Genomic DNA, 112413 nt, shown 5'->3' on the forward strand with positions numbered 1-112413 from the left:
CGACGGCGACCCCCGCGACCCTCCCCGCAGTCATTCCACTGGCACCGCCGACACCCCCGCTGGTTCCCGCGGCACTCGCACTGACAGGAGTCTCCGGGACGTCACTCGCGGTGACGAGCGGCGTCTCCGCTGTCGCCATCGCCGTGGGGATGTACGCCTGGCGGCGCGGTCGCCGACGCGCAGACCCACTGGCCGGCTGATGTTCTGCCGGCGTGGGCGTGCGTCGCTCTCCAGCCCGCAGCCCGCTCCGGCAGAACCCGATCGATCGAACTCAAACTCCCGGAGTGGTTCGAAGCACTCCTCGCTGCAGGGTAGACTTGTCTAGTTGCAACGGGGTGTGGCGCAGCTTGGTAGCGCGCGTCGTTCGGGACGACGAGGCCGCAGGTTCAAATCCTGTCACCCCGACCACTGCATCAACAGAAGGGCCCTCCGCTCAGGCGGAGGGCCCTTCTTGCATATCCCGGCCGAGCATCGCCCCGAGACGCCCGGCGCACCCGCCGACCGCGCCGACGGACCGCGAACGAGTCGCTCCCACACCCGCGCTCGAAGGCACGTGCTGCTGGCGATCACCTCCTGCGTGTTCCCGGGCATAACGAAGCGCCCCCGGCCCCTCCCGAAACGGGGAGGCACCGGGGGCGCTTGCTCAATCGTGCTTAGCTCTTCGCCCGACGCAGCGAGCGGAAGCCGAGGGCGCCGATCCCACCGAGCAGGAGCGCCAGGGCACCCCAGGCCAGCGGAGCGACGTCGCCGCCCATACCGGTGACCGCCAGGCCACCGCCGTTGCCGGCCGGCGCGGGGGTACCGCTCGGGGCGGGGGCAGCAGCCGCGACGACGGTGAAGTTCAGGTACGTGCCGTTCGACACGCCCTGGACCGTCTGGACAGCACCGAGCTCGTACGCGCCCTCACCGAGAGCGGTGGGGAGCACGACCGACCACGTGCCGTTCTGCACCGTGGTGCGAGCGACCTCGTTCTGGTTGACCACGACAACGATCTCCGCGCCGTTGACTCCCGTACCCGAGACAGACGTCGGAACAGCCGCACCGCTGTAGGTCGCGCCATCCTGGATGCCGTCGATCGTCGGCGCCGGCGGGGCGATCGTGAAGTAGATCACAGCCGCAGCGGAGACCTGACCGTCACGAGCCTGGGTCGCCGAGACGTTGTACGCACCGATGCCGAGGTCGACAGGGATCGACCAGGTGCCGTCCGCACGCACGACCGCGCTGCCGTTCGCGGCGACGGCTGCCGGGGCCACCTTGACCTGCGCGTCGTCACCGGGCGCGGAGTCGTCGACGGTCTCGGCAGTCAGGGTCACTGTCGCTCCGGGGAGACCGGTCCCCGTGAACTCATTCAGCTGGTCGATGATGATCGAGCCGTTTCCGGGCGAGGTGATGACCGGCGGTGCCGCCTTGACCTCGACGGTCGCATTGACCGACGGCGACCGGCTGAAGCCGCTCTTCGCCGTCACCGAGAACGCGTAGGTACCGAGCTTGTCGGGGGCCGCGAAGCTCCAGTTGCCCGCGGCGTCGGTCAGGGCGTCGAAAGCCGCGCCGGAGGCGGGCTTGATCTCGACGGTCGTGCCGGCCGGCGCGGTGCCGGAGATGGTTCCGCCGACACCGATCTCGCCGCCGTTCGCGGGGGTCACGAGAGCGGGCGCGGCGATCTCGACGGCGACGGTGTAGCCACCGGTCCGCTCGAGGCCCGCCTGCAGGTCGGCTGCCCAGAGCAGCGTTCCGGCAGCGTCGCCGCCCGAGACGACACCGACCGCGGTGTTGCCCTGGAAGACGGCACCGCCCGAGTCACCCTCGAGGACCATGACCTCGGCGCTCTCGACGGGGAAGCCGTACACCTCGCGGTCGCCGACCTTCGCCCATCCTTCGAGCTCGAGCACGGTACCCGAGGTGTAACCGGTCGTGCGACCCGACTTCGAGACCTGGCCCGCCTGCACCTTACCGACGGAGGTCACGGCGATGGTCGAGAGCGAGAGGTCACCCGAGCTCGCGGTCGACCAGTTCGTGATCTCCGGCTTGAGGTTCAGCGCGGTGTTGGTCACGTCGATGGCGGCGATGTCGACGGATGCCTTGTCGCCGACGGTGCCGGCGGAGTTGCCGGGTCCGCCGAACTGAGAGAAGCCGAGCGTGCCGAGAGGGGCGCGGAACGAGACGTCATCGTTGTTGGCGGCGCCGCCGCCCGCGGGATCCCCCGTGGGAACCGTCAGCACGCTTGCGGTGAACGCGCCGTCGTCGTTGCAGTGGCCGGCCGTGATGACGGCGGGGGCACCGGTGGGCGTGAATCCCGTGAAGCCGATCGAGCACAGGCCGCCGGCGGCCGTAGGCGGAGCGGAGGGGTCGGCGCTGAAGTACCCAGCGCCCGCCACCACGTCGGTCTCGGCCTTCGGGCTGAACGGGCTGTCGATGTGCTTGACCACGACGTTCGACTTGGAGTCGGCGAAGGTCTTCGCCTCACCCTCGGCTTCGGTCGTGTAGACGACGACGCGGCCCTGGGTGTCCTTCGTCACAGCCTGAACGTCGTCGTTGGCCAGGAGCTGCTGCGCGGTCGCGTCGAATGCCGGACCGGAGGTCGGCGCGAGCGACTGGTCTTCCCCGGCGAAGGCCGCGGGGGCCAGCAGACCGGAGGCGGTGAGCGCGACGGCGGTGGACGCTGCGGCCCACCCCATACGCTTCATGTTTCGTGTCATCGTCTCATCTCATGTGTCGGTCAAAACGCGCGATGAGGCAGGACGGGAATCTCGATAGGGCCCCCACCCATCTCTCAGCGTCGAGCATTACCTTAGGGCAACCTGAGCATTGTTTATGAGCATTGTTTCGTTTTCCGGTATCGATGAGGAGATTCTCATGTCCCGCCGTTTCGCCGCCCTCGCCGCATTCGCCGTCGGCGGCATGATTGCAACGGCGTGCGCCTCCCCCGCCAGCGATCCCTCCCGTGCATCCGAAAAAGGCCGGTGGGTCGGGCAGGGTCCGGAGTTTTTCACCCTGAAAGACGGCACCCTCACCGGCAGCGACGGTTGCAACGGGCTCAACGGCTCGTACTCCCGCGAGGGCGACACCCTCACCGTCCGTCTCGGGCTGTCCACGCTGAAGGCCTGCATGGGCGTCGACACCTGGCTTCGCAAGGTGGCCACCGCGACGATCACCGAAGACACGCTCACCGTCTTCGACCGCGCAGGCGCCGAGATCGGCATCCTCACCCGCGACGTCTGAGCCCGCGCGCCCACCCGCTGCGCGCCGGAAGGGGCGGCGGGAGCCCGCCGGTAGAATCACTTCGTATGCGGGCCCCTCGGCGGCCCGCCCGCCGCGCGCACGCGACACCTCCGTGCGACGACCTCTCACCTTTCAGGAGCACCGTGTCCGACGCCTCGCCCCGCCTCGTCGCCTTCGACCTCGACGACACCCTCGCCCCCTCGAAGTCGGCGATCGACCCGCGCATCGGCGACCTGCTGCTCGCCCTCGCCGAGAAGGTCGAGGTCGCGATCATCTCCGGCGGGCAGCTCCAGCAGTTCCGCAGCCAGGTCGTCGAGCGCCTGCCCGAAGCCTCTCCCGAACAGCTCTCGCACTTCCACCTCATGCCCACCTGCGGCACCCAGTACTACCTGCTCACGCCCGCCGGCGTCGAGACGGTCTACGCCCACTCGCTCACCGACGACGAGAAGCAGCGCGCTCTCGCGGCCGTGCGCGAAGAGGCCGAGCGCCTCGGCCTCTGGGAGTCGGAACCGTGGGGAGACATCCTCGAAGACCGCGGCTCCCAGATCACGTTCTCGGCACTCGGGCAGTCCGCCCCCCTCGAGGCGAAGATGGCCTGGGACCCCACCGGCGAGAAGAAGAACAGCCTGCGCGAGGCCGTGGCGAACCGCATTCCCGACCTCGAGGTGCGTTCCGGCGGATCGACCTCGGTGGACATCACCCACCGCGGCATCGACAAGGCCTACGGCATGAACAAGCTCGTCGAGGCCACCGGCATCCCCCTCGACGACATGCTCTTCGTCGGCGACCGCCTCGACCCGGACGGCAACGACTATCCCGTGCTGGCCATGGGCGTCGAGTGCCAGGCGGTGCACGGCTGGGAAGACACCGCCGCGTTCCTCGAGAAGCTCATCCCGACGCTTCCCGCACGAACCGGGAAGTGAGCCCGGGCAGCGCGAGCCGTCAGAGGATCTGCCCGATCGGCTCGCGCTTCTCGGCCTGGAACCGATCCTCGGTGCGGCCGTAGGCCCAGTACCCCGACAGGGAGACCTGCTCGCGGGCCAAGCCCCACCGGGTGAAGACGAGATCGCGGATCCGCTTCATCGCCTCTCGCTCTCCGTGCGCGAACACGTGTCCTCGTCCGTCGAGCGGATGCCACGCGGCCACGGCATCCGCCAGGACGTTCGTCGCACCCGCCACCGCAGCCCCTCGGTGAACCCAGGTGATCTCCACGCCGGCGGGAGCGGCCAGCGCGAGCTGCTCGTCAGCGGCCTGGACTTCGAGGAACGCCGCGCCGACGGCATCCGGGGCGAGTGCCTCGAGAGCCGCGGCGATCGCGGGGATCGCGGACTCGTCGCCGACGAAGAGGTGCCAGTCCGCCGTGGCGTCGGGTGCGTAGCCGCCTCCCGGCGACGACACCACGAGACGGTCCCCCGGCTGCGCCCGCGCCGCCCACGGGCCGGCGAGGCCCTCGTCCCCGTGCACGACGAAGTCGATGGTCACCTCATCCCCGTCGACCGCGCGCACCGTGTACGTGCGAGTGACCGGGAGATCCTCCGGCGCAAGGGATTCGCGCAAAGCGGCCAGGTCGTACGGCGGCTCGAGGCCCAGCTCCGGCTTCGCGAAGGTGATCTTGACGTACTTGTCGGTGTGGGGACTGTCGCGGAATGCCGCGAGGTTCTCGCCCCGAGCGCGCACCCGGACGAGATGCGGGGTCAGACGCTCGGTCTCGACGACGTGGAGCACGTGCTGGGGGCGTGGCGGGCGCGCGGGTCGATCACTCATGGGGATCCTCCTCCGAAGCGGACGGTGAGGAGCGCACGGCTGCCCGCGCCGCGTCACCGACGGCGGCCTCGGCCGCGTCGGACGGGCTCAGCGCCTGCGCCACCTCGGTGTAGTAGTCGGTGATGTGCGCGCGTACGGCCTCGCGCGCACTGTCGGCGTCGCCTTCGGAGACCGCCGCGACGATCCGGCGGTGCTCCGATCGCAGCCGCTCGGCCACGGTGGGCCACGCGTTGAGACGAGCGGCGCCCGCGCGCGTGTACGCCTCGATGGAGCTGCGCAGGCCCGCCATCATCGCCGAGATGACCGCATTGCCCGACACCTCGGACAGGACCTGGTGGAAGCGCGCATCGAGGGCGAGGAACTCGTCGGGCGCCAGGCCCTCGGCATCCATCGCATCCAGGATGCCGACCACCTCGGCGAGGTCGACGTCATCGCGGGCCAAGCGCTCGGCGACATCGCACTCGAGCACGATGCGCGTGCGGACCACGTCGGTCAGGGGGAAGCCGTTCGCGGCGACCTGCAGCCGCAGGAAGGCGGCCAGTCCACCCCGGGGAGTCGTCACGATCATCGCCCCGGCGGTGGGCCCGGAGCCCGTCGCCGTGCGGACGACACCGAGCACCTCGAGCACCCGCACCGCTTCGCGCACACTCGAGCGACCGACGCCGAGCTGTGTCGCGAGTTCGCGCTCCGGGGTCAGCCGGTCGCCGGGAGCCAGGCGTCCCTCGCGGAGGTCGCCCTCGATGCGTTCGAGGACCACCTGCCAAGCGCGGGGTGCGGTGTTCGGCATGACATCCCCCGTCCCGCGGACACGGTGGTGTGGCCCGACCACACCACCCTACGCGCGGAAGGGTCAGACCTCGGCGGTCGTGCGATACCCGGCCGGGTTGGTCGTCTGCCAGTTCCAGTAGTCGCGGCACGCGTCGTCGATGCCGAGACGCGTCCGCCAACCGAGGACCTCGCCGGCCTTGGACGGGTCGCAGTAGGTCGCGGCCACATCTCCGGGACGACGGTCGAGGATCTTCTTCGGCAGTCCGCGCCCCACGGCCTTCTCGAACGAGGCGACGAGTTCGAGCACGCTCACCGGGCGACCGGTTCCCAGGTTGAACACCTGGTGGCCGGGCTTCGCCTGCTCGAGCGCGGCGACGTGGCCCTCGGCGAGGTCGACGACGTGGATGTAGTCGCGCAGGCCGGTGCCGTCGGGGGTGTCGTAGTCGGCGCCGAAGACCCCGATCTCATCGAGGGTGCCGATCGCGACGCGCGAGACGAAGGGCATGAGGTTGTTCGGGATGCCGGCCGGGTCTTCGCCGATCAGACCGGAGGGGTGCGCGCCCACCGGGTTGAAGTAGCGCAGCACGGTGACATTGAGCTCGGGGTTCACCCGTGCCACGTCGGCGAGGACGACCTCGTTCATGCGCTTGGACTTGCTGTACGCGTTCGACAGATCGATGCTCGTCGTCGACTCCTCGGTGAAGGGGAGATCGGCCGGGTCCGAGTACACCGTGCCCGTGCTCGAGAAGACGAAGCTCCGGATGCCGCGGGCGATACCCACGCGCAGCAGAGCGAAGGTGGTGTCGAGGTTGTTGGAGTAGTACTCCAGGGGCTTCTGCGTGGACTCCCCCACGGCCTTGAAGGCCGCCAGGTGGATAATCGCCTCGATCGGCCCGTGCTCATCGAACGCCTTTGTCACAACGGCCTCGTCGGCGGCGTCGCCCACGATCAGGGGCGCGGGCTTGCCGGTGATCGTCTCGACCCGCTCGGCGGCGACGGCGTGCGTGCCCGACAGATCGTCGAGGAGGACGACGTCGTGACCCGCTTCGAGGAGGGCGACGGCCGTGTGGGTTCCGATGTAACCGGCTCCGCCGGCCAGGAGTACGCGCATGCCTCCAGGCTATCGCTCGGCGACACCGCGCCGATCGCGCGAGACGGGCTCAGCGCCCGTCGAGCCGCCCGCCGGACTCGCGCAGGTAGCACGCTGCGCACATCGACTCGTACGTCACTTCGCCCTCGATCTGCCCCTCGTCGATGGCGACCTGATCGCCATCGAAGACGAACCGACCACCCACCAGCCGTGCATTGAAGATCGCCTTCCGCCCGCACCGGCAGATCGTCTTCAGCTCTTCGAGGCTGTGGGCGATCTCCATGAGGCGGGCCGATCCGGGGAAGGCCTCGGTGCGGAAGTCGGTGCGGATGCCGTAGGCGAGCACCGGGATGCCGTCGAGCACGGCGATGCGCAAGAGATCGTCGACCTGCGCGGCGGTGAAGAACTGCGCCTCGTCGACCAGCAGGCACGCCACCGGGGCGTGGCCCGCTGCGGTGTGGAAGACCTCGCGCAGGTCGTCGTCGGGCGCGACGAGGAAGTCGACCGCGCGCTTCACGCCGAGGCGGCTGTCGATCTGGTCGGCGCCCTTGGTGTCAATCTCGGGCTTGGCCAGCAGCACACGCTGCCCGCGCTCCTCGTAGTTGTACGCCGCCTGCAGCAGGGCCGTCGACTTGCCCGAGTTCATCGCTCCGTAGCGGAAGTACAGCTTCGCCACGCGCGACTCAGGGGTTGATCGCGAGAGCGTGGGCCGTGGCATCCAGCTCTTTCCGCGCCGCGGCGGGGTTCGTGTTCAGCGTCTCGCCGTAGCTGGGGATCAGGTCGCGCAGTCGCGGCTCCCAGTCGGCCATGCGCTCGGGGAAGCACGTCTTGATGAGCCCCAGCATGATCGACACGGCGGTCGAGGCGCCCGGGGAGGCTCCGAGGAGACCTGCGATCGAGTGGTCGGCCGAGGTGACGACCTCGGTGCCGAACTGCAGCACGCCGCCCTTGTCCTTGTCGCGCTTCATGACCTGGGCGCGCTGACCGGCGTCGAGCAGCTCCCAGTCCTCGTCCTTGGCCGTGGGCATGAAGTCGCGCAGGCTGTCGACCTTCTTCGAGTGGGTCTTCAGCAGCTCGCTGACGAGGTACTTGATCAGGCCCGGGTTGTCGACGGCGACCTTGAGCATCGGCAGGATGTTGTGCGCGCGCACCTGCGTGACAATGTCGAGCATCGAGCCGTTCTTGAGGAACTTCGGGCTGAAGGTGGCGAACGGTCCGAACAGCAGCGACGACTCCCCGTCGATCACACGCGTGTCGAGGTGCGGCACCGACATGGGGGGCGCGCCCACCGACGCCTGCGAGTACACCTTCGCACGGTGCTTCGCGACGATGTCGGGGTTCGAGGTCTTCAGCCACTGCCCGCCGATCGGGAAGACGCCGTAGCCCTTGATCTCGGGGATGCCGGAACGCTGCAGGAGCTTGAGAGCCCATCCACCCGCGCCGACGAAGACGAACTTGGCCCGGATCGAGCCGGGCGTGCCACCGATCACGTGGCGGTACGTGACCTCCCACGATCCGTCCTTCTGCTTCTTCAGCTTCTTGACGTCGTGGTTCGTCGCGACCTCGACACCCTTCTCGGCCAGATTCGCGAACAGCTGACGCGTCAGCGAACCGAAATCGACGTCGGTACCGGCGGGCACGCGCGTGGCGGCGAAGGGCTCGCCCTTGCGACGCTTCTGCATGAGCAACGGCGCCCATTGGTTGATGACGCGTGAGTCCTCGGTGTACTCGATGCCCGCGAACAACGGCTGCTGCTTGAGCACCTCGTAGCGCTTGCGGAGGAACGCGACGTCTTTCTCGCCGCGGACGAAGGTCATGTGGGGCGTGGCGTTGATGAACGTCGACGGCTCATCGAGCACGCCCTCGGCGACGAGCGAGGCCCACAGCTGTCGGCTCTGCTGGAACTGCTCGTTGATCGTGACGGCCTTGGCGGGATCGATCGTGCCGTCCTTGGCCTCGGGCGTGTAATTGAGCTCGCACAGCGCCGCGTGACCGGTGCCGGCGTTGTTCCACGCGTTCGAGCTCTCTTGGGCGACGTCGCTGAGACGCTCGAGCACCGCGATCTTGAGATCGGGCTGGAGGTCCTTCAGCAGCGTGCCGAGAGTGGCCGACATGATGCCGCCACCGATGAGAAGAACATCGACGTTTTCAGTCACCCGTCGATTCTAGGTGCGGGCCGAGAGGTGTCTCGACATCGAGAGAACCGTCCGTTCGATGTCGAGACACCTCGCACCCGGCATCCGGATGCCGTGTCCTCAGGCGGTCGCGAGACGCTTGTGCGCGACGAGCTCGGCGATCTGCACCGCGTTCAGCGCGGCGCCCTTGCGGAGGTTGTCGTTGCTGATGAACAGCACGAGACCCCGCCCCTCGGGCGCGGACTGGTCGGCGCGGATGCGGCCGACGTAGCTGGGGTCGTTGCCGGCGGCCTGCAGCGGGGTGGGCACCTCTTCGAGCTGCACTCCGGGCGCCTCGGCGAGGAGTTCGCGCGCACGCTCCGGCGAGAGTTCGCGGGCGAATTCGGCGTTGATGCTGAGCGAGTGGCCGGTGAAGACGGGGACGCGCACGCAGGTGCCGGCGACGCGCAGGTCGGGCAGCTCGAGGATCTTGCGGCTCTCGTTGCGCAGCTTCTTCTCTTCGTCGGTCTCGTTGAGGCCGTCGTCGACGAGGTTGCCCGCGAACGGGATGACGTCGAAGGCGATGGGGGCGACGTACTTCTCGGGCTCGGGGAACTGAAGCGCCGATCCGTCGCGCACGAGACGCTCGACCTCGCCCTGGGCGAGGACGCCCTCGACCTGGCCGAGGAGCTCCTGGGCACCGGCGAGGCCGGAGCCGGAGACGGCCTGGTAGGTGCTGACGATGAGGCGCTCGAGGCCCGCCTCGGTGTCGAGGACCTTCAGGACGGGCATGGCGGCCATGGTGGTGCAGTTGGGGTTGGCGACGATGCCCTTGACGGCCTGATCGATCGCGTGCGGGTTCACCTCGCTCACCACGAGTGGAACCTCGGGGTCCATGCGCCAGGCGCTGGAGTTGTCGATGACCAGCGCGCCCGCCTCGGCGAACCGGGGGGCGTGGGCGCGCGAGCCGGTGGCACCCGCGGAGAACAGTGCGACCTCGACACCGGTGGGGTCGGCCGTTGCGACGTCCTCGACGACGACGGAGTGACCGGCGAACTCGATCGACGAGCCGGCGGAACGCGCCGTCGCGAACAGACGCAGTTCGCGGATCGGGAACGCACGCTCGGCGAGGATCTCGAGCATGACGGTGCCGACCTGGCCGGTGGCGCCGACGACTGCGAGGGAGATTCCGGAATCGGAGATGCGGGTCATGACTGTTCCTCGGGTACGCGGGGGGCGCGCGCGGACGGATGCGCGCGGCATTCGTGCCAGAGTAGCGTGCGCTCGCGAGCCCTCCGATCAGTAGAGACCGCCGTGGCGGTCGCGAGCGGAAGGATGGCAGGACCGCTGCTCTGCCCCGGCGATCCATCCACAGAGGGGACGGCCATCTGGCACGTGTCGGTGGCCTCCCCCACAATGGCAGGGCACCCCCGCTGCGAGGAGACCGATGAACGACCCGCTGATCGAAGCCCTGCGTCGCGCCGTCGAGGCCGCACCACTCGACGACGAGTTGCGCCTGCATCTCGCGTCGCAGCTGTGGGAACGCGGCCTCTCCGAACAGGCGGTGGCGGAGGCGAGCACCGTTCTGTCTCACTCCCCCACCGACGCACGGGCCCGCGACCTCCTCTCTCGGGCACTGGGCGCTCCCGCACCCGCCTCGTTTCCCGCCCCCGATCCCGCGATGCGCCAGCCGTCAGATCCTCCCGCCCCACCCCGCCAGGAAGGCGGTTTCGACTGGTCGGCCGCAGAGACCGAGGTGGGGCACATCGCGCAGCCCGCGTTCGTCGACGGCGAGGGCACCCCGGCGTTCGACGCGCACGACCTGCAGCGACCCACGACGACGCTCGCCGACGTCGGCGGCATGACCCAGGTCAAAGAGCGCCTGAACGCCGCGTTCCTCGCCCCCCTGAAGAATCCCGAGCTGCGCACGCTGTACGGCAAGAGCCTGCGGGGTGGGCTGCTCATGTACGGGCCGCCGGGGTGCGGCAAGACGTTCATCGCCCGCGCCATCGCCGGCGAACTCGGCGCCTCGTTCATCTCCGTCGGAATCAGCGACATCCTCGACCGCTACCTGGGCGAGAGCGAGCACAATGTCCGCGACCTCTTCCAGCTCGCTCGCCGCGACGCGCCGACGGTGATCTTCCTCGACGAGTTGGATGCCATCGGGCAGCGCCGTTCGCAGGCCCGCCACAGCGGGATGCGCGGGGTCGTCGTCGCCCTGCTCGAGGAGCTCGACGGCGTCGCGAGCGACAACGAGGGCGTCTTCGTGCTCGCAGCGACGAATCAGCCCTGGGACGTCGATCCCGCGCTGAGGCGACCGGGCCGTCTCGACCGCACGGTTCTGGTCCTCCCTCCCGACGAAGAGGCGCGGCGCGCCATCTTCCGGCACCACCTGGCCCGACGCCCTGTCGAAGGCGTCGACCTCGCGGAGCTCGCGGCACTGACCGACGGCTACAGCGGTGCCGACATCGCGTACGTCTGCGAGGTCGCGAGCGAGAACGCCCTGCTCGAGAGCGCACGCACCGGCACCGCGCGTCTCATCGGCATGGACGACCTGCGACACGGTGTCGCCCAAACCACCTCGTCCACGGGCCCCTGGCTCGAGGCGGCGCGCAACGTCGTCCGTTTCGGCGACGACGACGGCACCTTCACCCAGCTGCGCGATTACCTCAAGAGCGTGCGCCGGCTGTGAGCGACGACGCCCTCGCGCTCCGTAACGCCGAGACGCTGCTCGATCTCGGACGGCATGAGCAGGCGCTGCGCGACGCGGGAGTGGTTCTCGCCCGCGAACCCGGCAACGCGGACGCACAGCGGATCGTCGGGGAGGCCCTGCTCGAGCTCGAGCGCTGGAACGAGCTCACCCCGCTCGCCCGAGACGCGGTGTCATCCTTCCCCGACGACGCGTGGGCGTGGCGCCTCCTGGCCCTCGCTCAGATGGAGACCGGCCACGAGGCGGACGCCCTCCACGCCGCCGACCGTCTCTACGCTCTCGCACCCGAGGTCACGTTCGCGGTGTACACCTACGCGCGAGTCCTGCACGCCTTCGGCCGCGCCGCGGACGCCCTCCCCGCCCTCGAGCGGGCGCTCGAGACGCAGCCCGATGACATCGATCTGCATCTCGCTCGAGCGTCGTGCCTGTGGAAGGTGGGTCGCGCGCGCGAGGCGCGCGAGACCGTGGCCTCCGCTCTGCGCATCGACCCAACGAACGACGACGCCCAACGCGTCCTCGCGATCTTCGGAGGACCGGGGCAGCGCGGTTCGGACGCGCTCCTCGAGACGGCACGCCGCGCGGCGAGGGATCCCGGGGGTGACGACAACGACGTGTTCTTCGAACTCGCGACCAGCAGAGCGCTGGTCTTTCCCGTCACGGTCGTGCTCGGCCTGTGCGTCACTCTGCTCGCGGTGTGCGTGCCGACCGGGGGCCTCTGGGGATGGCGCATCGGCACCGGACTCGGCCATCTCGTCGGCGCGGGTCTTCAGGCTCTCTTCTTCTTCGCGACGATCGCCATCCTGGGCCTGTGGCTCCGGCGTATGCGGCGCGACCTGGGCGAGCTGTTCCGTCCCATCGTCGCGTCCCGGATGGAGGATGGTCCCCTCTCGAAGTTCAGCTCGTGGGCCATCGCCGGGGCGCTCGTCCTCGACCTCATCGGCATCGTGCTCTACGCCACCGCGGGCGACCCTCTCGGCCCTCTTGCGCTGGTCCTGGGTCTGTCGAGCGCCTACGTCGGCGGTGTGCTGGTGCTGATGTTCCACCTCATGACCCGCGGCGTCATCCCGCCGGTGATGACGAGACCGGCCGGGCTGATCCTGCTCCTGTGGCCGGGGGCGATCGCCGCCGTGGTCTTGCTCGGGCTCTTCTTCGTCGGATCGGTGCTCTACATCATCGTCTGGGCGTTCTCCGGCGAACGTCTGCCCGAGCCCTTCGCGAGAACCGGCCAGGAAAGACGGGAGACGACGAAGTGAACGCCGTCGCCGATCCCGCCGCACCGGGCCGAGCCTCAGACGATCGAGCCGCGCGACCCTGACACCGCGGCGACGTCACGCACGTCCAGGCGCAGAGCCGGTCAGCGACCGGTACCGGCGTGGACGGTGGCCTCGGCGTCGCCGTCGAGACCGTACGCCGTGTGCACGAGGCGCGCGGCCTCGGCGAGGTCGACACCGCGGACGACGACCGAGATACGGATCTCCGACGTCGAGATCATCTCGATGTTCACACCCGCGAGGCTCAGCGCCTCGAAGAGGGTCGCCGAAACGCCCGAGTGCGTGCGCATGCCCGCGCCGACGACCGACAGCTTGCCGATCTGGTCGTCGTGCACGAGGCTCTCGAACCCGACCTCGGCCTGCTCCGCGGCGAGCGCCTTGAGCGCCGTCGGGGCGTCGGTCTTGGGCAGCGTGAACGAGATGTCGGTGCGGCTGGTCGCGGCGGCGGAGACGTTCTGCACGATCATGTCGACGTTCGCGCCGGACTTGGCGACGATCTTGAAGATGTCGGCGGCCTTGCCGGGAACGTCGGGCACGCCGATGACGGTGATCTTCGCCTGGCTGAGGTCGGTGGCGACGCCGGCGACGATGGGCTCTTCCATGGTGGCTCCCTCGGGGACGAGCGGTGAGGTCTTCGAGGCGTCGAGCACCCAGGTGCCCTCGCCCGAGCTGAACGTGGACCGGGCGTGGATGAGCACGCCGTGACGGCGGGCGTACTCCACCGCGCGGATGTAGAGGACCTTCGCGCCGTTGGCGGCGAGCTCGAGCATCTCTTCGCTGCCGACACGGTCGAGCTTGCGGGCCAGCGGTACGACGCGGGGATCGGCGGTGAAGATGCCGTCGACGTCGCTGTAGATCTCGCACACGTCCGCTTTGAGGGCGGCGGCGAGCGCAACGGCGGTCGTGTCGGAGCCACCGCGGCCGAGCGTCGTGATGTCGCGGGTGTCGCGGTTGAAGCCCTGGAAGCCGGCGACGATCACGATCGCCCCCTCATCGAGCGCCTCGCGCAGTCGCACGGGCGTGACGTCGACGATGCGGGCGGCGCCGTGCGTGGCATCCGTGATCATGCCCGCCTGGCTGCCGGTGAAGGAGCGGGCCTCGAAGCCCATCGAGTGGATCGCCATGGCCAGCAGCGCCATCGAGATGCGTTCGCCGCTGGACAGCAGCATGTCGAGCTCGCGGGGCGCCGGGATGGGCGCGACCTGGTTCGCGAGATCGAGCAGTTCGTCGGTGGTGTCGCCCATCGCGCTGACGGCGACGACGACCTCGTGGCCGGCGCGACGGGTGTCGACGATGCGCTTGGCGACCCGCTTGATGCTCTCGGCGTCGGCGACGGACGAGCCGCCGTACTTCTGGACGATCAGAGCCATGAGGAGAACTCCCGGAGAGGTCGCGCGTCGGGATGCCACGACGGGGCGCTCGTGCCGCACCCGAGGATCATCCTAGAGGCGGGCGCATACCGCCTCCGTCATGGGTCGGCACGCGGGGAAACCGCAGGGCCCGTCGATAAGATCGAACGCCCCTCTCCCCCGCTTCTCTGGAGGCCCGCGGTTGCCCCCCACCCCGCGCCGACTGCTGTCGTCCTTGCGCCGGTTCGTCCACGTCGACGACGTCTCCTCACCCGATACGACGCTCCTCCCGATCATCGACGAGGCCCTCTCGACCCGGATCCTCGACCTGGCCATCCGCATCGGCGAGACGATGCTCGTCGTCGGTGCCCCGGCCAACGAGGTGACCCTCACGATCGTGCGGGTATGCGGGGCGTACGGGCTCGACCCCGTCCACGTGGACGTGACCTACAACTCCATCACCATCGCGCACAGCCGTCCGGGCGCCACCCACCCGACCACCCTGCTGCGCGTGGTGCGCGGCTCCGTCCCCGACCACGCGAAGCTGCAGCGCCTCCAGGCCCTCGTTCAGGAGATCACCGGCGGCCTGGGCCTCGACGAGGCGATCGTCCGGTGCCGCGCGATCCGGCGGCTGCCCTTCCGGTACCGTCCGGCGATCGTCATCGCCTCGCAGGCCTCGCTCGCCGCGGGCGTGGCGATCATGTTCGGGGCGAACTGGCTCGCCCTGGTGCTGTCGTTCATCGCCGCGGCCCTGGCCGCCACGACGCAGCACATGCTGGCCCGGGCCCGTGTGCCCTACTTCTTCGCGCAGATCGCGGGCGGTTTCGTCCTCACCGTCTTCGCGGCGCTGTCACCGCTGCTGCGCTACACCGGCCTCGATGCGGCCGCGGCGATCAGACCCTCGGTGGTCGTGGCATCCGGGATCGTCCTGATGCTGGCCGGTCTCACCGTGGTGGGCGCCGCGCAGGATGCCATCGACGGTTTTGCGCTGACGGCGACGGGGCGCATCCTCGAACTCACCACGCAGACCCTCGGGGTGGTGCTGGGGATCCTCGCGGGGCTCGAGACGGTGCGCGTCCTCGGCATGGGGATGTCGCCCCCGTCGAACGCGCTGCCGCTCGGACCGGTCGGCGTCCAGTTCGTGGGAGCCGCGGTCATCGCCATCGCGGTGGCCGTGTTCAACGGCGCGGGCGCGCGCATCGTCGTCGTCAGCGCCGCCCTCAGCCTCGTGGCCTGGGCGGGTTACGTCGGGGCCTCCGGGCTGGGCTTCGAGGTCGCCGCAGCGAGCGGCGTGGGGGCTTTCGTCGGCAGCTTCGCGGGCATCGTGGTCGCCTACCGTCTGCACGTGCCCTCGGTTGCCATCACGACCGCGGCGATCCTCCCCCTCGTTCCCGGTGCCGCCGTGTTCCGCGGCCTGCTCGGGATCGTCGAGTCAGGCGACAATCCCCTCGTACTCATGTCGGGGGTGACGACACTGGCCGGGGCGGCGACCGTCGGCATCGCCCTCGCGGTGGGCGCTTCGCTCGGGATCTACCTCGGCCAGCCGCTGCGTGCGACGCTGTCGAGCGTCACGCGGGTGCGGGCGCGCGTGCGGCGGTAGATCCGGAGCAGTGCCCGGATGCCAGGGCCCCCGCGGTGCGCGGGCACCGGACTGCGGCATCCGGCGCCCTCACGGGCAGGTACCCGGGAGGAGACCTGCGGCGGTCTCGGCGGCGCGCAGGTCGGCGTCGAACTCGATGCGGAAGCGCTGGTCGCTGACCCGGACGTCGTGCACCCGGAGGAAGCGCGGCAGCGCCTCGGAGAGACACACCGGGGCGGGCTGCATCGCCGCGAGATCGACACCCGACTCCGCTCGCATCTCCTCGGCGGACAGCGTCTTGCCGCCCACCGTGACCGAGGTGAGTCTTATTCCGACCCGGCCCCCGTCGAAGTGCGGCGTCATCGCAACGCTCACCGATTGCGGGGCCGCTCCTGCGGGCACAGACGCAGCGAACACGATGTCATCGCCCGAGAAGCCGACCCGCATCGCTCCCTGCGCTTCCGGCGGGACCACGAGCGCTGTCGTCTGCGCGGCGGAGAGTGTCGCCACCGCAGACAGGTGGTCCGCCGTCCAGATGCCGTCGGCGTCGTGGAATCCCTCCACGGTCATTGTCAGGTCGGAGGTGGTCGGCCCGGTGGAGAAGCTGTGGACCGTGAGACCGACGCGGTCGAAGCGTCCGAGGAGTTCCTGAAGCAGAACGGAACCCGGGATGTCGACCTCGATGCGTTGGCTCGCGGGAAGGGCGAACATGGTACGCGCCTCGCCGACGATGGCCCGTTCGCGCTCGGCGTGCATGAGCCCCTCCGCCGTCGCGAAGGCGGTCGCCGCCAGCGCGATGATGACGACGACGAGGATCGCCACACGGAGCCCCAGGCCGGGCCGGTCTGGTTCGGAAGGCTCCGGCGTCTGCGCGGAAGGCAGCAGCTCGGTCCGTTCGTCGAAAAGGGTCATGAGCCGCGTCCTATCCGAATCGCCCGTTGACGTAGTCGTAGGTGCGCGGGTCGATCGGCGAGTCGAACATCGCCGCGGTATCGCCGTGCTCCACGATGTGCCCGGGCTGGCCCTGCGACGCGAGGAAGAAGGCACACTGCTGTGAGACGCGCTGCGCCTGCTGCATGTTGTGCGTGACGATGACGATCGTCAGCTCCTTCTGCAGCTCGCCCATCGTCTCCTCGATCACGCGGGTCGAGGTGGGGTCGAGCGCCGAGCAGGGCTCGTCCATGAGCAGGATCTTCGGACGGATCGCGAGCGATCGAGCGATGCAGAGACGCTGCTGCTGCCCACCGGAGAGTCCCCCACCCGGTGCGCGCAGGCGATCCTTGACCTCTTTCCACAGTCCCGCGCTCTGCAGCGAGGTCTCGACGAGGTGATCCTTCTCGTCGCGCGCGGCGCGGCGACCCGTGAGCTTGAGACCCGCGATGACGTTGTCGTAGATGGACATCGCCGGGAAGGGGTTCGGTTTCTGGAACACCATGCCGATGTGCTTGCGTGCATCGATCAGCCGGTGACCGGGGTCGTAGATGTCGTCGCCGTCCAGCAGTACTTCGCCGGCGAGCGCTGCCGAGGGCACCAACTCGTGCATGCGATTGAGGATGCGCAGGAACGTCGACTTGCCGCAGCCCGAGGGGCCGATGAGTGCGGTCACCTGCCCCGCGGGCATCGTGAGGGACACGTCGAGGAGGACCTGATGATCGCCGAACCAGGCAGAGATCGATCGCGCATCGAGCTTCGACAGCGGGGGACGTGGCGCTGCCTCCGCGATCAGGCGTTCCGCCTCGGCGACGCGCTCCGACGTCGCGGAGGCTCCGTTCGGAAGCGACACGGCGGAGGCCCGGACCGACGCGGACGACACCGTGTACCCCGTCGACGTGATCGGAGCGGAGCCCACCGGAACGGCAGCCGACGACACCGCCGGGGCGATCGAGGGATACGCACCGGCGTCTGACGAGATCACGTCCGTGACCTCGTCGGCACCCGCGGCGACCGATCGACCGAACAGGCGCGTCGTGCGCCGCGCGCGGCGGGCCTGTGCGGCGACCGATCCTTCCGGCGGAAGGACGACCGTGGTCGGCGCAGCCCCCTGGGGGCTCCGCGTGAGCAGGTCGAGCTCCTCCGCCGAGACGACGTCGGTCATGAACGGATCCCCCGCTCGGTGCTCGACGCTCATCACGTCGGTGCGGAAAGGATCCGGGGTGCGGGGCGCGGGAGACGACGGATCGTGCTCGGGACCGCGCTGGTCTCGAGGCTCGGGATCGATGATGGGGCACATTCGGGTACTCCGGTCAGAGGAGGTTGGGAAGAAGACGGATGAGCTGATCCGAGACGAAGACGCTCGCCAGCAGGAGGACGGGGGCGAAGACGACCCACGTCTTCTGCCACCCCACGCGTCGATACGCCCACACGGCGAGCAGCTCGGCCACGACGAGGAACTGCAGCGCGAAGATCAGCGCCCACACCGTCGTCATGTCCGTCGCCATCGGTTTCGCCTGCGGGGGGACGGCCATCGAGGTGGTCTGACGAGCGCCCGTGGCCTGCGCGGCTCCGGTGCTGCTGGCATCCACGTACGCGACGCCCGTCGGGAGGTAGGGCGCGCCGCGGGCCGCCATGAGAATGAGCCGGCTCTCGCCCCGCACGGGCGCCGGCGGAGTCGGATCTCCCGCGTACCGAACGCCGAGGACCTCGAACGTCTGCTCGCCCTGCCCCGTGCGGACGGTGAACGTCTCGCCCGGCTGCAACGTCTGCAGGCGTGCGAACGGTCCGCCGAACGCCGCCGTGCGCCCCATGATCACGCTGACGCCCGCCTGCCCCGGCAGCACGGTGTCGCGGCGATGGCCGGGTCCCTGCATCAGGACGCCCGACGTCGTCCCCTCGGAGACCACCTCGTCGATGCCGAGCTGAGGGATTGACAGCAGCGCCACGGGGGCGCCGTCGACGAGCAGATGATCCTCGAAGTCGCCCTCGCTCACCGGAGCGGTCCCCTCCGCCAGCTGAGCGCGATACGTGTCCCGCAACTGCTGCTGCGAGGCGAAGTGACTCACGTGGCTGACGACGAGCAGGTTCACCAGGAAGACCAGGACGAGGACCGCGATCGAAGCCAGCGTCCCGCGGACGAAGACCTGCACCGGGGACAGGGGCGCATACTCCGGCCGACGACGCGGCGGTCGACGAGGGGGGCGAGGCGGGCGCGGGGGTGTCGACCGCATCGCTGCGGAACCTTCCTCGCCCGTGGTCAGCCGTTGGTCGGACAGGGTCATGACGCGACCGCCGTGGGAACCCGCGGTAGCGCCGTGCGGACGACCCGGACGATCGCGAGGGCCAGGGCGGTCGCCATCGCGACGAGCACGAGCAGCCACGGGAACACCAGCACGAGCGCATCGCGCGTGACCGAGGTCGACGACGCTGCGTCGTCGGTCTCCGGCGGGGTGAAGGTCACATGGGCCGAGACGAGCGTCCACTGTCCCGCCCCGCTCAGCGTCGCCGCGACCGTGCGCGTCTCCCCCGGCTGAAGAGCAGCGATGGGCACGTCGTCACGGCTGTCGAGACGGTTGGAGAACACCGTGCCCTCCATCCAGAAATCGGCCGCGGCATCGACCGGCTTCGTCGACGCATTGCGCACGGTGAACCACATGTCCACCGTCCCATCGGCGGGATTGATGGCCGGCATCCCGTCGCCGTTCAGCCCGCTGACGAACAAACCGCCGCCGGCACTCACTTCGTTCGCGGGGGTGGTCTGTCCGGCCGGCGTCGTGCCCTGATCCGAGGAAGTGCCGGTGCCCGTCGACCCCCCGATGCCGGCGGAACCGCCCGCCCCGCGCGCTCCGCCCGTCGACGATCCACCGAGAGACGCGCCCGAGGCGGGGCCGGAGCCGGTCGATGGCGAGGACGAAGACGGCGAGGGCGTCGATCCGTCGGTGATGGTCACGGTCAGCGGAGTGCCGGAGTCGGCGTCCGATGCGAAAGCGGGCACGGCGAAGCTCACCGCGGCGACGGACGCGAACGCCAGAGAGAGGACGAGCCGCTGCGACGCACGCCGCCGGGGCATCACGGGGCGCCCACGCGCAGGTCTGCCGCACTGTTCGCATCGGCCGCGGTGGCGTGCTCCATGTAGTCGACCCACTGCTGGGCGAGCGCTTCGTCACGCCGACGGCGCCACCGAAGGAGCACGAAGACGATCGCGGCGAGAGCGAGAAGGAGCAACAGCGTCCACGGAATGGCGAAGGTCACCGCATCGCGCGACACCGGCGTGACCGAGAGCTGCTGCGTCATGTCCGGGGAATCGACGAACGGGCTCAGCACCGTTCGCGCATCGAGGTAGAACCACTGCCCGACACCGCCGACGGTCGTCTCGTACGTCGAGGTGTTACCGGGGAGCAGCACGGGGATGCTGCCGCCCTGGAGGCCCGTGGCAGCGAGGCCGAACCACGTGCTCACACCGTTCGTGAGGTTCGCCGCCAACGCGACGTTGCCCGTGTTCGTGACGGTGTACCGCGCCTTCACCGCCCCACCCAGAGGGTTCCACCAGTCGCCCTCGTGGACCGCGTCGTAGCTGGTGATGGTGAGTTGCGGCTGCAGCTCCCCGGATACGCGCGCGAAGATCGATGTGGCCACGCGGCGGTCGACATCGACCTGCTGCCCGTCTTGGACGACGGATGCCACGAGACCGCCGACGTGATCGCCGGGTGTGCCGTCGGCCGGCACCGCGATCGTGAACGTGAGAAGACGCACCTCGTCGGGCGCGAGAGAGAATCGGACCCGGTCGCTGCCGTCGTCGAAACGCAACCACGCACCGACCGAGGTGGGGGCATCCGCGGACGCCAGCAGCGAGAAGCTGCCGTCCTCCCCGTTGAATGCATCGGTGGCGAAGACGGTGAAGTCCTGCCGTTGCGTGCCCGTGTTGCCGACGAGCACGCGGTCGGTGATGCTCTGGCCGGGGTCGGCGGTGAAGGTGAACCGGGAGCGGCTGTCGGGGCGTCCGTCCTCGCCGGCGGGGCGTGTCGCGACACCGACGGAGGCCGCCGACGGGACATCGCCCTCGGCCGCCGTCGCGGGCGCCGAGGGGACGAGCGAGACGATCGTCGCCGCAGCGACAAGAAGAGCGGCGCCCAGAGCCGGGAAGCGGCGCCGCGAGGTCGTGGAGAGCACGGTATATCTCCGCAGATGGGGGCGACGTAGGCATGTCGCGGGGGTGAACGAGGCCTGATGGGGAACGTGCCGAGACATGTCGCGGCCGGGGTGCCGCCACACCGTGCGGAGAGACCGGTGAAGGCCTCCCCGCACGGCGCGCGGCGCGTTTATCCGAACTCAGCTCACTTGGAGGTGAGCGTGAGTGTCAGCGTCGAGGTGTAGTCACCGGTCTTGGCGTCCTTCGGAGCCGTGAAGGTGAGATCGGCGTCGAACAGCGCACCGGAGGTGAGCGTGGAGACGGCCGAGCTGGACGCGATCTTCGAGCCCGTGGTGCCGAGGGTCACCCCGGAGACCAGGGTCGAACCGGCGTAGGCCTTGGGAGCCAGCGTGAGGGCCGCAGCCGGGATCTCGTCGCCCGCCGCGTTCTTGAATGAGCTCCATGCGGCGTCGAGGCTCCAGCCCTTGGGCACGTTGCGGTCGTCGACGACGGTGACCTTGCCGAGCGACGCCTGGACGGTCTTGTCGCGCGCGACGCCGCCGAAGTCGACCTTTGTGGCCTCGGCGTTCAGCGACCACAGGTCGCTGGCGGTCACGGCGGCGGTCACGGCGACCGTGTCGGCGGTGGTGTCACCGGAGGCCGAGACCTTGGTGATCGTGTCCCATGCGAGGACCGCGAACGTCGCGTCGCCGGGCGCGGTCAGCGCGATGGTGTGCTCACCGGCCGGCAGCGACGAGATGTCGACGGTCGCGATGCCGTTGGCGTCGGTCGCGACCTGGCCGAGGTTGGTCGGGGCGGACCAGGCCCAGGCGACGAGCGTCTTGTTCGCGTTGGCGGAACCAGCGGGAACCGTGACCGTCTTCGCACCCTTCGCGGGGTCGGCGATGTCGACCTTGTTCGCGGCCGAACCCTCGGGCTTGGTCGGAGCGGTCGGAGCGGCAGCCGCCACCGTGCCCGAGAAGGCCTTCTCGTTCGAACCCGCGCTGTTGGTCGCGACGATCGTGGCGCTGTACGCTCCCGCGGTCGTGGGCGTGCCCGAGACGACGCCGCTGGAGGCGTCGAGCGCGAGGCCTGCGGGCAGGGCGCCGCCCGATTTGACCGACCAGGTGAGGGGTGCGGTGCCGTCGGCGGTGAGCGTCTGCGAGAACGCCGTGCCGACCGTGGCGGCGTTGAGCGCTGCCGTGGTGATGGTGGGGGCGGTGGCGGTTGGAGCCGCGACGGTGTTCTCGAACGTCCAGGTTCCGCCCGCGTTGACGTGGATCCACACGTAGTACGCGACGCCGCCCGCGATGCTCAGCCCGTTGTTGTTGAGGTTGGCGACACCGAGGCTGAAGTCGCCGCCGGTGGTCTTCAGACCGGCGAAGTCTCCCGCCGTGAGGTTTCCCAGGGTGACCTGGGGGCTCAGCAGCTCCTTGGTCGAGCCCTTGAATCCGGCGTCGCCCCAGGCCTTCCAGCCCGAGACCGTGCGCTCGGAACCGCGAGTGGCGGCGAAGAACTTCGCGCTCGTCGCCGAGGCGTCACCGGGGAACGTCTGCGTGATGTTGGCGGTGTTGGGAACGAGCAGCACGGGGTCGTCCCAGTTGAGGACGGTGCCCTCCGGAATGACCGATCCGTCGTCTCCGGAGATGGCGTAGGCCGCACCGGTCGAACCGGTGGCGGTGGTGGTCTGGGCCGCGAAAGCGGTACCCGCGCCACCCAGCGAGAGGGCGAGCGCGGTGACGGCCGCGAGGCCCAGCTTGAACGTGTTCTTCATGATGGAAGTCCGGTCCTCAAAAGGTGTGCAGATCAGTACGGGAGGGTGGCGTACGCGTAGTGGACGACGTAGCTCGAGGGGGGCAGGAAGCCGAAGACCTGCTTGACGGCTCCGGGCTGGGTGGCGAGGTTCGTGTTGAAGCCCGCCAGGCTGGAGGCGACGCCCGACGTTCCCGGCTTGACGAGATTGGCCAGAGCCGCGTCGTATTTCGCGTTGCCCTGGGTGATGCGGGCGCGCTCGACGATGAGGTAGGTGTCACGACCGAACGTCGCGTCGCTGTAATAGGCGGAGTTGGGGACGAGCTTGCCGTCGGCCACGGTGAACGGGTCGGTGGAGCCCTGGGCACCGCCGAACGACGCGTTCGCGGTGGTGTTCACACCCGTTGCGCCGTTGGACTGGGCGACCCAGTTGGCAACCGAGAACGGGATGATCTCTCCCGCCTGCAGGACGGTTCCATCGTTCTCGGCCGTGGCGGTGTTGCTGTACTGACCGCGTTCGGTTCCTGCGGACACGCCGGGTGTCGCACCCGTTTCGCTACCGGTGAGAGCCTTCAGGAAGAACTTGCGGGTACCCGACGAGGTCTGCGGAAGAATCGGCTTGACGGCGACGCCGTCGATCGAGGTGATCGTGCCGGCGTAGACGCCCTTGATCTGGTCGAGGGTGAGGTGCGCCCACGCGGAGGTGCCGCCCTTGTAAGCGAAACCGACCGCGTCGCGGCCGAACGGGATGTAGGCGAGCTTGCCGTTGGTGGTGTCTTCGTTGTTGCCCCAGCCCGACGACGAACGCGCGATGTCGACCTGGCCCGTGATGTCCTTCTTCGGGATGGCGGCGTTGCCGGTGTAGGTGTTGCCGCTGATCGATGCGGAGAGGGCATTGAGGCCCTGTCCCGAACCCGACGGGCGGCCGAAGAACTGTCCGCCCGGCTTGGCCTGGATGGCGCTCGAACCGAACGCGTCGAACGAGCCGACGGTCTGGTTGTTGGCGGTCACACGGACGCGTGCGCCGGTGACGTCGGTACCGTTCGTCAGCGCGTTGACGACGTCCTGCAGGGTGTCCGAGCCGACCAGCGTGTAGCTGTTCGAGACCGGCTCGGCATTGGCCGGTGCGGCGACGGCCACGCCGGCCATCGCGATACCCAGGGCCGCGGCGACCGCGGCGACCTTCGTGAATTTCATGTGCGTGTTTCTCCTTGAGTTGTTCCTGCGTGGTGGTGCTGTGGGCAGAACTGCTGTTCGGGTGATGCGGGAAGGAAAGTCAGAGGGCCGACACGGACCGGTCAGGTGAGCCGTCGTCGGAGGCGGGTGATGAGGGGGATGCCGAGAGCGCCGACCAGCCCCGCGAGGGCGCTCGCCGGAACGGCTGCCGCCATGGCCCCGGTGTCGGGGTCATCGGGCGTCTTCCCACCGGTCAGGGGTGCGGCGCTCGCGCCCGTGGCTGCGCTCGATGCGGCCGCACCGGACGACGACGACGACCCTGCGGCGGCCGGTGGTGCGGGGGCCGCGGCGCCGCCGGATGCCGAGCCGGTGACCGCAGCCGCGGGGACGTACGGGGTCGAGGTGGCCGGGGCGGTCGCACCGTTCTCGATCACGTCGGCTGCGGCTCGGGCCCGGTCGACCCAATCGGCGGGGATCGGCGCATATCCCGCGGGAAGCTGCCCATCTTCGGACCCCGCCGTCTGCCCGTCGCCGACGACGAAACGGATGAAGGAGGCGTAGGCGGAGCGCGTCTGCTGATCGATCTTGTCGCGATTCGTCGCGGCGTAGACCGGCAGGGCGAGGGGATAGGCGTCGGTCGCCGTCTTGGCCGCGTCGGACGTCGGGTCGAAGTGCATGACCCCCTCGACCTTGTCGACGGATGTCATCGCGGCCGCGGCGGCGGCGAGCGACCGCGCGTCCGCGGCCACGAAGGTGCCCGCCGAGTTCTTCAGCGAGGCGGTGAGCACCTGGTAGCGCTCCGCAGAGGAGCTGTCGGTGAGGCTCAGCACCTTCTGCGAGCCCGCGAGATCGCGCCCCGCCTTGGTGTACTTGGGCGGGAGACTCAACGGGTCCCACGAGCCCAGCTGCTGGTTGTCGCCGCGGAGCGTGAGGTACGCCCCGGACTCGAGGTCGTTCGTGTAGGGACGCCACGTGACGAGGTTGACCGGGGCCGCTCCGCCGGACTCCCCCGGCGTCTCGAGGGGATCGGCTTTGGGGAAGTCCTCGCGCGGGAGGGTCAGCCCGAACCCACTGGGGTTCTTCGCCGCGTCGGTCGCGTACCACGGGTTGACGATCATGCCCCAGGGGTCCGCCTGGCCGGAGAGGAATGACCGGGCATCGGCATCCGCGAGGACGTACTGCCAGACGGCCCGAGCAGCATCACTGCGCCCTTGAGGGATGAGCAGGTCGGCGACGCCCGGGCTCCGGAACCCCTGATACTGCCAGGCGGTGTCGTTCACAGCGAGGAAGTCGGGGTCGGTGGTGAGGTTCACGGCGTTGTGACCGGCATCCGTCGCGCTCTTGTATCCGATGTGCGACAGATCGGCGCCGTACGGGAGAGCGTCACGGTACGAGGCGGTGAGGAGCTTGGCGACCAGTCGCGGCGTGAGGTTGAGAGACTCGAACGGGAGCGCAGCCTTGTTCGTCACCTCGGCGGGGACGGTATCGAGCGGCAGCGGATTCTGATCGATCGCGAAACCGACGGTCACCCCGGTCAATGCGATCGGTGCGTAGACGAGACCGGTGCTCTGGTCGGCGGGAAGGGGCTCGGATGCCAATGCCAAAGGCGCTGCGGTCGAGGTGTCCGCCGCCCTCAGCGCATCGGACTCGCTCCCGGTGAGCAGGGAGTAGATCGAGCCGCCCTTGTTGTTGCAGAGGGAGGGCTGCCACGAGCGAACGGCGATCGCCGCGAGCTCGCTGCCGGAGAGCTGGCGTTCGGCAGCACCGAATGCGCACCGCACACCGATGGGCTTGAAGTCGAGGCGGACCGCCAGACGATGCTTCCACGCGTCCCAGAACAGGCCGGAGCTGGTGATGTGCGCCTGACCGACATCGTTCTGAGGACGGGGGACGATCACCAGCCAGCACCCGGCCCCCACCGTCTTGCCCGTCGGATCGGTGGTGGCGGCTCCGCACCCGAGACCGGTCGACTGCATGGCGGTTTGGAGCTCGAACTTCGCCACCCCCGAGCCGTCGGCGCCGCTACCGGCCCACGAGATCTCGTTCGTGGTCTTCGCGGTGTAGAACTCGTTGCTGGCCAGATTGCCGGCATCCGGCACGACTTTTCCGTCGACGATGGGGGCGATGGTCTTGCCCGTCGCCGAACGGAACGGTACAGCCGTCACCGGGGCGGCGAACGGGTCGTCGCCGTCGGCGTTGGTCGACCACGGGCGGTCCTCTTCCGCCACGGTCCCGGGTTCGCGCACCCCGTCGCGCGCGGCTCCGGGGGTGTTGAATCCGCCGTACTGGCACGTGGTGCGGTCGGGCTGGCGGTTTCCGGCATCGTCGAGCACGGGCTCGCCGTCGGAACCGAGAAGATCGCCCCAGCACTGGAAGATCTGGAGGAAGTTCTCGCCGCCGATCTGGCCGCTCGGTGGCGTCGACTTCTTCGCACCCGTCCAGCTGAGCTGGACGCCCTGGGCGCCGAGGTCCCGCGTCTGCGACACCGTCACCGACAGATCAGGCATCGGGGCGTCGGCGAGCGCGGGATGCTGCTGCTTCGACGACACCGTCACCGCCGAGGAGTGGGCATCGGCGGCCCGGGCCGGCATCGACGCGATGCCCGCGACCGACACCACGGTGAACACGGCGACGGCGCAGAGCGTCCCCGAGAGCGCGGACAGCGCCCACGACCGCAGACGGCGTCCGCGGCGCGAGCCTTCCGTTGCAGCGCGGCGGAACCCGGGGTGGGCCGGGCCGTCGAGGTGGTTGTACACGAGTGATTCCTTGTCTTCGTGCGCGTGCAGCGCCGTCAGGCCTACTCAAAGGGCGCTGGATGACGACCGCATGAACGCGGTGGTAACGAGGTGTCGCCGCAAACTAGTGGAGATGAGAACGTCGACAAATGCCCGATCAGGGCTATTTCAACGCCGCGACCGGCGGCCGATGATCGGCGGAATGAGCACGGCGGCGACCATCAGCAGCCCGGCCGCGAGCATCGCGGTCTGCGGCGTACCCCAGCCGTTGTCGTCGAGCGTGAAGGGCGAAGAGACAGCGGCGTTGACGGCCCCTCCTGCCCCCGACACCAGGTTGCCGTTCGCGTCGTATACCGGTGCATCACCCGCACCACCGGAGGGAGACCCTGCTGCCGTCGCCGAGGAACCGGCGGCGGCAGAGCCCCCGGAACCCGCGACTGCCGCCGCACTGTTCGCACCGCCGCTGACGCCACCCGAGCCCGTCGACGCTGTCGCTTCCTGCGCGCCACCCGTTCCTTCGACGCACTGAGTCGCCCCCTGCTTGTCGCAGTCGGGTGGCTGCGGCGCCGTCGCTGCGAGCTGGTTGCTGGCAGGAGAATCGCCCGGTTTGAAGGTGGGATTGTTGCACGCGTTGAAATCGACGCCGCCTTCACTTCCCGGGATCGATTTCAGGACCTCGGAACCCGCCTGCACGAGGTTCATCGGCAGGGGCGAGTATCCCAGAGCGGCCGCCTGCTGCTGCCCTTCGCACAGCATGTAGTCGGCGAACCGACTCAGCGTCTTGCCCTTGTCGGCCGTGAAGATCTTGTTCGTGGCGGTAGGGACGATCATGTACGAGTAGCTCGACATGGGGTAAGTACGCGGGTCATTGCTGTTATACACACCGTCGAGGTTCTGGGTCAGGTCGGGATTGATGGCGGCGGACATCAGCGCGACCGCGACCGACTGGTACGTCGGCTCGACGTAGAAGCCCGCCTTGTTCAGCACCTTCACCACCGGGAACCCGGACTTCATGGCGTACGAGTACTCCACGTAGGTGATGGCTCCCTCGCCGTAGTCCTGGCTGACGTAGCCGGCGACGCCGAGCGACCCGTTCTGACCCTTGAAGGACGCGTTGACCTGCGGGAACTGCGATCGCATCCCCTGGGTCCAGATGTTCCCGTACTGCTTCGACATCCACAGCGTGAACTGCGCGCTCGTCCCCGAGCCGTCCGAGCGATAGACGGGGGTGATCGGACGATCGGGCATCGCGAGCGCCGGATTGTCGGCTTGGATCGCCGGGTCGTTCCACGTGGAGATCTGCCCCGAGAAGACCTTCGCGATGACTTCGCCGGATAGCCGCAGATTGGTGACCCGTTTGCCCCCGATCTTGAGGTTGTACATGAGGGAGGTACCCCCCGCGACGATGGGCATGTACGCGTAGCCCGTCGTCGGCTTCTCGGGAGGTGAGCCGTCCTCGGGGTTCGCTTGGAACGGGATCTCGCTGATGGCGAAGTCGACGGTCTCCTTGATGAAATCGCTGCGCCCGGCGCTCGACCCCGTCCCCGAGTAGTTCACCGTCATGCCGTAGTTGCTGGCCACGTTCTTGCGCCATTGATCCAGCGCGTTCTGGGACCAGGTCGAGCCCGATCCGGAGATCGGCACGTACCCGTCGGCCTGTGCGGGCGTCGGGGCCAGCGCGACGAGGGAGACGACCGCGAGCACCGCGGCGAAGCGGGCCAGGCGGGGACGGACATTCACGACGGGTTCTCCTCGGTGGATGGGGTGAAGCGTGCGGTCAGGGCGCGCAGCGAGATGCGACGCTCGAGGGTCCGGGGCGGGCGGCCCGGCGGCATGGCACGTCGCCCCGTACGCGACGCGGCGGCGGGCTCCCCCTCGATGCGGAGGAGATCCCGAGCCGACGCGGCGGTTGCGGCACGGCGCTGACGGTCCGAGAGTTGGCCGGGCCCTCGCCCACCGATCAGGCGGGCGACGATGAACAACGTCAGCACGAGCAGCACGAGGGTGGCGGCAGCGCCGAACCCGCGCGCGATCATGCTCGGTTCCGGCGACTTCACGAAGTCGAACACCTGCAACGGGAGCGAGATCATCGGACCCGAGAACGGGTTCAGGTTCATCTCCGCGGTGACGCCCGAGGTGAGCAGCACCGGAGAGGTCTCGCCGATTCCGCGCGCGGTACCGAGGATCACCGCCGTGACGAGACCGGAGCGCGAGGTGGGCAGGACGACGCTCCACACCGTGCGCCACCGGCTCGTGCCGAGCGCGTAGGACGCCTCGCGCAGGTTGTGGGGCACCAGGCGCAGCACCACGTCCGATGCCCGGATGATGATGGGCAGCATCATCACGCTGATGGCGAGGGATGCCGCGAACCCCGAGCGCTGATTCGTGATCAGGGTCACGACGGCGGCGTAGACGAACAGTCCCGCGACGATCGAGGGCAGAGCCGTCATGGCATCCGAGATGGTCCGGACGAAGCGGGCGAAGCGCCCGCCGATCTCGTTCAGGAAGACGGCGGTGGTCACCCCGAGCGGGATCGTGATCGCCAGGGCGATGCTGATCTGGATGAGCGTTCCGACGATGGCGTGGGCGATTCCCCCCATCGTCAGCGGGTCGAGGGGACCGGCGAGCTTCATCGTCTCGGTGAAGAAGTTGAGGTGGAACAGGGCCGACGAGCCCCGCACGAGGGTGAAGAACACCACGAAGGCGAGCGCCCCGAGAAGAAGCACCCCCGCGGAGTAGAACAACGCGGTCATGACCCGCTCGGTGATGGCGAGACGGTCCGCGCGCATCGAGGTCAGGACGGCATAGATGCCGAGGAAGCCGATGAACGACAGCACCACCCACCCGACGACACCCGTCATCGGGGTGAGCCATCCGAACATCAGCGTCGAGACCGCGATGGCCGCCGCTCCGCTGCCGACGAGGTCGAACCGGTCGCCGAAGGGGACCGTCCGCAGATCGCGTCGCTCACCGACGACGCCCGTGCGATGCGGGATCGACGTGCGAGAGGGGAGACGCGCAGGCTCGTCTCGGGCCGTCGACGACGGGGCCTCGGGGGTGAGGATCGCCATCAGTTGCTCTCCGCTCCGGATCGGCTGCGCGCGACGATCGTCGACGCGGTGAAATTGACGATCAACGTGATGATGAACAGCACCAGTCCCGCCGCCATGAGGGCGGACAGGCCGAACTGGCTCGCTTCCCCGTAACGCAGCGCGATGAGCGCCGACACCGAGTTGGTGCCGGTCTTCAGCAGCTCGGTGTTGATCGTGAAGATGGGAGAGATGATCATGACCACGGCGATGGTCTCGCCGAGTGCGCGTCCGAGGCCGAGCATCGTGCCGCCGATGATGCCTCCCCGTCCGAAGGGGAGCACGACGGCGCGGATCATCCCCCACCGGGTCGAGCCGAGTGCGAGGGCGCCCTCCCGCTCGCCGAGCGGCGCCTGCGAGAACGCCTCACGCATCACGGAGGTCTGGGTCGGCACGACCATGAGCGCCACGACGATGCCCGCGATGAAGGCCGAGGAGGTGTACGCCCCGGCGTCCGTCAGCCGTGCGCCGGTCTCGTCGGCGACGCGGAAGATCGGTATCCACCCGAAGTACGTCGAGATCCACTGCGCGACCGGGATGACGCCGGCCTGGAGGAAGAAGACACCCCACAGCCCGAACACGACACTGGGCACGGCCGCCATCAGGTCGACCATCGTGATGAGGAGGCCGCGCGCGCGAGGCGGCACGATCTCGCTGATCAGCAACGCCGTCCCCATCGCCAACGGCACCGAGATGGCCATCGCCACGAGAGCGATCGTCACCGTCCCGAACAGGACAGCGGCGACCCCGAACGTCCCGGTCTCGGGCGACCACTCCTGCGTCGTGAGGAACGACGGACCCGCCACCGAGAGGGCGTCACCCGCGCGCGCCGTCAGGAAGATCCCGACGGCGAGCATCACGGCGACGGTGATGGTTCCCGCGGCGTAGGCGGTGGAGCGGAACACCCGGTCGGCGATGACGGGAGCGCTCTTCAACGAGCGAGGTGTCGGCTGCGCCGCCTCCGTCGTCGGTGGCAGCACCTCCGTCGTGGTGTCCGTCATTCGCCCTCCATCGATCGCGCCGGGATCGGCCACGCCTCACGTCGCTCAGCCTCGAACGACGAGGGGAGGATCGCGGGGCGCCGGTCGACCGGCCGGTGTCGCGACTCGCTCGCGTCCCCTGGAACCGGCTCGGGTCGCCGGCATTGCGAGGCTAGGAGCCAGCCGTGAACGGCACCCGGTTCGACCGTCCACGTCGGCTGGCGGGGTGGTGAACGAGAGACGCTCGAAGGTGAACGAGGGACGACGTGGATCGAGGCGTCATCGAGGTCCGCCCGTCGGCGTAGCGGTCGGGGTCGGTGACGGCGTGGAGGACGGGGTCGGCGGGGCGGGCGTCGGAGTGGATCTGGCCGCAGCGACGAGAATCGGTACGGCGCTCCCGAGACGGACGGCGCTTCCCACCGCAGGCTCGACGCCGACGACGGTTCCCGTCGGCAGGTCGGAGGCGACGGTCGACTGCACCGGGACGAAACCCGCCGCGCGTATCCCCGAGGCCGCTCCCGCGGCATCCATTCCGACCACGTCCGGGACGAGGTTGGATCCGGATGCCACGACCAGACGCACCGTCGATCCGCGCGCGGCAGCAGTCCCGGGAGCCGGGTCGGTAGAGAGCACGGTGCCCTTCGACTGGGGCGCATCGCGCTCGGTGATCTCACCGACCACGAACCCCGCCGCCGCGAGCGCGAGGCGCGTGTCCTCGAGGGAGCCGAAGGCGGGCACGAGCGCCGTGGCGACCGGGGCCGGTGTGCCCGGGTCGGACGGGCTCGGTTGCGGTGTCGGTGTCGTCGTCGCGGTGAGCGCCGGTGTCGATACGACCACGGACGGCTCGGGAGCGGGTGCCGCACGACCCGCGCTCGCCATGAGGGGAACGGCTGCCGCCGTGCCCGTCAGCAGCAGAACGATGGCCGTGATCGCTCCCCAACGTGGTCCGTGTCGCGTCGACTCGCCTGCTCGGGCGAGCGCGGGCGTCGAACCGGCACCGAGAGGGGCGACCGTCAGAACCCTCGTCGACGACACCCGGTCATCGCCGGTCACCGACGCCCGCATCGGGGCGACCGCATCGAGGACCGCCGCGCGCATCTCGGCGGCATCGGCGAATCGGTCCGTCGGTTCCTTGAGCATCGATCGCACGACCACGCGATCGAGCGCGCCGGGGATGGACCGGACGGCGACGGACGGCACGGGAGGCGGGGCGTGCAAGTGCGCCCGGATGACACCGGCCCGGTCGCTTGCCGAGAACGGGGCACGCCCGGTGAGCGCGAAGTACAGCATCCCACCCGCCTGGTACAGGTCGCCGGCGGGCCCGACGGGTCGCCCGCTCAACTGCTCGGGCGAGGCGAAGTCGGCGTTCCCGACCACTCCGGCGACGACGGGCGACACGGAGCTGCGGAGGACGTCGTCGCCGTGGGCCGTCTCCCCCGCCGCATCGGCGAGGCCGAAGTCGAGGAGCGTCGATCGCGGGCGGCCATCGTCATCGAGACGCACGAGCACATTGGCGGGCGACACATCGCGATGGACGAGACCAACGGCGTGCGCGGCACCCAGCGCGTCGAGGATGTCCGCGGCCACCGCCCCGGCGTGGGCCACGGAGAGCGGGCCGACGGCACGCACCTGCTCCGCGAGAGTCACTCCCTCGATGATCTGCTGGGCGATCCAGGCGATCGGGATGCCGTGCTCGTGGAATGTCCCCATGTCGATGACGGTGACGATCGACGGGTGAGAGACATGCGCCGTCCGCCTCCCCTCGCGGAGGAACGCCTCACGGACCGTGTCGCTCTGGGAGAGATGGGGGTGCAGCAGTTTGACGGCGACGGTCTGACCGGTCACCTCATCCCGGGCGCGGAACACGGATGCCGTTCCCCCGGTGCCGAGGAGCCCCCCGAGGCGGAACCTCCCCGCGATGAGACCGGCGGCACCGTCGACCATCAGTCGGCCCCCTCGCGTCGATCGTCGGGCTCGCGCGGTGCCACACGGCGAGGACTGGTCACGCCGGCTGCGCCGACACGCGTGATCGTCGCCCGGAGGCGCTCCCGATGCTGACGCCCTCGATGACATCGGCGGACTGGAACACGGCGACGGCTGCGCGGCCCGCCGCCGACGCCTCACCGGCCGACTCGTACCAGCGCGCCGCGGTCGCGATCGGGCGATCGCCTCGACGCAACACCCACGCGTGCTTCGTCGCCACGGGACCCCTGACGGTCGACACCTGCATCTGGTCCGCGCGGGGCTGCTCGACTCGGGCGGCGTCGATCGCGACGGCCGGGGAGGCGAAGACCGTCGCACAGCGCGCGAGCTCACGGTTGTTCGTCGCGAGGAGCCGCCAGACCCCGAACACACCGATCGGGGCGAGACCGCTCTCCGCTATCGGGCTCCCCATGAGGGCCAGGTGAGAAGCGGCCAACTCGGGGAGAAGGGAGGAACGGAAGAGCAGCCACGCGGCCAAGCGCGGATCGCGCACCGAGCGGAAGGTGTCGAAGATCACGCGTCCGCGGCGCGCGCGTGGTTCGAAGAGCGGTTCGCTCACGGAAGGCCCCTGTCTGACGGACCTCTGCATCGGGGCTTCGGGTCCCCCACGCTGTTCCGCAGAGAAGAACGTCCTCCCCCCGCATGGCCGCGGCGCGAGCAAAGGGTGAACGAGCGGTTCACCACCCCGCAACGATTCGTCGCGAATTCATAAGCGACGTTCACCAGCCCGTTCACCCGGCATGGTGTCCTCCCGCAGGAGGTCGTGAGAAGACGCACGCATCACGGGGCGGACGCCCGCAGACCTGCACCCCGAAGATCAGATGCTTCGGCACTCGCCGAAGTGGTCGGATCAGAGCGCGCGGCGCCCTTCGAAGGCGCGGCCGAGGGTCACTTCGTCGGCGTACTCGAGGTCGCCGCCGACGGGGAGACCGGAGGCCAATCGCGTCACGCGGATCTCGAGCGTGTGCAGCAGTCGGCTGAGATAGGTGGCGGTCGCCTCGCCCTCGAGGTTGGGATTCGTCGCGAGGATCACCTCTTGGACGGTACCGTCGGCGAGGCGCTGCATGAGCTGGGTGACGCGCAGATCGTCGGGACCGATGCCTGCGATGGGGCTGATGGCTCCGCCGAGCACGTGGTACAGACCGCGGAACTCGCGAGTACGTTCGATCGCCGCGACGTCTTTGGCGTCTTCGACCACGCAGATGAGGGTGGCGTTGCGCCGCGGGTCACGGCAGATGGAGCAGCGGTCCTGCTCCGAGACGTTGCCGCAGATCTCGCAGAACTTCACCTTGTCGCGGATCTCGCCGAGCAGTGTCGACAACCGCGACACGTCGAACGACGGCGACTGCAGGATGTGGAACGCGATGCGCTGAGCCGACTTCGGACCGATGCCCGGAAGGCGCCCGAATTCGTCGATCAGGTCTTGGACGATGCCGTCGTACATCAGGAGAACCTCGTCGGGGGCTCGTAGGGCTCGTCGCGCACGTAGTTCGCCCCGAGCATCTGGCGCACCACGGCTTCGCCATAGCGCTGGACTCCCCCGTTGAGGGGTGCCATGCGCGGAACGACGACCGGCGGCAGGGGCGCTTCGGCCTCGTCGGCCGGCGGAATCACGTCGTCGTCGTCGACCTCGTCGGGAGCGGGGACCGAAGGGGTGACCTCGCGGGACGGCAGGACCACGCCCTCGTGCACGCCGGATGGAGCGACCGCGGTCGCTTCGTCGGGCTCGTCGTCGACCGCGAGGGCCGTGGACCGAGCCGTGGTCGCGCGCATGGCGGCCGGGGCGGAGCCGTCGGATGCCGGAATCGGCGCGACGGCCCACTCGGTCACCGAGGACGTGTACGGCGCGGAGTTCTGCGGAGCGCGGGGGGCGACTGTCGGCGCACCGGGGGCCGGGCCGCCCGCGGGTCCCGACGGTCCGCGCGACGAACCGCCGGGGCCGGCATCTCCGGCGCCGCCCCCTTCGAGGCGGGCGAGGTACTTGACGCGAACGCCGAGGACCGCCTGGATGGCCTGGCGCAGGTCTTCGCTCGGGCCCCCCTCCGGGGTGCGCGTCTTGAAGGCGGTGAGATCGCTGCCCGTCCGGAACGCCAGCGTGAGCACGTCGCCCTCGAAGGCGGCGACGGCTGCGGTCGAGACCACGAGCCACGACGAGCGACTCGCCACCTCGAGCTGACCGAGCACCTCGGGCCATGCGTCGCGGACGTGTCCGAGCTCGATCGGACCGACCGGGGTGGCGGGCGGGGTGGGGGCGGTCGGTTCGAGCGGCGAGGCATCCGCCGTGTCGTCGGACGACGCATCCGCCGCCGGCTCCGGGCCGGTTCGCGGCTCGGTGGGCTGCGGTAGCACGGGCGCGGCGGCCTCGCGGGGCGGAGCGGAGGCCGCCGGACGGTCGGTGGGCAGCGACTCGGCCTCGGGCTCGCGCGCCGCGGTCTCGGGGGTGGGAGCCGTGTCGAACGGGTGGGCGTCGTCCGACGCCTCGGCGCGGCCCGAACCGGCGCGCTCGGCGGACGGCGCCGTCGCCGGCGCGGGGGTGTCACGCTGCTCGGGCGCGCGCGCACCGGTCGGCGACACGCCCTCGCGTTCCGAGGGCGCCGTCGTCGCGGGACGCGACACCTCGTCGTCGTCGAAAGGCGGCGGGGCGTCGTCGTCGGTGAAAGGCGGCGGGGCATCGTCGTCGCTCGGCGCGGGAGAGGCCGAGACGACACCGGGCCGACGGGTCGGGGTGGCCTGCGCGTCGTCCGACGCGGACGCGACGGGTGCGTCGGCACCGGGAGAAGCGATCCCCGGTGACGCGACACCGGGTGCCGCCGCGGCGGAGGAACCCGTCGCGGGAGCGTCCGACCCGGAAGACGCGATCTTGCTGGGAGAGGCGACGGTCGGCTCGGCGACGCCGGGAGAGGCGACGGTAGGCGCCGCTACGCCGGGAGACGCGACGGAGCGAGACACGCTCGGCGAGGCGACCCCCGGAGAGGCCGTCGGCGATGCGACGGACGGACCACCGGAGGGCGATGCGACCTGCGGAACACCGCTTCCCGGAGACGCGATCCCCGGGGCGGCGACCCGTGAGCCACCCGGGCTCGCGACCGCGGGCGCCGCCGGCGTCGTGCCGGGAGAGGCGATGTCCGCCGCGGGAGACGCGGGGCGTCCGGTCGCGGGGGCAGGAGCCGGGGCCGGGGCTCCCGTGCCGCCGCGCGTCGCGTCGAGATCGTGCGCCATCGCGGGCGAGGTGCCCTGGGCGACACCGGCGTGGGTCAGCACCCGGGCGACGAGCAACTCGAGCTGCAGACGGGGAGAGGTGGCCCCGGTCATCTCGTCGAGAGCCGCGACCACGAGGTCGGCCGTGCGTGACAGCCGTGCCGCGCCGAACGCCGTGGCCTGTCGCGACATGCGGTCGAACTCGTCGTCGGGGATGCCGCGGAGGATCGCCGAGGCGCCGGCGCCCGTCGCCGCCACGACGATGAGGTCGCGGAGACGCTCGAGCAGATCGTCGACGAAGCGGCGCGGGTCTTGACCGGTCTGCACGACCCGGTCGACGGCGGCGAAGGCTCCCCCACCGTCGTTCGCGGCGAAGGCGTCGACGACCTCGTCGAGGAGCTCGGAGTGCGTGTAGCCGAGCAGCGCGACCGCGCGCTCGTAGCGGACGAGGACGTGACCGGCGTCGTCGGCGTCGGACCCGGCGATGAGCTGGTCGAGCAGCGAGAGGGTGTCGCGAGGCGACCCTCCGCCGGCGCGGACGACGAGCGGCAGGACACCGGCCTCGACTCCCACCCCCTCGCTCTCGCAGAGCTCTTGCACGTACTCGAGCATCGCCGCCGGCGGGACGAGCCGGAAGGGGTAGTGATGCGTGCGCGAACGGATCGTGCCGAGCACCTTCTCGGGCTCGGTGGTGGCGAAGATGAACTTCACGTGCGCGGGAGGCTCTTCGACGAGCTTGAGCAGGGCGTTGAAGCCCTGCTGGGTCACCATGTGCGCCTCGTCGAGGATGAAGATCTTGAAGCGATCGCGGGCGGGAGCGAAGATGGCGCGCTCGCGCAGGTCGCGGGCGTCGTCGACACCGTTGTGGCTGGCCGCGTCGATCTCGACCACGTCGAGCGATCCGCCCCCGCCACGGCCGAGTTCGACGCAGCTGTCGCACGTGCCGCACGGGGTGTCGGTGGGGCCGGCGGCGCAGTTGAGGCAGCGCGCGAGAATGCGGGCCGACGTGGTCTTTCCGCAGCCGCGCGGACCCGAGAACAGATACGCGTGACCCACGCGGTCGCTGCGCAGGGCGGTCATGAGCGGCTCGGTCACCTGCGACTGCCCGATCATCTCGCCGAACGCCTCGGGGCGGTATCGGCGGTACAGGGCTGTCGTCACCCCTCCAGCCTACGGCGTACCTCCGACATCGCCTTCGCCGTCGTCGCCCGGGCCCGCGGGAACACCGGATGCCGCCCGCGCACCGTCACCAGAACAGGAGAATGCACCAGAACAGGACGATCCATCGGATCTCCGCCTGTTCTCGACGAATCCCCTGTTCTCGAGACCGGCCCGGATGCCGAGCGCTGACGCCGTCACCGGAACAGGAGAACCCCCATCGGGCTTCCGTCGCCCGCAACGAACCCCCTGTTCTCGGACGCAAACGCCGAACGCGGCGACACCCGAAGGTGCGGCCGCGTCCGCGATGTCAGAAGCCGCCGTCGAGACCGACCGCGATCGGTCCGTCGTCGTCTCCGACGATCGGGATCGCCGTCGTGACGATCGGCACCGAGGCCGACAGGAGTGTGCCGTCCTCGCGGACCGAGCCCTCGAGTTGGCGGATCGACGGTCGCCCCGGACGCACCGGGCCCTGGCCGTGCAACGCGACGCGCACGGTCTCGCCCGGAGCAACGGTGTAGTCCACCCCGCGCACGGCGAAGGTGACGGGGGCGCCCTCTCCCCCGGCACGCAGGGTCAGCGCGGTCTCGGTGAGCGTGATGTCGAGGCGCGTGCCGTGCCAGTGCAGCACGTACGACAGCTCGGGCCAGTCGGCGGGCAGACGCGGGTCGAAGGTGAGCAGGCCGAAGTGATCGCGCATCCCGCCGAAACCGCTCACGAGCGCGGTCCACACGCCGCCGGCCGACGCCACGTGCACGCCGTCCGAAGCGTTGTGGTGCAGGTCGCCGAGGTCGACGAACGCGGCCTGACGGAAGTACTCCAGCGCGAGATCCTGGTACCCCACCTCGGCCGCCAGGATCGACTGGACGACGGCCGACAGCGTCGAGTCGCCCGTGGTCAGCGGGTCGTAGTACTCGAAGTCCGCGAGCTTCTCGGCATCCGTGAAGTGGTTTCCCTGCAGGAACAGCGCGAGCACCACATCGGCCTGCTTGAGCACCTGGTACCGGTAGATGACCAGCGGGTGGAAGTGCAGGAGCAGCGGGCGCTGGTCGGGCGGGGTGTTCTCAAGGTCCCAGATCTCGCGCTCGAGGAACACGGCGTCCTGGGGATGGATGCCGAGGGCCTCGCTGAACGGGATGTGCATGGCCTCGGCCGCCTTGTCCCACCGCTCGGGCTCCGAGGGGTCGAGGTTCATGCGGTCGGCCATCTGCGCGTAGGCCTCGGGGTTGTTCTCGGCGAGATCCCGGACCGTGCGCGCGGCGAAGCGCAGGTTGAAGCGCGCCATGACGTTCGTGAAGAGGTTGTCGTTGACGACGGTCGTGTACTCGTCGGGCCCGGTCACTCCGTGGATGTGGAACGAGTCCCGCTCTCCGTCTTCGGCGGCGTCGCTCGAGCGCCAGAAGCCGAGCGTCGACCACAGGCGGGCGGTGTCGACCGCGATGTCCACGCCCTCGCGGGCCAGGAACTCCTCGTCGCCCGTCGCGCGGACGTACTTCGCCAGCGCGAAGGCGACGTCGGCGTTGATGTGGTACTGCGCGGTTCCGGCGGCGTAGTACGCCGACGCCTCTTCGCCGTTGATCGTGCGCCACGGGAACAGGGCACCCGCTTCGTTGAGCTGGTGCGCGCGCTTTCGCGCCGCGGGGAGCATGAGGTACCGCATCCGCAGGGCGTTGCGTGCCCAGAGCGGCGAGGTGTACGCGAGGAACGGTAGGACGTAGACCTCGGTGTCCCAGAAGTAGTGGCCGCTGTAGCCGGAGCCCGTGACCCCCTTGGCCGGAACGCCCTGGCCGTCGGCGCGGGCCGCGGCCTGAGCGAGCTGGAAGAGGCACCAGCGCGTGGCCTGCTGCAGGTCGCCGTGACCGCCGATGCGCACGTCGGAGCGGTCCCAGAAGTCGGCGTACCAGGCGATCTGCTTCTCGACGAGCTCGTCGACCCCGGTCTCGACGGCGCGGTCGATCGTGCGGCGGCAGCGATCGAGCAGCTCACCCGTGGGGACGCCGCGCGACGTGTGGTAGCTCACCAGCTTGGTGATCGTCGTGGGGACGCCGGCCTTGGCGTGCACGCGGTAGACGTTCTTGGCGATGTCGGGCTCGACGAGCTGACGCGACGTGTACTCGTTCTCGGTCTCGACCAGGTGGTCGGCGATCACGGCGAGCGTCATGTTCGACTCGCTCACCTCGTAGCTGAGCGCCGAACGGCTGCCGTCCTGCCAGTACTCGCGCGGCTGCAGCACGCGGTCGCTGAGCTTCTCGGTCTTGCGCGGGTCGAAACCGGACTGCTTGGATGCCATGGGCGAGCCGCCGTAGATCCCCTCGCCGTCCTGACGGTTGAGCAGTTGGTTGCTCACGGTGACGGGCGCATCGGCATCGAGCACCGTCACGGTGAGGCGCAGCACGGCGAGGTGCTTCTCGTCGAACGAGACGAAGCGCTCGTCTTCGATGCGCACGCGCTTGCCCGAGGGCGTGACCCAGAGGAGGTTGCGACGGAGGATTCCCTGGCGCATGTCGAGCACGCGCTCGTACTCGCGCACGTCGGCGACGTCGAGGGAGAGCGGCTCGTCGTCGACGTAGACGCGCATGACCTTGGCATCCGGAGCGTTGATGATCGTCTGACCGACCTCGGCGAAGCCGTAGGCCTGCTCGGCGTGGCGGATCGGGAACGTCTCGTGGAAGCCGTTGATGAAGGTGCCCTGTTCGAGCGCGAAGCGGCCCTCGATGGAATTGCCGCGCAGACCCAGGTAGCCGTTGCCGACGGCGAAGAGGGTCTCGGTGACCCCCACGTCGTCGAGCGAGAACTCGGTTTCGACGAGGCGCCATTCGTCGACGGGGAAACGATCGCGATCGATCATCGGGGCGTGCCTTCCGGTGGCAGGGTCGTACGTCGGTGCGACGCGGCGTCGGGCCGCGCGCGGGTGGGGCGAGGTGCCGCCGCGAGAGACGGCGAGCGGGCGTCGCGAGAGGCGACGGCTCAGTCTACGAACGCGGCGAGGTCGTCGACGACCACGGTGGCCCCGGCGGCACGGAGGTCGTCCGCTCCGACCCCGCGATCGACGCCCACGACGACGCCGTAACCGGCGGCCGCGGCGGACTGCACGCCGCTCAGGGCATCCTCGACGGCCACGGAACGGGCGGGGTCGACCCCCAGCAGGCGGGCGGCCTCGGCGAAGACGTCGGGGGCGGGCTTCGACGAGAGGTTGTCACGCTCGGCGATCACCCCGTCCATGACGACGGGGAAACGCTCGCGGATGCCGGCGGCCTCGAGCACTTCGACGGCGTTCTTCGAACTCGACACCACCGCGATGGGGGTCCCCGCGGCCTGCAGCACGTCGAGGAGGGCGACCGAACCGGGGTACGGCGCGATGCCCTCGCTGCGCAGGATCCGCGAGAACACCTCGTTCTTGCGGTTGCCGACTCCGCACACCGTGTCTTCGGACGGGTCGTCGGAGGGCTCGCCCCACGGCACCTCGACGTCGCGGCTGCGCAGCAGGCTCGCGACACCGTCGTAGCGCTTCTTGCCGTCGACGTACTCGAAGTAGTCGCGATCGGTGTAGGGGGGCTCGATCTTCCAGGCGGCGAAGAGCTCGTCGAACATGGTCTTCCACGCGCGCATGTGGACCTCGGCCGTGGGCGTGAGAACGCCGTCGAGATCGAAGAGCACTCCCTCGAAGGCGGTGAGGTCGGGCAGGTCGGGGCTGTCGGTCACGTCGGGCTCCAGATCGGGAAGCGGGTCACGGGCGCCGATGCGCGGCCTCTTCAGGGTAGTGGTCGACGCTCGGGGCCGACCGCATTGCGGCCACCGGCCGTCCAGCGCGGGAGGGGCCGGTGGAGCAGCGGCTCAACCGGTGACCGAGAGCGTCTGACGCGCGATCTCGAGCTCTTCGTCGGTGGGGACGACGAGCACCTGGACGCGCGAGGCGTCGGTGGAGATGCGCCGGATGCCGCGCTCGCGCGCAGCGTTGCGCTCGGGATCGATCTCGACGCCCGCGAAACCGAGGGTGGCCATCGCGCCCGCTCGCACGGCGGCGGCGTTCTCTCCCACCCCCGCGGTGAACGAGATGACGTCGACACCGTCGAGCTGCGCGAGATACGCCCCGGCGTACGCCCGCAGCCGGTGGATGTAGACGTCGAAGGCGAGCTGGGCGGCCGGGTCGCCGGCATCCCTCCGCTGTCCGATGTCGCGCATGTCGGACACGCCCGCGAGCCCCAGCAGGCCGGAGCGCTTGTTGAGGAGCGTGTCGAGGTCGGAGATCGACATGTCGGCGCGGCGGGCGAGCTGGAGCAGCACCGCGGGGTCGAGGTCTCCGGAGCGCGTCCCCATGACGAGACCTTCGAGAGGGGTGAGTCCCATCGACGTGTCGACCGATCGGCCCCCCTCGATCGCGGCGACCGAGGCGCCGTTGCCGAGGTGGAACACGATCTGCTTGAGCTCACCGAGAGGGCGGCCGACGAAGGCGGCGGCCGCCTCGCTGACGAACTTGTGACTCGTTCCGTGGAAGCCGTACCGGCGGATGCGGTGGGCCTCGGCCACCTCGCGGTCGATCGCGTAGGTAAACGCCTCGGGGGCGAGCGACTGGTGGAACGCGGTGTCGAAGACGGCGACGTGCGGGACGTCGGGGAACGCCTTCTTGGCCGCGACGATGCCGGCGAGGTTCGCCGGGTTGTGGAGCGGCGCCAGGACCGAGAGCTCGTCGATGTTGATCTCGACGAGGGGCGTGACGACGGTCGGCGCGAAGAACCGCGCTCCACCGTGCACGACCCGGTGGCCGACGGCGACGGGCGGGTGCTCGTCGAGCGAGGGGCCGTGTTGCGCGAACGCCTCGAGCATGACGGCGAAACCCGCGGTGTGATCCGCGATCTCGCGCTCGATGGTCGCCGTGGCATCCGTCACGGTCGGGGCGGGGGCACCGGGCGCACCGAAGGACGCGGCCTTCACCGTGTGCGTCGCGACGCCGGTGCCCTCGCCGATGCGCTCGACGAGACCCGAGGCGAGGACCTCTTCGCGCGCCATGTCGAGCAGCTGGTACTTGAACGACGACGAGCCGCTGTTGACGACGAGGACGACGCTCATCGGGTGCCCCCCTGGGCCTGGATCGCGGTGATGGCGATGGTGTTGACGATGTCGTCGACGAGAGCGCCGCGCGACAGGTCGTTGATGGGTTTGTTGAGCCCCTGCAGCACGGGGCCGATCGCGACGGCACCGGCCGAGCGCTGCACCGCCTTGTACGTGTTGTTACCGGTGTTGAGGTCGGGGAAGACGAACACCGTCGCGCGTCCCGCGACCTCGGAGTCGGGCATCTTGGTCCGCGCCACCGCGGCGTCGGCGGCCGCGTCGTACTGGATGGGGCCCTCGACCAACAGCTGGGGTGCTCGCTCACGCACGAGCGCGGTGGCGGTGCGCACCTTCTCGACGTCGGCGCCCGTGCCCGACTCGCCCGTGGAGTACGACAGCATCGCCACGCGCGGCGCGATGCCGAACTGCTCGGCGGTCGCGGCCGACGACACGGCGATGTCGGCCAGCTGCTCGCTGGTGGGGTCGGGGATCACGGCGCAGTCGCCGTACACGAGCACGCGGTCGGCGAGGGCCATGAGGAACACGCTCGAGACGACCGAGACGCCCGGCGCGGTCTTGATGATCTCGAAGGCCGGGCGGATCGTGTGGGCGGTGGTGTGCGCGGCACCCGACACCATGCCGTCGGCCAGGCCAAGGTGCACCATGAGCGTGCCGAAGTACGACACGTCGGTGACGGTGTCGGCGGCCTGCGCATAGGTGACGCCCTTGTGCGCGCGAAGCCGGGCGTACTCGGTGGCGAACTTGTCGACGTGGACGGCGTCGAAGGGGCTCAGCACCTCGGCGTCGCGGATGTCGATGCCGAGCTCGATCGCGCGCCCCCGCACCTCGATCGGCTCGCCGAGGATCGTCAGATCGGCGATACCGCGCGAGAGCACGGTGGCTGCGGCGCGGAGCACGCGGTCGTCGGTGCCCTCGGGGAGCACGATGCGGCGCTTGTCACTGCGGGCGCGGTCGACGAGGCCGTACTCGAACATGAGCGGGGTGACGACGCTCGGGCGGGCGACGCCGAGCTCGCGCGTGAGCAACTCGGTGTCGACGTGGCGCTCGAACATCGCCAGGGCGGTGTCGTAGCGGTGCTGCGAGTCGGCGGCGAGACGGCCGCGCGTGTTCATGATCCGCACGGCCGTGTCGTAGGTGCCGAGGTCGGTCGCGATGATCGGCAGGGGCGAGCCGAGGCCGTCGATCAGGCGGACGATCGCATCGGGCAGCTCAAAGCCGCCGTTGAGGACGATGCCCGCCAGCGAGGGGAAGGTCCCCGAGGCGTTGGCGAGGAGGGCGGCGAGGAGCACCTCGCTGCGGTCGGCGGGGATGACCACGACCGCCGACTCCTTCAGACGCGGGAGGACGTTGACCATCGACATACCGGCCACGACGACGTCGAGCACCTCGCGCGTGAGCAGCGCCGGGTCGCCCTTGATCAGCTCACCCTCGACCGAGCGCAGCACGCCGCGCACCGAGGGGGCGATCAGGAACCGGTCTTCGGGCAGGGCCCAGACGGGGACGCTCCGCCGCTCGCCAGGCGCGCCGATAGCCCCGGCATCGACGACCTGCCGGACGGATGCCGTGATCTCGTCGAGGTGGTCGGGATCGGCGCGGTTCGCGATCACGGCGAAGAGCGCGGCTCGCTCGTGGTGGAGCTCGGCGACCGCGAGCGAGGCGATCTGTCCGACCTCGTGCGGGGTGCGGGCCACCGACATGCCCAGCGTCTCGCTGTGGCCCTGTTGCGCGCGGCCGCCCAGGACGAGGAGCACGGGGGCTCCGAGGTTGGCGGCGATCCGCGCGTTGTAGGCCAGCTCGGCGGGGCTTCCGACGTCGGTGTAGTCGCTGCCGATGATGACGACGGCGTCGCAGCGCGCTTCGACGGCCTTGTACCGCTCGACGATCCGCGCCAGCGCGGCATCGGCGTCGTCGCGCACATCGTCGTAGGTGACGCCGACGCAGTCGTCGTACGCGAGATCGACGCTGTCGTGGTCGAGCAGCATCTCGAGCACGTAGTCGCGCTCGGCGGTGGATCGCGCGATGGGCCGGAACACCCCCGCGCGCGGCGTGACGCGACTGAGCGCGTCGAGGACTCCCAGGGCCACCGAGGACTTGCCCGAATGACCTTCGGCCGACGTGATGTAGATGCTCTGCGTCACGCGTCCAGCCTATTGCGGGCCCCCGACAGCGCTCCGGGGTTGCTTCGGCGTCGAGTGATCAGGACGACGCGGGCAGCAGTGGCGCTCCCGCCGCGCGCAGTTCTCGCGCGAGCGCCTCGTCGGGATCGAGGTCGGCCACGATCCCGGTCACCCCGTCGAGGGGCAGGATGCCGAAGCGCGAGGCCGCCCCCAGCTTCTCCTCGCTCGCGAGAACGAACGTCTCGGCCGCGCGGGCGGCGAGCGCTCTCTTCATCGCCGCCTCTTCGGCATCCCCCGTCGACAGTCCCGTCTCGGGATGCACGCCCGTCACCCCCAGGAAGAACAGGTCGGCGGTGATGTTCTGCGCCGCCTCCATCGTCGCGGCGCCGCACGCCACGGCGGAGTGCTTGAAGATGCGCCCGCCCAGGACGATGACCTCGGCGTCGTGGTGCAGCAGCGCGGCAGCGACCGTCGGCGAATGGGTGATGACGGTCCCCGAGAACGAGCGCGGCAGCGCGTCGACCAGCGCGAGGGTCGTGGTGCCGCCGTCCAGCAGCACGGTCGCGCCCGGCTCGATCAGGGCCACTGCGGCCGCTGCGACCCGCGCTTTGCTCGAGCGGGCGACCTCGACACGCGCGGAGTAGTCGGCGACGGCCGGCGACGCCGGGAGGGCTCCGCCGTAGACGCGGACCGCGAGGCCCGCGGCATCCAGTTCTCGAAGATCCCGGCGGATGCTGTCTTCGGACAGGCCGAATTCGACGGCGATGTCTTTCACGACGAGGCGTCCATCGCGGCGGAGCCGATCGAGAAGGGCGTCCTTACGAGCGGCGGCGAGCATCACAGTCACATTCTTGCACGTTTCTGCACTATCGTTCCGAGTTATGGCCCCTCAACCCGGCACTACCGTTCCCGATCACCGCGGGCGCACCGGCCTGCACCTCACCGGACTCGACCTCGAACGCAATCCCCGCGTGCAGGTCACCGACGTCGAGCTCCTCGCCGCCGGGTGGCACGTGCTGCGCGCCACGACGTTCCGCTACCGCGGCGACGACGGCGAGTGGACCACCCTCACCCGTGAGACCTACGACCGCGGCAACGGCGCGACGATCCTGCTCTACGACCTCGCACGGCGGACCGTGCTGCTCACCCGCCAGTTCCGCTACCCGATCTATGTCAACGACCACCCCGACGGAATGCTCATCGAGACCGCGGCGGGCCTGCTCGACGACGACGACCCGGTCACCGCGATCCGCCGCGAGAGCGAAGAGGAGACCGGCGTACGGGTCGCCGAGGTCGAGCACGTGTTCGACGTCTACATGAGCCCGGGATCGGTCACCGAACGCCTGCACTTCTTCGCCGCAGCCTACGACGGGGCCGAGCGCGAGGGCGACCGCGGCGGTCTCGCCGAAGAGGACGAAGAGATCGAGATCCTCGAGTACGAGATCGACGAGGCTCTCGGCATGATCCGCGACGGGCGGATCCAGGATGCCAAGACCATCATGCTGCTGCAGTGGGCCGTGCTCGACGGCCCCTTCGCGCGGCGCTGAGGTCGCGGCATTCTTCACCCTGGGGGCCGGCGCGAGCGCCCGATGAACAAGCCGCCCGGGCAAAGAAAAGACCCTCCGCGCACCCGATAGAGCCTGGTTACCCTTGCTACGTTTCCGTCCTGGGGGAGTTGGCCGGGATACCGCCACGCGGAGAGCCGACGATCACTCTACCCGATGCGCGTCACACCACGAGCGGCGCGAGAGCGCGCGCGGCCGGACGCAAGTGCGCGAGCACGGCATCCGGCTCATCGACCCGGTGACGAGGACCCGAGAATCCCAGAGCGCCGGCGAGAGCCCCGGCGCCGTCGCGAAGAGGGACGGCGAGGCATCCGGATGCCGCGGTGATCTCCCCGCACTGGCGCGTCGCGCCCCATCGCTGCACGTCGGCGCGCGCGGTGTCGACGACGGTGCCGGTGGCACCGGCATCCTCGACGAGCAGGAGACGGCCGAGCGCGAACCGTTCCGGCTCGCGCCCCAGCCGGGCGTGGTCGGACAGGGGAAAGTCGGGGTCGGCGTCGACGACGACTACCCGGTTGTCGATGAACAGCACCACGTGCACTCCCCCGCGCACCTGACGACGGGCGTCGTCTACCACCGCACGCGCGGCCGACGACAAGCGCGCGGGCGGCGCCGCGACCGCGGCCAGCTGCGCGACCTTCGCGCCGAGTGCGAACCCGGTGAGATCGGGCGTACGGACGAGGTACTCGTCTTCGACGAGAAGGTTGAGCAGGCGATAGGTCGTCGCACGCGGCAGCCCGAGCTCCGTCGACAGCCGCTGGGCGCTCACGCCGGCACCGAGGTGGGCGACCGCTTCGAGCACGGACAGCGCCGAGTGCACGGCCCCGGGCTGGCGCGCCGACAGGGCCGGCGCCTCCCGCTCACGCATCGCCCGGATGCCGCGGCGACGGCACTCCCCCGAGCACCTGCGCCGCAACCGGCTCGTCGTAGGCACCGATCGATCCGGGGCCGTGGCGACGACGCAGGAGCGCGATCACGGCCGCGAACACCGCCGCGAGGACGCCGATCACCAGCACGAGGCTGCCGCCGCCGAGAGCGTCATGGACGAAGAACGCGCCCAGTGCGGCGGTGAGAGCGACGGCCGCGACACCGGCGGTCACCGCGGGGCCCGCCGTCAGCTCGCCGATGCGGCGAAGGAACACGGGAGCTGCGACGCACACCAGGATGTAGGCCACGATGTATCCGGCCGCGCCCACCGACAGCGTGACGTGCATCGCGTCGCGCATGTCGACGCCTCCCGCCACGAGCAACAACGGCACACCCGCGATCACCGGGAGAGCCACCGCGACCGCGGTCGCGGGGGTTCCGAACCGGGAGTGGGTACGGCCCACGGGTGCCGGCAGCACCCCGTCACGGCTCATCGCGAACAGCACTCGTACGAGAGCCGTCGTGGTGCCGATCGCGCACGCGAGGAAGGACGCGGTGATCCCGACATCTGCCACGACGCCCCATCCACCGAGGCCGTAGGCGGCGGCGAGGTCGTTGACGGGCGACGCGCTCGCGGCGAGATCGATGCCCAGCGCGTCGAAGCCGGCCACCTGCGTCGCCGCGGCGAGCACGTAGAGGGCGCCGGAGAGGATCACGGTCCCCGTGATCGCCCGGGGCACGTTGCGAAGCGGGGCGACCGATTCGACACTCAAGGTCGCCGCCGACTCGAACCCGACGAAGGCCGTGACGGCGACGACGGCGCCGGCGGCGAGCGCGACCGGGTCGAACGACGACCGGGCCCCGATCATCGCGCCGACGTCGATCGGACCGATGTTGACCAGCAGCACGCCCAGTAAGACGACGATGAGCGTCACGGACAACGCCTCGACGACGAGGGCGGCCCGCGCCGAGACGTGGATGCCGCGCACGAGCACGAAAGCCACGAGAGCGGCCTGCACGACGAGCGCACCCGCGGCGACGAGGGGACGATTCAGTGTCGGCCAGAGCCCCGCCAGGAGATAAGTGGCGTAATACGCCCCGCCGAGGAGCGCGAACATCGCCACGCCCGCGTAGCCGGTGAGGATGGCGGCCCCGGCGGCGAGGCCCGCGCGCACGCCGAGTCCGCGCGCGGTGTACGTGTACAGCGCACCCGCGGCCGCGAAGCGCCGCGCGAACTGCCCGACCGTGCGAGCGACGCACAGGCTCAGTACCGCCGCCGCGATGATCGCCGGAACCGTGACGCCGGGCGCGACGCCGGCAACCAGGAGCACGACGGTCGTCGCCGCGGCCGCCGGGGCGACGGCGGCCACCGACTGCGCCGCGAGGTCGACGATGCCGATGCGCCGACGTTCGAGACCGTGCAGGGGCGAGCGGTCGCCGAACCCGGCGACCGGATCGGGTCGTGCGATGGCGCGTGAGAGTGCGGTCATGGCGTCTTTCGTCGGGGTGCGCCGACCGTACGCCGCGGGCGTTGCCCCCTCACGACACGCGTGTTTCGGGCTCGTGTCCCCGACTGAGACAGCGGCGACGGGGCGTCTCAGTCGTGGCGCACACACCTTCACGTCGTTTCAACGGCGGGGCAACGCACCGGGAGGAACCTCGGGGGCACACCCGAACACGTAAGGAACCGACATGACCCAGCTGGAATCGAAGGGGGTGGCGGCGTCGGCGAAGCGGACGCTGCAGGGCTCCCTGGGCGTCACGGCGATCGTCTTCATGGTCGTCGCCGCGGCCTCGCCGCTCACCGTCGTCGGGGGCGCCGCGCCCCTCGGCATCCTGATCGGCAACGGTGCGGGCTTCCCGACGCTGTACGCCATCAGCGCCGTCATCCTGCTGCTGTTCGCGGTGGGTCTGGCCGCGATGACGCGGCACGTCCCCCGCCCCGGCGCGTTCTTCACCTACATCGGCTACGGCCTCGGACGCCCCTCGGGCCTGGCCGCGGCGTGGACGGCGATGCTCACCTACACGACCATCCAGGTCTCGGTGTACGGCTACATCGGCTACCTGCTCGAGATCACCGTCGTCTCGCTCGGCGGACCCGACCTGGCGTGGTGGCTGTACGCCCTCGCGGTCGTGGGGCTCGTCGGCATCCTGGGCTATCGCCACATCGACCTCTCGAGCAAGGTGCTCGGCGTGCTGCTGGTGGCCGAGGTCGCCATCGTGCTCGCGCTCGTCGCGGCCGTCGTGTTCAACGGCGGACCCGAGGGGCTGAGCGCGGCGCCCTTCGAGCCGGCGAACGTGCTGAGCGGCTCCCCCGGCGTCGGCCTGATGTTCGCGATCGCCGCCTTCATCGGCTTCGAGGCCACGGCGATCTTCCGCGACGAGGCGCGCGACCCCGACCGCACGATCCCCCGCGCCACCTACGGCGCCGTCATCGGCATCGGCGTCTTCTACACGCTCGCCTCGTGGGGCCTCGTGATGGCGTGGGGTCCGAACGGGGTGCTGGCCGCCGCCGCGGAAGACCCGGGCACCCTGATGCTCCGCACGGTCGCGATCTACCTCGGCACGGTCGGCGAGATCATCGTCAACGTCCTGCTGCTGACGTCGATGTTCGCGTGCGTGCTGTCGTTCCACAACGTCCTGACCCGCTACCAGCACGCGATGGCGGGCGCCGGGGTGCTTCCCGACCGCGTCGGCGGCGTCCACGCGAAGCACCTCTCGCCCCACGTGTCGTCGATCGTGCAGACGGCGACGGCCGCGGTCCTCCTGGCGATCTTCGCGGTCCTGAACCTCGACCCCCTGCTGCAGGTGTTCACGTGGTTCGCCGGCGTCGCGACCCTCTCCATCGCGATCCTCATGGCCGCGACCTCGGTCGCCGTGATCGTGTACTTCGCCCGCGCCCGCGCCGACCGCCGCGTCTGGAACACGATCATCGCCCCCGCGCTCGGCTTCGTGGGGCTGGCGGTGTCGGCCGTGATCATCGTTGTGTACTTCCCGATCATGGTCGGCGACGTCGACGGTGACGGGAACCCCGTCTTCGGGGCCGTGAGCTGGGCGCTGCTCGCTCTCGTGGTGCTCTTCCCCGCGCTCGGGTACGCCCAGGCCGCGTGGATCCGCCGTCGCCGTCCCGCCGCCTACGCCAAGCTCACCGACAGCATCGCGGGCTGATCCCGGATGCCGCGGCCCGGCGGCACCGTCCGCGCCACGGTCCCGCTCCGTGATCGCGCACCGGCGCCGCGGCATCCGTCCCCGCTCCTCTTCGTCCCACCCGTTCCACCCGAGAGAGACACCATGACCCTCACCGATCCGACCTCCACCGCCTTCGTGGCTCCCGCGACGCCCGCTCACCCCCTCGCCTCCCTCTCCCCCGAAGAGATCACCGCGGTCCACGCGATCGTCGCCGGGCTCGACGGCATCGACGAGGCCACGCGCTTCGCCTACGTCGGCCTCGAGGAGGCGCCGAAGGGCGAGGTGCTCGCCTGGGAGCGCGGCGAGGCCGCCTTCCCGGAGCGCCGCGCGCGGGTTCAGCTGCTGAACCTGCGCACCGCCCATTCGCTCGACCTCGTCGTCTCGCTCGCGACCGGGAAGGTGCTGCGCTCCACCGAGCTCGACGGGTCGGACGGGCAGCTGCCGATCCTCGACGCGGAGTTCGAGGAGGTGGGGATCATCGCCAACGAGAGCACCGAGTGGATCGCCGCTCTCGCCGCGCGGGGCCTCACGACCGACGACGTCGTGCTCGTCCCCCTCTCGGCCGGGCACTACGGCTACGAGAACGAGGTGGGCCGCCGCGTGCTGCGCACCTTCGCGTTCCGGCAGGACCACCCGGCCGACCACCCGTGGGCCCACCCCGTCGACGGCCTCACCGCCTACATCGACGTCGCCGATCGCAGGATCATCGAGATCGTCGACACCCCCGGGTTCACCGTGCCCGAGACGCACGGCAACTTCGACGACCCCCAGCTGCAAGGCCCGCCCCTGGAGGGCCTGAAGCCCATCGTCATCACTCAGCCCGAGGGCTCGAGCTTCGCCGTCGACGGCGAGCACGTCACGTGGGGCGAATGGGACCTGCGCATCGGCTTCGACACCCGCGAGGGCCTGATCCTGCGCCAGCTCTCGTTCGCCGGTCGCCCCGTGATGTACCGCGGCTCGATCAGCGAGATGGTCGTGCCCTACGCCGACCCCGCGCCCAACCGCTTCTGGCAGAACTACTTCGACACCGGCGAGTACCTCTTCGGCCGCTACACGAACGAGCTCGAGCTCGGCTGCGACTGCGTCGGCGACATCACCTACGTCGACGCCGTGCTGTCGGACGAGAACGGGATGCCGCGCACCGTCCGCAACGCGGTGTGCATGCACGAGGAGGACTTCGGCACCCTGTGGAAGCACACCGACATCTTCACGGGCTCCAGCGAGGTCCGCCGATCGCGGCGACTGGTCATCTCGTTCTTCACCACGGTCGGCAACTACGACTACGGCTTCTACTGGTACCTCTACCTCGACGGCACCATCGAGTGCGAGGCGAAGCTCACCGGCATCCTGTTCACCTCGGCGTACCCGGGTGAGGACTACCCCTTCGCCTCCGAGGTCGCCCCGGGACTCGGCGCGCCGTACCACCAGCACCTCTTCTCCGCGCGGTTGGACATGACCGTCGACGGGGTCGCCAACGTCGTAAACGAGATCGACGCCGTGCGCGTGCCGATCTCGGCCGAGAACCCCGCCGGCAATGCGTTCACCAAGAAGGTGACGCCGATCGCCTCCGAGAAAGTATCGGGGCGCGTCGCCGACGGCGCCGTCAACCGGGTGTGGCAGATCGCCTCGACCGAGAAGACCACCGAGCGCGGGCAAGCGACCTCGTACATGCTCTTCCCGACCGAGACGCCCGTGCTGCTCGCCGACGACGACTCCTCGATCGCCGCCCGTGCCGCCTTCGCCACGAAGAACCTTTTCGTCACGAAGTACGACCCCGACGAGCGCTACGCTGCGGGCGACTTCGTGAACCAGCATCCGGGCGGGGCCGGGATCCCGGCCTTCATCGCGGGCGACGAACCGCTCGTGGGCGAAGACGTCGTGCTCTGGCACACCTTCGGTCTCACGCACTTCCCGCGCAACGAGGACTGGCCCGTCATGCCCATGGACTACGCGAAGTTCACGCTCAAGCCGTACAACTTCTTCGAGCGCAACCCCGTGCTGAACGTGCCCGCCCCGGCGAACACCCACTGCGCGCCCGCCGCGCACGGGGGTGCGCACGGGCATGGCCCGCACGGGGACGAGTCACCGGCGTCCGAATGCCATTGCTGAGGCGATGAGCGAGATCCTCCATGCGGCCGCGGTCGCTCCCGCCGCGCTCGGCGCTTGTTGTCTGGCCGCCGACCGCGCGCGGGTGCGGCCGCCCGAGGTCGCAGCCTCGGTGCTCATGCTGGTGGCCATGCTGGACGCTGCGGTGTTCGGTGTCGTGGCCCCCGTCGGCTGGACGGCCCTGCTTCTCATCGCGGCGCTGGCTCTGGCTGTCTGGCGGCGGCCGCGGCAGCGACGGACGCCTCGCCAGCCCGCTCTGATGACCGCGCACACCACGCTCGGCATGGTCGTGATGGCAGCGCTGCAGCTGGGCATGGGGTCGCACACCGCCGGCCACGCGCACGGCCCGGCCCTCGCGCCCGTGCTCGTCGTCTGCGTCGTCGGGTACGTCGGCCTCTCGTTGGCGGCGGGACAACGGATGCCGGCCCTTCTCGACCGCGTGCAGATCGGTGCGATGACGGCCTCCGTCGTCCTCATGGCGGTGGCAGCGGCGTGAGGTCCGGGAACGACCGCGCGCCCGTCTGTGCCTCGTGCCGTCAGCCCCGCAGCGCCAGCGCCGCCGCGCCCAGCAGTGGGCCGTCGCCGTCGAGGCCGGAACCGACGATGCGGCAGCGTCGCGCGTAGGCGTGCAGCGAGGCGGCCTGGGCCGCGGCGCGCACCTGCTCGATGTAGTCGGGGGCGACCTGCGAGAAGCCGCCGGCGATGGCCACGGCCTCGAGATCGCAAAGGGTGGCGGCCGCGGCGATGGCCTGGCCGACCGCGGTCGCCGACCGGCTCACGGCGGCGACGGCCGTGGCATCCCCCGCCGCGTGCGAGGCCGCGAGGTCGAGACCGGTCTCGCCCTCCCAGCCCTGGGCCTGGGCCCAGGCGACGGTTCCTGGACCCGCGGCGACGGCCTCGAGCGTGGCCTCCACGACCTCGCCGCCCTCGAGGGTGCGGACGAAGGTCTGACCCAGGTGGCCGGCGTTGCCGCTCGCCCCGCTCACGGGTCGGCCGCCGAGCACGAGGCCCCCGCCCACACCGGTCGACACGACGATCGCCATCGCGTCATCGCACCCGACGAGGGCACCGCGCCAGTGCTCGGCGAGAGCGATGCAGGTGCCGTCGAGTGCGAGATGGATCGGGCCGTCGACCAATCCGCCCAGGACGTCGTCGATGGGCAGTCCGGCCGCGAGCGGAAGGTTCAGCGGGGACACCGAGCGCGAGGGCAGGTCGACCGGGCCCGCGCTGCCGACGCCGATCGCGGTGACCATGGCCCCCGGTACGGCGGCGAGCGCGGCCTCGGCGGCCGCGCGGACGTTCCCGGCGATGGTGTCGCGGTCGTTCTCGCGGCCGGTGGGGCGTCGGGTCACGCTCGCGCGGACCACCTCGCCGTCGGTCGAGACCAGGGCTGCGTCGACCTTCGTCCCGCCGATGTCGACGGCGAGCACATGGGTGACGGCGGGCAGAGACGGGGTGGTGTGCGACATGCGCGGGCTCCTCGGGTGGACCAACGCTCCCCGATCCTAGGGGTGCACCCTCTCGCCGAGTGACGCCTGTGCACCCTCGGTTTTCCGACCCCCGCCGTCGTGCCGCGGGTTACGATCGGGTCACGGTGGCGAGGATGCGCCCGCCTCCGCGACACGAGGGATGCCATGGACGAGACGGTCACGCCCGAGGCGACCACGCGGCTGCGCCGCGCCGATACCGCCACCGGACCCGCCCGACCCGGGGTCGACACCCCTCTGGATACGGCGTCTTTCGCCCGGCTGACCGGGGACATCGTGGCATCCGTGTCGACGGTCATCGACGGCAAGCCGGACGCCGTGCGCAGCGCTCTCATCGCCCTTCTCGCCGAAGGCCACCTGCTCATCGAGGACGTCCCGGGCGTCGGCAAGACGATGCTCGCGCGGGCACTGGCCGCCACGGTCGACGCCGACGTGCGCCGCATCCAGTTCACTCCCGATCTGCTACCGGGCGACATCACCGGCGTGTCGGTGTTCAACCCCGTGCAGCGGCAGTTCGAGTTCACCCCGGGGGCGGTCTTCGCCCACATCGTGATCGCGGACGAGATCAACCGCTCCTCCCCCAAGACGCAGTCGTCGTTGCTCGAAGCCATGGAGGAGCGCCAGGTCACGGTCGACGGCCGCACGCACGTGCTCCCCTCGCCCTTCCTCGTCGTCGCGACGCAGAACCCCTTCGAGATGGAGGGCACGTATGTGCTCCCCGAGGCCCAGCGCGACCGCTTCCTGCTGCGCATCTCGATGGGCTACCCGGATGCCGCAGCCGAGGCACTCATGCTTCGCCAGCGCGACGCGGTGAACCCTCTCGACGCCCTGACGCCCGTGGTGACCGCGCGTCAGGTGACCGCCATGATCGCCTGGGCGCGAGGGGTGCACGTGGCCCCGGCTCTCGAGGAGTACGTCGTCGCCCTGGCTCAGGCCACCCGCAGCCACCCCGACATCCGCCTGGGGGCGAGCCCGCGCGCCACTCTGCAGCTCGTGCGCGCCGCGAAGGTGCGCGCCGCTCTCGACGGCCGCGCGTACGTCATCCCCGACGACATCACCGCCCTCCTGTCGCCGGTCTTCGCCCACCGCCTCATCGCCAATCGTTCGGCGGCCGGCGGTCGGGCCGGGACCGCGGTGGTCGCCGACGCGCTCGAGCGCATCGCAGCGAGCGTGCGCGTCCCCCTCGCTCCCCGACCGTGAGCGCCGGCGTGCGGCGCCTCTGGCCCCTCACCCTGCGGGGCACGGGGGCCGTCCTCCTCGCCGCCGCGGGGTTCGTGATCGCGCAGCGCGCCGGCATCCCCGAACTGATGTACTTCGCCACCCTGCTCGTGGCGCTGCTGGCGGTGTCGGCCCTCGCACTGCTGCTGACCCGCGGCAAGGGCTCGGCCTCGCGTGTTGTGACCCCCGAGGCTCCCGAGGTCGGAGGCTCGGCGACGGTCGTGGTCCGGGCCGGGCTCTCGAGCGCTCTTCCCACGGGTCCGGGGCGCTGGAACGACACCCTCCCCGCGGGACTGACCGGGCGGGCGCAGGGCACATCGGCTCCGATCGCCTCGACGCTGTCGGGAGGAGCGGGCACGGTCGAGGTGCGCTACGACGTGGTCGGCGCTTCGCGCGGCATCCATTCGATCGGGCCCCTCGAGGTGACCACCACCGATCCCTTCGGCCTGGTGCGCCGACGCATCGCCCTGGGCCGGACGACCCCCGTGACGGTGGCCCCGGCGATCGTCGACCTGGCGCCGCTGCCCTCCGCGTCAGGTGAGGCGGGCGGCACGCGCCAGACCGCGACCCTTCAGCTCGGCCAGGGGGCCGACAACCTCGTCGCCCGTCCCTACGCGCCGGGCGATTCGATGCGCCGTATCCACTGGCGCGCCACCGCGCACCGCGACACCCTCATGGTGCGGCAGGAGGAGCAGGAGTCCTCCCCCGCCGCCACGGTCGTCCTCGACCGCGCCCTGTCACGGTGGTCGCCACTGGCCGCCCACGCGCCCGGCAGCGATCCCGCGTTCGAAGCGGCGGTGACCGCGTGCGTCTCGGCCGTCGCCCACCTCGTGCACGAGGGCTACACCGTCGACGTGGTCGACAGCGACGGCACCCTGTTGACCGACCCGGTCGAGGGGGGAGACGTCGTCGAGGCTCGTGCGGCGGCTGCGGGCTTCGCGAGCCTGCGCGCCCGGGCGGACGACCCCTCGCACCGCATCGTGCCGGCGACGGTCGCGTCGCTGTCGGGCCCCGTGGTGGTGGTCACCGGAACCCTGCACCCCGAAGACCGCGCCGCCCTCGGTGCCGCCGGCACGAACTCCGCGCTTCCGATACTGCTGGTCGTGGCCGAGGATGCGCAGCTCGACGCCGTGCAGAGCACCGGCTGGCGCGCTGCGCACCTGCGTCCGGGCGCGGACCTCGCCCTCGCCTGGGACGACGCGATGGAACAGGGGAACACCCGTGTCGGTCGCTGATCTCACCGTGCTGCGCACTCCCCGCCGTCGGCGCGACGCCACCCTGCTGACGATCGGCCTGTTCGCCGCGATCGCCGCCGCGATGCTACCGGTCTTCTCGGTCATCGCCCCGGGCTCCTGGGTCGCCGGTGCCGTCCTCGTCGCCGGAGGCTCCCTCGGTGCGGGGCTGGTGGTGCGCCTCTCGCGACTGCCCGCCCTCGTGGCGAGCGTCGCCGAGATCGTCGTGTGGATCGTGCTGCTCACGGCGGTCTTCGGCCGCTCCACGGCTCTTCTCGGCATCATCCCCACCCCCTCGACCTTCGCCTCGGTCCCCGGCCTGATCGCCCAGGCGTCGGCGGAGATCCGCGACGGCGTCGCTCCCGTCCCGCCCGACGAGGGCCTGGCGTTCCTGCTGGTCGCCGCGATCGGCGCTCTCGCGATCGTGCTCGATCACGTCGTGTTGACGGCCCGGATGCCGTTGCTCGCCGGGGTGGGCCTGATCGCCGTCTCGCTCATCCCGACGATCGCGATCCCCTCCGACGTCGACATCGCGAGCTTCGTGCTGCTGGCCGCCGCGCTGCTGTTCCTGCTCCGGGTCGACACACGCGCTCGCGCCGCAGGTCCCGCGCGTCGGGACGCCCGTGCCCCCTCCCCGCAGAACCGCCGTCTGTTCGGGGCATCGGCCACGGCTCTGGGCGTCGCCGCCGTGGCCGTGATCGTCGCCGTGGTCGCCACGCCCCTGCTCCCCCAGCCGGGCCTGCGGTTCGCCAGCGGTGGGACGGGCGGCCTCGGCACGACCATCAACCCCAACCTCGAGCTCGGCAACGACCTGCGTCAGCCGCGCGACGTCGAGGTGCTGAAGGTGCGGACGACCGGCCCGACGGCGCCCTACCTGCGGGCGGTCACCCTGTCGCGCTTCGACGGCGCCGTCTGGCAGCCCGACAGCTTCGACACCGTCACGGTGCCCTCGGACGGCGCGGTGTTCGACCGCGTCGGCGTCGACGGCGACATCGCCCTCGCCGACTGGACGACCACGGTCACCGTCGACCAGCTCGACAGCCCGTGGCTGCCGGTGCCCTACCCCGCCTCGACGGTGACGGGCCTGGACGGCGACTGGCTGGGCATGCCGCAGAATCGCACGGTCGTCAGCCGAGCCGGGTCCACGCGCGAGCAGGTGTACGAGGTGCAGGCCAGCGTGCCCCGCCCGACCCTGGAGCAGATCCGCTCCAAGGCCGCGGGCGGAGCCGGTCTCGACCCGGATCTCACCGCACTCCCCGCCGACGTGCCCGCCATCATCGGCGACACCGCGCGCGAGGTCACCGCGAGCGCACAGACGCCCTACGACAAGCTCGTGACCCTGCAGAACTGGTTCCGCAGCAGCCAGTTCCGCTATTCGCTCGACGCCCCCGTCGATTCCGGCTTCGACGGTGCGGGCCTCGACGCCGTCGCGCAGTTCCTGCAGGTGCGCGCCGGGTACTGCGTCCACTACGCGTCGGCTTTCGCCGTCATGGCGCGCACCCTCGGCATCCCCGCGCGCATCGTCATCGGGTATCTTCCGGGCACGGCCTCGAGCATCCCCCAGCAGGGCGGGGTCGAGTACTCGGTCAGCTCGAGTCAGCTGCACTCGTGGCCCGAGGTGTACTTCGAGGGCATCGGATGGGTCCCGTTCGAGCCGACCAACAGCCTCGGCGTCCCGACCAACTTCGCCTCGGGCTCCTCGGGGAACGGCACGACCACCCCGAACGCCCCGACCCAGGATGCCGACACCCCGGCCGACCAGCCCTCGACCGCGCCCTCGGAGGCAGCGGAGAACGACCCCGGGGCTCAGGCCACCGGTGGTGGCTCGGTCACCGCGCGGCAGAGCACCGCGTGGGTCGCCCCGGTCCTCGGCATCCTCGTGCTGCTGGTGCTCGCGGCCCTGCCCGCGGTGGCCCGGCTGGTCCTGCGCCGCCGACGCCTCGCCGCCGCACGCGCGGGCGACCCGGTCGCGGCGTGGACGGCGATGCTCGAGGACGCGGTGGACCTCGGCATCCCGGTGTCTTCCGCCCTCTCGCCGCGCGCGTTCGCGGCGATCCTCGTCGACGAGCACGGTGCGCAGGCGAATGACGTCGACCTCCTGCGCGACGCCGTGGAACGGGTGAGCTACGCGGGCGAGAGCCGCGACCCCGAGCAGGGGGCGGTGCTGGTCGCCGCCGTCGCGGGAGTGCGCAGCGGTCTCGAGGCGAAGGCGACGCCGCTGCGCCGGTTCCTCGCGCGGGCGTATCCCCGCTCGCTCGTCGTGCGACCGGGCGCCGTCACGGCGCCGGAGCGAGAGAGCGTCTCGCGCTAACGAGAAGAGCGCCACCCTCTCGGGTGACGCTCTTCTTCGTGGCGGAAGTGACAGGATTTGAACCTGCGAGGCGAGTTACCCCGCCTACATGGATTCCAGCCATGCTCCTTAGGCCGCTCGGACACACTTCCAAGGGACGATCTTACACGGCGCTCAGCCTCGCCCGAATCGACGCCGGGTCCGGACCGTGATCGGGCTCTCCTCTGCCCGCCACGACATCGCGCGCACGCCCGTGTCGCGCGAGAGCCGGGTGGTCGCGGCATCCAGAAACTCGGGCGCGTCCCCCTCGATGAGCAATTCCGCCTCGAGGACCACGCCCGCCGGCTCCTCGTCGGTGCCGTCGTCCTCGTGGCTCGACATCGCCAACACGAGGACGTCGGGCGACTCCAGGGTGTCGGACAGCAGCTCGCGTACCTCTTGCTCGCGCTCTTCGAGGGTGCGCACCGTGAGGACGAATGCCCCGATGGTCTCGGCGTTGGCATCGGGGGCACGGTCGACCAGGCGTCCGAGCGGGCGCAGAAGCAGGTGCACGAGGAGCACCAGCACCGTCATCGCGAGCGCCGGCACGATCAGCCCTCCCGCGGCGAGGCACCCGACGGCCGCCGAGCACCACAGGGTCGCCGCGGTGTTGAGCCCCTGCACGGACAGACCCTGCCGGAGGATCACGCCACCGCCGAGGAACCCGACTCCCGAGACCACGTATGCGGCGATCTGCAGCGACCCCTGGCCGACCCCCAGCTCGCTGCCGAACAGCACGAAGGCGGCGGCCCCCATCGCCACGAGCGCCTGCGTGCGAAGGCCCGCCGTGCGGGAGCGATACTGCCGCTCCAACCCGATGAGCATCCCGCACCCCGCCGCCAGCAGCAGTCGCAGCACGAAGTCGACGTCAGCCATGGGAGGCACTTCCCTCAACGGGGTCTGGAGTGTCGGTCACCGGCGCAGTATGTCAGAGCACGCTTTTCGGCAGCCTGTGCAGGGTCACCGCCCCCACGGCGCGGAACGGATGCAGCGGGTCGGGCGCCTCGGAGCCCGTCGGGCCGCCCAGTTCGCTGTGGACGAGCGCGCTCATGACGGCGTAGGCGTCCATGCGGTCCCACCCCCGCCCGTCGACGAGATCGTCGAAGACGTCCTCGTAGCCGCGGCGGATGCTCTCCTGCACGGGGTCGCCGAGGCCGACGAAGATCCATTCCTCGTCCGTCTCGACGCGAGGAGCGCGCAGGCCCGCGTCCGGCAGCAGATCGATCGAGACCACGGCGACGCCCGCCGCCTCGATCGCGACGAACGATGACTCGCCGCGCGCCATCACGGCGTGGATGTCGCCGATCGACAGCAGGGCCCCCTCGACCTCGACCGGGAGGTACACCGTGGCGCCCGGGGCGACATCGGTGAGGTCCATGTTGCCGCCGAGAGCGGTCGTGGGCATCACGGTGGAGTTCTGCCCCGACGCGGGAGCGGTTCCGATGCACCCGATCATGGGGCGGGCGGGAACCACGTGACGCTCGGTGAGGTGCACGCCCTCGGCGTCGATCGGAATGCGCCGGCTGACCACGTGATCGGGCATGCGATGCTGCAGCGCCCCCGCGCCGGGGAGGCTCTGCGACCACCCGTACTCCCCGAGGCGGATCTCGTGCACGTGCACCACGAGGGCGTCTCCGGGCTTCGCGTCCTCGACGTAGACGGGGCCCGTCACCGGGTTGATCGGGGCCGCGAGGGCGCCGAGATCGCCGTGATCGTGGAGCTCGGCGTAGACCGCGTCGTCGGTTTCGAACGCGATGGTCTCGCCGGTCCCGGGGCGGATGCGCAGCACCGGCGGTACCGACGCATCGTAGCCGGGGCGACCGTGCTCCTTGCCGAGCCGGTGCTCGCCGGTCATCGGGGGGCCACCTCTCCGCCGCCCTCGCCGGCGGTGGCCGTGGCGTGCTCGGGCAGAGGCCCGACGGCTCCCCCGTTCTTGCGGGCGAAGATGAGGTACACGACGCCGCCCACGACGAGCCACAGGATGCCGCCGATCTTGGCCGTCATGTCGGCGTTGAGCAGCACGTAGCCGATGATCAGGAAGCCGACGAGCGGCACGACCAGGTGCAGGAGGTAGTTCTTCGACTTCTTCTTGCCGAGGTAGTACGCCGCGACCGAGACGTGCAGCAGCAGGAAGCCCAGCAGGGCGCCGAAGTTGACCAACGACGAGATCACCGCGATCTGACCGACGAAGAACAGCACCAGCACGAGCGAGATGGCGCTGACGAGCAGGATCGCGGCCATGGGCACCTGACGCGAGGTCACCTTCGACAGGAATGCGGGCAAGCGCCGATCGCGGCTCATCGAGTACAGCAGGCGCGACGTCGCCGCCTGAGCCGCCACGGCGTTGGCGATACCCACCGCGATGACGTTGACCGCGAGGAAGGCGGTCGCCCACCCGCTGCCGGCGGCCTTCGCGACGAGGAGGAAGAAGGCGTTGTTGACCTCGTCGTCACCGAACTCGATGGTGCCCGCGGCCAGGGCGCTCGCGAACCACGTCTGCGCGATGAAGAGCACCGCGACCACGAGCAGGGCGATGATCATCGCGCGCCCGCCCGACTTCCGATCGCCCGTGGACTCCTCGGCCATCGTCGAGATGCCGTCGAAGCCGAGGAAGCTCAGCACCGCGATCGACAGGGCGGTCGCGATGAGCGCGGGGTTGACCTTCTCGGCATCCCACAGCGGAGCCATGGTGAACTCCGCTCCCGGGATCGTGCCGGACGAGAGCGCAATCATCGCGATGACGACGAAGATCACCACGAAGGCGAGCTGGATGGCGAGCATGACGCGGTTGGCGATCTTGATCGAGCCGATGCCGAGCACGTTGATCACCGTGTTGATGATGACGAAGACCACGGCCCAGATCCACTGCGGGACGTCGGGGAAGATGCCCGCCATCGACGACGCCGCGAACACGTAGAGCAGCGTCGGCACGAGCAGGTAGTCGAGAAGGATCGCCCATCCGGCGAAGAAGCCCACGGTCGGGTGCAGACCGCGTCCGACGTACGAGAACACGGAGCCCGCGATCGGGAACGCCTTCGACATCTGCGCGTACGCGAGGGCGGTGAAGATCATGGCGATCACGCCGGTGAGGTAGACCAGCGGCACCATGCCGCTCGCGGCGTTGAACACGACGCCGAAGATCGCCCACGGGGCGATGGGCACCATGAAGACGAGACCGTAGACCACGAGGTCGAGGGTGGACATGGAGCGCTTGAGCTCCTGCGTGTAGCCGAACGACTCCAGCGACTGCTGGGCCTCGGGGGCGGGGTGCGACATCGGGTCTCCTGGTTCAGGTGAGGGGTGCTGGGTGCGGGTGGGCGTTTCGGGTGGAGCGTCGGGAACGGGGCGGGTGGGGGTCAGGGCAGGGGCGCGAGGAAGTCGGCGATGACGCCGCGGAAGACGTCGGGCATCTCGAGGTGGGTGCAGTGGCTCGCTCCGGCGAAAACGTGGGAACGCGCACCGGGGATGTGCTCGACGAAGGGCTCCCACGTCTCCGGGGTGGCCTCGTCGAACTCGCCGGCGACGACGAGGGTGGGCACGGCGACCCGGGGCAGGCGGTCGATGATCGTCCAGTCGCGGCCGGTGCCGACGACGTGGAACTCGTTCGGGCCGTTCATCGTGAAGTACACCGTGGGGTCGGCGAGCATCTGCTGCTCGCTGTCGACGAAGTCCTGCGGCATGGGCGTCACGCGGCAGACGTGCCGCTCGTAGAACACGCGGGTGGCCTCGACGTACTCGGGGTCGTCGAGGGTACCGGCGGCTTCGTGGCGGTCGAGGGCTTCCCGAGCCTCCGCGGGCAGTTCGGCACGCAGCCGGGCCGCGCCCGCGAGCCAGAGAGCCATGGATGCCGGGGAGTTGCAGATCTCGAGGCTTCGCAGCCCCGCGGGCTGGCGGACGGCGATCTCGGCACCGAGCATTCCGCCCCAGGATTGACCCAGCACGTGGTACTCGTCGACGCCGAGGGCTTCGCGCAGATTGTGGAACTCGTCGACGAAGAGCTGCGGCACCCACTGAGCGGCGGGGGCATCGGGGTGGTGCGAGCTACGACCGCAGCCGATCTGGTCGTAGTGCACGACGGTGCGGCGCGTCAGATCGGCGAGGGCGTCGAGGTTCGAAACGTAGTCGTGCGCCATTCCCGGGCCGCCGTGCAGGACGAACAGCGGGGCTTTACCGGTGGGCTCGGCCGGTTCGGTGAGTCGGGCCCAGGTGAAGCCGTCGTGGAAGGGAACGGTGATCTCGCGTTGCATGGAGTCATCGTGAACCCCCTAAAGGTGCGTTGGCAAACCTTTTCTGCGGATTTAACATGGGAGAAACGACGGGAGCCCATGGCCGACACCGACGACGCCTCCCTGGTGGAGCGCGTGACCGAGAGATTGATCACCGCCGTGGCGGTGGGCGAGTTCCTCCCCGGCACGCGACTCCCCGCCGAGCGCGACCTGTCGCCCCTGCTGGGCGTCGGCCGGACGACGGTGCGCGCGGCCCTCGACGAACTGTCCACGAGGGGCCTGATCGAGCGCCGTCGCGGACGCGGCGGCGGCACGTTCGTCGCCGAGGAGTGGCCGGCGTCGATCGTCGTGGGCGTCGACCGCTGGTTCGCCGAGCGCTGGGACGACCTCGTCGACTCGTGCACGGCGAGCTCGATGCTGCACGCCTCGCTCGCGCGTCTCGCGGCCGAACGGCGGACGGATGCCGACCTCGCGGCGATCCGCGGGCATCTGGCCGGCTTCCACGCGGCGGAGTCGGGAGACCCGAAGCAGCGTGCCGACAGCCTGCTGCACCTGTCGATCATCGACGCGGCGCACAACACGGCACTGCGCGACATCCTCCTCGAGCATGAGCGGCACCTTTCACTATCGGCACCCGCTCACCCGTGGGGCGACCGCGAGAGCCACCGGCGCATGGAGTCGCGCGCCGCGCGCGAGCACGACGCGATCGTCGCAGCCATCGCGGCGGCGACGCCCGACGAGGCCGCCGAGCTCGCGCGCCGGCATGTGCAGATCGACCTCGAGCTGTTCGCCGAGGCGCGGGAGATCGCGCGACGCCGCGCGGCCGCAGCCGCCGGCTGATCCGCGTCCGGCAGCGTCCGGGGTCACGAGAGGAGGAGCCGCGAATGGAGGACCACCCGCGGCCATGGCATCCTCCGCCGCCCGAATCTCCTCCGCCGCGGCGGAGGTCAGGCGCGCAGTCGCTCCTCGAGCCCCGCGCGCACCGCGGGCCACTCGTCGCGGAGGATCGAGAAGTAGAGCGTGTCGGCCACGCTGCCGTCGGGCGCGACGCGGTGCTGCCGCAGTCGTCCCTCTCGCGTCGCGCCGAGGCGCTCGATGGCGCGCGCACTGCGCTCGTTGCGCGCATCGCAGCGCAGCGCCACCCGGTTCACCCGCCACCCGTCGAACGCGTGGGCGAGCAGCAGCAGCTTGGCGGCGGGATTGGTGCGCCCGCCCTGGAAGGCGCGACCGTACCAGGTCGTCCCGATCTCGACCCGCCCCTGCGCCGGCACGTGCTCGTAGAACGTCGTCGCACCGCGGACCTCGCCCGTCTCGGCGTCGCGCACCGTGAAGGCGTACATGCCGGGGGTGGCCTTCTGCTGCTCGACGCGCGCGGCGTAGGCCTCGACGGAATCCGCCCACGGGGTCGTCATGCGGCTCCACAGGGCCGCGTCGGTCAGCGGCCACGCCTCGGCGGCGTCCCCCGGCCCCGCCGGGGCCAGACGGATGCCGTGGCCTTCGAGTGTGATGTCATGAGCGGTCATCGTGCCTCCAATTGGCTGACGAACTCGTCGGCGGCGGCGAGCTGGCGACGCAGGTCCTCGCGACGGCGCTGCGCCTCGTCGCGGATGTCGGCGAGACGAGCGGTCAGCACGGGATCGGCCGGCGACGCGGAGAGCCCGTCGACCACGGCGAGCAGCTCCCCCATCTGCTCGAGAGAGTAGCCGAGCGGCTTCATCCGGCGGATCAGGAGCAGGCGCGACTCGTCGTCGGCCGTGTACAGCCGGAACCCTCCCTCGCTTCGCGCGGAGGGCCGGAGAAGGCCGATCTCGTCGTAGTGGCGCAGGGTGCGGATGGACAGCCCCGTCCGCTCGGCGAGCTCGCCGATCTGCATGGGTCGCGCGTCGACCATGGCATCCCCGATCCCGCAACCCTCTCGTTACGGTAGAGTCTTCGATGTCGCGATCGCGACCCCCCTATTCTTCCCCGCGCGGACGCGGGTCCCCCTCCCCCACCCCGGAGCACCTCCATGACCCCTGCCCCCGCACGCCCGCTCACCGAGCCGACCGTCCTGCAGGCCCTGCGCTCGCCTCGCCTGCTGACCCGCGAAGCGCTGGCCGGCCTCGTCGTCGCGATCGCGCTCATCCCCGAGGCGATCGCCTTCTCGATCATCGCCGGGGTCGACCCGCGCCTCGGGCTCTTCTCGTCGTTCGTGATGGCGGTGGCGATCGCCTTCCTCGGGGGACGTCCGGCGATGATCTCGGCCGCGACCGGAGCCGTCGCGCTCGTGATCGCCCCCGTGGCGCGCGAACACGGGGTGGACTACCTGCTCGCGACCGTGATCCTGGGCGGCATCCTGCAGGTGATCCTCGGCCTTCTCGGGGTCGCGAAGCTCATGCGGTTCATTCCGCGCAGCGTCATGGTGGGCTTCGTCAACGCGCTCGCGATCCTGATCTTCATCGCCCAGGTGCCGCAGCTCATCGGCGTGCCCTGGGCGGTCTACCCGATCGCCGCCGCGGGCCTGGCGATCATGTACCTGCTCCCCCGCGTCACCAAGGTCGTCCCCGCCCCGCTCGTCGCCATCGTGCTGCTCACCGGCGCCGCGGTCGTCTTCGGCATCTCGGTCCCCACGGTCGGAGACCAGGGCGCCCTACCCGAGAGCCTGCCCGCCCTGCTGATCCCGAACGTTCCGCTCACCGGCGAGACGCTCGCGATCATCCTGCCCTTCGCCCTCGCCATGGCCGTCGTGGGCCTGCTCGAATCGCTCATGACCGCGGCCCTCGTCGACGACATCACCGACACCCCCTCGTCGAAGACGCGCGAATCCCTCGGCCAGGGGGCGGCGAACCTGCTCTCGGGGCTGTTCGGCGGAATGGGCGGCTGCGCCATGATCGGCCAGACGATGATCAACGTGAAGGCCTCGGGAGCGCGCACCCGCATCTCGACCTTCCTCGCGGGCGTCTTCCTGCTCGTGCTCGTGCTGGTGTTCGGCGACGTGGTCGCCGTCATTCCGATGGCGGTGCTCGTGGCCGTGATGATCGTCGTCTCGATCGCCACGTTCGACTGGCACAGCATCCGTCCGTCCACCCTGCGCCGGATGCCGTTGAGCGAAACGATCGTGATGCTCCTGACGGTCGCGGTGACGGTCTGGACGCACAATCTCGCCATCGGTGTGGGCGTGGGCGTGATCGCCGCCGCAGTGCTCTTCGCCCGACGGGTCGCCAGCGTCACCGCCGTGACGCGCTCGGTGGACGGCGACACCGCCCGTTACACCGTGGAGGGCGAGCTGTTCTTCGCCTCGAGCAACGACCTGACCACGAAGTTCGCGTACCACGACGACCCGCGGCGGGTCGTCATCGACCTGTCGCGCTCGCACGTGTGGGACGCCTCCACCGTCGCGGCGCTCGACGCGGTGCAGACGAAGTACGCGCACCTCGGCACGACCGTCGAGATCGAGGGCATGAACGCCAAGGCCGCCCGGCTGCACGCGCGCCTGAGCGGAGGACTCGGCGCGGGACACTGACCCCGCACCCGCAAGGACGGGCGAGTCACCGAGCGTGCCGACAGGGCGCGAGCCCAGGGACTCAGGACCGCAGCGTCGCCGAGGGCGTCTCGCCGAACTCTCCGCGGTACATCGCGGCGAATCGGCCGAGGTTCGAGAACCCCCACCGGGCGGCGATCGCGGCGACCGTCTCGACGGAGGGGTCGGCGCTGCGCAGCTCGGCGCGTGCGGCGTCCAGACGGACGCGACGCAGATACTGCATCGGCGTGCGCCCGGTGGCCGCGCGGAACGCGTACTGCAGGCCGCGCGGCGACAGGCGAGCGGCCTGGGCGATGTCGGAGAGCACCACCGGCTCCGCGGCGTGGGCCTCGACGTAGGCCTTCGCCCGGCGCACCGGAGCGGGAAGGGGGCGCGAGGGACGACCGGCGGCGAGGGCCTCGGTGAAGGTGGTAGGGAAGGCCAGGAGCGAGGCCTCGAGCAGGAGCGTCCGCGCCTGCTGCTCGATGAGGGGGGTCCGTTCGGGCGAACGCAGGAGGACGTCGCGGGCGTACTCCCAGGTGCGCGACCAGTAGCGCAGGCGCTGCTCGCTCACCGGCGCGTACCCGGTCGGCCGGACGCGCAGGGTGTCGTCTCCGGACAGGCGCCGAGCGGCCTCGTCGAAGTCGGAGCGCGCGAATGAGACGGCGGTGCCGGCGATGCGGCCGGTGAAGGCGATCTCGAGAGGGCGGTCGACCACCATGAACGGCACGGCGGTATCGATGCGCTCGCGCCGATAGGTGCCGGAGACGCGGGGACCCGCGATGCGCCCGACGACGACCTGATCCAGGGGGTCGGATTCCACGAGCATCGTCGATCCGATCGTGTAATCACAGAACCCGAAACCGGGCTCGGAGGCCGCGTGCCAGGCGAGAGCCGGTTGGATCACCTCGGCGCGCGAAATGCGCGCCCCGGGAACAACGGTCTGCCACAGGTGCTCCACCGTCTCGGCGTCGCGGGTTTCGATGTTCGTATGCTCCACGCCTTTTTTCCTAAATAGTCCAAGGATGTGCGGCAAGGCCATTGCGCTTCGTTGCAGCGGCCGATATGGGAACGCTCTCACGCATGTCGACACCGAGAATGTCGCGTCGTGGATGCCCCCCATCCGCATTCCACGCTATCGCTCATAGGAATAACAATGCGCATTTCGGCACATTAAGCCTCTAGGCGCGAATCGACATCCGCAATGCGAAACCTGGACTCCGTCCAGATTGACCGTCTGCAACCTCGCGCGTCACCATTCGGGAGCAACCTCGTGTTGCGATCCGACCGCTCTCCGTTCCCCGGCGCGGTGGTCGCCAGGCGCCTCGGTGCGGAGCTCGTGACCCGCTCCGAGGCGTCGGCAGCGGACCATAATGGGAGGGGTCGCCACCCGGCGTCCGCCAGGGAGGGAATCGCGTGCCGTTTCGAACCATGACCACGTTGCAGGCCTGGGTCGACGATTTCCGAGCTCTCGGCTACGACGACGCGGACATGCTGCGCGTGATCCCCCAGGACAGCGACGACGGCGCCGACGCGGGACTCATCGCCGCACGTCTGAAGAGCGTCTCGACGACGTTCTTCATCGCGCCCGGTCCCGAGGCGCATTCGACGGAGTGGGCGGTGACATTCGAGCCGCGCGAAGACGCGGCGCCCCTACCGGCCGGTCGCGTCATGGCTCTGTCGGGTGAGCTGGCGATGCTGGCCGCGTTGTGCTCTTTCCTGCAGGCGCGTTCCGAGGCGTTCCTCGCGAACGCCTGACGTCGCGCTCCGCGAGCAGCAGGCTCAGCCGCTGGCGCGAGCGGTGATGCCCTCGAGGAGTCCCGCGAGTCGGTGCGCCTCGGCGGGGTCCGCACCGGCGACCGCCTCCTCGACGGCGGCGTCGAAAGCGCGCAGCTGCGACCAGGGTGGACTGTCGAGATCGATGATGACCGTGATGTGATTCACCCGACGGTCCTCGTCGTCGAGGTCGCGCCGCACGGCGCCGCGCTGCACCAGACGGTCGATGAGCGTGGTGACACCGGCCGAGGTGATGCCGAGGTGGTCTCGAACGTGCGAGGGCCGGGCTCCGGGATTCTCGGCGACGAAAAGCAGAGCGCGGGCGTCGAGTTCGTTCAGGGACAGGTCACGACGGGCTTGCGCGGCGGCGACCCGGCGCGCTTCGCCATAGGCGAGGAGGGCGCGACCGAGCTCCGACCCCGGCGAGGGGCAAGACGAAGTTTCGGAAGACGAGTCCACGACCCATGATCGTACCCACTCCGGCCCAGGGAGCAGCGCAGCTTGCCGAGAGTCCGATGGCGCGTCGCATTCCCGGCCGAGACCCGACTCGGCTCGGCCTGCGCGCGTATTGCACGCGACGCGTGCCGATGCAAGGCCCGCGGCGAAGGCGGCAGGGCGCCCCTAGAACGGTCACCCCTCAACAGTTCGGAAGGAGCGACCATGTCGCAATCCACCACATCGACCGGGAACGACACCGGCGCGACCGCGAAGGCGGAGACCGCTGCGCACGAAGCGTCGGCCGTGACCGCCACCGCGGGCGAGGCGGCCCGGTCCGTGATTCAGACCGGAACGCAGGAGGCCGCGGCCGTCGCGGGCGAAGCCAAGGCCCGCGTCGGTGACCTGCTGTCGCAGTCCGGAAAGGAGCTGTCGGACCAAGCGGCGACGCAGCAGCGGCGTCTCGCGGACGGCCTCGGATCGGTCGGGCAGGATCTGTCGCGTATGGCCGACGCCGACGAGAGCGGCGGCCTCGCGGGCGACCTCGTCCGCCGCGTCGCCGGGCACGCCTCGACCATCGGCTCCTGGCTCGGCGAGCGCGACCCGCAACAGCTCGTGCAGGAGGTCACGTCGTTCGCTCGACGCCGACCGGGCACCTTCATCGCCGTCGCGGCCATCGCCGGCGTCGTCGTCGGTCGCCTGAGTCGCGCCATCGCCGCCGGCGCGGCATCCGGGACGACAACACCGTCGGGCTCCTCCACCCCCGACGGCCCCCGATTCGCCGCAGCGGATGCCGAGGCCCGCGCCTCCGAGGCGGTACCGCCCGCGATCGGAGGGGACGCCGAAGCGGGCTCGTTCCCCGCCCCGCCGATCCCGGGTGAGCCCGTCGTTCCGAGAGTCGGCGCCGTCGCCGCCCCGGGCGCGCACATCGACGACACCGGCCTCGTGTCCGGCAGCGACGGCGGCGACCCTCCGCTGTACACCGAGTCCGCCGCGCGGATCGACGGCGCCCGAGAAGGAGACGCGCATGACCGACGCGACACCCTCTGAGCGCCGCGCCGCGACCACCTCGCTCGGCGAACTGGTCGGGGAGGTCACGCGCGACATGTCGACCCTGATGCGTCAGGAGCTCGCGCTCGCGAAGGCCGAGGTCACGGACTCCGCGTCGAAGTCGGCGAAGGGCGCGGGCCTGCTGGGCGGCGCGGGTTACGCGGCCGGGATGGTCGTGCTGTTCCTGTCCATCGCCCTCTGGGCGGCGCTCGCTCTCGTCATGGGCGAGGCGTGGTCGGCCGTCGTGGTCGCCCTGCTCTGGGCCGTGATCGCGGCGATCCTCTTCGCCGTCGGTCGCGCCCAACTGAAGAAGGTGCGGGGGGTGCCGCAGACGGCGGCGACCCTGCAGGAGATACCGGAAGCATTTTCGAGGAACGAGGAGAACCGATGACCGATTCACCGGAGGCCATCCGCGCCGACATCGAGCGCACCCGTGCCGAGCTGGGGTCCGATGTGGACGCCCTCGCCGACAAGGTGTCGCCGTCGAAGATCGTGGAGCGCCAGAAGAGCAAGGTGCACGGCGCCGTGCGCAGCGTGCGCGATCGTCTGATGGGCGTGGCGGACGACGCCGGCTCAGCGGCATCCGATCTCGCTCACCACGCGGGGGACGTCGCCCACGGGGCGACCGACAAGGCGAAGGGCAATCCCCTCGCCGTCGGTCTCGTCGCTTTCGGGGCGGGCCTCGTCCTCGCGTCCCTCATCCCGCCGTCACGCGCGGAGCGCGATGCGGCGGCGAAGGCGAAAGACAGCGCCCAGCCGCTCGTCGAACAGGCGAAGGACGTGGCGCGCGAGGTCGTGGACGACCTGAAGGAGCCGGCGTCCGACGCGGCGTCGGCGCTGAAGGACCGTGCCGCCGAGGCCGTCCAGCACGTCAAGGACGACTCGACCGAGGCGGCCGGGGCCGTACGCGACCGCGCACAGGACGCCGGAGAGACCGTCCGGGACGCCTGACCACCGCGGGACGGAGCACCAGGCTCGCTCCGTCCCGCGGCCTGTCCGCGGCGCCCGTTAGCCCATCCCCCGCCCCACCGCGGGCCGGGCGAACGGGCGCACACCCGCTCATGCTCAGCACGCCGCCCCTGTCAAGCCGGTCCCCGCTCCCTCTTCCCGGGTCTAGGACGGACTCAAGCGCCGTCGGGAGACGGCAGACCCCGTCGGGAGACGGGAACGAGGAGAACACCATGATCTATGGAGAGCAGAGCGGACGACAGGCGGGTTCGGTGTGGAGCATCGCCATGACGGCCGCCATGGGCAACGGCATCGGTCCGCGCTCGATCGAGGAATCCCCCACGCCGCGCACGGCGAAGCGGTGGCCCTGGTCGCGCACGGACTCGGCCGGTGAGGCGATGGTGGTCGCGCCCCGCGCCTGATTCCACCGCCCCTTCACCCGGCGCGTCGGCCTCTTCCCCCGGAGGTCGGCGCGTCGGCTCGTGTCCGGGCGTTCACACGATGGTCTCTGCGGTGTAACCCACCGCGCGGGGTCGAGGCCGCAGCATGGGACGACCGCACCCGCGGTGGTGGATCCCGGCCCGGAAAGCGACCTCGATGACCCGACCCGTACGCGTGCTCTCGCTCTACGAAGGCTTCTTCGCCGGAGGAGCGCGGATCCTTCATTCCGACGTCGTCGCGGGGCTCGCGGCCGACGGAACCCAGGAGCATCGCGTGCTGTCACTGACATCCGCCGCACGGCGGGACGCTTCTCTGCAGTTCGCGCGCGACGACACCCGGTTCCGCCGTCTCCGCGACCGCGGGGTGCGCATCGACACGTTCGACCGCGTCGCCGGCGACCGCCCCCTGGCTCCCGAGGAGTTCACGAGGGGCGAGCTCGAACACGCCGCGCGACTGTTCGACGAGGCCGACGTCATCCTCTCTCTCAAAGAGCAACCCCTGAGTCTCGTGGTCGCCCTGGAGCGTGCGGGACTGCTGCCCGACCGAGCGATCGCCGCCTGCCTGCATCGCTCCGACCCCACCCACTCGGGGCCCGCCCTCGGCTGGCTGATCGAGTCGGCCTCCTCCGGGGCCGTCACGGCGACGATCTCGTGCGCGGAGTCGACCTCCCGTGCCTACGCGCGCGCCGGTGTCGCGGCCGGCGACGCCTGGGTCATCGACAACGGCATCGACACCCGCCGTTTCCGCCCCGGCACGCGCGCCGAGCGTCGACGGATCCGCGCGGGTCTCGGCATCCCGGACTCCGCCCCCGTGGTGCTGCTGGCGGCGCGCTTCGACGCCATGAAGGATCCGGGGCTGTTCCTCCGGGCCGTCGCGGCGCACGCGCGCACGGCACCGGAGACGCACTACGTCGTGTGCGGATCGGGGATGACCCGCACCAACGCCGCCTTCGTCTCGCTCCTCGCCGACAGCGGCATCGACGACAGCGTCGCCCTGCACGCCCTGGGTCTTCGCGAGGACATGCCCGAGCTGTACCGCATCGCCGACGTCATCGCCCTCACGAGCGCCTTCGGCGAGGCCTCTCCGCTCTGCCTCGTCGAGGGGGCGGCATCCGGAGCCGTCCCGGTGACCACCGACGTCGGCGACGCCGCGCGCCTCGTCGAGGGGTTCGGCCTGATGACGGCACGCGACGTCGCCGCGATCGTCGAGGCGTGGGGAGACGCCCTGGCCCTGGGGCCGGCGCTGCGCGCCGCCGCCCTCGCCGCCCGGGGGCGGATGGACCGTGGGCGCATGATCGCCGACTACCGTGCGACGGTCGAGGGCCTGCTCGTGTCGCGCATGCTCGCGGCCTGATCGCGCGTGCGGGTCACACCGGCATCCACGCGGCGATCGCGATGATGATGATCACCAGCAGCGCCACCGCCGCCTGGACGCACAGCAGCACGGCGAACACGTATCCCTGAGACGCACTCCGGCGTCCGGTGAGGCCGTTCACGAGGAGCGCGGCGAAGATCGCGACCTGGAACGCGATGCCGATCCACGCCCACGCAGCGACGATCGGGATCGAGAAGGCGAAGAGCACGATGCAGATGAGCGCGAGAAGCCCGGATGCCAGCAGCCAGGCTCTTCGGTTCGGGTTCTGCACGGCCCTCTGATTCATCACGCGGTTCGGGTCGTTCCGACGGTCGTCGGCGGGGCGGGGACCGGTCATGGCGGCGTCCTTTCCGTGGGGAGGCGCAAACCTACGACCGGTGCCCACACGCCTCCGACCGGGTTGACAGGCGACGCGCATCTCGACGTCGCCGCCGCACCATAGACTGCGTGCCGACGCGGCGCCATCCCCGACGAGGGGCGGGCGAAGCGTGTCTACAGTGAGTCATGACCGCCCGCATCCTGTCGATCGGCACGGCCCTGCCCGACACTCGTGTCGCCCAGTCGACCCTGCGTGACCTGTTCGCCGCCCAGCCCGGATTCGACCGCAAGGCCCAGCGCCTCGTCGGCGCCGCCTTCGACGCCGCGGCCATCGACACCCGGCACGTCGTGCTTCCCCAGCTCGCGGGCGGAACCGGTGACGAGCTCGAGGTCCGCGACGGCGACACTCTTCTCATGCCGCCCACCGGCGCGCGGAACGACGAGTACCGCCGCACCGCTCCTCCGCTGTTCGCCGAGGCTTCTCGCGCCGCCATCGCCGGTTCGGGTCGTACTCCGGATGCCATCACCCACGTCGTGACCGTCTCGTGCACCGGCATGTTCGCACCCGGCCCGGACTACCACCTGGTGCGCGATCTCGGTCTGCCGCTGACGGTCGAGCGCTACCACCTCGGCTTCATCGGGTGCGCGGCGGCGATCCCGGCCCTGCGCTTGGCGGCCCGCATCGTCGGGGACGACCCCGATGCGGTCGTCCTGGTCGCGTGCACCGAACTCTGCTCGCTGCACTGGCAGACCTCGTCGCACCCCGACCAGATCGTCGCTGCCTCGGTGTTCGCCGACGGGGCGGCGGCGGCGGTCGTGGCATCCGGTGACTCCTCATCGAGGGGCCTCGACCTCGAGGGCTTCGCGACCTACGTCACCGACGAGGGCGAGAAGGACATGGCCTGGACGGTCGGCGACTCCGGGTTCGAGATGACCCTCACCCCCGAGGTGCCGCGCATCATCGGCCGCGAGATCTCCGCGATCGCCGCCGACATGATCGGCGACCTCGACCAGATCGACGCGTGGGCCGTTCACCCCGGCGGACGCAGCATCCTCGACCGGGTCGAGAGCGCCCTCTCGCTGGAACCCGCGGCCCTCGCCCCCTCGCGCGAGGTGCTGCGCCAGCACGGCAACATGTCGAGCGCGACGCTGCTGTTCATCCTGCGCGACCTGCTCGCCGATGCCTCGCGCACCGACGGCGACCGCGTCGCGGTTCTCGCCTTCGGCCCCGGACTCACGGTGGAGGCGGCGCGACTGACGCTTCGCCGACCGGCAGCGTGAGCGGCTTGGCACGGCGCGACACCGCGCTGACCGAGCTCATGGACGACCCCGACTGCGACCCCCGGGCTCTCGCCGCGACCTACCGCCGGTTCGACCTCGTGAACCGTCTGGTCTCCGCCTGGGGGCACGTCTACCGCTCGCGCGTCCGTCCCGAGCTGCGCGCCCTCGGCCGCCCCGCGCGCGTCCTCGACCTCGGATGCGGCGGAGGCGACGTGCTCGCCCGCCTGGCGGGCCTGGCCGAGCGAGACGGCTTCACGCTCGAGTGCATCGGCGCCGATCCCGACCCCCGTGCGATCGCCGCCGCCCGCGAACGCGCGCGGCCGGGAGTCCGGTTCGTCGCGCGGGACTCCCGGGCCCTGCTCGCCGCCGGGGAGCGCTTCGACATCGTCGTCTCGAATCACGTGCTGCATCACCTCGACGCGGAGGCGCTCGGCACCTTCACCGCCGACTCCCTCGCCCTGTCGACGGGCACGGTCCTGCACGCCGACATCGCGCGCGGTCGCCTGGCCTACGGTCTCTACGCCGTCGGCATCGCACCGCTATCGGCGGGGACGTTCCTCCGCGTCGACGGCCTCCGCTCGATCCGCCGCAGCTACCGCCCCGCCGAGCTCGCCGCGGCCCTCGGCTCGCCCTGGCGCGTGGAGACGCCCGCGCCCTTCCGCGTCCTGGCCGTCGCCGGTGGCGAGGCCGCCCGTGCCTGAGGTCCTGGTGGTCGGCGCGGGGCCCGTCGGCCTCGCCCTCGCCGCGGACCTCCGCGTCCGCGGCGTCGACGTCGACGTCGTCGAGAAGCGGACGGCGATCGGCGGCGGGACCCGGGCGATCGGCATCCACTCCCCCGCCCTGGCCCACCTCGAGGCCTCCGGCGCGACCGACGAGCTTCTCTCTCGCGCCGTCCGCATCGAGCAGGGCGAAGCACGCGCCGACGGGTACGTGCTGGCGCGGATCCGTTTCGACCGACTCCGCGCACGGCACCCGTACGTCGCCGCGCTGCCCCAGGCCGACACCGCCGAGGTCCTCACGCGACTCGCCCCTCCCGTCCGGCGCGGGGTCACCGTCACAGCGGTGGCGGACGTCGGCTCGTCGGTGCGCGTGCGGACGACCGGGCAGCGCGGCGACGAAGAGATCGACGCGCGATTGGTGGTGGTCGCCTCCGGCTGGGCGGGGCGCGAGCTCGTCTACCGCCCCGGTGCCGTCCGCACCCACGAGTACGCCGACCGATACGTGATGGCGGATGTCGTCGCGCCAGGCGGGCCGGTCGCCCGCGTGCACCTCGAACGCGCGGGTGTGCTCGAGTCGTTCCCCCTGCCGAACGGTCGGCGCCGACTCGTCGCCTGGGCCGGGACGGAAGACGTTCCGGATGCCACGCCCCTTCTGCGCCGTGCCGTCGCCGAGCGCACCGGGCTCGAGGTCGACATCCCCGCGGCGACGACGTTCCGGGTGCGCCGCGCCGTGGCCCCCGCCCTGCGCCGCGGACGCGTGGTCGTGGTCGGCGACGCGGCCCACGAGGTCAGTCCGATCGGTGGTCAGGGCATGAACCTGGGTCTGCTCGACGCGCTGACCCTCTCCCCCCTGCTGTCGCGGTGGCTGCGGACGGGTTCACCCGACGGGCTCGCCCGCTGGGAGCGCGACCGTCTGGCCTCCGCGCGTCACGCCGCGAGGCTCGCCGCGCTGAACACGTTCCTGGGACGCCCGCTCGGTCCGGCAGCCCACGCGGTGAAGACCGCGACCCTGCGCGCGGTCCTCGGAGGCCCGGGCGGGGCCGCCTTCGCGCGCGCCTACGCGATGCAGGGGGATCGGGCGGCCCGCCGCTGAGATCGGCCGCACCGACCGTGAACGTCGGCGCCGGTCGCTTCCGACGCTGCGCGCAGCTCAGGCGACCACGAGCTGGGCGGCGAGAAGCAGCGCCGCCAGCATCGTCAGCTGGAACACCGCCCGCCCGGGAGGTCTCACGAACACGAGCACCACGGCGGCGACGGCGACCGCCGTGACGGCGACGAAGAAGACCACCCCGGTGGTCGCGGCATCCGTCCCGACGAAGACGACGAGCGCCCCGGCGACGATCCCGCCCGCCGCGAGCATCACCGACGCCCGGGCCCCCAGGCGGTGCGGCAGTCCCCGCACCCCCGTGCGCCGGTCGTCGTCGAGGTCGCGCACGACGTTCGTCAGGTGCACGGCGGCTCCGAGCGCCGCCCCCGCGAGGCCCGCCCACCAGGCGGCGAGCGCGGGCGGCGACACCGACAGCGTCGCGAACGAGGGGAAGAGCCCGAAGCTCAGCACGAAGGGCACGATCGAGATCGGCGTCGATTTCAGCCCCGCGTTGTACGCCCAGGCGGAGGCCAGCGCCACGGCGTGCGCGGCGACGAGGCCCGGTCCGAGCGGCAGGGACAGCACGATCGCGAGGACCGCGGATGCCACGGCGACGCCGAGCGCGCGCTCCGGGGTGATCGCTCCCCCGGCGATGGGCTTGTCCGTGCGGCCGACCGCCGCGTCGCGCGCTCCGTCGATCGCGTCGTTCGACAACCCCACCGAGACCTGGCCGGCGAAGACCGCGACCACCAGGACCGCGAGGCGCCACGGCTCCACACCCGCCGCGATGCCGAGGGCGAGAGCGAGCACGGTGACCACGAGGGTCGGGCCCGGGTGGGTGGCGCCCCAGAGAGCGCGCACGAGGGGCGGCCTGGCCGCGGCATCCGTCACCCCCCGACGCTATCGCGGGTCAGACGCGATCGGTGGGGCGTCAGCCGCGGTCGCACGGCGGACCGTCCTGCGGAGGTTTCCGTCGACACGCCGGCTCCTCCGCGGTGGCACCGGTGTGTCGCGAGCGACTCCGCAGGACGGGCGGATCGACACGGGTTTCAGCGGCGGTGCCGCAGGCGCCGCGCGACGACGAACACCCCCACCGCACCCAGGATCCAGGGACCGGCGACCAGCAGCGGATCGATCCACTGGTGGCGGGCGTCGACACGACCGCGGCGCCCGGCGAGAGGGGCCCACCGCCGCTCGGCGAGGATCCCGCTCTCGGTGATCGGATCGTCGGGATGCCGGGACCCCAGCGACCGGAGGTGCGCTCCCGCGGCCTCCACCCGGTCGGCGCCGAGGAGCAGGAGCCAGTGGGCGGCGCGCGCCTCGCTGAAACGGGCGTAGGCGTAACGACGGATCGCACCCGATACGCCGTGGAGCGGCTGCGCGGTACCGAACACCGGGGTCAGCCGTCCGTGTTCGATGGAGCGTTCCCGCCCGCCCTCGGGCTCGGGCTGCTCGTCGGGGAACGTCCAGTGCGCGTTGAGGTCCTGCGCCTGCTCCTTCGGGAACGAGGGACGGTCGGCGGGATCGAGGTCGGCGCCCCACCCGGGAATGCGGGCGCGCAGCTCGTCGGCGGATGGCGGCGGTGTGGGCTTGTCTGCGATATAGGCCATGATGGCTCCTCTCAGGCGGCGGGCGGCAGGATGACGGCCTTGATGCAGCCGTCGATCTTGGCGGAGACCATGTGATAGCCCTCGGCGATGTGCTCGAGGGGGATGCGGTGCGTGATCATCTCGCGCGGCGAGATGCGCCCCGCCTGGATGTGCTCGAGCAGGCGCGGCCACTGGCGGGCGACGGGCGCCTGGTTCGTGTGGATGGTCAGGCCCTTGTTCATCGCGTCGCCGAACTTGACGGCGCTGAACAGGGGACCGTAGGCGCCCATGACCGAGACGGTGCCGCCTTTGCGGACGGAGTCGATCGCCCAGTTGAGGGCGACGGGCGAGCCGGCCTGCAGTTTGAGCTTCGCGCCGGTGAGGTGCTGCAGGAAGTGCCCGTCGGCCTCCGCCCCGACCGCGTCGATGACGACGTCGGCACCGAGCCAGTCGGTCTGCTTCTTCAGCTCCACGACGATGTCGCGGTACTCGCGGTAGTCGAGGGTCTCGGCGAAGGCGAAGGTGCGCGCCTTCTCGAGACGCTCGGCGAGCTGGTCGACCACGATCACGCGCCCCGCGCCCATGAGCCACGACGAGCGCGCCGCGGCCAGGCCCACGGGTCCCGCTCCGAAGACGACGACCGTGTCGCCCTCGACGATGTCGCCGAGCTGCGCGCCGAAGTATCCGGTCGAGAACGCGTCGGTGAGCAGGAGGGCGTCCTCGTCGTGCAGCCACTCGGGGATCACGCGCGGCCCGACGTCGGCGAACGGCACACGCACGAGCTCGGCCTGGCCGCCGTCGTACCCGCCCGCGGTGTGCGAGTACCCGTAGATGCCGCCGACGGCCGTGGCATTGGCGTTGACGTTGTGGCAGTTGCTGAACAGTCCCCGCGCGCAGAAGAAGCACGTGCCGCAGAAGATGTTGAACGGCACCATCACCCGGTCGCCGACGGACAGGTTCTCGACGGAGGCGCCGACCTCGACGACGCGTCCGATGAACTCGTGCCCGAAGGTGTGGCCGACGCGGGTGTCGGGGATCATGCCGTGGTACAGGTGCAGATCGGAGCCGCAGATGGCCGCGCGCTCGACGCGGACGATGGCGTCGTTGGGGTGCTCGATGCGCGGATCCGGTTTGTTCTCGACGCGCACCTTGTACGGTCCGCGGTAGGTCATGGCTCTCACGTGCGTCTCCTTCTCGTGTCGGATCTCAGTGCGCGCCGGTCGCGAGGGCTTCGGCGACGAGGGGCGCGATGCCGCCTCTCCAGACGTCCCCGTGCCCCGGGAGGATGGTGCGCGCCCCGGTCGCGGTGAGTCGGTCGAGGACGGACAGGGCCGCCGCGCTGTCGGCGGTGGCGGCCCGGGCGACGATCTGGGCGCCGGGGCGACCGGTGTACGGATCGAAGGTGACGATCGCGTCGCCCGTGAACAGCAGGTCGCGCTCGGGCAGGTGGAAGGCGACGTGCCCCCGGGTGTGGCCCGGCGTGGCGATCGGGATCAGGCCGCCGGTCAGACGGGTGCCGGGGCGGATGTCGCCGTGCGCCTGCACCCCGCGCACGCTGAACGCCCCGGCGAGCGCCATGCGGGCGAGGATCGGGATGCCACCGGGGTGCGCCAGCGGATAGAGGGCGCGCGAGGACTCCCGGGCGTAGCGATAGGGATGCCGGACGAGCGGCACATCCTCCTCGTGCACGTGGACGGGCACATGGTGCTCGTCGCGGAGACGCTCCAGGGTGCCGACGTGGTCGAAATGGCCATGGGTGAGGAAGACCGAGACGAGGTCGGCGGGATGGAGCCCGCGACGGTCGAGAGCCTGGACGAGAAGGGGCCAGGAGCGGGGAAGCCCCGCGTCGATCAGGACGACACCGTCGTCGGTGTCGACGAGGTAGCTGTTCGTCAGCGCGCACGTGATCATCGAGACGCCGTCGGCGACCTCGCGGATGCCGTCGGGTGTGCGTCCGAGCCCGCTCGTGTGTGCACCTGACATGTCGGCCACCCTGGGCGCGGCCCCGCGCGATGGCGAACGGGGTTGCGCGGTCGCGGAGGGGCTGTTAGCGCGCGACCCACGTCAACCCCCTCAGGTGCGGCCTCTCCCGCGTCTACCGTCGGCGGGCGGGATGAGCCGAACCCAGAGGCCCTGCGGAAGGGGCAGCATGCGCGAGGTCGTCGTCGTCACCGGGGGTTCTCGAGGCATCGGACGCGCGGCCGCGCTGCGGTTCGCTCGCGCGGGTACCTCTCTCGTCCTCGTCGGGCGCGACGCCGTCGCTCTCGGCTCAGCCGCAGAGGAGTGCCGCCGACGCGGCGCCGAGGTGCTCACGCTCCCGATCGACCTGTCCTCCCCCGACGGGCCGCGGGTCGCGGCCGAGGCCACGATCGCCGAATACGGGCGGATCGACGTCTGGATCGCGTCCGCCTCGGTGTTCTCGTACGGCTCCGTCGAGGACACCCCCGACGAGGTGCGCGACCGCGTGATCGAGACGAACCTCACCGGGCACATGCGCGCGGCCCGCGCCGTCGTGCCGCACTTCCGCGCGGCGGGTCGGGGCACGATCGTGTTCGTCGGGTCGTTGTATTCGCAGGTGGCCGGCCCCTATGTCTCCTCCTACGTGGCCGCCAAGCACGGTCTGCTCGGATTCACGCGGTCGCTGAGGCAGGAGATGCTCGCGCACCGCGGCATCCGGGTCAAGATCGTCCTTCCCGCGAGCATCGATACGCCCATCTATCAGCGGGCGGCGAACTACACGGGACGCACCGCCTTCCCCCTGCCGCCGGTGGTCTCGGCCGACCGCGTCGCGCGGGCCATCGTGCGGGTGGCGCGGGGCCCTCGGCACGAGGTGGGTGTGGGGGCCGCGCAGTTCGTCACGCGGCCGCTGCAGTTCCTCGCGCCGCGCGTGTACGACCGCTTCATCCGCTTCCTGCAGCACGCTCTGGGTCTGCGCCGCCGGCCCGCCGCGCCCACGGCCGGCGCGGTGCTCGCCGCGCAGCACGACGCCGGTGCGGTGAGCGGCGGGTGGCCGCGGTTCCCCCTCCGCGGGCATCGCTGATCCGTCGCGCTCGCGACGCACGCATCGGGGCCGTGCGGCGGAGTTCCGCGCCGACACGCCGAGCCGCCGCAGCCGCGCGCCGCGTGTCACTCGCGATCTCCGCACGACGGTCCCCCGCGGGTCGCCCGAACGACGGGGCCCGGATGCCGTGGCATCCGGGCCCCGAAAGACGTCGGGCCGCACTCCTCAGGCGGATTCGAACCCCTCGCGCTGGGTGTTCTCGTCCGCGACACGGACGCCCCAGCGGTAGGCGAGCTTGCCGCCCAGCCACCCCGAGACGCTCAGCCCGAGGGACGCCACGGCGCTGAGGCCGAACGCCACGATCGGCACCCGGCCGAGGTCGAGCATCCGGATCGACAGGCCGACGCTGAACAGCACCATCGCGGTGACGTTGAGCGCGAGGTGCGCCAGCGCCGTGCGGCGGGCGGGAGTGCCCTTCGGAATGCGCGACAGGTCGAGAAGGCCGAGCACCGAGGCGCCGACCGCTCCCCCGAGGCCGATCGCGACGAGCCAGCGCGAACCGGTCGCGAAGGCCCGCGGGTCGTCGGCCGCAAGGCCGAGCAGATCGAACACCAGGCTCGACGACCACGCCCCGATGGGGATGGTCACCGCGATCGGATGGAACGGGTGCCCGTACGGACCCGCCACGATCGCGCGCGGCACCTTGGCCGCGCGCATCGCCGGGAAGCTCGCCCCGCTCCGCGGTGCCGACACCGTCGCCGGCCCCGGCATCGCGGCATCCGCCCCGCTCATTCCTTGTGCAGCGCGTCCTGCGCGCGTCCGGCGAGCTTCTCGACCGTGTTGGGGAGCTCGGTCGTGCCGTAGAACCGCACGTCGGGCTTGGTGGGCGGGGGCATCGGCACGCCCGCGGGGGGCTCGGGCAGGTACGAGAACTCGCCCTTGCCGTCGGGGGTCGGGCCCGAGGCCCAGCTGCCGTCGCCGGCCTTCTTGCCGTCGCTGAAGTTGATGTACTGGTACGACACGTCGCGGTCCTCCTTGTCGAGGGGGAAGTTGCTCGGCACGGGCAGCTTCTCGTAGCCCTCGGCCTGAAGTTCGGCGGCGGCCGCGGCCCACTGGTTCTGGTGCATCGTGTCGCGGGCCAGCAGGAAGGCCAGAAGGTCCTTCACGCCGTGGTCGTCGGTCTGGTGGTAGAGGCGCGCGACCTGCACGCGGCCCTGCATCTCGGCGTTGGCATTGGCGGTGAAGTCGGCGAGCAGATTGCCGCTCGCGGTGATGAAGCTGCCCTGCCAGGGGTTGCCGTTCGAATCGACCGGGCGCGCTCCGGCACCCGCGACGATGCCGTGCTGGATGTCGGTGCCCCCGATGACGGCCGCCACGGTGGGGTCGTCCTGCACGGCTTCCTCGGTGATGCCGAGGGGCGATTTCTCGAGCAGCTGGGCGATCATGACCGCGAGCATCTCGACGTGACCCATCTCCTCCGCGCCGATGCCGAAGACCAGGTCGCGGTATTTGCCGGGCATGTGCATGTTCCAGGCCTGGAACTGGTACTGCATCGCGACGGAGATCTCGCCGTATTGTCCGCCGAGCACCTCTTGAAGCTTGCGGGCGTAGACCGCATCGGGCTTGTCGGGGGTGGCGGAGTGCTGCAGTTCTTGCCGGTGGAAGTACATGTCTCTCCTCACCGCGCCGGGGGGAAAGGTCGAGTGACCGGTGGCGCGTCGCAGCCACGAAACGCCGGATGACGGGGTTTGTGCGCGGGGGTTGTGAGCGACCCGACGGTGCGCCACAATCGCGCGCTCGGGGCTTGGCACTCTCCCCATGCGAGTGCTAATCTGATCGCAGTTGAGTCGAGTGGACTCAACTCCCCAGAACTCGGGATGCCAGATCCCGACCGATCGAAAAGGAGAACGACCATGGCCACCTACGACCCCTTTCGCGACCTCGACCGCCTCGCGTCGACGCTCCTCGACGCCCGCCGCGGCGGTGGTCCGCGACGGATGCCGATGGACCTCTACCGCGACGGCGACCACTACGTGCTGGCCGCCGACCTGCCCGGCGTAGACCCCGGCTCGGTCGACGTCGACGTCGACGGCCAGCTGCTCACGATCCGCGCCGAGCGCACCCTCGGCTCGGGCGAGGGCGTCAAGTGGATCACCCGCGAGCGCGAGACGGCCTCGTTCGTCCGCCAGCTGAACCTCGGCCAGGGCATCGACACCGACGGCATCAGCGCGTCCTACCGCAACGGTGTGCTCTCGGTCACGATTCCCGTCAGCGAGAAGGCGAAGCCGCGGCGCATCGCCGTCTCGACCGACGAGGGCGACGGCGTCATCGAGGCGCACGAGAGCACCCCGCAGCCCATCGAGCAGTAAGGGCACGTGACACGAGGGGCGGCCCGGCGCGGGTCGCCCCTCGGTGCGCGCGAAGTTGTTGTCAAGGGGCTCGGCTTTCGGCGCGCGACGCCGCACAGTGCCGAGCGTGCCCCCCACCCTGTCCTCGCCCCACCCTCCGCTCCTCGACGACGACGACGTCGCCGCCCTCCCCTTCCGCCCGCGAGGCCCCGTGAGCGCCGCGGTCCTCGCCCACCTGGTGGACGGCACCGCCACCGCCCACACCGCGCTCGCCGACCGCGCGGTCTTGGCATCCGTCGACATCGAGCGTGACGACGACCTGCAGCTCGCCCTGTTCGCCCTATACGCATCGGCGTACGGCGCCTTCCCGGCGTTCCTCGCCGATCTCGAATGGGACCCCTCGCTCATCGCCACCCGCAGGGTGATCGAGACAGCGTTCGAGCGATCGCTGCGGAACTCGGTCACGGTTCCCGAGCTGCCGTCCCCGACAGCGGATGCCGTGGCCCGCGCCCTCTTCGACCTGACCGGCGCGGACGGGGGCCCGAGCCTCTCGCGGTACCTCGCGCGCAAGGCGACCCTCGATCAGGCGCACGAGTTCCTCGTGCAGCGGACCGTCTACACCCTGCGCGAGGCCGACCCGCACTCCTGGGCGATCCCCCGCCTGACCGGGCGGCCGAAGGCGGCGCTCGTCGAGATCCAGTCCGACGAGTACGGCGGCGGTCGCCCCGACCGCGTGCACGCGACCCTGTTCGCCCGAGCCGTTCGCGGCGCGGGGCTCAGCGACGCCTACGGCGCCTATATCGACGATGTGCCCGCCGTCACCCTCGCCTCGCACAACACGATGTCGATGTTCGGCCTCAATCGGCGCCTTCTCGGCGCGATCGTGGGCCACCTCGCCGCCTTCGAGATGACCTCGTCGATCCCCAATCGCATGTACGCCGAGGGACTGCGTCGCCTGGGCTTCGGAGACGACGTGTGCGAGTACTTCGACGAGCACGTCGAAGCCGACGCCGTGCACGAGCAGATCGCGGGGCGCGACCTCGCCGGCGCCCTCGCCGAAGACCACCCCGAATTGCTCGCCGACATCGTGTTCGGCGCCGCCGCGTGCCTCGAGGTCGACGACCGCGTCGGGCGCCACATGCTCGACGCGTGGTCGCGCGAAGAGTCATCTCTGCGCGCAGAGGACGCGCGATGACCGGCGAACGGGTGACTGTCACCGCCTACACCGACGGCCCCCTGCTGGTACGCGGAGACGCTGACATCCTCGATGCCGACGGCCACCGCGTGCCCCGCACCCGTCGCACGGTCGCGCTCTGCCGCTGCGGCCTGTCGACGATCAAGCCCTACTGCGACGGCACCCACAAGGCGGCCGGCTTCCGCACCGACGAGTGATGCCGCCGACCACGACGCCCCGCCGGGGCGTGCGCTGCCGTGCCCACCGAAGCGAGATCGCGTTCCGCATGCTCAGGGTGCTCGGAAAGTTCCGCCTCCCCCACACGCACCGCGATGAGGGAACCCGCGCGCAGCCCGGGCAGCGCGATGCCCCGGCCCCCGTGAACGGGCCCGGGGCAGCGCGAAGGTGTCAGAGATCCTCGGGCGCGAGATCGCCCTGGCCCTCTTCGCCGAGCTCGACCACACCGGGGTCCTCCCCCTGGGAGTCGGTGCCGGTCGACTCGGGGTGGATGTCCTCGAGCGGGATGTCGCTGTCGTCGGCCGGGATCTCCGCGGGGTCGGCGCCCGTCGCCGTCGCCGGGTTGATGTCTGCCGGGTCCGCACCCTCGTCGAGAGCGGTCGTCGCGTCCCACTCCGCCTGGGCGGGGTCGAGCGCGGGGTCGGGCTCGATGGAGGTGTCGCCGTCGCGCAGGGGCTGCACGCCCGCGACGCCCACGTCGGCGGCCGGGGTCGTCGCGTCGGGGGTCGGGTCGATCGAAGCGTCGCTCATGGGGGGTCCTTTCGTGGGACGCGCGTCACCGCCGGGATCAGCGGTCCCCTCATCCAACGGGGCGCGCGACTCTCCGCCCCGCCCCTTGACACGCACGTCCCCGCCTTCGTACGGGGACCGCCGGAAGGGCCGCCCCTCTCCGCGGCGGAAGGAACACCATGGCTGACAGGATGACGGTCCGCTCGCGCGGAGTCGACGACGTCGAGCGCGTCTGGCAGCAGTTCGTGCCCAGCGCACGACTCGAACGCGTCGACCCCCGCCAGGTGGCGTTCTCGTGGGACTCGGTCGGGCTGCCGGGGCTCTCGGTCGTGGCGTGGGAGCTGACGGCATCCGTCCGCTCTTCCCTCTACATGGACGACCAGATCATGGCGTGTCGCATGATCGGCGACGACATCCGCATCGAAGCCGAGGGGCGCAGCCTCGACCCGCGCCGCCCGTGGCTCGGGGCCGATGGGGGGATCGAAGCGAACTGGACCGGATCCGCCCGCGTGAGGGCGTTCGTCTTCGATCGCAGCGACGCCGAGCGCGTCGCCCGCATCGTCTCCGGTGACGATCGCCTGGTCCTGCGACGGCTCGATCCCCTCGCGCGCGACCGGACCGCCGCGACGCAGTGGGAGCGCAGCTTCGCGCACGTCTCCGCGTCGCTGGACGCCACGCACGACGACCCGATCCTGTCCGCCGAACTGCAGCGGCACGCGCTCATGGCGACGCTCTCGAGCTTCCACACGCCATACGTCGACGCTGTGCAGCGCGCCCACCAGCGTAGCGCCGCACCGCGCACCGTCCGCCGCGCGATCGCCCTCATCGAGGCGAACGCACGGGAGCCCCTGACGCTCGAGGACATCGCCGTGGCATCCGGGATCTCGTCCCGCGGACTGCAGCACGCGTTCCGCCGCGCACTCGACACGACCCCCATGGAGTACCTGCGGCTGGTCCGCTTGGTGGGCGCCCACGAGGAGCTGCGATCGGGCGACCCCGTGTCGATCGCCGAAGTCGCACGCCGCTGGGGATTCTCGAGCGCCTCGCGCTTCGCGCGCTACCACCGCGAGCACTACGGCCAGAACCCCGCGCAGGTGGTGCGCATGTTCTGATGCGGTAACGCCTTCGGTCTCGTCGTTGCGCGCGGCGTCCCGCGAGAGGCTCCGACGCGCACAGCGAATGCACAGTGAAAAGCGAAGCGGGCACGACGCCCCAGGGAGGACTACGTGGGCAAGTTCATCTACGAGAGCGGCGTTCGCAACGAGTTCGAAGACCGCCTCCTCGCACACCTGCAGGTCGTCGTGGGAAACAAGCTCCGTCGCGGCGAGCCGTTCTACTTCGTCTGGAAGGACGACATCAGCACGGGAGGCGGCCGCACCTCGGTCTGGATGCACCCCCGGGCGAACCTCGTCTTCAAGTACAACGGCGGGCGTCCCCCCGCCCTGAACCGGGCATGGCTCGAAGCCCTCATGTCCACGGCGAACTCGCCCACCGGGCTGTACGTCGTGCCCGAGCCCTCCGAAGAGGCGGCCCCGCCGGAGTCCTACGCCTGACTCCTCGACTGTGCGACCGGCGGTGTCAAGCCGCTGTCCAGGAGCCGCGCGAGGCCGCACCGTGAGGGGGACGAGAGGATCCCCCATGACCGACTCCCCGCGCATCGTCGTGATCGGCGGCGGAAACGCCGGCCTGTCCGTCGCCGGGCGCCTGCACCGCGCGCGCCTCGGCGACATCACCGTGATCGAACCGCGCACGTCCCACGTGTTCGCGCCCCTCCAATCGCACATCGCCGGCGGTGCGGCCCGAGCGTCCGAGGCCGCGCGCGCCCAGGCCGACGTCACCCCTCCGGGGGTGCGGTGGCTGCGCGACGAAGCCTTCACGGTGGATGCCGAGACCCAACGTGTGCACCTGGTCTCGGGCGGGCGGATCGACTACGACCAGCTCGTGGTGTGCGCCGGGATGCGGATGGCGTGGGAGCAGATCCCGGGACTGCCCGAGGCCATGGCCGCCCCGACCGGCATCTCGAACTACGACTACGAGCTCGCCGCGAAAGCCTCGCCGGTGCTCCGCGACCTACGCTCCGGCACGGTCGTCTTCACGCAGCCGCCCGAGCCCGCCTCGTGCGGGGCCGCGGCCCAGAAGCCGATGTACCTCGCGTGCGACTGGTGGCGGGCGATCGGGGTGCTCGACGACATCCGCGTCGTGTTCGTGTGCCCGGATCCGGTGCCCTTCGGCATCCCGGCCATCGACGACGAACTCCGCCGCAAGATCGACGAGTACGGCATCGAGGTGCGCTACAGCCGGGACGTCAGGCGAGTGGATGCCGACTCCCGCACGCTCGTGATCGGTCGAGGCGACGCCGAAGAGACGCTGGCGTACGACGTGCTGCATGCGGTCCCCCCGCAGCGGGCCCCCGAGTGGATCGCGGGCAGTGGTCTCGCCGCGCCCGACGACCCGCACGGATTCGTCGACGTCGACCCCGAGACGTTCCAGCACACCCGCCACCCGCAGATCTGGGCCGTGGGCGATGCCGCCACGGTGGCCACGCGGCGCTCGGGCGGGGCGATCCGGCAGCAGGCGAAGGCGCTCGTGAAGAACATGAAGGCCGCGATGGCCGGGCGTACGCCCTCGGCGAAATACAACGGCTACAGCGTCGTCCCCTTCACCGTCTCGCGCGGCACCGTGGTGTTCGCCGAGTTCGACCGGAAGGGCCGGCTGCAGCCGACGGTGCCGTTCTGGCGCTCTCTGTACCGCGAACGGCGCCTGTCGTGGATCGCCGATCGCCGCATCCTGCCGTGGGTGTACTGGCACCTGATCCTGCGCGGGCGGGCGTGACGGCCTCCCCACGCGTATAGGGCACGAACGCCGATCCCTCAACCCCGGGGGCCCGTCGGCGGCATCGGTCGAAGACTGGGGGAAGCCCCGGAAGCCACACGAAAAGAGGACACCATGGCACAGGTCATCGAAACCATCGACGTCAACGTTCCCGTCCGCGTCGCGTACAACCAGTGGACGCAGTTCGAGGAGTTCCCGCACTTCATGAGCTTCGTCGAGTCCATCACGCAGAAGAGCGACACCCTCACGCACTGGAAGGTGAAGATCGCCGGTGCCGAGCGCGAGTTCGACGCCGAGATCACCGAGCAGCACCCCGACGAGCGTGTCGCGTGGAACAGCGTGGGCGGCGACGAGAACCACGCGGGCGTCGTCACCTTCCACCGCCTCTCCGACGACGAGACGCGCGTCACCGTCCAGATCGACTGGGCGCCCACCGGTGTCCTCGAGAAGCTCGGTGCCGCCTTCGGCGCCGACGACCACTCGGTCAAGAAGGACCTCGACAACTTCAAGGAGTACATCGAGTCGCGCGGTGCCGAGTCCGGCGCCTGGCGCGGCGACGTCAGCTGACGTCGAGCGATGAGAAAGCCGGGCCCGTCCGTGATGGACGGGCCCGGCTTTCGTCATGCGCGGGTCACCACTGCGGGTGGATCTCCGCCCGCAGACGCCGGTCATACACGTCGCGCACCAGGGTGTCGAACGCGCCGAGGTCGAAGCCCCCGTCGAGCAGTTCCGCCGCTTGGGCGTTGGCCGTCGCCTGACCGACCGAGCGCGCCCCCGGGATCACCGAGGTGACACCCTCGCGCGAGGCGATCCACGCCAGCGTGGCGGCCGGCAGGTTGACGCCCTCGGGCAGCGACGCCTTGAGCTCGTCGGCCGCCGCGACGCCCTCGTCGAAGGGCACGCCCGAGAACGTCTCGCCCTTGTCGAAGGCCTCTCCGTTGCGGTTGTAGGTGCGGTGGTCGTTCTCGTCGAACGTGGTGGAGCGGGTGTACTTCCCCGACAGCAGTCCGCTGGCCAGCGGCACGCGCGCGAACACCGCGACGTTCTTCTCGGCCGCGAGCGGCAGCACCTCGTCGAGGGGCTTGAGACGGAACGGGTTGAAGATGATCTGCAGGTTGGTGAGGTTCGGCCGCTGCAGAGCCGAGAGCGCCTGGTCCATCGTCTCGACCGAGGCGCCGTAGGCGGCGATCACGCCCTCCGACACGAGCTGGTCGAGGGCCTCCCAGGTGGCGTCGTCGTCGATGACCGCCGACGGCGGGCAGTGCAGCTGCACGAGGTCGAGCGTCTCGGTGTCGAGCAGCCGCCGCGAACGATCGAGCCAGCCGCGGAAGTTCTCCATGACGTAGTTCTCGGGAACCTGGTCTTCGCGGCGGCCCATCTTGGTCGCCACGGTGATGTCGTCGGCATCCCGATCCTTCAGGAATGTTCCGATGATCTGCTCCGACCGACCGTCTCCGTAGACGTCGGCGGTGTCGAACAGGGTCACGCCGGCGTCGGCCGAGGCCGCCAGGACGGCGCGTGCGTCGTCTTCGCTGACGTCACCCCAGTCGGCTCCGAGCTGCCAGGTGCCGAGACCGACGGCCGAGACCTGACGGCCGGTTCGGGAGAGAGGGCGCTGCTGCATTGCGGTTTCCTTTCGAGGCGTGATCCGAGCCTAGCCAGCCCCTCCGCCCTCGCGGGCCGCGTCAACCCCGTCCGGCCGCGGGAACCGCGCGCCTAGCGTGGCGACACACCCACGGAAGGAACACCATGGACATCCCCGCCGACCGACTCCCCGGAGCCGACGAAGAGAACCTCGTCCCCGAATCCGACGGCCTCGCCGCCGATGTGCCCGCCGGTGCCGCCGGCGCGGACTCCGGTGCCGTGGGCACCGCCCGCGTCGATCCCGACGACGAGGCCCGCCTCCAGGGCATCTCGAGCCAGAACGACCTGCCCGGTGTGGGCACGCGCGCCGCCGACGGGCTGACCGAGCGCGGTACCGACGATGCCCGCGGAGAGGTCGGATCGACCTCGCGACACACCGAGGACACCGGGCGCCCCGACCGTGACCCCCACGACGAGGGTGCGGACGAGGCGATCCGTACCCCCGCCTCGCCGCCGCCCGCCGCGGACGGCGGTGAGCCGCACGTCGACGGCGACGACCCGATCGCCGCGTTCCAGCCCGGCGTCGGCCGCGACTCGGCCGCCTCGAGCAAGATCGCGCAGAGCCTGCCCGACCCCGACGACGCCTGACGCGCGTCGCGAAGATCCGCGCACCCGGGGGTCTTCCCGGGTGCGCGGATCTTTTTCAGTGGGCCAGACGCAGGGCGTCCTGGGCCAGGTGGAAGAAGTCGCTCATCGCGGCGGCGACCGCTTGGGCGTCGCCGTCCGACATCAGCCACACCACCGTCGCCTCGCCCGCGTCGTCGCGCACGAACCAGCTGCCCGTCAGCACACCCCGGCTCGACCCGCCCTTGAACGCGGCGTACGGCCACGACCCGAGATCGAGCCCCTGTCCGGGATTCTCGCTCAGGATGCCGAGCACCTCGGCATCCTGGGTCTGCTGCAGCGCACGGTGCACGGCGGCGAGGTCGTTCGCACTGGCGAACCAGTCGAATCCGTCCTGCCAGACGGGGGTCGTGACGTCGGCCGCCTCGACGGCGAGGGGAGCCGCGTCGATCCGGTCGAGCAGCGCGCGCTTGCCCGCGTCGTCGGCCGCGGTCCACTCGGCGCGCACAGAGGCATCGCCCCAGCCGAGGGTGAACAGTTCCTTGGTCGAGAAGAAGGGCGAGAGCACCTCCGGGGCGCTGTGGCCCGAGCGGATGACCGCCGCCTCGACGCGCTCGCGCCCGAGACGCGTGATGAGCAGGTCGGTGGCGGTGTTGTCGCTGATGCGGATCATCGCCGAGGCGGCGTCCCGCACCGAGACCTCGGTCCCGGTGGGCGCGGTCTGCAGTTCGCCCGATGGCAGACTCCGGTCCTCGTCGCGGAGGACGAGGGTCTCGTCCCACGACAGGTCGCCGGAGGCCACGGCATCCGCCACCGCGAGGAGCACGTACAGCTTGAACGCCGAGGCGAGCGGGGCCAGGCGATTCGCGTCGACGGCGAGCGCCTCGTCGTCACCGCGGAGCACGAGGGCACTGACCTCGCCGGGCAGATCGGCGAGACGCTGCTCGACCTCGTCGAGAGAGGTCGAGGGCGTCCACGGCGGCGCCACGGGTCCGAAGACCATCCCCGTGATACGGCTCGCGCCGTCGATGGTGAGCGAGAGATCGAAAGGGTCGCCGAGGGCGCCCGCGAGGGTCGCCACGGCCTCGGTCTCGGTGCCCTGGTAGGCCGTGACGGTGAACGGGGCGGCCGGCCGCAGCTGACGGTTGACGAGCTCGGCGACCTGCTCAGCCGGCACCTGCGCGAGGAAGCTCTCGTGCAGGACACTCGCCCACTCCCCCGGTGTGGTGTCCGCCTCGCCCTCCAGCGTGTCGATGATCCACGACACGCGCTGTCCGACGGGGGTGTTCGGAACGTCAACGGATGCCGTGGGGCTCTCCGGGGTGTCCGGCGCGGCGCTCGCGCAGGCGGTGAGCGCCGCGACGGCGGCGAAGGAGAGGGCGGCGGCGAGGCGACGGGCGAGAGTCACGGGATGTCCTTCCGGGGGGAGTTCCCACGGTACGGACGCCGCGACCCGGGCGCCTCCCTCGTCGGAGGGAGATACGCCGCCGCCCTCCTCAGCCCCTGATCCGGCGGCTTCGGTCGCGCCATCCGAGCACCACGTCGACGGCGACGAACACCGCCAGCGTGTACCCGACCAGGGGCAGCACCAGACCGATCGCGACCGCGGCGACGAGCACGGCCCCGATCCCCCACCACGGGGCGTGGCGCAGCACGCCGCGCGCGGGCGACCCGACGGCGCCGATCGGACGGCGCTTCCACCACATCGCGTACCCGAGCACGACGAGCGCGGCGATGCCGATCGCGAGCACGAACAGGACGAGCTGGTTCGCGAGGCCGAACATCGTGCCCATGTGCAGATCGACGCCCCAGCGCGACAGCTTCGCCAGCAGCGGGTAATCGGCGAAATCCACCCGGTCCGTCACCCGCAGGGTGGATCCGTCGATCGCCACGGCGTCGACCTCGGTCGGGAAGCTGCGGTGGATCTCCTGCACGACCCACGCCTTCCCCGCGGCCGCGGGGGGACGGATCTCGAGGTCGCCGGAGTCCACGTTCACGTCGCGGGCCACGGCCCATACGGCGTCGAAGCTCGCCGGGTCGACGGTCGGCGCGCTCGAGGAGTGCGCCCCGCCGTGGTGGGCGTGTTCGCCGCCCGCCGCAGCCTGCCCGTCGAGAGTGGTCGTCAGCGAGGGCGTTCCCCCACCGACGAGGGCCCGCAGGTCGGACACGTTCGCGCCCGCGAACGTCGACCACGTGATGCCCGTGGCCGACAGGAACAGCGCCCCGATCACGACCCAGATGCCCACGGCGGAGTGCCAGCCCGACAGACGCCGGTAGCCCGTGTGCCGTCTGTTCGGCCGCAGCAGGTCGCGGCGCCCCCGACGGCTGCGCACGAAGCGGCCGATCCAGAGACCCAGTCCGGCCAGCGCCACGATCCCGAGCCACGACGCCGCGAGCTCGCTGTACCAGCGCCCGACATCGCCGAGGTGGAGCGAGCGGTGCAGGTCGCTGAGCCAGTGCCGCAGAGGCAGGGCGCCGCTCGTGCCGTAGGCCGGCAGGTCGCCGCGGATCTCGGTGGTTGCGGGGTCGACGAAGATCGCCCGGGTGGTGCTCTCGGGAAGGGCCTCGTCGGCGAACATCACGCGGGTGGTGGCTCCGGCCTCGGGCGCCGGACGCACGGCGACGGGGGTCGCGTTCCCTCCGACGTACTGCTCCGCGGCCTCGACCTGTCGGGCCAGCGGCACCGCCGACGCCGTCGAGGAGGCGGTCAGCTCGTGGGCGTAGACCGTGCTCTCGAGGGTCGGGGTGATCGCGTAGAGCGCTCCGCTCACTGCCGCGACGAGGATGAACGGGCCCACCAGCAGCCCCGCGAAGAAGTGCAGGCGCCGCAGCAGCGCGGTGAACCATCCGCGCGACGTCGATTCCCGAGAGGGAGCGGAAGGGGATGCCGGGGCCTGAGGCCCGGAGCCGACGGCGGTCATGCGCGGGCTCCGGTCAGCGCCGCACCCGCACGCGGCGAGAAGGGAGGAGTGAGGAACATGGTGTTCTCTTTCCGGGCACAGGATGCGCCCGAGTAAGGCGTCCGCCGCGGCGGACGTCGTCGCCGACGAAGGTCGCCCCCTCGATGCGGGGCGCCGACGTCGGCCGGAAGGGTGAGGGACGCGTCCGAGACGCGTCGATGATCGCGCTGCTCCGGCGCGAATCCGAAGCAACGGTCGATGGCCCCGCCGTCGCACGGACGGGCGGAGCGAGACTCAGGAGGCGAGCAGCGGAGGGCCGCGCCGGTGCGCGGACGAGACCACGAGAGCCGAGATGGGGCGCACCGCCGTGACGACGGCGGGGGCACTCCGCCGCACGGACGGCATGACGGGGAGCGTCAGCACGACGCGCACCCTGGCGCGCAGCCACGCGACGCTGCGCTCCGCGAGCACCCTCAGGGCCGCGAGGGTACGCTCGCCCCGGTCCAGGGCGACGGTGGTGACGACGGCGGCGGCCGCGTGGCCGAGCCACATCGCGGCATCCGGGGTCATCACCGGAGCAGCCGCGCCCGCGAGCACGGGCAGCGCAGAACCGTGGACGTGCGCCGCAGCGGCGAGGTCGTAGCTGCCGAGGACGAACAGCGTGTGGAACAGCACCTGGCTCACGGCGACGGCTGCAGCCAAGCGCAAGGTCGACAGGCGGCGACCCGCGAGCGCCGTACACACCACGAACGACAGGGCGAGCGGCACCGCGAAACCGAACAGGCCGGGAATCTCGCCCCCGCCGCTGACGTGAGAGAGCAGAGCGACGAAGGTGGCGACGGATGCCGCGGCCGCACCGCGCGCTGCGCGCGTCGCCCGGGCCTGTCGTCGCATGGGACTCATTGTGTCAGGCGGCGGGGCTCGCGCCGGACGGGTGTCATCGACCGAAGACCCCACCCCTAGGCTGAGACTCACCCAGGCCAGGAGGATGCCGTGACCCCACCCCGTGTCGTGATCGCCGGCGCGAGCGGCTTCGTCGGCCGCGCCCTCGCCGACGCCTTCCGCGCGGACGGATACCGGGTCGCGACCGTGGGGCGCGCCGGAGACGCGGTGTGGGGGGACGCCGACGCGATCGCTGGGCTCGTCGACGGAGCCGACGTGCTCCTCAACCTCGCGGGGAAGATCGTGTCGTGCCGCTACACCGACGCGAATCGCGACGAGATCCTCCGCTCGCGGGTCGACACCACCCGCGCGCTGCACACCGCCGTCGCGACGGCGGAGAGGCCACCCCGCGTCTGGATGAACGCCTCGACCGCGACCGTCTACCGGCACGAGACCCAAAACGGCAACGACGAGACGGACGGCGTGACGGGCGAGGGGTTCTCGGTCGATGTGGCGACCGCGTGGGAACACGCGTTGTTCGCCGGAGAGCTCCCCGCCACCCGCCGTATCGCCCTGCGCATGGCGATCGTGTTCGGCGACGGACCGGCCACGCGCATCCTGCTGGCTCTCGCGCGACTCGGTCTCGGGGGACCCCAGATCGACAGCTGGTGGTTCCCGCACCGCCGCTACCGCGGGATCGGGCCCCGACCCACGGGTCCCGCCTGGTCGGGCTGGCGGCGGACGTCGGGGCGGCAGCGCTTCAGCTGGATCCACATCGACGATGTCGTGGCATCCGTTCGTTTCCTCCGCGATCGCGACGATCTTGCGGGGCCGGTCAACCTCTCCGCCCCCGGAGTCGTCGACAATCGCACGCTCATGCGCGAACTGCGCCGTGTGGCCCGCGCCCCCTTCGGCCTGCCCGCGTACCGGTGGATGCTCGATCCAGCCATGGCGGTGCTGCGCAATGAGCCGGAGCTCGTGCTCAAGAGCCGGTGGGCGGTGCCCCGCGTGCTGACGGAGGCCGGGTTCTCGTTCCGGTACCCGCAGATCGGACCGGCCCTCGATGCTGTCGTGGCCGTGCGGCCCGCTCGCGCGCGGGATCTCTTCTCGAGCTAACCCGCGCAGCGCACGACGCCCCCGCAACGACGAGCTCGTCGGACGGGGGCGGCGGCCGTGACAGGGCGAGCGTCCGGCGGCACGACGCGTGTCAAGACCGCTGCGGGCCGGGCCCGCCCGGTCTAGCGTCGAGGTCACCGACGAACACAGGAGGCGGCATGAGCGAGCGCGACGTCAACGGACACGACTCAGGACACGGGACCGGACCGGGCGAAGGCGAGTACACGGACGTGCAGCTGCCCGACGGCACCGCGGATCGTGGAAGCTCCGACCGCGCCGGCGAGTACGTCGACCGCGAGAATCCCGACGGCAGCGAATCGCGACCGCGCACCGACGAGGCCGGCGCCTACACCGACGTCGAGCAGCCCGGTGGACACGAGTCGCGGGAGAACCTCGACGACCCCGGCGAGTACACCGATCGCGATCGCTGAGTCGTCAGCGTTCGAGCGTGCGGCGGGGATCCACACGATAGGCCGACCGGTAGGCCTCGACGAAAGCCGCGGTGTCGGTGAACCCCCACCGTGCCACGACGTCGCGGAGGGTGACCGAGGTGGGGTCGGCGCCGACGAGGTCGCTGTGGGCGGCGCTCAGCCTCGCCGCGGCCAGGTGGTCCTCGGGGGTCGAGGCGAGCTGCCCGTTGGCGGCGAACGCCCGCCGGAGACCGGCGACCGAGGCGCCCACGGCGCGCGCGACGTCGTCGACGGTGACCGGCAGAGATGCGTGATCGTCGATCCACGATGTCGCGGACGCGTAGATCGACGCCTGTTCGATCGCCGACGCCCGGCGCTCACGCGGGTCTCCCGCGAGGGGGAACGCTTCGAGAGTGGCCGTCGCGAGGGTGCGGCGCACGTGCGCGCGCACGAGGGGCTCGCTCATCAGGGGCACTTGCGTGAACGACCAGCGCACCGTCGCGAGCCAGTAGTCGCGCAGGCGGCGCGAGACGGGGCCCGTACCGGCGAAGCGGACGGAGAGATCGTCGTCGCCGTAGACCGCGCGTGCCGTCTCGGTCAGCCAGCCGGAATCGAAGGCGATCAGGTGCAGATCGGTATCGTCGGGGCGACCGATCAGCTCGTGACCGGGCTGGACGAGGCCCGGCTCGACGCTGTACTCCCCCGTCTCGGGCCCGACGGTCCACGCGTATCCCGGTGTCGAGGTCGCGAAATAGAACCGGTCCGCTTCGTAGATCACCTCGGCCCGGCATCGCCACGTCAGCCGGCGCATCGAGAAGGCGGCGTCGCCGACGGCGTGCTCCGCGAACGTGCCGCGGTCCGCTTGCACGTCGACGTGCCCGTACTGCGCTTGCAGCCAGGCCTGCGTTTCGGCGACGTCGCTCGTGCGGACGCTCGTGTCGAAGAACTCGTTCATGCGAAGGGGCGTCAACCGCCGTCAGGACGGTGCGCTCCTGCCCATGATAGTTAGGCGAAAGCCTTACCCCTCGAAAGGACCCCGATGGCCGACTCGCCCACCATCCGCCCCATCGCCACGGACGATGCGGGTGAGGTGCTCACGATCCAACGCGCGGCGTTCGCCGGCGAAGCACTCATCTACGGTGATCCGGACATGCCCCCACTGACGCAGACCCTCGACGAACTCCGCGCGGAGCTCGTCGAGAACCTCGGGTGCGTCGCCGTCACGGATGGTCGCCTCGTCGGCGCCGTCCGCGCCCGCCTCGCCGGCGAGTTGCTGCTCATCGGTCGTCTCGCGATCGCCCCCGATCAGCAGGGCGAAGGCCTGGGTACCCTGCTGCTCGCCGCGGTCGAAGACCGCGGCCGCGAGGCCGGGGCGACCGAGGCGGAGCTGTTCACCGGCGGGCTGAGCGAGGCCAACCAGCGCCTGTACGAGCGGGAGGGGTACCACCGCTCCGAAGAGACCGCCGACGGCGAGATCTTCTACCGCAAACCGCTCGGCTGACCCTCCGGCGACGCCTCGAGGACAGGAGAATCAGCCGGCGACAGGGGACTCTGGGGAACCGCCCCTGCTCCCCGCAGAGTGCCTGTTCTCACGTCCCGCGGATGCCGAAAGAGGCCGCCGCCCGAATCCGGACGACGGCCCCTTCTGGCGTGCTGCTTACGGCGTGGGCATGCCGCCGTTGACGTTCAGCGTCTCGCCGATGACGTAGCTCGACTCCGCCGAGGCGAGGTAGACGTAGGCCGGGGCGAGCTCGGCGGGCTGACCCATGCGGCCCAGCGGGGTCTCTTCGCCGAACTCGTCAACCTTCTCGTCTGGCTGGCCGTCGGTGACCTGCAGGGGGGTCCAGATCGGCCCGGGGGCGACGGCGTTCACGCGGATGCCCTTCGGTGCGAGCTGCTGGCCGAGCGCCTTGGTGAAGGTGTTGATGGTCGACTTCGTCGACGCGTAGTCGACGAGGATCGGTGCCGGCGAGTACGCCTGGATCGACGTGGTGTTGATGATGGTGGAGCCGGGCGCGAGGTGCGGCACGGCCTCTTTGCAGATCCAGAACATCGCGTAGACGTTGGTCTTGAAGGTGTCGTCGAACTGCTCGTCCGACAGTGTCGTAACGTCCTCGTTGAAGATCTGCTTGCCGCCGTTGTTGACGACGATGTCGAGGCCGCCGAGGCCCTCGACGGCTTCCTTCACCAGGGTCGTGGCGTAGTCGCGCTCGCGCAGGTCGCCCGGGATCTGCACGACGGTCGCGCCCGCCTCGCGGAGGATCCCGGCGATGCGGTCGGCATCCACCTTCTCCTCCGGCAGGTACGACATGGCGACCGAGGCGCCCTCGCGGGCGAAGGCGATCGCGGTGGCCGCGCCGATGCCCGAGTCGGCACCCGTGATGAGCGCCTTGCGCCCCTTCAACCGCTCGCTTCCGACGTAGGTGTCCTCACCCAGAGCGGCTTTCGGCGTGAGCTCGGCGTCGAGGCCTGGCTCCTTCTGATCCTGGGACTGCGGGTCGATGTCGGCGTAGAGCTTGGTCGGGTCGGTGAACGTGTACTGCGTGCTCATGGCGAGTCCTTTCAGAGGGGGGTCGGATGCCGGGGCGAAGTGCCTCGGCGGAGGATCAGCGGTCGCCGAGTTCGGCGTCGTCGACGAGTTCGCGGATGACGAGAGCGGCGTTGATGAGGGCGAGGTGGCTGAGGGCCTGGGGCAGGTTGCCCCAGAACGCCCCGTCGGCCTCGGCGATCATCTCGGAGTAGATGCCCACGTCGTTGCCCTGGGCGACGAGCGCGTCCATCGCCTCGACGGCCTCGGCGTGACGGCCGACGCAGGCGAGCGCGGTCGCCCGCCAGAAGGCGCACGCGACGAAGGTCTGCTCCTCCTGGTCCATACCCGTGTACCGGTAGACCAGGTGGTTCTCGGTGGTGAGGCGTTCGGTGACGGCATCCAGGGTCTTCGACATCCGCTCCCCGCGGTCGAACCCGGTGGGGGCGTGCAAGAGGACGGATGCGTCGAGGTCTTCGCTGCCCGGGGCGATCGTGTACGCCTGCAGCTTCTCCGACCAGCAGCGCTCGTCGACCCACGCGTGGATGCGGTCGCGCTCGGCCCGCCAGCGGTCGCCGTTGTCGGGGATGTGCCCGCCGCCGGCCAGCCACTGCGCGTCGTCGAGGGCCTTCCAGCAGCCCATCTTCGACGAGGTGTAGTGGCGCAGCTCGGGTAGCTCCCACATGCCGGAGTCCTCGCGGCGCCAGAGGTCGCAGGTGCGGTCGGCGACGTCGGCGAGCAGACGCCCGGTCTGGATGTCGAGGCGATTGCCCGCTTCGACGTAGGTGCGGCACAGGGCGATGAGATCGCCGTAGACGCCGAGCTGCAACTGCCCCTGCGCGGGGTTGCCGGTGACGACCGGCTGGTTGCCGTTCCAGCCGGGGACCTCGTGCTTCTCGAGTCCGATCTCGGCATCGCCGTCGAGCGTGTACATGACCTGCACCTCGGGGCCGTTCTTGCGGATCGTCCGCAACAGCCACGAGATCGCCGCGTGCGTCTCTTCGCGCAGGCCGAAGCCGACCCACGCGTGGGCCGTGTAGGCGAGGTCGCGCACCCAGGCGAACCGGTAGTCCCAGTTCTTGCCACCCCGCGGGTTCTCGGGCAGAGACGTCGTCGCCGCGGCGGCGATCGCCCCGGTGGGGCTGAACAGCAGGAGCTTGAGGGCCAGCGCGCTGCGCTGGACGTCGTCGGCCCACGGACCGTCGTACGAGAACTCGTCCGACCACATCTGCCAGCCGCCGATGGTGCGGTCGATGCCGCGGTCGACGTTCGGCGCGTGCGGGATGCGCAGCGGCTCTCCCTCGGTCGCCGCGATGACGAGCAGGTGCCGCGAGCCCTTCGTCGCGGTGAAGCCTCCGTCGATGCTCTCGTCACCGGCATCCGGCTCTCCGCGCACCCCGTGCTCGTGGCCCGTCACCGCGAGCGAGACGTGACCGATGCGCATGATCGAGAAGCCGTCGATGCGTTCGGTCCAGGGCGCCGCCGAGCGCAGCATCGTTCCGGGTTGCACGCACCAGGCGAACTCGACTTCGCCCTTCACGCCGTCCACGCGCCGTGCGAGCTCCGCCCACGGCAGGCGTCCGGCGATACCGGTCACCATGGCATCCGTCACCGTGGCGACACCCGTCTCGGTGGTGAAGGTCGTCTCGAGGACGTTGGTGTGCTCGATGTAACGGCGCGTGACCTCGTACTCCCCGACGGGCGCGAGCTGGATGCACCCGCCGGCCGACTCGTCCACGAGGCGCGCGAACACCGGGCGGGAGTGGATGTTCGGAAGGGGCAGCCAGTCGACGGACCCGTCGAGGCCGATGAGGGCGACCGTGCGACCGTCGCCGATCGCGGCGTAATCGCGGAGCGGCCGGGAGGGCGAGGGCGGTTCGATGGGCACGTGCTCACGCTAGGAACGGCGCCCGACCGACAAGCCGGGGTTGTCGTTTGGATGCCGAGCGGCTACGGAGACGGGCCGCGGCGGGACCGGGCTACCTCGCCGCACGCGCCCTCGCAACCCCCGCCGCCGCCATCGAGGACCCGCCTAACGTCGCTACCGACCGCAAGTGAAAGGAATGCGCATGTCCACCACCACGAAGGACGCCCCCACCAAGAACCGTCGTCGCCCGGCCCGCGGCGGCAGCGGTCCCGAGACCACCGACGAGCAGAACGCCGAGAAGGGCTTCCAGGCGTCGGAGAAGCTGACCGACAGCCTCCAGGCGGTACTCGTCGACCTGATCGAGCTGTCGATCCAGGGCAAGCAGGCCCACTGGAACGTCGTCGGCAAGAACTTCCGCGACACGCACCTGCAGCTCGACGAGATCATCGACGCCGCCCGTGAGTTCAGCGACACGATCGCCGAGCGCATGCGTTCGCTGCACGCGCTGCCCGACGGCCGCAGCGACACCATCGCCGAGACCACGACCCTGCCCGAGTTCCCCCAGGGCGAGGTCGACACGGCCGAGGTGGTCGACCTCATCACCGAGCGCATCGACGCCACGGTGGGCACCGTCCGCGACGTGCACGACGACGTCGACGACGAAGACCCCACCAGCGCCGACATCCTGCACTCGATCCTCGAGCGCCTCGAGCAGCTGTCCTGGATGGTCAGCGCCGAGAACCGCGTCGCCCGCAAGTCGTAATCACCGCAGAACACACCGGATGCCGGGGCCTCAGGGCCTCGGCATCCGTCGTTCGTGCGGTGGTGCCGTCCGCGCCACGGCTCAGGTCCGCGCGACGGCTCAGCCGCGCGCGATGAGGAACGGCGGGTGCGGGCCTTCGAGGCGGGCCAACGCGATCTTGACGTCCATGAGGGTCGCACCCACCTCGGCGAACCGTCGGTCGACGTCGGCGAACCGTTCGTCGGTGCTCGCTTCAAGGCGATCGAAGCGTCGATCCACACGATCGAAACGCTCGTCTGTGCGCCGCTCCAACCTGGTCAGCATCCATTTCATTCCACCGAGGATGGCGACAGCGAACGTGAGGAAGAACGCGGCGAGGGCGATGAGCGCTTGCACGATATCGAGGTTCACGGGCGGTCCTTCCTGATTCGCGGATGCGTCGAATGTACGTCACGCGCAGGACGGTGAACCATCCCCGCAGGCAAACCGGTGCAGAACTTCACCCGGACCGCCCCGGGGAGGAGCCGTCAGAGCCGCAGCACCTCCGTGACTCGCACGATAGCCGTGCCCTCCTCCTCGGAGGCCGCGAGGTCGACCTCCGCGCGGATACGCCAGTCGTGGTCGCCGGCGGGGTCGTCGATGATCTGCTCGACCCGCCACACGCCCTCGGCGGCCGACGTCTCGTCGATGACGACGAGAGAAGACGAACGCGCCGCTCCCCCGGTGCGGATCTCGTCGTGCTCATCGAAGTAGCGGTCGAGCACCTCGGGCCAGTCCACGTCGGGGTCGAGCTCGACCAGTTCCTCGTCGCGCTGGAGCGCGGCGAGCTGCACGCGCCGGAACATCTCGTTGCGCACGAGCACGACGAACGCACGCCGATTCGTCAGGATCGACGGCGGCGCGGGCGGCACCACCGGAGCATCCGGGTCGTCGGCCGGGTTGATGAGCTGCTCCCACTCGTCGACGAGGCTCGAGTCGACCTGCCGCACCAGTTCGCCCAGCCAGGCGATGAGGTCGAGCAGGTCCGGGGTCTGCGCGTCGACCGGCACCGTCTGACGGATGGCGCGGTACGCGTCGCTGAGGTACCGCAGCACGAGGCCCTCGCTGCGGGCCAGCTGGTACAGCGACACGTACTCGCCGAACGAGCACGCGCGCTCGAACATGTCGCGGACGACCGACTTGGGCGACAGCTCGAAGTCGCGGATCCACGGCTGGCTCGACGCGAACACCTCGTACGCCTGCGCGAGCAGCTCGTCGAGCGGCTTCGGCCACGTGATCTCTTCGAGCAGCTCCATGCGCTCGTCGTACTCGATGCCCTCGCGCTTCATCGCCGCGACCGCCTCCCCGCGGGCGCGGAACTGCTGCTGCGACAGGATCGGCCGCGGGTCGTCGAGCGTCGCCTCGATGACGCTGACGACGTCGAGCGCGTAGTGCCCGGTGCCGACCGATGACGCCGGAGGCGCGGCATCCGGCCCCCGTCCGAGCTCGACCTCGGGGTCGAGCATCTCGATCGCGGCGAGCGCGAACGGCGACAGCGGCTGGTTCAGCGCGAAGTTCGGCTGCAGATCGACGGTGAGCCGGATGCCGTCGGCCCCGGCCTCGACGACACCGGCCTGAACGAGGGTGCGGAAGATCGCGAGGGCACGCCGGGCGAGCTCGTACTGGCGGGCACGGGGCTCGTGGTTGTCGAAGACGAGGGAGCGGACGTTCGCGAAGACGTCGCCTCCGCGGGCGATGACGTTGATGAGCATCGCGGCCGAGAGCTTCATCTGCGGAACGAGCGGTTCGGGCTCGGCCGCGACGAGGCGGTCGTAGCTCTGCTCGGTCCAGTTGACGAACCCCTGCGGCGCCTTCTTGCGGACGATCTTCTTCTGCTTCTTCAGGTCATCGCCGGCCTTGAGGATCTGGGCGGCGTTCTCGATCTCGTGGTCGGGCGCCATGACGACGACCGTCCCCGCCGTGTCGTACCCGGCGCGGCCCGCGCGCCCCGCGATCTGATGGAACTCGCGTGCCGAGAGCTGTCGCATGCGCGTGCCGTCGTACTTGGTCAGCGCCGTCATCAGAACCGTGCGGATGGGCACGTTGATACCGACGCCGAGAGTGTCGGTACCGCAGATGACCCGCAGGAGCCCCCGCTGGGCGAGGGTCTCGACGAGCCGCCGGTACCGCGGGAGCATGCCGGCGTGGTGCACGCCGATGCCCGCCCGCACGTAGCGCGACAGCGTCTTGCCGAAGCCGGTCGTGAAGCGGAAACCGCCGATGGCCTCAGCGATCTCGTCGCGCTGCTCGCGCGTGATGATCCGGATCGACGACAGCGCCTGCGCCCGCTCCATGGCGGCGGCCTGAGAGAAGTGCACGACGTAGATGGGGGCTTGCTTCGTGTCGAGCAGCTCCTGCACCGTCTCATGGACGGGCGTGCGCGCGTACTCGAAATGCAGCGGCACCGGACGCTCGACGCCGGTCACCCGCGCGGTCGGGCGTCCGGTGCGCCGCGAGAGGTCCTCGGCGATGTTCTCGACGTCGCCGAGGGTGGCCGACATGAGGATGAACTGCGCGCGCGTGAGCAGCAGCAGCGGCACCTGCCACGCCCAGCCGCGGTCGGCCTCGCCGTAGTAGTGGAACTCGTCCATCACGACCTGGTCGACGTCCGCATCCGCGCCCCGGCGCAGGGCGAGGTTCGCGAGGATCTCGGCCGTGCAGCACACGATCGGGGCGTCGGCGTTGACCGAGGAGTCGCCGGTGACCATGCCGACGTTCTCGGCTCCGAAGATCTCGACGAGCGCGAAGAATTTCTCGCTCACCAGCGCCTTGATCGGCGCCGTGTAATAGGTGCGTCCGCCCCGGGCGAGGGATGCCGCGTGCGCGGCCACCGCGACGAGCGACTTGCCCGTGCCGGTCGGGGTGGACAGGATCACGTTCGCGCCCGACACGATCTCGATCACCGCTTCGTCCTGAGCGGGGTAGAGGGTGAGCCCGCGCGAGGCCGCCCACTCGACGAAGCCCAGGTACACGGCATCCGGATCGGCGCCGACGGGGACGTTCTCGAGGAGGGGGGTCACTCCCCCACCCTCTCATTCACGGGGCCACCGGAGCCGTCGACAGGCGCAGTGGGGCGTCCTCACCCGCGGTCACTGAAGACGCCGACGTTCTCGCCGTCGAAGACGAACTGCACGCTCGTGCCGATGGGGAACCGCTGGATGAAGGCGTCGGGCATGCCGTCGGCGACGACGAACTGCACGGTGGCGGGGAAGACCCCGGCTCCGCAGCCGCCGTACACGAAGTTGCCGCTGAAGCCGCGGGTGTCGTCGGCGCCCCTCTCGTCAGCGTCCAGCAGATAGAGGCAGGGGTTGCGGTTGTCGGTTGCGTCCGTGGGAGCCCGCCCCGTGAACGCGGCGATGCCGTAGTAGTCCTGATATCCGCGCTCGGCGCCGGTGCGCTGGCCGAAGACCGCGGGAACAGCCGAGTCGGGATCGGGCACGAGGGTGTCGACCTGGGGCGCTCCCGCCGTCGCCGTCACGGGCACGAAGGACACGCTCACCGCGGTTGCCGCGCTGGCGAGGGCGGCGACCACCGCCAGCGAGATCGCCCATACCCAGAGGCGGCGCTTCGAGCGCACGAGGGGAGGGCGCTCGCGACGGATCTCCTCCTCGTCGTCCTGGGCGGACTCGGCCGGGTCGCCGGACTCCTCGGGCGGGCCCGGCGGCGTTCGCGGAGCCGTGGAAAGCCGGTCCTCGCGCTCGAGCTCTTCGAGGTCGCGCAGACGCGAGACGGCGACGGGGTCATCGGCGATGTCGGCTTCCGGTCCGTAGGCCCGTGCGCGCAGCAGACGCAACTCCTCGCGCACGTCGTCGTCCATGTCCTGAATGGTTCCACACCCGCCGGGCGTCGGGGTCGGCTCTCGGTACATGCGCGGGAATAGATCGCCGCGCCGGGCGTTGCATCGCGTATGCGCTCCTTCGGCACACTCTCCTTCGGCCACTACGGCCCCCTCGGCGGTGGTCGTCAGTTGACCGCCGGCGACTCGATGCTCCAGGCGATCGACCTCGCCCAGGGCATGGACGACCTCGGCGTCAACGGCGTCTCGTTCCGCGTGCACCACTTCGCGCGCCAGCAGGCGGCCCCCATGCCGCTGCTCGCCGCGATTGCCGCACGCACCTCGCGCATCGAGGTCGGCACCGGCGTCATCGACATGCGGTACGAGAACCCGCTCATGCTCGCCGAGGAGGCGGCATCCGTCGACCTCATCAGCGCCAACCGCCTCGCGCTCGGCGTCAGCCGTGGGTCACCCGAGACGGTGGTCCGTGGCTACGAGGCCTTCGGCTACACCGGCTCCGAGGACCCGCGCGGCGGCGACATCGCCCGCGAGCACTTCGACCTGTTCCTGCGCGCGATCGACGGCGAGGGTCTCGCCGAGCGCGACCCCATGAGCCCCTTCGGGGGCGGCACGGGTCTGCAGCGCATCGAGCCGCACTCCCCGGGGCTCCGCAAGCGCATCTGGTGGGGCGCCGGCACCACGGCGACCGCCGAATGGGCCGGGCGCATCGGCGTGAACCTCATGTCGTCGACGCTGCTCACCGAGGCCGACGGAACGCCCTTCGATCTCCTGCAGGCACAGCAGCTCGACGCCTTCCGCGCCGCGTGGCGCGAGGCCGGCCACGAGGGCGAACCGCGCACCTCGGTCAGCCGCAGCATCTTCCCGATCGTCACGGCCGAAGACGAGATGTACTTCGGCGGCTCGGCCGGCAGCGACCAGATCGGCGTGATCGACGGCATGCGCTCGACCTTCGGCAAGACGTACGCGGCCACCCCCGACAAGCTCGTCGAGCAGCTGCAGAACGACGCCGCCGTGATGAGCGCCGACACGCTCATGCTGACGATCCCCTCGCAGATGGGCGTGGAGTTCAACCTCCGCCTCGTCGAGAACTTCGCGAAGCACGTCGCTCCCGCCCTCGGCTGGCAGTCGACGCTCGCGACGGTCTGAGCGACACCTCGAGCGAATCCGGATGCCGATGCCCCGGCGTCGGGGTCCGTTCGGCGCATCTACGGTGAGGGGGTGAGCCTCTCCGTCCGTTCCGCCGTGTTCCCGCGGGACACCGCGGCCGTCGGCGCTCTCGTCGGAGCGTACCTGCGCCAGACGGAGGCCGAGAAGGCCGAGCGCGGGCTCGCCGCCGACACGTTTCCCGACCGCTACGCGGGCGAGATCGACGACCCCGCGACCGCTTTCGCGAGGCGCCGGGTCCACGTCGCCGCTCTCGACGGGGAAGACGTGGGCCTCGTCGTGTCGACGGTCACCCCGCTCGGCACAGAGCTCTCGCGGTTCTGGACCGACCCCCGCGCCCGCGGTCGAGGCGTGGGCTCCGCGCTGCTGACGGCTGCGCTCGGCGCAGCCGTGCGACCCGTGCGCCTGTCGGTCTGGGAGTGGCGCGAGCCCGCACTGCGGATGTACCTCGCTGCGGGCTTCGAGATCGTGCCGTCGTGGGATGACCGTCCGGGGCTCGTGTGCCTCGAGCTGCGGTCAGCGCTTACCGGTAGCCGGTGAGACCCCTCGAGCGAGCGATCGTCTGCGACACGAGGTACTCGCCCCACGCGACGGCATAGGCACCGAGAGACGCCCACACCCAGCCGGTCGGCAGAAGGCCCGCGACGCCGAGGATCGAAGCGACCGTCAGCACCACCACGACGGCCAGCACCGGCAGGGCCGCGCGGGGCCCCGCGAGGGCGCCGTCGGTGCGCCAGATCACCAGAACCGCTCCCGCCGTGGCGACCAGGAGGATGAGCGACGCCCACCACGACCCCAGCGTGCCCATCGTGATCGCGGCACCGAGGCCGGCGGTGGCGAGGGAAGCGGTGCGGAGCGAGCGGATCCTCGTCGCAGGGGGCGAAGCGGCGATGGGGTTCTCCTTCGGGGCGGGCCGGTGTCGGGGACGGCTCTCCAGCGTACCCACGCCTCGATCCGACCCCGCTGGGCGGTCATGTCTACGGTGGGCGGGTGGGCATTTCTCTGACGCGCGTCGACCTCTCCGGCGCAGACGACCGCGCCGCGCTGACGGCGTTCCTCATCTCGAACGTTTTTCCGTTCCACGTGCGCGCGCGTCCGACGGTCGCGCAGGTCGAGAACGACATTCGCGCGGGCTCCTGGGACGGCGACGACGTAGAGACCTTCTGGATCGACGACGAGACGGACGGCCGCGTCGGGGTGATCCGGCTGGAAGACCTGCAAGACGCCACCGCGACGGTCGATCTGCGGCTCGCCGAGGGCACCCGCGGTCGCGGCCGTGGTTCCGAAGCCCTGCACCTCGCGACGGAGCGTGTCTTCTCGCACCACCCCGGCGTCATCCGCTTCGAGGGCCAGACTCGCGAGGACAACGTCGCCATGCGGCGGGTCTTCGAACGGTGCGGCTGGGTGCTCGAGGCGCATTACCGCGACGGCTGGCCCGTCGAGGGCGGCGACCCCATGGCATCCCTCGCCTACAGCGTCCTGCGTCGCGACTGGGAAAGCGGCGACACGACACCCGTGCCGCGCGGCCCCGAGGTGATCCTGCGCGGCGAGCTGCGCTGCGCCGACCCCGGCGAAGCGGAGCGCGTCCGGGCCCACCTCGCCGAGCACATCTCGCTGACCCGCGCCGAGCCCGGGTGTCTCGCGTTCGACGTCACCCCCACCGGGACCGACGGCGTCTGGAGCGTGCGGGAGCGCTTCGTCGATGAAGCGGCTTTCGACGCACATCAGCGCCGCGTCGCCGCGAGCACGTGGGGACGCGAGACCGCCGGCATCCAGCGGTTCTACGTCATCCACGGGAGGGCTCTGGATGCCGACGCCCTCATCGCCACGGCCTGGTCGGCCGAAGAGACGCTTCTGCATCCGGCGGTGCGCTCGAGCCCTCGCGAGCTGAACCGGTTGCTCGACCCCGCATTCATCGAGGTCGGCCAGTCCGGCCGTCGGTGGACGCGAAACGAGATCGTCGCCGCTCTCCGGGAAGAGCCGGGAACCGATCGCTCACCCCGTATCGAGGAGCGCGAGAACCGGCTGGTCGGCCCCGACACGGTTCTTCTGACCTACCTGTTGCGCTTCGAGAACCGCGTCAGCCGCCGGTCGTCCCTCTGGCGATGCGACCCCACGCCGCGGTGCCTGTTCCACCAGGGGACGCCGGTCGGCTGAGGCGTCACCCGTTCGCCGGGAAGGCGGTGTACTCCGCCGGCGCACTGTCGGGGTGGAGGTTCCGGAACGCCGCGAGGTCGCGCACGTTCTTCTGCACCGCTACGACGGCGAAGAGGCTCATCGCGAAGCCGATGCCGTAGAAGCCCTTCTCGGACAGCAGCAGCTCGGCGTTCCAGAGGCCGACCGCCATGAGAGCGAGCGCGACGAGAAGCATGCCCCAGGCGACCCCGAGGTACGCGCCGGTGACGGGGATGTCTTCCGCACGGTCGCGGACGGCCTTCTGCACCGAGATGGCGGCGAAGAGACCGAGCAGGAAGACCGAGAGGTAGAAGCCCTTCTCGGCGAGCGTCATGTGCGCGTTGTACAGGCCGATGAAGTAGACCGAGGCGCCGAGCCCGAGCGCTACCCACGAGGCTCCTACGAACGCCCCGGTCGGGCGACCGAGCACCTGCTGAGCGTGTCCATCCGTCATCTTTCCCACCCCTTCGTCGGGCCCCCTGGCGGGGGCATATGCCGTGGCGGAGAAGGTAGCGGACCGCTCATGCCGCAATCGCTATGAATGTGCAATCTGGGGATGGCGAGCGGCGCGCACGCCGCTGTGGACGAGAAGGTCAGCGCGAATGCGGGGGCTTCTGTCGCCCGGCGTCTCTGCCGTTCTCCGCTTCGAACGCCCGGATCGCCCGGACCGCCCTCGAAACCGAGGCCGCCGCGATGCACGTCAAGCCGATGAAGACGATGACCCCCATCCAGAGCCAGAGGGTCTTCTCGTTCGCGCCGATGAGCCTCGCGATCTGCGCCGAGAGGGTGAAAACCATCCCCACGGTGGCCAACACCGCGAGGTTCCGCGTCCGCGTCAGCGCCATCCGCTGCTGGATGAGAGAGGGGGCCCCCGGGGAGTCGGTCATGTCTCTTCTTATCGATTCGAAGCCGTCGAGGGAATCCCCGGCGCAACCGAAGCGCTCCGTGCCCTCTCGCGCGAGGCGATGAACGCCCGTGGCCCCGTCCGCCGTCCGCGAACCCCCTCGCTCTCCCCGGCCGCGGATGATTGGCTGGCCCGCATGCGACAGGTCCTCATCCTCGGCGGCACCGCGTGGCTCGGCCGCGCCCTCGCGGCGCACGCCCTCGCGCAGGGGGCCGAGGTCACCTGCCTCGCCCGCGGCGAGTCCGGCGAGACGGCACCGGGTGCCCGGTTGATCCGTGCCGACCGAGGCGTCCCCGACGCCTACGCGCGCGTGCAACGCGACTGGGACGAGGTGGTCGAACTCTCGTGGGACGCGGGGTTCGTGGCATCCGCCCTCGACGCCCTCGCCGACCGGGCCGCGCACTGGACCCTCGTGTCGAGCGTCTCGGTCTATGCCCGCTCCGACATTCCGTTCGCCGACGAGTCGGCGGAGCTCGTCGAGCCGAGCGACCTCGACCAGTACGCGGATGCCAAGGTGCACGCCGAACGACTCACCTCGGCGCGACTGGGCGACCGAGCGCTCCTCGCCCGGGCGGGGCTGATCGTGGGGCCGGGCGACCCCAGCGACCGCTTCGGCTACTGGCCGGCGCGCTTCGCCCGCGGCGGTCGCGTGCTCGCGCCGGAGACCAGCGGTCGCCACGCCCAGGCGATCGACGTCGACGATCTCGCCGCGTGGATCGAGCACGCCGGACGCACGGGCGTCACGGGCCCGATCAACGCGGTCGGCGAGGAGCTGCCCCTGGCGGCGGTGCTGGCGGCAGCGCGCGACGCGGCGGCCGTTCCGGGCGAGACGGTCGCCGTCGACGACGACACCCTGACCGCGCGGGGCGTCGCCTACTGGGCAGGGCCGCGATCCCTCCCCCTGTGGCTGCCCGTGAGCGCGGGGGGCTTCGCACGGCGCAGCGACGCGGCCTTCGTGGCATCGGGAGGTCGTCGTCGTCCGCTGGCCGAGACGATGCGGCGCACACTCGAGGACGAAGCCGCACGGGGTCTCGACCGCCCCCGACGCGCGGGCCTGACCCTCGACGAGGAGGCGGAAGTGTTGGCCGGCTAGCGCCCGTTGCGGTCGGCCGCCGAGCGTGGCGGAGCCGACGAGACCTCGAGCGTGTCGAGACCGCGCAGCGAGGTCCAGATGAGCTCCTCGCCCTTCGCGGCGTGCTGCGACGCGCGCACGGCGCGCTCGTCGGCCCACGAGTTGAGCACGTGACCGGAGTGGCCGCGCACGTGTTCGAGGACCACGTCGGGCAGCCCCGCCTCGCGCCGCGCGTCGCGCGCCGCGATCAGCGCCTCGAGGATGCCCTGGTTGGCGACCGGCTTCTTCGCGCTGGTCACCCAGCCGCGGCGGCGATGGCCGTCCATCCACTTCGAGTAGGTGTCGATGGCGTATTTGGAGTCGGCCTGCACGACGAGCTCGCGCACGTCGGAATGGTCGGTGATGGCGTACAGCAACCCGAGCAGTTCGCCGATGTTGTTCGTGCCCTCGGGGATCGACCCGGCCGCCCAGTGTCCGTCTTCGCCGACCCAGGCCCATCCCGCCGGCCCGGGATTGCCCTTGCAGGCGCCGTCGGTGGCGACGACGTAGCGGTCAGCGGGCGACGGGGAATCGGTACTGCTCATCCCTCTAGTCTCCCCCGGGGCGCCGCGGACGAACGACGACGCCCCCGCCGCCGGTCCGATGACCGGCGGCGGGGGCGATAGCGCGAGGGTCAGTCGCGACCGCTCTCGGCCTTCTTCTGACCGGCCTCGAGCACATCGCCCGCGGGCAGCTCCTGGTGCCCGCCAAACTGCAGACGCATCGCCGAGAGCACCTGGTTGGCGAAATGGTCCTCGCCACGCGAGGCGAAGCGCTCGAACAGCGAGGCGGCCAGCACGGGCACCGGAACGCCCGTGTCGACAGCGGCCTTGACGGTCCAACGCCCCTCGCCGGAGTCGGACACGCGGCCGGCCAACCCGTCGAGCGTGGGGTTCTGCGCGAGAGCCGCGGCGGTGAGGTCGAGCAGCCACGACGAGATGACCGAGCCGCGGCGCCAGAGCTCGGTGACGCGGGCCGTGTCGATGTCGAACTGGTAGAACTCGGGCTCCTCGAGAGGAGCGACCTCGGCGGAGTGCTCGCCCTGGTGCAGGCCCGCGTCGGCGTTGTTCAGCACGTTCAGGCCCTCGGCGAGGGCTGCCATGATGCCGTACTCGATGCCGTTGTGGACCATCTTCACGAAGTGACCCGAGCCGGAGGGGCCGGTGTGCAGGTACCCGCGCTCCTCGGTCGTGTAGTCGCCGGTGCGACCGGGCGTGCGCTCGACCTCTCCGGGGCCCGGCGCGATCGTGCGCAGGACGGGCTCGAGGTGCGAGACGGCCTCGTCGTGCCCGCCCACCATGAGGCAGTAGCCACGCTCCAGTCCGAACACGCCACCGCTGGTACCCACGTCGACATAGTGGATGCCGCTCTCGTCGAGCTTCTTCGCCCGGCGTACGTCGTCGCGGTAGTTCGAGTTGCCGCCGTCGATGATGATGTCGCCCGGCTCGAGGACGGCGGCGACCTCGTCGACGACCTTGCCGGTGAGGCCGGCGGGGATCATGAGCCACACGGCGCGGGGCTTCTCGAGCTTCGAGGCCAGGTCGGCGATGCTCGTCGCCCCGGTGGCGCCCTCGGCGACCAGCGATGCCACGGCATCCTGATTCACGTCGAACACGACGCAGTCGTGACCATCCCTCATGAGGCGGCGCACGATGTTGGCGCCCATTCGTCCGAGTCCGACCATGGCGAGTTGCATTGGTTCCCCGTTCGTCGTGGATCACGGCCGCCGCACGCGGCCCCTCCGCGAGTCTAGGAGCGTCCGGGGGCACTCGGGATCGGTGCTAGCCCTGGAAGTCCTCGGGATCGACGTCGTCCAGGAACCGCCGGAACTCCTCCACCCGGTCCTCGTCGGCGCCGCCGTCCAGCTCCACGGCCTCGTCGGGCACACCCGCCTCGTCGAAGACGGCGTCCGCCACGAGGATCGGCGCATCCGCGCGTGCCGCGAGGGCGATGGCATCCGAGGGACGCGAGTCGAAGGTGCGGGGACCTGCCGGAGTGTTCAGCACGACCCGCGCGTGGAAGGTCCCCGCGTCGAGGTGGGTGATCTCGACGCGATCGACGGATGCCGACAGCTCGCCGAGCATCGCGGTCATGAGGTCGTGCGCGAGGGGACGCGGCGAGCCCGTACGTTCGATCGCGACGAGGATCGACATGGCCTCTTGCGGACCGATCCACACCGGCAGCACCCGGTCGCCGTGGGTCGCGGTGTCGACGGGCTTCAGCAGGATCACGTGCTGCTGCGAGGGGTCCAGGGCGACTCCCACGACACGCACCCGGATCATGGGGCCATCGTACGGGGCGCACCCGTCGCGCGAGCGTCGCCCGCGCGACGCCGGAAGCTGGCACCGCCGCGACGACGGAGACCGTCGGCGGGGGCGGCGGGCTCGTCACCACCCGAACGCGTTGAACCATTCGCGACGGCGATCGGCCTCGACGCGGGACTCGTCGCCCCGCCACGAGTCATGGGGCTCGAGCAGACCGTCGCCGTCCCGGGAGACGAACGCCCAGCAGAGCGGGCACAGGGCACGGCCATCAGGGAACCCGTCGTCGAGCGTCGGCGCGCGTTCGGCCGGGGTGCCCGCGGCGGCGCATTCCGGCGGGTCGGCCTGCAGGTCGCTCCACAGCAGACGACCACCGGTGCGGTGGTGCAGGCCGCGGTGGCCGTCTTCACGGGTGCAGATCTCGCCGTTTCTTCGGCTGAGACACAGTCTCCGAGCGGCGCCCGGAAGCGCTGCCAGTGTTCGCGTCATCCTTCGATTCTCGCCGCTGCGAGCGCAACGGGGGCAGGTGCGGGATGCGCACGGGGCGGTGGGGGCCGGTGGGGAAGGGGTCGGCGGTCATCGCTGACCACCACCGGTACGACGAGAGAACATGTCGACCTCCTGATGAGACGACCATCCGCCCGTCAGCCGGGAATTCCGAGGGGGTTGACAGGACGACGGTCGGTGCTAGGTATACCCCACGGGGGTATCATCGAGTCCATGCACGGATACGAGGGCCACAAGGACGACCTCCTCAAACGCCTCCGCCGAGCCGAGGGACAGGTGCGCGGCATCGCGCGCATGGTCGACGACGACCAGTACTGCATCGACATCCTGACCCAGGTCTCGGCGGTGACCAAGGCGCTCGAGAACGTCGCCCTGTCGCTGCTCGACGACCACCTCTCACACTGCGTCGCCGAAGCGGCCGCCCAGGGCGGCCCCGTCGCGGAAGAGAAGCTGAAGGAAGCCAATCAGGCCATCGCGCGCCTGGTCCGCTCGTAAGGAGACACGCATGACCGAACAGCGCATCGACCTCGGCCTCACCTCGACCTCGCCCGCGGGTGGCGGCTGCGGCGCCGCCTGCGCGTGCGGCCACGGCACCGCGGCATCCCCCACCTCCTCAGAGGACTCGGCAGCCGGCGTGCTGCGCGTCGAGGGGATGACGTGCGAGCACTGCGTGCGCGCGGTCACCGAGGAGCTCAACACCGTCGAGGGCGTGCAGGTGGTCGACATCGACCTGCGCGTGGGCGGCACCTCGCTCGTGCGCATCGCGGGCGAAGCCGACGACG

General features: G+C 70.8%; 107 protein-coding genes, 2 tRNA genes and 1 other RNA gene (2 of these 110 cut by a window edge). 44 read left to right on the forward strand and 66 right to left on the reverse strand.

Annotated elements, in window-relative coordinates:
- Both J2X55_RS12540 and J2X55_RS12545 read left to right on the forward strand, forming a co-directional pair.
- Nucleotides 1-200 carry the 3' portion of a hypothetical protein gene (locus J2X55_RS12540; protein WP_309823798.1) on the forward strand. The gene continues 1261 nt to the left of window position 1, outside the view, so the window shows 200 of its 1461 coding nt (coding positions 1262-1461); the start codon falls outside the window, past its left edge; its stop codon occupies nucleotides 198-200.
- Nucleotides 201-331: 131 nt separating this feature from the next.
- Nucleotides 332-408 (forward strand) — tRNA-Pro (locus J2X55_RS12545).
- Between the two features lie 245 nt (nucleotides 409-653).
- On the opposite strand, the gene J2X55_RS12550 is transcribed toward J2X55_RS12545, so the two are convergent.
- Nucleotides 654-2684 (reverse strand): S1 family peptidase, encoded by a 2031-nt coding sequence (locus J2X55_RS12550; RefSeq protein ID WP_309823799.1) that lies wholly within the window; start codon nucleotides 2682-2684, stop codon nucleotides 654-656.
- Nucleotides 2685-2853: 169 nt separating this feature from the next.
- Here J2X55_RS12550 and J2X55_RS12555 point away from each other — a divergent pair, with 169 nt between their 5' ends.
- The gene (locus J2X55_RS12555; protein WP_181906509.1) at nucleotides 2854-3219 is read left to right on the forward strand and encodes an META domain-containing protein; all 366 of its coding nucleotides are present in this window, start codon (nucleotides 2854-2856) and stop codon (nucleotides 3217-3219) included.
- A gap of 143 nt (nucleotides 3220-3362) precedes the next feature.
- Nucleotides 3363-4142, forward strand: a complete 780-nt coding sequence (locus tag J2X55_RS12560; protein ID WP_309823801.1) for an HAD-IIB family hydrolase — start codon at nucleotides 3363-3365, stop codon at nucleotides 4140-4142.
- A 19-nt stretch (nucleotides 4143-4161) separates the two neighbouring features.
- Here J2X55_RS12560 and J2X55_RS12565 read toward each other — a convergent pair whose 3' ends face one another.
- From J2X55_RS12565 to J2X55_RS12590, 6 genes are all read right to left on the reverse strand, one after another.
- Complete coding sequence (locus tag J2X55_RS12565; RefSeq protein ID WP_115919197.1) at nucleotides 4162-4983, reverse strand: siderophore-interacting protein; 822 nt, start codon at nucleotides 4981-4983, stop codon at nucleotides 4162-4164.
- Nucleotides 4976-5770 carry an FCD domain-containing protein gene (locus J2X55_RS12570; RefSeq protein ID WP_309823802.1) on the reverse strand — a complete coding sequence of 265 codons (795 nt, stop codon included), beginning with the start codon at nucleotides 5768-5770 and terminating at the stop codon, nucleotides 4976-4978. The genes J2X55_RS12565 and J2X55_RS12570 overlap by 8 nt, the downstream gene beginning before the upstream one ends.
- A gap of 63 nt (nucleotides 5771-5833) precedes the next feature.
- The gene (galE, locus tag J2X55_RS12575) at nucleotides 5834-6862 is read right to left on the reverse strand and encodes a UDP-glucose 4-epimerase GalE (protein ID WP_309823804.1); all 1029 of its coding nucleotides are present in this window, start codon (nucleotides 6860-6862) and stop codon (nucleotides 5834-5836) included.
- Between the two features lie 49 nt (nucleotides 6863-6911).
- Nucleotides 6912-7517, reverse strand: coding sequence for a thymidine kinase (locus J2X55_RS12580; RefSeq protein ID WP_115919203.1), 606 nt, complete (start codon nucleotides 7515-7517; stop codon nucleotides 6912-6914).
- A 7-nt stretch (nucleotides 7518-7524) separates the two neighbouring features.
- Nucleotides 7525-8997 (reverse strand): malate:quinone oxidoreductase, encoded by a 1473-nt coding sequence (locus J2X55_RS12585; protein ID WP_115919205.1) that lies wholly within the window; start codon nucleotides 8995-8997, stop codon nucleotides 7525-7527.
- Nucleotides 8998-9096: 99 nt separating this feature from the next.
- Nucleotides 9097-10167 (reverse strand): aspartate-semialdehyde dehydrogenase, encoded by a 1071-nt coding sequence (locus J2X55_RS12590; RefSeq protein ID WP_309823807.1) that lies wholly within the window; start codon nucleotides 10165-10167, stop codon nucleotides 9097-9099.
- Nucleotides 10168-10402: 235 nt separating this feature from the next.
- Here J2X55_RS12590 and J2X55_RS12595 point away from each other — a divergent pair, with 235 nt between their 5' ends.
- The gene (locus J2X55_RS12595; protein ID WP_115919209.1) at nucleotides 10403-11647 is read left to right on the forward strand and encodes an ATP-binding protein; all 1245 of its coding nucleotides are present in this window, start codon (nucleotides 10403-10405) and stop codon (nucleotides 11645-11647) included.
- Nucleotides 11644-12918 carry a tetratricopeptide repeat protein gene (locus J2X55_RS12600; protein ID WP_309823809.1) on the forward strand — a complete coding sequence of 425 codons (1275 nt, stop codon included), beginning with the start codon at nucleotides 11644-11646 and terminating at the stop codon, nucleotides 12916-12918. Before J2X55_RS12595 ends, J2X55_RS12600 begins: the two co-directional genes overlap by 4 nt.
- Before the next feature lie 101 nt (nucleotides 12919-13019).
- Here the strand turns inward: J2X55_RS12600 and J2X55_RS12605 are convergent, their stop codons facing one another.
- Nucleotides 13020-14306 (reverse strand): aspartate kinase, encoded by a 1287-nt coding sequence (locus J2X55_RS12605; protein WP_115919952.1) that lies wholly within the window; start codon nucleotides 14304-14306, stop codon nucleotides 13020-13022.
- A gap of 181 nt (nucleotides 14307-14487) precedes the next feature.
- On the opposite strand from J2X55_RS12605, the gene J2X55_RS12610 reads away from it, so the two are divergent.
- Nucleotides 14488-15885 (forward strand): threonine/serine exporter family protein, encoded by a 1398-nt coding sequence (locus tag J2X55_RS12610; RefSeq protein WP_309823811.1) that lies wholly within the window; start codon nucleotides 14488-14490, stop codon nucleotides 15883-15885.
- Between the two features lie 69 nt (nucleotides 15886-15954).
- Here J2X55_RS12610 and J2X55_RS12615 read toward each other — a convergent pair whose 3' ends face one another.
- From J2X55_RS12615 to J2X55_RS12710, 20 genes are all read right to left on the reverse strand, one after another.
- Entirely contained in the window at nucleotides 15955-16776 is an 822-nt protein-coding gene (locus tag J2X55_RS12615) for an LmeA family phospholipid-binding protein (protein WP_309823813.1), read from the reverse strand.
- A 10-nt stretch (nucleotides 16777-16786) separates the two neighbouring features.
- Entirely contained in the window at nucleotides 16787-17560 is a 774-nt protein-coding gene (locus J2X55_RS12620; protein WP_220338179.1) for a phosphate ABC transporter ATP-binding protein, read from the reverse strand.
- A gap of 547 nt (nucleotides 17561-18107) precedes the next feature.
- On the reverse strand, nucleotides 18108-18947 hold the full coding sequence (locus J2X55_RS12625; RefSeq protein WP_309823815.1) for a sortase domain-bontaining protein: 840 nt from the start codon (nucleotides 18945-18947) through the stop codon (nucleotides 18108-18110).
- A gap of 128 nt (nucleotides 18948-19075) precedes the next feature.
- Nucleotides 19076-19867: a hypothetical protein gene (locus J2X55_RS12630; protein ID WP_147302432.1), complete on the reverse strand. Its 792-nt coding sequence runs from the start codon at nucleotides 19865-19867 to the stop codon at nucleotides 19076-19078.
- On the reverse strand, nucleotides 19867-20967 hold the full coding sequence (locus tag J2X55_RS12635; protein WP_309823816.1) for a hypothetical protein: 1101 nt from the start codon (nucleotides 20965-20967) through the stop codon (nucleotides 19867-19869). Before J2X55_RS12635 ends, J2X55_RS12630 begins: the two co-directional genes overlap by 1 nt.
- A gap of 164 nt (nucleotides 20968-21131) precedes the next feature.
- Nucleotides 21132-22700 (reverse strand): Ig domain-containing protein, encoded by a 1569-nt coding sequence (locus J2X55_RS12640; protein ID WP_309823819.1) that lies wholly within the window; start codon nucleotides 22698-22700, stop codon nucleotides 21132-21134.
- Between the two features lie 32 nt (nucleotides 22701-22732).
- Nucleotides 22733-23875 (reverse strand): hypothetical protein, encoded by a 1143-nt coding sequence (locus J2X55_RS12645; protein WP_115919220.1) that lies wholly within the window; start codon nucleotides 23873-23875, stop codon nucleotides 22733-22735.
- Between the two features lie 101 nt (nucleotides 23876-23976).
- A complete protein-coding gene (locus tag J2X55_RS12650; RefSeq protein WP_115919222.1) occupies nucleotides 23977-26610 on the reverse strand; it encodes a hypothetical protein in 2634 nt (877 codons plus the stop codon).
- Nucleotides 26611-26757: 147 nt separating this feature from the next.
- Nucleotides 26758-28329, reverse strand: coding sequence for a phosphate ABC transporter substrate-binding protein PstS (gene pstS / locus J2X55_RS12655; protein ID WP_309823822.1), 1572 nt, complete (start codon nucleotides 28327-28329; stop codon nucleotides 26758-26760).
- A complete protein-coding gene (gene pstA / locus J2X55_RS12660) occupies nucleotides 28326-29660 on the reverse strand; it encodes a phosphate ABC transporter permease PstA (protein WP_115919226.1) in 1335 nt (444 codons plus the stop codon). The genes pstS and pstA overlap by 4 nt, the downstream gene beginning before the upstream one ends.
- Nucleotides 29660-30679, reverse strand: coding sequence for a phosphate ABC transporter permease subunit PstC (pstC, locus tag J2X55_RS12665; RefSeq protein ID WP_115919228.1), 1020 nt, complete (start codon nucleotides 30677-30679; stop codon nucleotides 29660-29662). The genes pstA and pstC overlap by 1 nt, the downstream gene beginning before the upstream one ends.
- A 258-nt stretch (nucleotides 30680-30937) precedes the next feature.
- Entirely contained in the window at nucleotides 30938-32602 is a 1665-nt protein-coding gene (locus tag J2X55_RS12670) for a protein kinase domain-containing protein (protein WP_309823825.1), read from the reverse strand.
- A 58-nt stretch (nucleotides 32603-32660) separates the two neighbouring features.
- Complete coding sequence (locus J2X55_RS12675) at nucleotides 32661-33200, reverse strand: hypothetical protein (RefSeq protein ID WP_115919232.1); 540 nt, start codon at nucleotides 33198-33200, stop codon at nucleotides 32661-32663.
- A 291-nt stretch (nucleotides 33201-33491) separates the two neighbouring features.
- Nucleotides 33492-34085, reverse strand: a complete 594-nt coding sequence (gene recR / locus J2X55_RS12680) for a recombination mediator RecR (RefSeq protein ID WP_309823826.1) — start codon at nucleotides 34083-34085, stop codon at nucleotides 33492-33494.
- A complete protein-coding gene (locus J2X55_RS12685; protein WP_309823827.1) occupies nucleotides 34085-37000 on the reverse strand; it encodes a DNA polymerase III subunit gamma and tau in 2916 nt (971 codons plus the stop codon). The genes recR and J2X55_RS12685 overlap by 1 nt, the downstream gene beginning before the upstream one ends.
- Before the next feature lie 307 nt (nucleotides 37001-37307).
- On the reverse strand, nucleotides 37308-39845 hold the full coding sequence (locus J2X55_RS12690) for a glycosyl hydrolase family 65 protein (protein WP_309823828.1): 2538 nt from the start codon (nucleotides 39843-39845) through the stop codon (nucleotides 37308-37310).
- A gap of 119 nt (nucleotides 39846-39964) precedes the next feature.
- A complete protein-coding gene (locus tag J2X55_RS12695) occupies nucleotides 39965-40699 on the reverse strand; it encodes an HAD family phosphatase (RefSeq protein WP_115919240.1) in 735 nt (244 codons plus the stop codon).
- A gap of 132 nt (nucleotides 40700-40831) precedes the next feature.
- Complete coding sequence (locus J2X55_RS12700; protein ID WP_115919242.1) at nucleotides 40832-42064, reverse strand: acetate/propionate family kinase; 1233 nt, start codon at nucleotides 42062-42064, stop codon at nucleotides 40832-40834.
- A complete protein-coding gene (pta, locus tag J2X55_RS12705) occupies nucleotides 42061-44205 on the reverse strand; it encodes a phosphate acetyltransferase (RefSeq protein WP_309823831.1) in 2145 nt (714 codons plus the stop codon). The genes J2X55_RS12700 and pta overlap by 4 nt, the downstream gene beginning before the upstream one ends.
- A gap of 58 nt (nucleotides 44206-44263) precedes the next feature.
- Nucleotides 44264-45022: a DeoR/GlpR family DNA-binding transcription regulator gene (locus J2X55_RS12710; protein ID WP_309824030.1), complete on the reverse strand. Its 759-nt coding sequence runs from the start codon at nucleotides 45020-45022 to the stop codon at nucleotides 44264-44266.
- A 43-nt stretch (nucleotides 45023-45065) separates the two neighbouring features.
- On the opposite strand from J2X55_RS12710, the gene J2X55_RS12715 reads away from it, so the two are divergent.
- A complete protein-coding gene (locus J2X55_RS12715; protein ID WP_309823833.1) occupies nucleotides 45066-45731 on the forward strand; it encodes an NUDIX domain-containing protein in 666 nt (221 codons plus the stop codon).
- 63 nt (nucleotides 45732-45794) lie between these two features.
- Here the strand turns inward: J2X55_RS12715 and ffs are convergent.
- From ffs to J2X55_RS12730, 3 genes are all read right to left on the reverse strand, one after another.
- Nucleotides 45795-45891, reverse strand: an RNA gene (gene ffs / locus J2X55_RS12720) — signal recognition particle sRNA small type.
- Between the two features lie 21 nt (nucleotides 45892-45912).
- Nucleotides 45913-46617 (reverse strand): helix-turn-helix domain-containing protein, encoded by a 705-nt coding sequence (locus tag J2X55_RS12725; protein ID WP_309823835.1) that lies wholly within the window; start codon nucleotides 46615-46617, stop codon nucleotides 45913-45915.
- The gene (locus J2X55_RS12730) at nucleotides 46610-48106 is read right to left on the reverse strand and encodes an APC family permease (RefSeq protein ID WP_309823837.1); all 1497 of its coding nucleotides are present in this window, start codon (nucleotides 48104-48106) and stop codon (nucleotides 46610-46612) included. Before J2X55_RS12730 ends, J2X55_RS12725 begins: the two co-directional genes overlap by 8 nt.
- A gap of 202 nt (nucleotides 48107-48308) precedes the next feature.
- Here J2X55_RS12730 and J2X55_RS12735 point away from each other — a divergent pair, with 202 nt between their 5' ends.
- The 3 genes from J2X55_RS12735 to J2X55_RS12745 all read left to right on the forward strand — a co-directional run bounded on the left by J2X55_RS12735 (nucleotide 48309) and on the right by J2X55_RS12745 (nucleotide 52407).
- Nucleotides 48309-49784 carry an APC family permease gene (locus J2X55_RS12735; RefSeq protein ID WP_309823839.1) on the forward strand — a complete coding sequence of 492 codons (1476 nt, stop codon included), beginning with the start codon at nucleotides 48309-48311 and terminating at the stop codon, nucleotides 49782-49784.
- 123 nt (nucleotides 49785-49907) lie between these two features.
- Nucleotides 49908-51914: a primary-amine oxidase gene (locus J2X55_RS12740; RefSeq protein ID WP_309823841.1), complete on the forward strand. Its 2007-nt coding sequence runs from the start codon at nucleotides 49908-49910 to the stop codon at nucleotides 51912-51914.
- Between the two features lie 4 nt (nucleotides 51915-51918).
- Complete coding sequence (locus J2X55_RS12745; RefSeq protein WP_115919260.1) at nucleotides 51919-52407, forward strand: hypothetical protein; 489 nt, start codon at nucleotides 51919-51921, stop codon at nucleotides 52405-52407.
- A 40-nt stretch (nucleotides 52408-52447) separates the two neighbouring features.
- On the opposite strand, the gene J2X55_RS12750 is transcribed toward J2X55_RS12745, so the two are convergent.
- On the reverse strand, nucleotides 52448-53380 hold the full coding sequence (locus J2X55_RS12750) for an ROK family protein (protein WP_309823843.1): 933 nt from the start codon (nucleotides 53378-53380) through the stop codon (nucleotides 52448-52450).
- Between the two features lie 165 nt (nucleotides 53381-53545).
- On the opposite strand from J2X55_RS12750, the gene J2X55_RS12755 reads away from it, so the two are divergent.
- From J2X55_RS12755 to J2X55_RS12765, 3 genes are read left to right on the forward strand one after another with little or no spacing between them, the layout of a single operon-like run.
- Nucleotides 53546-54598, forward strand: a complete 1053-nt coding sequence (locus J2X55_RS12755) for a MoxR family ATPase (protein WP_309823845.1) — start codon at nucleotides 53546-53548, stop codon at nucleotides 54596-54598.
- A complete protein-coding gene (locus J2X55_RS12760) occupies nucleotides 54595-55851 on the forward strand; it encodes a DUF58 domain-containing protein (protein WP_309823847.1) in 1257 nt (418 codons plus the stop codon). The genes J2X55_RS12755 and J2X55_RS12760 overlap by 4 nt, the downstream gene beginning before the upstream one ends.
- Nucleotides 55838-58159, forward strand: a complete 2322-nt coding sequence (locus J2X55_RS12765; RefSeq protein WP_309823849.1) for a DUF3488 and transglutaminase-like domain-containing protein — start codon at nucleotides 55838-55840, stop codon at nucleotides 58157-58159. The genes J2X55_RS12760 and J2X55_RS12765 overlap by 14 nt, the downstream gene beginning before the upstream one ends.
- 39 nt (nucleotides 58160-58198) lie before the next feature.
- Here J2X55_RS12765 and J2X55_RS12770 read toward each other — a convergent pair.
- The 5 genes from J2X55_RS12770 to J2X55_RS12790 all read right to left on the reverse strand — a co-directional run bounded on the left by J2X55_RS12770 (nucleotide 58199) and on the right by J2X55_RS12790 (nucleotide 62424).
- Nucleotides 58199-58290: transfer RNA gene (locus J2X55_RS12770), tRNA-Ser, on the reverse strand.
- A 22-nt stretch (nucleotides 58291-58312) separates the two neighbouring features.
- The gene (locus J2X55_RS12775; RefSeq protein WP_115919268.1) at nucleotides 58313-59053 is read right to left on the reverse strand and encodes an MgtC/SapB family protein; all 741 of its coding nucleotides are present in this window, start codon (nucleotides 59051-59053) and stop codon (nucleotides 58313-58315) included.
- Nucleotides 59054-59105: 52 nt separating this feature from the next.
- A complete protein-coding gene (locus tag J2X55_RS12780; protein ID WP_309823852.1) occupies nucleotides 59106-60032 on the reverse strand; it encodes an acetamidase/formamidase family protein in 927 nt (308 codons plus the stop codon).
- On the reverse strand, nucleotides 60029-61453 hold the full coding sequence (locus tag J2X55_RS12785) for an APC family permease (RefSeq protein ID WP_309823854.1): 1425 nt from the start codon (nucleotides 61451-61453) through the stop codon (nucleotides 60029-60031). Before J2X55_RS12785 ends, J2X55_RS12780 begins: the two co-directional genes overlap by 4 nt.
- Before the next feature lie 80 nt (nucleotides 61454-61533).
- Nucleotides 61534-62424 (reverse strand): proline iminopeptidase-family hydrolase, encoded by an 891-nt coding sequence (locus J2X55_RS12790; protein WP_309823856.1) that lies wholly within the window; start codon nucleotides 62422-62424, stop codon nucleotides 61534-61536.
- Nucleotides 62425-62502: 78 nt separating this feature from the next.
- Between J2X55_RS12790 and J2X55_RS12795 the strand changes: the two genes are divergently transcribed.
- Complete coding sequence (locus J2X55_RS12795) at nucleotides 62503-63243, forward strand: GntR family transcriptional regulator (protein WP_309823858.1); 741 nt, start codon at nucleotides 62503-62505, stop codon at nucleotides 63241-63243.
- A gap of 107 nt (nucleotides 63244-63350) precedes the next feature.
- On the opposite strand, the gene J2X55_RS12800 is transcribed toward J2X55_RS12795, so the two are convergent.
- Together J2X55_RS12800 and J2X55_RS12805 are read right to left on the reverse strand one after the other, a co-directional pair.
- On the reverse strand, nucleotides 63351-63926 hold the full coding sequence (locus J2X55_RS12800) for a GNAT family protein (RefSeq protein WP_309823860.1): 576 nt from the start codon (nucleotides 63924-63926) through the stop codon (nucleotides 63351-63353).
- Nucleotides 63923-64294 carry a MerR family transcriptional regulator gene (locus J2X55_RS12805; protein ID WP_115919280.1) on the reverse strand — a complete coding sequence of 124 codons (372 nt, stop codon included), beginning with the start codon at nucleotides 64292-64294 and terminating at the stop codon, nucleotides 63923-63925. Before J2X55_RS12805 ends, J2X55_RS12800 begins: the two co-directional genes overlap by 4 nt.
- Nucleotides 64295-64411: 117 nt before the next feature.
- Here J2X55_RS12805 and J2X55_RS12810 point away from each other — a divergent pair, with 117 nt between their 5' ends.
- Entirely contained in the window at nucleotides 64412-65905 is a 1494-nt protein-coding gene (locus J2X55_RS12810) for a SulP family inorganic anion transporter (protein ID WP_309823862.1), read from the forward strand.
- Nucleotides 65906-65966: 61 nt separating this feature from the next.
- Here J2X55_RS12810 and J2X55_RS12815 read toward each other — a convergent pair whose 3' ends face one another.
- The gene (locus J2X55_RS12815; protein ID WP_220338172.1) at nucleotides 65967-66902 is read right to left on the reverse strand and encodes an AraC family transcriptional regulator; all 936 of its coding nucleotides are present in this window, start codon (nucleotides 66900-66902) and stop codon (nucleotides 65967-65969) included.
- Between the two features lie 431 nt (nucleotides 66903-67333).
- Between J2X55_RS12815 and J2X55_RS12820 the strand changes: the two genes are divergently transcribed.
- Entirely contained in the window at nucleotides 67334-67660 is a 327-nt protein-coding gene (locus J2X55_RS12820) for a hypothetical protein (protein ID WP_115919286.1), read from the forward strand.
- Between the two features lie 24 nt (nucleotides 67661-67684).
- Here J2X55_RS12820 and J2X55_RS12825 read toward each other — a convergent pair whose 3' ends face one another.
- On the reverse strand, nucleotides 67685-68137 hold the full coding sequence (locus J2X55_RS12825) for a helix-turn-helix domain-containing protein (protein ID WP_309823865.1): 453 nt from the start codon (nucleotides 68135-68137) through the stop codon (nucleotides 67685-67687).
- Between the two features lie 201 nt (nucleotides 68138-68338).
- Between J2X55_RS12825 and J2X55_RS12830 the strand changes: the two genes are divergently transcribed.
- The 5 genes from J2X55_RS12830 (at nucleotide 68339) to J2X55_RS12850 (ending at nucleotide 71905) form a co-directional block, all read left to right on the forward strand.
- The gene (locus tag J2X55_RS12830; RefSeq protein WP_309823866.1) at nucleotides 68339-69163 is read left to right on the forward strand and encodes a hypothetical protein; all 825 of its coding nucleotides are present in this window, start codon (nucleotides 68339-68341) and stop codon (nucleotides 69161-69163) included.
- A complete protein-coding gene (locus J2X55_RS12835) occupies nucleotides 69141-69554 on the forward strand; it encodes a phage holin family protein (RefSeq protein WP_115919292.1) in 414 nt (137 codons plus the stop codon). Before J2X55_RS12830 ends, J2X55_RS12835 begins: the two co-directional genes overlap by 23 nt.
- Nucleotides 69551-70114, forward strand: a complete 564-nt coding sequence (locus tag J2X55_RS12840) for a DUF3618 domain-containing protein (protein WP_309823867.1) — start codon at nucleotides 69551-69553, stop codon at nucleotides 70112-70114. The genes J2X55_RS12835 and J2X55_RS12840 overlap by 4 nt, the downstream gene beginning before the upstream one ends.
- Before the next feature lie 230 nt (nucleotides 70115-70344).
- Entirely contained in the window at nucleotides 70345-70533 is a 189-nt protein-coding gene (locus tag J2X55_RS12845; protein WP_309823869.1) for a hypothetical protein, read from the forward strand.
- Between the two features lie 175 nt (nucleotides 70534-70708).
- Nucleotides 70709-71905, forward strand: coding sequence for a glycosyltransferase (locus J2X55_RS12850; protein ID WP_309823870.1), 1197 nt, complete (start codon nucleotides 70709-70711; stop codon nucleotides 71903-71905).
- Nucleotides 71906-71918: 13 nt separating this feature from the next.
- Here the strand turns inward: J2X55_RS12850 and J2X55_RS12855 are convergent, their stop codons facing one another.
- The gene (locus J2X55_RS12855) at nucleotides 71919-72263 is read right to left on the reverse strand and encodes a hypothetical protein (protein ID WP_115919300.1); all 345 of its coding nucleotides are present in this window, start codon (nucleotides 72261-72263) and stop codon (nucleotides 71919-71921) included.
- Between the two features lie 167 nt (nucleotides 72264-72430).
- Here J2X55_RS12855 and J2X55_RS12860 point away from each other — a divergent pair, with 167 nt between their 5' ends.
- From J2X55_RS12860 to J2X55_RS12870, 3 genes are read left to right on the forward strand one after another with little or no spacing between them, the layout of a single operon-like run.
- A complete protein-coding gene (locus J2X55_RS12860) occupies nucleotides 72431-73525 on the forward strand; it encodes a type III polyketide synthase (protein ID WP_309823871.1) in 1095 nt (364 codons plus the stop codon).
- A 5-nt stretch (nucleotides 73526-73530) separates the two neighbouring features.
- On the forward strand, nucleotides 73531-74226 hold the full coding sequence (locus J2X55_RS12865; protein WP_309823872.1) for a methyltransferase domain-containing protein: 696 nt from the start codon (nucleotides 73531-73533) through the stop codon (nucleotides 74224-74226).
- On the forward strand, nucleotides 74219-75337 hold the full coding sequence (locus J2X55_RS12870) for an NAD(P)/FAD-dependent oxidoreductase (protein WP_309823873.1): 1119 nt from the start codon (nucleotides 74219-74221) through the stop codon (nucleotides 75335-75337). Before J2X55_RS12865 ends, J2X55_RS12870 begins: the two co-directional genes overlap by 8 nt.
- A gap of 57 nt (nucleotides 75338-75394) precedes the next feature.
- On the opposite strand, the gene J2X55_RS12875 is transcribed toward J2X55_RS12870, so the two are convergent.
- From J2X55_RS12875 to J2X55_RS12890, 4 genes are all read right to left on the reverse strand, one after another.
- Entirely contained in the window at nucleotides 75395-76222 is an 828-nt protein-coding gene (locus J2X55_RS12875) for a UbiA family prenyltransferase (RefSeq protein ID WP_309823874.1), read from the reverse strand.
- A 158-nt stretch (nucleotides 76223-76380) separates the two neighbouring features.
- Entirely contained in the window at nucleotides 76381-76941 is a 561-nt protein-coding gene (locus tag J2X55_RS12880) for a hypothetical protein (RefSeq protein ID WP_309823875.1), read from the reverse strand.
- Between the two features lie 11 nt (nucleotides 76942-76952).
- Nucleotides 76953-78101 (reverse strand): zinc-dependent alcohol dehydrogenase, encoded by a 1149-nt coding sequence (locus J2X55_RS12885; RefSeq protein WP_309823877.1) that lies wholly within the window; start codon nucleotides 78099-78101, stop codon nucleotides 76953-76955.
- A gap of 25 nt (nucleotides 78102-78126) precedes the next feature.
- Nucleotides 78127-78903, reverse strand: a complete 777-nt coding sequence (locus tag J2X55_RS12890) for an MBL fold metallo-hydrolase (protein WP_309823879.1) — start codon at nucleotides 78901-78903, stop codon at nucleotides 78127-78129.
- A 166-nt stretch (nucleotides 78904-79069) separates the two neighbouring features.
- On the opposite strand from J2X55_RS12890, the gene J2X55_RS12895 reads away from it, so the two are divergent.
- Nucleotides 79070-79960: an SDR family NAD(P)-dependent oxidoreductase gene (locus tag J2X55_RS12895; RefSeq protein ID WP_309823882.1), complete on the forward strand. Its 891-nt coding sequence runs from the start codon at nucleotides 79070-79072 to the stop codon at nucleotides 79958-79960.
- A gap of 186 nt (nucleotides 79961-80146) precedes the next feature.
- Here the strand turns inward: J2X55_RS12895 and J2X55_RS12900 are convergent, their stop codons facing one another.
- Both J2X55_RS12900 and J2X55_RS12905 read right to left on the reverse strand, forming a co-directional pair.
- Nucleotides 80147-80638, reverse strand: coding sequence for a DUF2231 domain-containing protein (locus J2X55_RS12900; RefSeq protein ID WP_309823884.1), 492 nt, complete (start codon nucleotides 80636-80638; stop codon nucleotides 80147-80149).
- 71 nt (nucleotides 80639-80709) lie between these two features.
- Nucleotides 80710-81591 carry a manganese catalase family protein gene (locus tag J2X55_RS12905; RefSeq protein WP_210073500.1) on the reverse strand — a complete coding sequence of 294 codons (882 nt, stop codon included), beginning with the start codon at nucleotides 81589-81591 and terminating at the stop codon, nucleotides 80710-80712.
- A 243-nt stretch (nucleotides 81592-81834) separates the two neighbouring features.
- Between J2X55_RS12905 and J2X55_RS12910 the strand changes: the two genes are divergently transcribed.
- From J2X55_RS12910 to J2X55_RS12920, 3 genes are all read left to right on the forward strand, one after another.
- Nucleotides 81835-82290, forward strand: a complete 456-nt coding sequence (locus J2X55_RS12910) for an Hsp20/alpha crystallin family protein (protein WP_115919315.1) — start codon at nucleotides 81835-81837, stop codon at nucleotides 82288-82290.
- A gap of 190 nt (nucleotides 82291-82480) precedes the next feature.
- Nucleotides 82481-83464 (forward strand): iron-containing redox enzyme family protein, encoded by a 984-nt coding sequence (locus J2X55_RS12915; protein ID WP_396653265.1) that lies wholly within the window; start codon nucleotides 82481-82483, stop codon nucleotides 83462-83464.
- Nucleotides 83461-83661 carry a CDGSH iron-sulfur domain-containing protein gene (locus J2X55_RS12920; protein ID WP_309823886.1) on the forward strand — a complete coding sequence of 67 codons (201 nt, stop codon included), beginning with the start codon at nucleotides 83461-83463 and terminating at the stop codon, nucleotides 83659-83661. Before J2X55_RS12915 ends, J2X55_RS12920 begins: the two co-directional genes overlap by 4 nt.
- A 190-nt stretch (nucleotides 83662-83851) precedes the next feature.
- Here J2X55_RS12920 and J2X55_RS12925 read toward each other — a convergent pair whose 3' ends face one another.
- The gene (locus J2X55_RS12925; protein WP_115919319.1) at nucleotides 83852-84211 is read right to left on the reverse strand and encodes a sugar ABC transporter ATPase; all 360 of its coding nucleotides are present in this window, start codon (nucleotides 84209-84211) and stop codon (nucleotides 83852-83854) included.
- A 158-nt stretch (nucleotides 84212-84369) separates the two neighbouring features.
- On the opposite strand from J2X55_RS12925, the gene J2X55_RS12930 reads away from it, so the two are divergent.
- The 4 genes from J2X55_RS12930 (at nucleotide 84370) to J2X55_RS12945 (ending at nucleotide 87589) form a co-directional block, all read left to right on the forward strand.
- A complete protein-coding gene (locus tag J2X55_RS12930) occupies nucleotides 84370-85302 on the forward strand; it encodes a helix-turn-helix transcriptional regulator (protein WP_309823888.1) in 933 nt (310 codons plus the stop codon).
- Between the two features lie 114 nt (nucleotides 85303-85416).
- Entirely contained in the window at nucleotides 85417-85743 is a 327-nt protein-coding gene (locus tag J2X55_RS12935; RefSeq protein WP_115919323.1) for an ATP-dependent DNA ligase, read from the forward strand.
- Nucleotides 85744-85828: 85 nt separating this feature from the next.
- A complete protein-coding gene (locus tag J2X55_RS12940; RefSeq protein ID WP_115919325.1) occupies nucleotides 85829-87022 on the forward strand; it encodes an FAD-dependent oxidoreductase in 1194 nt (397 codons plus the stop codon).
- Nucleotides 87023-87136: 114 nt separating this feature from the next.
- Nucleotides 87137-87589: an SRPBCC family protein gene (locus J2X55_RS12945; RefSeq protein WP_115919327.1), complete on the forward strand. Its 453-nt coding sequence runs from the start codon at nucleotides 87137-87139 to the stop codon at nucleotides 87587-87589.
- 64 nt (nucleotides 87590-87653) lie between these two features.
- Here J2X55_RS12945 and J2X55_RS12950 read toward each other — a convergent pair whose 3' ends face one another.
- Nucleotides 87654-88646 carry an aldo/keto reductase gene (locus tag J2X55_RS12950; protein ID WP_309823892.1) on the reverse strand — a complete coding sequence of 331 codons (993 nt, stop codon included), beginning with the start codon at nucleotides 88644-88646 and terminating at the stop codon, nucleotides 87654-87656.
- A gap of 125 nt (nucleotides 88647-88771) precedes the next feature.
- On the opposite strand from J2X55_RS12950, the gene J2X55_RS12955 reads away from it, so the two are divergent.
- Nucleotides 88772-89254, forward strand: a complete 483-nt coding sequence (locus tag J2X55_RS12955; protein WP_210112105.1) for a hypothetical protein — start codon at nucleotides 88772-88774, stop codon at nucleotides 89252-89254.
- Between the two features lie 55 nt (nucleotides 89255-89309).
- On the opposite strand, the gene J2X55_RS12960 is transcribed toward J2X55_RS12955, so the two are convergent.
- From J2X55_RS12960 to J2X55_RS12970, 3 genes are all read right to left on the reverse strand, one after another.
- Entirely contained in the window at nucleotides 89310-90638 is a 1329-nt protein-coding gene (locus J2X55_RS12960; protein ID WP_309823894.1) for a Cpe/LpqF family protein, read from the reverse strand.
- 88 nt (nucleotides 90639-90726) lie between these two features.
- Nucleotides 90727-92151 carry a PepSY domain-containing protein gene (locus J2X55_RS12965; protein ID WP_309823896.1) on the reverse strand — a complete coding sequence of 475 codons (1425 nt, stop codon included), beginning with the start codon at nucleotides 92149-92151 and terminating at the stop codon, nucleotides 90727-90729.
- Between the two features lie 273 nt (nucleotides 92152-92424).
- Nucleotides 92425-93024, reverse strand: coding sequence for a hypothetical protein (locus J2X55_RS12970; RefSeq protein WP_309823898.1), 600 nt, complete (start codon nucleotides 93022-93024; stop codon nucleotides 92425-92427).
- Between the two features lie 99 nt (nucleotides 93025-93123).
- On the opposite strand from J2X55_RS12970, the gene J2X55_RS12975 reads away from it, so the two are divergent.
- On the forward strand, nucleotides 93124-94128 hold the full coding sequence (locus J2X55_RS12975) for a DUF1731 domain-containing protein (RefSeq protein WP_309823900.1): 1005 nt from the start codon (nucleotides 93124-93126) through the stop codon (nucleotides 94126-94128).
- Between the two features lie 158 nt (nucleotides 94129-94286).
- Nucleotides 94287-94559 (forward strand): hypothetical protein, encoded by a 273-nt coding sequence (locus J2X55_RS12980; RefSeq protein WP_115919341.1) that lies wholly within the window; start codon nucleotides 94287-94289, stop codon nucleotides 94557-94559.
- A 4-nt stretch (nucleotides 94560-94563) separates the two neighbouring features.
- On the opposite strand, the gene J2X55_RS12985 is transcribed toward J2X55_RS12980, so the two are convergent.
- The gene (locus J2X55_RS12985) at nucleotides 94564-95493 is read right to left on the reverse strand and encodes an AraC family transcriptional regulator (RefSeq protein ID WP_309823902.1); all 930 of its coding nucleotides are present in this window, start codon (nucleotides 95491-95493) and stop codon (nucleotides 94564-94566) included.
- A gap of 84 nt (nucleotides 95494-95577) precedes the next feature.
- On the opposite strand from J2X55_RS12985, the gene J2X55_RS12990 reads away from it, so the two are divergent.
- Nucleotides 95578-96039 (forward strand): GNAT family N-acetyltransferase, encoded by a 462-nt coding sequence (locus J2X55_RS12990; protein WP_115919345.1) that lies wholly within the window; start codon nucleotides 95578-95580, stop codon nucleotides 96037-96039.
- Between the two features lie 156 nt (nucleotides 96040-96195).
- Here the strand turns inward: J2X55_RS12990 and J2X55_RS12995 are convergent, their stop codons facing one another.
- Nucleotides 96196-97089 (reverse strand): SDR family oxidoreductase, encoded by an 894-nt coding sequence (locus tag J2X55_RS12995; RefSeq protein ID WP_309823905.1) that lies wholly within the window; start codon nucleotides 97087-97089, stop codon nucleotides 96196-96198.
- Between the two features lie 55 nt (nucleotides 97090-97144).
- Nucleotides 97145-98953 carry a glycoside hydrolase family 15 protein gene (locus J2X55_RS13000; RefSeq protein ID WP_220338173.1) on the reverse strand — a complete coding sequence of 603 codons (1809 nt, stop codon included), beginning with the start codon at nucleotides 98951-98953 and terminating at the stop codon, nucleotides 97145-97147.
- Between the two features lie 181 nt (nucleotides 98954-99134).
- Here J2X55_RS13000 and J2X55_RS13005 point away from each other — a divergent pair, with 181 nt between their 5' ends.
- Nucleotides 99135-99695: a Dps family protein gene (locus J2X55_RS13005; RefSeq protein WP_115919349.1), complete on the forward strand. Its 561-nt coding sequence runs from the start codon at nucleotides 99135-99137 to the stop codon at nucleotides 99693-99695.
- A gap of 99 nt (nucleotides 99696-99794) precedes the next feature.
- Here J2X55_RS13005 and J2X55_RS13010 read toward each other — a convergent pair whose 3' ends face one another.
- The 3 genes from J2X55_RS13010 to J2X55_RS13020 all read right to left on the reverse strand — a co-directional run bounded on the left by J2X55_RS13010 (nucleotide 99795) and on the right by J2X55_RS13020 (nucleotide 103530).
- On the reverse strand, nucleotides 99795-100085 hold the full coding sequence (locus J2X55_RS13010) for a hypothetical protein (protein WP_115919351.1): 291 nt from the start codon (nucleotides 100083-100085) through the stop codon (nucleotides 99795-99797).
- Nucleotides 100086-100201: 116 nt separating this feature from the next.
- Complete coding sequence (locus J2X55_RS13015) at nucleotides 100202-102733, reverse strand: DUF3516 domain-containing protein (protein WP_309823909.1); 2532 nt, start codon at nucleotides 102731-102733, stop codon at nucleotides 100202-100204.
- Between the two features lie 59 nt (nucleotides 102734-102792).
- Nucleotides 102793-103530: a hypothetical protein gene (locus tag J2X55_RS13020; protein WP_309823911.1), complete on the reverse strand. Its 738-nt coding sequence runs from the start codon at nucleotides 103528-103530 to the stop codon at nucleotides 102793-102795.
- A gap of 90 nt (nucleotides 103531-103620) precedes the next feature.
- On the opposite strand from J2X55_RS13020, the gene J2X55_RS13025 reads away from it, so the two are divergent.
- Together J2X55_RS13025 and J2X55_RS13030 are read left to right on the forward strand one after the other, a co-directional pair.
- Nucleotides 103621-104655, forward strand: coding sequence for an LLM class flavin-dependent oxidoreductase (locus J2X55_RS13025; RefSeq protein ID WP_210112119.1), 1035 nt, complete (start codon nucleotides 103621-103623; stop codon nucleotides 104653-104655).
- A 72-nt stretch (nucleotides 104656-104727) separates the two neighbouring features.
- Nucleotides 104728-105213 carry a GNAT family N-acetyltransferase gene (locus tag J2X55_RS13030; protein WP_309823913.1) on the forward strand — a complete coding sequence of 162 codons (486 nt, stop codon included), beginning with the start codon at nucleotides 104728-104730 and terminating at the stop codon, nucleotides 105211-105213.
- On the opposite strand, the gene J2X55_RS13035 is transcribed toward J2X55_RS13030, so the two are convergent.
- Nucleotides 105197-105619, reverse strand: a complete 423-nt coding sequence (locus J2X55_RS13035; RefSeq protein ID WP_115919359.1) for a hypothetical protein — start codon at nucleotides 105617-105619, stop codon at nucleotides 105197-105199. The two genes, J2X55_RS13030 and J2X55_RS13035, sit on opposite strands and share 17 nt — an antisense overlap.
- Nucleotides 105620-105663: 44 nt before the next feature.
- Here J2X55_RS13035 and J2X55_RS13040 point away from each other — a divergent pair, with 44 nt between their 5' ends.
- Nucleotides 105664-106830 carry a GNAT family N-acetyltransferase gene (locus J2X55_RS13040; RefSeq protein ID WP_309823915.1) on the forward strand — a complete coding sequence of 389 codons (1167 nt, stop codon included), beginning with the start codon at nucleotides 105664-105666 and terminating at the stop codon, nucleotides 106828-106830.
- 4 nt (nucleotides 106831-106834) lie between these two features.
- Here J2X55_RS13040 and yiaA read toward each other — a convergent pair whose 3' ends face one another.
- Together yiaA and J2X55_RS13050 are read right to left on the reverse strand one after the other, a co-directional pair.
- On the reverse strand, nucleotides 106835-107302 hold the full coding sequence (gene yiaA, locus J2X55_RS13045) for an inner membrane protein YiaA (protein ID WP_115919363.1): 468 nt from the start codon (nucleotides 107300-107302) through the stop codon (nucleotides 106835-106837).
- A 139-nt stretch (nucleotides 107303-107441) separates the two neighbouring features.
- A complete protein-coding gene (locus J2X55_RS13050; RefSeq protein WP_309823916.1) occupies nucleotides 107442-107735 on the reverse strand; it encodes a hypothetical protein in 294 nt (97 codons plus the stop codon).
- Nucleotides 107736-107888: 153 nt separating this feature from the next.
- On the opposite strand from J2X55_RS13050, the gene J2X55_RS13055 reads away from it, so the two are divergent.
- Complete coding sequence (locus tag J2X55_RS13055; RefSeq protein ID WP_309823919.1) at nucleotides 107889-108845, forward strand: NAD-dependent epimerase/dehydratase family protein; 957 nt, start codon at nucleotides 107889-107891, stop codon at nucleotides 108843-108845.
- Here J2X55_RS13055 and J2X55_RS13060 read toward each other — a convergent pair.
- From J2X55_RS13060 to J2X55_RS13075, 4 genes are all read right to left on the reverse strand, one after another.
- The gene (locus J2X55_RS13060; protein WP_115919367.1) at nucleotides 108842-109408 is read right to left on the reverse strand and encodes a ribonuclease H; all 567 of its coding nucleotides are present in this window, start codon (nucleotides 109406-109408) and stop codon (nucleotides 108842-108844) included. The genes J2X55_RS13055 and J2X55_RS13060 overlap by 4 nt on opposite strands.
- An 89-nt stretch (nucleotides 109409-109497) precedes the next feature.
- On the reverse strand, nucleotides 109498-110559 hold the full coding sequence (gnd, locus tag J2X55_RS13065; protein ID WP_115919369.1) for a phosphogluconate dehydrogenase (NAD(+)-dependent, decarboxylating): 1062 nt from the start codon (nucleotides 110557-110559) through the stop codon (nucleotides 109498-109500).
- Nucleotides 110560-110644: 85 nt separating this feature from the next.
- Nucleotides 110645-111145 carry a bifunctional nuclease family protein gene (locus J2X55_RS13070; RefSeq protein WP_115919371.1) on the reverse strand — a complete coding sequence of 167 codons (501 nt, stop codon included), beginning with the start codon at nucleotides 111143-111145 and terminating at the stop codon, nucleotides 110645-110647.
- A 105-nt stretch (nucleotides 111146-111250) separates the two neighbouring features.
- Nucleotides 111251-111613: a hypothetical protein gene (locus J2X55_RS13075; RefSeq protein ID WP_309823920.1), complete on the reverse strand. Its 363-nt coding sequence runs from the start codon at nucleotides 111611-111613 to the stop codon at nucleotides 111251-111253.
- Between the two features lie 231 nt (nucleotides 111614-111844).
- Here J2X55_RS13075 and J2X55_RS13080 point away from each other — a divergent pair, with 231 nt between their 5' ends.
- Both J2X55_RS13080 and J2X55_RS13085 read left to right on the forward strand, forming a co-directional pair.
- On the forward strand, nucleotides 111845-112126 hold the full coding sequence (locus J2X55_RS13080) for a metal-sensitive transcriptional regulator (protein ID WP_056230224.1): 282 nt from the start codon (nucleotides 111845-111847) through the stop codon (nucleotides 112124-112126).
- A gap of 10 nt (nucleotides 112127-112136) precedes the next feature.
- Nucleotides 112137-112413, forward strand: partial view of a heavy-metal-associated domain-containing protein gene (locus J2X55_RS13085; RefSeq protein ID WP_309823921.1) — the 5' portion only. The gene runs 50 nt beyond the window's last position; 277 of the gene's 327 nt are visible here — the first part of the coding sequence; the start codon lies at nucleotides 112137-112139; its stop codon lies beyond the right edge, outside the window.

Source organism: Microbacterium sp. 1154, assembly GCF_031455375.1.
Taxonomy (GTDB): domain Bacteria; phylum Actinomycetota; class Actinomycetes; order Actinomycetales; family Microbacteriaceae; genus Microbacterium.

Bases quoted from the DNA above. Each gene is read 5' to 3' on its own strand.
- J2X55_RS12550 (WP_309823799.1), bottom strand. From the start codon at position 2,684: ATGAAGCGTATGGGGTGGGCCGCAGCGTCCACCGCCGTCGCGCTCACC.
- J2X55_RS12555 (WP_181906509.1), top strand. From the start codon at position 2,854: ATGTCCCGCCGTTTCGCCGCCCTCGCCGCATTCGCCGTCGGCGGCATG.
- J2X55_RS12565 (WP_115919197.1), bottom strand. From the start codon at position 4,983: ATGAGTGATCGACCCGCGCGCCCGCCACGCCCCCAGCACGTGCTCCAC.
- J2X55_RS12570 (WP_309823802.1), bottom strand. From the start codon at position 5,770: ATGCCGAACACCGCACCCCGCGCTTGGCAGGTGGTCCTCGAACGCATC.
- galE (WP_309823804.1), bottom strand. From the start codon at position 6,862: ATGCGCGTACTCCTGGCCGGCGGAGCCGGTTACATCGGAACCCACACG.
- J2X55_RS12590 (WP_309823807.1), bottom strand. From the start codon at position 10,167: ATGACCCGCATCTCCGATTCCGGAATCTCCCTCGCAGTCGTCGGCGCC.
- J2X55_RS12595 (WP_115919209.1), top strand. From the start codon at position 10,403: ATGAACGACCCGCTGATCGAAGCCCTGCGTCGCGCCGTCGAGGCCGCA.
- J2X55_RS12605 (WP_115919952.1), bottom strand. From the start codon at position 14,306: ATGGCTCTGATCGTCCAGAAGTACGGCGGCTCGTCCGTCGCCGACGCC.
- J2X55_RS12615 (WP_309823813.1), bottom strand. From the start codon at position 16,776: ATGACCCTTTTCGACGAACGGACCGAGCTGCTGCCTTCCGCGCAGACG.
- J2X55_RS12630 (WP_147302432.1), bottom strand. From the start codon at position 19,867: ATGCCCCGGCGGCGTGCGTCGCAGCGGCTCGTCCTCTCTCTGGCGTTC.
- J2X55_RS12640 (WP_309823819.1), bottom strand. From the start codon at position 22,700: ATGAAGAACACGTTCAAGCTGGGCCTCGCGGCCGTCACCGCGCTCGCC.
- J2X55_RS12645 (WP_115919220.1), bottom strand. From the start codon at position 23,875: ATGAAATTCACGAAGGTCGCCGCGGTCGCCGCGGCCCTGGGTATCGCG.
- pstA (WP_115919226.1), bottom strand. From the start codon at position 29,660: ATGGCGATCCTCACCCCCGAGGCCCCGTCGTCGACGGCCCGAGACGAG.
- pstC (WP_115919228.1), bottom strand. From the start codon at position 30,679: ATGACGGACACCACGACGGAGGTGCTGCCACCGACGACGGAGGCGGCG.
- J2X55_RS12670 (WP_309823825.1), bottom strand. From the start codon at position 32,602: ATGGTCGACGGTGCCGCCGGTCTCATCGCGGGGAGGTTCCGCCTCGGG.
- recR (WP_309823826.1), bottom strand. From the start codon at position 34,085: ATGTACGACGGCATCGTCCAAGACCTGATCGACGAATTCGGGCGCCTT.
- J2X55_RS12690 (WP_309823828.1), bottom strand. From the start codon at position 39,845: ATGATCGATCGCGATCGTTTCCCCGTCGACGAATGGCGCCTCGTCGAA.
- J2X55_RS12700 (WP_115919242.1), bottom strand. From the start codon at position 42,064: ATGAGCGTCGTCCTCGTCGTCAACAGCGGCTCGTCGTCGTTCAAGTAC.
- J2X55_RS12710 (WP_309824030.1), bottom strand. From the start codon at position 45,022: ATGCTCGCCGCCGCTCGTAAGGACGCCCTTCTCGATCGGCTCCGCCGC.
- J2X55_RS12715 (WP_309823833.1), top strand. From the start codon at position 45,066: ATGGCCCCTCAACCCGGCACTACCGTTCCCGATCACCGCGGGCGCACC.
- J2X55_RS12725 (WP_309823835.1), bottom strand. From the start codon at position 46,617: ATGCGTGAGCGGGAGGCGCCGGCCCTGTCGGCGCGCCAGCCCGGGGCC.
- J2X55_RS12730 (WP_309823837.1), bottom strand. From the start codon at position 48,106: ATGACCGCACTCTCACGCGCCATCGCACGACCCGATCCGGTCGCCGGG.
- J2X55_RS12735 (WP_309823839.1), top strand. From the start codon at position 48,309: ATGACCCAGCTGGAATCGAAGGGGGTGGCGGCGTCGGCGAAGCGGACG.
- J2X55_RS12740 (WP_309823841.1), top strand. From the start codon at position 49,908: ATGACCCTCACCGATCCGACCTCCACCGCCTTCGTGGCTCCCGCGACG.
- J2X55_RS12745 (WP_115919260.1), top strand. From the start codon at position 51,919: ATGAGCGAGATCCTCCATGCGGCCGCGGTCGCTCCCGCCGCGCTCGGC.
- J2X55_RS12750 (WP_309823843.1), bottom strand. From the start codon at position 53,380: ATGTCGCACACCACCCCGTCTCTGCCCGCCGTCACCCATGTGCTCGCC.
- J2X55_RS12755 (WP_309823845.1), top strand. From the start codon at position 53,546: ATGGACGAGACGGTCACGCCCGAGGCGACCACGCGGCTGCGCCGCGCC.
- J2X55_RS12775 (WP_115919268.1), bottom strand. From the start codon at position 59,053: ATGGCTGACGTCGACTTCGTGCTGCGACTGCTGCTGGCGGCGGGGTGC.
- J2X55_RS12780 (WP_309823852.1), bottom strand. From the start codon at position 60,032: ATGACCGGCGAGCACCGGCTCGGCAAGGAGCACGGTCGCCCCGGCTAC.
- J2X55_RS12785 (WP_309823854.1), bottom strand. From the start codon at position 61,453: ATGTCGCACCCCGCCCCCGAGGCCCAGCAGTCGCTGGAGTCGTTCGGC.
- J2X55_RS12790 (WP_309823856.1), bottom strand. From the start codon at position 62,424: ATGCAACGCGAGATCACCGTTCCCTTCCACGACGGCTTCACCTGGGCC.
- J2X55_RS12795 (WP_309823858.1), top strand. From the start codon at position 62,503: ATGGCCGACACCGACGACGCCTCCCTGGTGGAGCGCGTGACCGAGAGA.
- J2X55_RS12800 (WP_309823860.1), bottom strand. From the start codon at position 63,926: ATGACCGCTCATGACATCACACTCGAAGGCCACGGCATCCGTCTGGCC.
- J2X55_RS12805 (WP_115919280.1), bottom strand. From the start codon at position 64,294: ATGGTCGACGCGCGACCCATGCAGATCGGCGAGCTCGCCGAGCGGACG.
- J2X55_RS12810 (WP_309823862.1), top strand. From the start codon at position 64,412: ATGACCCCTGCCCCCGCACGCCCGCTCACCGAGCCGACCGTCCTGCAG.
- J2X55_RS12820 (WP_115919286.1), top strand. From the start codon at position 67,334: ATGACCACGTTGCAGGCCTGGGTCGACGATTTCCGAGCTCTCGGCTAC.
- J2X55_RS12830 (WP_309823866.1), top strand. From the start codon at position 68,339: ATGTCGCAATCCACCACATCGACCGGGAACGACACCGGCGCGACCGCG.
- J2X55_RS12835 (WP_115919292.1), top strand. From the start codon at position 69,141: ATGACCGACGCGACACCCTCTGAGCGCCGCGCCGCGACCACCTCGCTC.
- J2X55_RS12840 (WP_309823867.1), top strand. From the start codon at position 69,551: ATGACCGATTCACCGGAGGCCATCCGCGCCGACATCGAGCGCACCCGT.
- J2X55_RS12845 (WP_309823869.1), top strand. From the start codon at position 70,345: ATGATCTATGGAGAGCAGAGCGGACGACAGGCGGGTTCGGTGTGGAGC.
- J2X55_RS12850 (WP_309823870.1), top strand. From the start codon at position 70,709: ATGACCCGACCCGTACGCGTGCTCTCGCTCTACGAAGGCTTCTTCGCC.
- J2X55_RS12855 (WP_115919300.1), bottom strand. From the start codon at position 72,263: ATGACCGGTCCCCGCCCCGCCGACGACCGTCGGAACGACCCGAACCGC.
- J2X55_RS12860 (WP_309823871.1), top strand. From the start codon at position 72,431: ATGACCGCCCGCATCCTGTCGATCGGCACGGCCCTGCCCGACACTCGT.
- J2X55_RS12880 (WP_309823875.1), bottom strand. From the start codon at position 76,941: ATGGCCTATATCGCAGACAAGCCCACACCGCCGCCATCCGCCGACGAG.
- J2X55_RS12890 (WP_309823879.1), bottom strand. From the start codon at position 78,903: ATGTCAGGTGCACACACGAGCGGGCTCGGACGCACACCCGACGGCATC.
- J2X55_RS12895 (WP_309823882.1), top strand. From the start codon at position 79,070: ATGCGCGAGGTCGTCGTCGTCACCGGGGGTTCTCGAGGCATCGGACGC.
- J2X55_RS12900 (WP_309823884.1), bottom strand. From the start codon at position 80,638: ATGCGCGCGGCCAAGGTGCCGCGCGCGATCGTGGCGGGTCCGTACGGG.
- J2X55_RS12905 (WP_210073500.1), bottom strand. From the start codon at position 81,591: ATGTACTTCCACCGGCAAGAACTGCAGCACTCCGCCACCCCCGACAAG.
- J2X55_RS12910 (WP_115919315.1), top strand. From the start codon at position 81,835: ATGGCCACCTACGACCCCTTTCGCGACCTCGACCGCCTCGCGTCGACG.
- J2X55_RS12920 (WP_309823886.1), top strand. From the start codon at position 83,461: ATGACCGGCGAACGGGTGACTGTCACCGCCTACACCGACGGCCCCCTG.
- J2X55_RS12925 (WP_115919319.1), bottom strand. From the start codon at position 84,211: ATGAGCGACGCTTCGATCGACCCGACCCCCGACGCGACGACCCCGGCC.
- J2X55_RS12930 (WP_309823888.1), top strand. From the start codon at position 84,370: ATGGCTGACAGGATGACGGTCCGCTCGCGCGGAGTCGACGACGTCGAG.
- J2X55_RS12940 (WP_115919325.1), top strand. From the start codon at position 85,829: ATGACCGACTCCCCGCGCATCGTCGTGATCGGCGGCGGAAACGCCGGC.
- J2X55_RS12945 (WP_115919327.1), top strand. From the start codon at position 87,137: ATGGCACAGGTCATCGAAACCATCGACGTCAACGTTCCCGTCCGCGTC.
- J2X55_RS12950 (WP_309823892.1), bottom strand. From the start codon at position 88,646: ATGCAGCAGCGCCCTCTCTCCCGAACCGGCCGTCAGGTCTCGGCCGTC.
- J2X55_RS12955 (WP_210112105.1), top strand. From the start codon at position 88,772: ATGGACATCCCCGCCGACCGACTCCCCGGAGCCGACGAAGAGAACCTC.
- J2X55_RS12965 (WP_309823896.1), bottom strand. From the start codon at position 92,151: ATGACCGCCGTCGGCTCCGGGCCTCAGGCCCCGGCATCCCCTTCCGCT.
- J2X55_RS12970 (WP_309823898.1), bottom strand. From the start codon at position 93,024: ATGCGACGACAGGCCCGGGCGACGCGCGCAGCGCGCGGTGCGGCCGCG.
- J2X55_RS12980 (WP_115919341.1), top strand. From the start codon at position 94,287: ATGAGCGAGCGCGACGTCAACGGACACGACTCAGGACACGGGACCGGA.
- J2X55_RS12985 (WP_309823902.1), bottom strand. From the start codon at position 95,493: ATGAACGAGTTCTTCGACACGAGCGTCCGCACGAGCGACGTCGCCGAA.
- J2X55_RS12990 (WP_115919345.1), top strand. From the start codon at position 95,578: ATGGCCGACTCGCCCACCATCCGCCCCATCGCCACGGACGATGCGGGT.
- J2X55_RS12995 (WP_309823905.1), bottom strand. From the start codon at position 97,089: ATGAGCACGCAGTACACGTTCACCGACCCGACCAAGCTCTACGCCGAC.
- J2X55_RS13005 (WP_115919349.1), top strand. From the start codon at position 99,135: ATGTCCACCACCACGAAGGACGCCCCCACCAAGAACCGTCGTCGCCCG.
- J2X55_RS13020 (WP_309823911.1), bottom strand. From the start codon at position 103,530: ATGGACGACGACGTGCGCGAGGAGTTGCGTCTGCTGCGCGCACGGGCC.
- J2X55_RS13025 (WP_210112119.1), top strand. From the start codon at position 103,621: ATGCGCTCCTTCGGCACACTCTCCTTCGGCCACTACGGCCCCCTCGGC.
- yiaA (WP_115919363.1), bottom strand. From the start codon at position 107,302: ATGACGGATGGACACGCTCAGCAGGTGCTCGGTCGCCCGACCGGGGCG.
- J2X55_RS13050 (WP_309823916.1), bottom strand. From the start codon at position 107,735: ATGACCGACTCCCCGGGGGCCCCCTCTCTCATCCAGCAGCGGATGGCG.
- J2X55_RS13055 (WP_309823919.1), top strand. From the start codon at position 107,889: ATGCGACAGGTCCTCATCCTCGGCGGCACCGCGTGGCTCGGCCGCGCC.
- J2X55_RS13060 (WP_115919367.1), bottom strand. From the start codon at position 109,408: ATGAGCAGTACCGATTCCCCGTCGCCCGCTGACCGCTACGTCGTCGCC.
- gnd (WP_115919369.1), bottom strand. From the start codon at position 110,559: ATGCAACTCGCCATGGTCGGACTCGGACGAATGGGCGCCAACATCGTG.
- J2X55_RS13070 (WP_115919371.1), bottom strand. From the start codon at position 111,145: ATGATCCGGGTGCGTGTCGTGGGAGTCGCCCTGGACCCCTCGCAGCAG.
- J2X55_RS13075 (WP_309823920.1), bottom strand. From the start codon at position 111,613: ATGACGCGAACACTGGCAGCGCTTCCGGGCGCCGCTCGGAGACTGTGT.
- J2X55_RS13080 (WP_056230224.1), top strand. From the start codon at position 111,845: ATGCACGGATACGAGGGCCACAAGGACGACCTCCTCAAACGCCTCCGC.